Source organism: Streptomyces parvulus, assembly GCF_014648855.1.
Taxonomy (GTDB): domain Bacteria; phylum Actinomycetota; class Actinomycetes; order Streptomycetales; family Streptomycetaceae; genus Streptomyces; species Streptomyces parvulus.
This window is the reverse complement of the sequence record NZ_BMRX01000003.1, coordinates 57,152-171,331: the sequence shown is the minus strand read 5'-3', so window position 1 is coordinate 171,331 and position 114,180 is coordinate 57,152. Positions and strand designations below refer to the sequence as shown.

Genomic DNA, 114,180 nt, shown 5'->3' with positions numbered 1-114,180 from the left:
TGCATGGCGTGCACGGGCAGGCACTCCTCAGCGGGTGGGCGGGGCGAGCAGGGCCAGCAGTCCGCGGACCGCGGCGTCGAACGCCGTGGGCGAGCCGGCGGCGCGGGCGAGCACGTAACCGCCCTGGACGGTCGCGACGACGGCCGCCGCGATCTCCTCGCCGTCCAGCCCGGGCGCGAACTCGCCCTGCTCCTTGCCCTCCTCGACGATCTGGGCGATGTGCTCCCTGAGCCGGTCGAGCGTCTCGTCGACGGGGGCGCGCAGGGCGTCGTCGGCGATCACGTCCGGGTCCATCGTCAGCCGCCCCACCGGGCAGCCGCGCAGGGCCTCGCGCTCCCGGCGCAGATAGGCCGCGATCCGCTCGTACGGTGTGCCCGGACCGTCCAGCACCGCTTCGGCGGTGGCCCACATCTCGTCGGCGGTCCGCCGGATCGCCGCGAGCGCGAGATCGGGCTTGCCCCTGAAGTGGTGGTACATGCTGCCCTGGCCGGCGCCCGCCCGTTCCAGGATCGCCTTGGGGCTGGTCCCCACGTACCCACGCTCCCACAGCAGTTCGCGGGTGGACTCGATCAGCCGCTCCGAGGTGCTCATGCGACCACTGTACATACTAGTAGTTACAGAAGTCGAGGAGCAGCTCGACGGCTTGCCGCGCGGGAGGGAGCAGGCCCGGGGCGCCGTGCGTACTCCCCGCGGGGTACGGCCGGTGCCGCCGGCCGTACGACGACCGCGACCCGCTCCCGGGGGACGCTCGGAAGCGACACGCAGGACATCGCCACGAGGAGTTGGACGACATGGAGACCCTGGCACACTTCGGCGACGGCGGGCCCGGCCCCTGGATCCTGTTCTTCCCGCTGATCTGGGCGCTGGTCATCGGCGCCGGAATCACCCTGCTCCGCCGCACCGTCTGGCGCGGGCGCCGGGGACCCGGACGGCCCGCCGCCGAGGACGGCTCACCGATCAGCGTCCTCGGCCACCGGTTCGCCTCCGGGGAGATCGACGAGGACGAGTACTGGCGTCGGCTCTCCGTGCTGGACGAGCAGTTCGGCCGGCCGCGCAAGGGCCGTGGCGTATGACCGCCGCGGGCCGGCCGCGGCCGCGCCCGGTCCGCCGCGCGGATCGTCGACGCCGGGCGGGCACACGTGCGGTGGCAGCACCGCCGTTCGCACTCCCTACGGCGCGGGCGTGCGCTGTCCGGCCGGCTGCCCCGGGGCGGTCACGGGCCCCTGGGGCCCCGGCCCGCCCTGACGGGAGCCGCGCCGTCCGGCGCCCGCCGATGAGAGGTCACCGCCCGGTCAGCCGGCAACGGCCGACCGGGCGGGAGCGGGTTGGGGGCTGCCCAGATCGACGACGGGCTCGGCCTCCGCGAACACGGTGGCCGGCACCTCCCCGACCAGACGGCGCGGTGCCCGCGCGGTGACCGGCGGAGCGGTGACCGCGGCCAGGTCGCCGCACGCCGGCAGCGTGAACCAGACGACCTTGCCGGACTCGCCGTCCGGCCGGGCGCCCCAGGTCTCACTCATCGCCGCCACCATGGAGAGCCCTCGGCCGCACGTGGCGAGGGGCGCGGCGTCGTCCACGACCGGCAGGCGCGGATCGTGGTCGCGCACCGAGACGGTCAGCCGCTCCAGGAGCAGCTCCATCTCCACGGTGCACGTCTTGTCCGGCACGGCGTGCAGGTGGACGTTGGTCAGCAACTCCGTCACGCCGAGCGAGGCCCGGTCGATCAGGGGGTCCATATGCCAGTAGCGCAATTGCGCAGATACGATTCTGCGGACCTGGCCGATCCGCGACGGCAGGGCTTGGAGCTCCACCGTGCAGTGTCTGCTTGGGTGACTGATCACGGCTGCGACTCCCCGACAAAGAGGTCCGGAAGAACACGGAGTTCGGATCCAGCAGGGCGCACGCGGCGCGCCGCCGCCTGCTGTCATGGCCGGCGGGCTGGTTCGCAGCGTTATCGCCGGTAAACCCAGAGTGACGTGAGACCAGCGTGACGCAAGGGGTGAGGCACCGCAACTTACGGACATCTCAACGGCGATGTCCGGCCGCCCGGTGCACGGCCTCGATGAAACGGCGGGCGGCCGGCGGACCGGGCTCACCCGGCGCGGGGTCCCGCTCGCCGAGGGTCAGCAGGTACCGCTTGCCGTTGAGGTCGGCGAGGGCGCGGTCGTCCGGGCCGAACCAGGGGCGCGAGGCCCGTACCGCCTGCACCGGCGCGCTGTCGATCTCACTGCCGTAGCTGGTGAGCAGCTCGACCCTGCCGTCGCTGATCCGGACCGTCCCGGCCCGGGTGAGTGAGCGCAGCCGTTTCCCGATCCGCACTCCCGTGGCCCTGAACTCCGGGTCCGCCATGCCGTCGCCCCCTCGCGCGCGTCGGTCGTCCCACCCGCTGGCAGTCTGCCCGCACCGCGCGCCCAGCACCAGTACGCACCCTCGCTTTCCGGGGGCGGCCGGAGCACTCGCGCGAATGCGCCCCCACCGTGCGCGGCGATCCGCCCCAGGGGTGTCTTTGAGGCGCCCAAAGGTGTGTTTATGCAGGTGAGAAGCGTGTGGAAGGTGTCTATGATCGAGGCGTCGGCCGCCCGACACGCCGTCGGCGCGCAGCGTAAGGAGCCCCGTCGTGAGCACCCCCCGGCAGACCCGCACCGGCGCCACCCTGGACGTCGACCACAGTGACGCCGACTACCGGGCATGGCTGAAAGAAGCCGTGCGCAAGGTCCAGGCGGACGCCAACCGCTCGGCCGACACCCACCTGCTCCTCTTCCCGCTCCCCGAGCGGTGGGGCATCGACCTCTACCTCAAGGACGAATCGACCCACCCGACCGGCAGCCTCAAGCACCGGCTCGCCCGCTCCCTGTTCCTGTACGGCCTGTGCAACGGCTGGATCCGCCCGGACCGCCCGGTCATCGAGGCGTCCAGCGGCTCCACGGCCGTCTCCGAGGCGTACTTCGCGAAGCTGATCGGGGTCCCCTTCGTCGCCGTGATGCCGCGCACCACCAGCACGGAGAAGATCCGCCTGATCGAGTTCCACGGCGGACGGTGCCACTTCGTGGACGACTCCCGCCGGATGTACGAGGAGTCCGCTCGCCTCGCGGCCGAGACCGGCGGCCACTACATGGACCAGTTCACCTACGCCGAACGCGCCACCGACTGGCGCGGGAACAACAACATCGCCGAATCGATCTTCCGGCAGCTGCGGCTGGAACGGTTCCCGGAACCGGCGTGGATCGTCGCCACGGCCGGCACCGGCGGCACCTCCGCCACGCTGGCCCGCTACGTGCACTACATGCAGTACGACACCCGCGTCTGCGTCGCCGACCCGGAGAACTCCTGCTTCTTCGAGGGCTGGACCACCGGCGACCCGGACGTCGCCTGCGACCGCGGCTCCCGGATCGAGGGCATCGGCAGGCCCCGGATGGAACCGAGCTTCGTGCCCGGCGCCGTCGACCGCATGATGAAGGTCCCGGACGCGGCCAGCGTCGCGGCCGTCCGGGCCCTGGAACAGGCCATCGGCCGCAAGGCGGGCGGCTCCACGGGCACCGGCCTGTGGAGCGCGCTGAAGATCGTCGCCGAGATGGTGGCCGCGGGACGCCGGGGGAGCGTGGTGACGCTGCTGTGCGACCCGGGGGACCGGTACCTCGACAAGTACTACTCGGACACCTGGCTCGCCGAGCAGAACCTGGACATCCGCCCGTACACCGCCGCCATCGAGACCCTGCTGCACACCGGCGCCTGGCCCTGCTGACGCCTGCCCTAGGGCCTGTCTGACAATTCCCTCCCCCAGCCTCCGGCCGGGAGGTGCCCCCAGCCTCGCGACGCCATGCACGCACTCTCGCCGCACCGGGCGCAGAGCCAAGTACATCCAGTACGAGGCTCTACGTCCGGCACGCCGAGAGCACGCACCTGACGCCGCGAGGCCGCCCTCCGGGCGACGACGGGAATCGTCAGACAGGCCCTAGGGGCCGCCCAGCCGGCGGTCCAGCGAGGTGACCGCGCCCCGGAAGGCCCGGCCCAGCGCGGGCCGCGCCCGGCCCAGCGCGAAGCGGAACGGGGCCGCACCGTCCGCCGCGAACGTCCACTGCACGCGTGTGCCCGTCCCGGCCGGCGTCAGCCGCCACTCCTCCAGCATCGCCCGCGCTCCGGGCGCGTTGGTGACGTCCACGCGGTAGGCGTACACCTCGGGCCGCCGGGCCGCCAGCACCGTCTCGACGAAGCGGGTGCCGCCCCGGAGCCGGATCTCGCGGCCAGCGTCCCGCCCGATGGGCCGGGCCGAGGTCACCGCCGAGAACCACTCCGTCCAGCCCGGCACGTCCTCGGCGAGCGCGCCGAACACCGCCCCGGGGGCGGCGGAGATCTCCCGTGCGAAGACCAGGCGCACCGGCGCCGTCTCGACGAAGTCGAGACCCACCGGACGCAGACGGTGAGCCATGGACACAACCCCCTTGTGCGCGGCGGCGCATACGGACGAGCGGCCGGGTGGCGCCACGATAGCCGGGGGCGCGGCGGGTGTCAGCGGGGCCTCGGACGCGAGCCCGCGCGCTGAGAGGGGCCGAGGGAACGGGGTCCGCGCGCGGGACGCCGGGAGAGGCGGTGTCCCGCGCGCCCCGGATCAGTCGGTGGCCGGCTCCGGTTCGCCGGCCACGACCAGCCCCAGGTGCTCGGCGACCTCCGCGCGCGCCTCGGCGGACAGGCCGCCGTCGGTCACCAGCGTGTCCACCTGCTCCAGCGCGGCGAAGGAACTCAGGCCCACGACACCCCACTTGGTGTGGTCGGCGACCACCACGACCCGCCGCGCCGACTGCACCAGCCGCCGGTTGGTCTCCGCCTCCGCCAGGTTCGGCGTGGACAGGCCGGCCTCCGCCGATATGCCGTGCACGCCGAGGAAGAGCACGTCGAAGTGGAGCGTGGCGATCGCCTGGTCGGCCACCGGGCCCACCAGCGAGTCCGAGGGGGTGCGCACCCCGCCGGTGAGCACCACCGTGGCGGCACCCGTCCGCGCCCCGGAGGTGCGCTGCGCCACGTGGAACACGTCGGCCACCCGCACCGAGTTGGTGACCACCGTCAGATCCGGCACGTCCACCAGCCGGTGCGCCAGCGCGTACGTCGTCGTACCGCCCGACAGGGCGATCGCGGCACCCGGCGCGACCAGCTCGGCCGCGGCCCGCGCGATCTCCTCCTTGGCCGTCGGCTCCAGCCCCGACTTGGCCTCGAAGCCCGGCTCGTGCGTGCTCGCCTCGGCCACCGGGACCGCGCCGCCGTGCACCTTCTCCAGCACACCCTGGCGGGCCAGCGCGTCGAGGTCGCGACGGACCGTCATGTCCGACACGCCGAGCTTGCGGGTCAGCTCGTTGACCCGGACCCCGCCCCGGCGGCGCACCTCGTCGAGGATCAGGGCGCGCCGCTGCTCCGCGAGGAGGTTCGGATTCTCACTCACGTACGCTTCGGTCCTTTCGCCGCCAACCGCCCGACCCGCCGCCGCACTCGCTCCGATGAGGACTTCTCCCCGCACCCGTGCGGACATCCCATCCTCGCACGCCACGCCGCCGGCCGCGCCACCGCCCGCCCGTCGCGAACATGCCACACCCGGGCGCGCCGCGGGCCCGCCCGTCACCCGGTTCGGGGAGATTCCGTGCCGAGGGGTGTGCGGAGCCCGCCGAACCGAGATCCTGGTGCCCGCACGGACACAGCCGGCGGCGCGTCACGGGGGGTGCGGACAGTGGAACAGGCCGAGCGGCGGGAAGGCACGGCAGGACAGGACGTTCCCGGCCCGCCCGCACCGCGGGACGGGAGACCCGGCACCGCTCTGGAACTCCTGGTGCACGGTGTGGGCGGCACCACGCCCGCCGAGATGCTGGACGACCCGCGGACGGTACGGATCACCGGCGACGACGTGGCGGCCGTCTTCCGGCGCGCCGAGGACGCCGACGCCGAGTCCAGGCCCGAGGACTACCGCGGCCGGCCCGTGCCGGAGGCGTACGTGTGGTGCAACCTCACCTCCGGCAACGGCACCCGCGCCCTGTGGCTGCTCCTCCTGCCCTTCATGGTGGTAAACCTCGCCCACTGGATGCGGCCCGCCGCCAAGGACCGGATCCGCACGGTCCGCCTCTACGGCCTGCTGGTGCGGCTCGCGGGACTCAGCCTGACGGTCCTGCTGGTCGCCGCCGCCTGCGAGGTCGCGCTCGACCTGGTCGCCTGGCAGTGCGCGGGCACGCGCGCGTGCGCCGAGCGCCACTCCTGGGTGGGCTTCCTGTCGCCGGTGGTCTCCGACGGCGGCTGGTGGAGCCCGCCGGGCCGCAGGCTCGCCCTCGCGGCCGCCGTGCCCGCCGCCCTCACCGGCCTGCTCTGGTACCTGTCGCTGCGCACCTGGCGGGCGTACGAGTCGCAGCAGCCGATGGAGCGCGAACCCGACGCCGAGGAGGGCCCCGGCCACACCGCCCTCGGCCGGCCCGGCTTCTGGTACGGCCGCCGCCTGGTGGCCCGGCTGCGCGCCGCGCACACCGCGGCCGGCCTGCTGACGATCGCCGTCGCGGTCGGCACGCCCGCGGCCCGCTTCGACCGCCGGACGGGCGGATCCGTGTTGCTGGACGCGCTCGGGTGGCTCCTCCTGGGTGCGGCGGCCGGCGGGACCGTCGCCGTGGTCCTGGTGGTCTGCCGGCGGGGCCGCAGCGAGAACCGTCTCGACCGGAGCCTCGACCGCTGTCTCGTGCGCCGCCTCCCGCTCGCCGCGCTCGTCCTGTTCGCCCTCACCCTGCTGTACGCGGGCTGGAACCGTCCGGGGTGGGCGTCGGCCGGCCGGCTGCCCGGCGACCCGGCCTTCGGCGGCATCGCCCTGACACAGGGCATGCTGGTCATCGCCCTCGCCGTGGTCGCCCACCTGCTCCACCGCGGCCTCCCCGACGCCCGCGCCGCCCTGCGCGGCCTCGGCGGCCCCGCGGTCGTCATGCTGGCCTGCGCCCTGGGCGGCTTCATGTCCGGCGGCGTCGCCCAGCGCGTCTCGGACTGGATGGACGGCACCGGCACCTTCCTCGAGGGCCCGCCCGTCCTGCTGACCTGGCAGGCGTCCGTCATCCCGCCGCTGCTCGTCGTCGTACTGCTGCTGTGCGCCGCGCTCGCCCGTCACACCTGGGCCCTGGCACGCGCCGAACGGAAGGCGGTGGAGGCGGACCTCGCCGGGGAGGCCGGGGATCCCGGGCGGACCCGGCGCATCGCCCTGGCCCGCGCGACGGCCACCCTCACCGACCGGGCCCCGCTGCTCGTCGCCGTCAGCTCCGCAGCCACCCTGCTGCTGGGCGCCGGAGCGCTGGTGGGCGCCCTGACGACCGACCAGGTGCCCGGCGAGGCCGCCCGGGGGACGTACGCCGTCGTGCACGGCGCCGCACAGACAGCGCAGGCGCTGGGCTCCTGGCTGATCGGCCTCGGCTTCATACTGTTCGTCACCTGGGGCAGGCGCGCCTACAAGGACGCCTCCGCGCGGCGCACCATCGGCATCCTGTGGGACGTCGGCACCTTCTGGCCGCGCGCCGCCCACCCCTTCGCCCCGCCCTGCTACGCCGAGCGCGCCGTGCCCGACCTCACCTGGCGGATGGCGACCTGGACCCGCGCCACCGGCGGGCGGCTGGTCATCTCGGGGCACTCGCAGGGCAGCGTCCTCGCCGCCGCCGCGTCCTGGCAGCTGGAACCCGCCGCCCGCAGACGGGTCGCCCTGCTCACCTACGGCTCCCCGCTGGAGCGGCTGTACGGCCGCTGGTTTCCCGCCCACTTCGGGCCCGAGGCGCTCGCCTCACTGCACCGGGAGGTCGACTGCTGGCGCAACCTCCACCGCCGCACCGACCCGATCGGCGGCCCGGTGCGGCTGCCCGGCGACCCGGGTCCGGCGGTGGACCGCGCGCCCCTCAAGGACCCGCTCACGTACGGCCGCACCGAACTCCACCCACTGCCCGCGCCGGTCCTCGGCCACTCCGACTACCAGGCCGACCCGGCCTTCGCCGAGGAGCGCGCACGCCTCCTGGCCCGGCTGCGCCCGGAGGTGCCGGCCCCGCGCCACACCGGGGCCCCGGCCTCCGTGCCCGCGGCCGACGACGCGTCCGGGTCCTGCTAGCGCTCCGCCGAAGGCCCGGCCGCCGGCCCCGTCACGGCAGCTCGGGCAGGTCGTCCGCGTACAGCAGGGTCAGGTCGTCGGTGCTCGGGTCGCTGACCTGGGCGACCCGGCTCGCGTGCCGTTCCACCATCGCCTCGAAGGTCTGGCGGGCGGTGCGGCCGTTGCCGAAGGCGGGGCCCTTGGGAATCGTCGTGAAGTACTTCGTCAGCGCCTCGGCCGTGCCGGGGGCCAGCCGGTACTCGTGCTCGTCGGCCTGCTGCTCCACGATCCGCAGCAGCTCCTCGGGGCCGTAGTCGCCGAAGGTGATGGTCCGTGAGAAACGGGACGCCACACCCGGGTTGACCGACAGGAAGCGCTCCATCTCGGCCGTGTAGCCGGCGACGATCACCACGACCGAGTCCCGCTGGTCCTCCATGAGCTTGACCAGCGTGTCGATGGCCTCCTTGCCGAAGTCCCGGCCGGCGTCCTCGGGGGAGAGCGCGTACGCCTCGTCGATGAACAGCACACCGCCGTGCGCCCGCTGGAAGGCCTCCTGGGTGCGGATCGCCGTGGAGCCGATGTGCTCACCGACCAGGTCCACCCGGGAGACCTCGACGAGGTGGCCCTTGTCCAGCACACCGAGAGAGGCGAGGATCTCGCCGTACAGCCGGGCGACCGTCGTCTTGCCGGTGCCCGGGGAGCCGGTGAAGACCAGGTGCCGCTTGACCGACGCGGCCTTCAGACCCGCCTGTTGGCGGCGCCGGCCCACCTCGATCATGTCGGTCAGGGCGCGCACCTCGCGCTTGACGCTGTCCAGGCCGACCAGCGCGTCCAGTTCGCCGAGCACCGCCTTCGACGTCCGCGCGGGCTCCTGCGGGGCGGCGGCCGTGATCAGCGGCTCCTGTTCGGTGGTGCGCTGGCCGGGGATCGAGCCCAGCAGCCCGGGGGTCTGGCCCGCCGTCTGCACCACCGGCTCCGGCGGGGCGGTCGCCGCGGCGCCGCCGCTCTCGTCGCTCGTGCAGTCCTCGACGAGCGGACCGGAGTCGTGCCCGCCGTCCGGGCCGCCGTCCGCGAACTCGTAGCCCCCGCGCGCGCACCGCTCCGTGCGGCACTTCCTGAGTGTCGTGCGGCAGCCGTCGATGACGTGGAAGCCGTAGCCCGCGCTGCCGGTCACCCGGCAGTTCAGGAAGCTGCCGCGGCCGCCCGCCGAGACGTACACACCGGCCTCGGAGGGGGAGTCGACCGTGCAGCGCTCGATCGTGGGGTCGGCGCCCTTGGTCACGATCACGCCCGTGCGATTGCCGTCCAGCGTGCAGTTGTTGAGGGTGCCGCCGCTGCCGTGGTCGCGGAACCAGGCGCCCGTGGCCGCGTCCCGGATGCGGCAGTCGTCGAGCTGCGCGGTGGCGCCGTCGCTGACCGACACCGCGGTGTTGCGCACCTGGGACAGGTCGCTGTCGACGACGTCCGCGCGTGAGCCGCGGTCCAGGACGAACAGCGCGTCGGGTACGTCGTGCACCCGGCAGGAGTCGAGCACCGCGGTGGCGCCGTCGCTGATCCACACGGCCGGGTAGTCGCCCGTGCTGTCGAAGATCTCGCACTGGTTGGCGTCCACGCGCGTGCCCGGGTCCCACACCGACAGTCCGTTGCGGCCGAACTGCCGCACGGTGGTGCGGGTCAGGGTGAGGACGGAGCGGGAACGCAGGTCGACCGCGTTCTCCGGGATGTCGTGGATGCGGCAGTCGGCGAGGGTGAGCACGGCGTCCGTGTCCAGGGTGACGCCGTCGCCCGTGGTGCGGTGCACGTCGCAGTCGGTCAGGTGGGCGGTGGCCCGGCCGGTGACCTGCACCCCGCTGCCCCGCACCTCGTACACCTCGCAGCCCACGGCCTCCAGCGCCGAACCCTCGCCCGTCGCGGTCAGCCCGGAGCCCGCCGCGTGGTGCACGCGGCAGCGCTCGAGACGGGGGTGCGCGCCCGAGCGCACGGCGACACCCGCCTGCCCGGCCGACACCACCTCGCACTCCTCGAACACGCCGCCACCGCCGTCCAGTACGGCGATGCCGACACCGGCGGGATTGTCGACGACGCAGCGCCGCACGGTGGGCCGCGCGCCGCCGCGCACCTCTATCCCGGAGGCGGAGCGCGCCACCACTCTCAGCCCCAGCAGCTCGGGTGTCCCGTCCTCCACGAGCACCGCGGGCGCCGCCGCGTCCTGGCCCTCGACGTGCAGGTCCTGGATCACCGCCGAGGCGCGCACGGTCAGCGGGACGCCGTCGGCGGGCGCGATCCGCACCGAACCCTGGCCGCCGTCGGGACCGCGCAGCGTGACGGCCCGCTGGACGACGAGGTTCTCCCGGTAGGTGCCCGGGGCGACGGTGAGGACGTCACCGTCGGCCGCGGCCTCCAGGGCGGCGGCGAGCGATGCGTACTCACCTGTGCGGCGCCGCCACCGCGAGGTGCCGGTGTGCGTCACCTGGACCGTGCCCTGTGCCATGGCGTTGCTGTGCCCCCACCTCGTCGTACGCGGGTTGTCGCCGATTCGCTTCGGCCGGTCCACCGTAGCGTGCGCGCAGGTGGTGAGTTGACCGGAGCGGGAAGCCCGTCAGCTGCCCGCCCCGGTCCTGCCCCAGTCCGGGCCCGCGCGCTCCCACTCCCGCTCCAGGCGCGCGTACCGGGCGCGGACCATGCGCCGGACGGCCGTGCGGCGGGCCGCCTCGACCAGGGCCGCGGCCGCCAGGGCCGCGCCCGTCCCGGCCAGCACGGCGTGCGTGGTCGCCGTCGCCCCGTCCAGGGGGCGGGCCACCGCGCGTCCCCGCTCGTCCGTCCACAGCCCGAACCGGTCCCCGGGGTCGGGGTCGTCGAGGCCGGCCGTGACGGGTCCCTCGTGCCGTGCTCCGTCCGGCGCGGTCCAGCCGGCCAGGACGCGGCTGCGCAGACTCTCGCCGGCGCCCTCCGGGTCGACGGCCAGGGCGGAGCGCTCCAGGGGACGTACGACGGTGGCGGTCACCCGGTGCCGGGACTCGTGCTGTGCGCGCACCGAACGCTGGAGGGTGTCCTGCGCGGCGCCGCCCGCGAGCACGCCGAGCAGCGGTGCGACGGAGAGGATCAGCAGCAGTCCCGCCAACGCCACCCAGGCCTCGGCGAGGTCGGTCGCACGGCACAGCGGATTGCGCCGCCAGCGCCACAGCCCCCGGATCGTCCGCACGTCCGCGCCCCCCTGCCCGCTTCCCGCCACCCCCCGGCCGGTGAGTCCCGGCCCGATTCCCATGAACGTCTCACAAGGCCCAACGCGCGGAGCGGGGAACGGGTTCCCGTCACCCGGCCGGTGTCCGGATCCCGTTCCGCCGGGCCGCGGCGGGGTCAGCCGATGATCCGCACCGGATCGCCGACGCGGACCGTGCCGGGGCCCGCCGGGACCAGGTTCTGCCCGAAGACGAGCTTGCCGTCGAGGCGCCGGTGGAGCCCGAGGGTGTGCAGCGGCTCCGTACCGCGCCCGGCGGTCGTCTGGTCGGTGGTGGTCACGACGCAGCGGCCGCAGGGCTTGGCGACCCGCAGGACCACCTCGCCGACGGCGACGCGGGACCAGCCGTCCTCGGCCCACGGGGCGGTGCCGGAGACGACCAGGTTCGGACGGAAGCGGTCCATGGGCAGGGGCCCCTCGGCCGCGTGACCGTCCTTGGCGATCAGGGAGTTGAGGGCGTCCAGGGAGGCCGTCGTCGTGAGGAGCAGCGGGTAGCCGTCGGCGAAGGTGACGGTCTCGCCCGGCAGCGCGTACCAGGGGTCCACGGGCCGCCGGCGCGCGGGGTCGTCCAGGTGCACCAGCCGGACCTCCGCCCCGAGGAAGGCGCTGCACCAGGCGTGCGCGGCCGCGTCGTCGGCGGGCAGCACGTCGACCTTGTCGCGGAAGAGCTGCGCCGGGACGGTGCACGCCCCGCGCGGCACCGGCACGGTGAGCGGCTCCATACCGGGTGCGGACAGCCGGACGCCGCCGCCGGGCAGGAGCTCGGCGGCGGCCAGGGCGAGGCGCGGCTGCTTGCGTTGCGTGACGACCTTTCCCCCGTCGTCGATCAGCATCCAGCGTCGGTCTCCGGCCGGCCCCCAGGGCTCCATGACGACCTCCCGGAGCGACAGGCTCCGGAACGCCTTGACCGGATGGACGTGGATCGATTGCAGCCGCGCGTTCCCCATGACGCCATCGTGCCAGGCGGCACCGGCGATCAGGGGGACGGCTCAGTAACCGCGGTACTGCTGCTGCCCGTACGGGTCCTGGTACGGCGCGGGGGCCGGCCGGGGAGCCGCGGGGCGCATCGCCTCGTAGCCCGCGGGACCGGGCGCGGCCGGGCGGGGCTGCTGGGGGCCGGGGTACCCGCGCGGGGCCGTCGCCTGGTGCGGGATGTACGCGGCGTGGGCCTGCTGGAGCGGCGCGGGCTGCGGCGCCTGCTGCGGGTAGCCGTAGGAGGGCTGGGAGGGGGCCGCCGGGAGGGCGGGCAGCGCGGACGGGAGCGCGGGCAGGTGACTGCTCGGCACGTCGTACGCCGCGGGGACCCGGATGGGGGCGATCTGAGGGGTGCCCCGTTCGGCCACGAGGGAGTCGTAGATCGGGGTGTCCGGGAAGGAGGCGGAGTAGTAGCCGCCGCCATAAGTGGAGCGGGGGGAGGTCATGGCCATAAGTTAAGCCCACGATGTGCTGGTTGGGGAGACCGATAAGAGGGTTGTTTTCCGTGTCCGCACTGACCCGGTATCCCCAATGCGAGCGAACTTGGCAAAATGGGGCGTCAGACCCTGTGTTCTTGCGGTAAAGGCCTTGTTCCCGGCGGGTTACCGGCGGTTGGCCGAACGTCTCGCCGGTCCCCGCGCGGGTGCCGGGAGACTAGGTTGGGCGCGCGGAACGCGACGGAGCGCCGGGACGCTGCCCGGCCGATGACTGGTGATGGGGGCGGACATGTCAATGTCGAAGGGATCGAACACCCCGGTGCCGACGACGGCGCTGCGGGTCGAACTGGGCTGGCGGTCCGGCCCCGGCGTCCCCGACGCGGACGCCTCCGCCCTGCTCCTGGTGGGCGGCAAGGTGCGCTCCGACGCGGACTTCGTCTTCTACAACCAGCCGGCGCACTCCTCCGGCGCCGCCCGGCACGAGGGCAAGCGGGACGCCGGCGGGCGGGTGACCGACAGCCTCTACGTCGACCTCGCGCGCGTGGAGCCCGCGATCGAGACCGTGATCCTCGCCGCCTCGTCCGACGGCGGCTCCTTCGGCCGCGTCCCCGACCTCTACGTCGAGGTCCGCGACGCCGCGCGGGACACCGTGGTGGCCCGCTTCGACAACCCCGGCGCGACCGTGGAGACGGCCTTCGTACTGGGCGAGTTCTACCGCCGCCAGGGCGCCTGGAAGTTCCGTGCCGTCGGCCAGGGGTACGACAGCGGGCTCGAAGGCCTCGCCACGGACTACGGCATCTCGGTCGACGAGCCCCAGCAGGCGCCGCCGTCCGCTCCGCCGGCGCCCGCGGTCACCACGCCCCCACCGCCCCCCGCGGCACCGCCCGCCCCTCCGGTCACGCCTCCCGCCGCGGCCGCCCCGCCCCCGGCGGCGCCGCCGTCCCCCGCGCCGGTCCGGCTGACCAAGGTCACGCTCACCAAGGCGGCCCCCTCCGTCTCCCTGACCAAGCAGGGCGGCACCGCAGGCGCCCTGCGCGTCAACCTCAACTGGCAGGTGCGCAAGCAGTTCTCGGGCTGGGCCCGCAAGCTGGGCCGCCCGGTCGCCATGCACGACGACCTCGACCTCGACCTGTGCGCTCTGTTCGAGCTGAGCGACGGCAGCAAGGGCGTGGTCCAGGCTCTCGGCAACGCCTTCGGCGCCCTAGACCGGCCGCCCTTCATCCACCTCGACGGCGACGACCGCACCGGCGCCGTCTCCACCGGCGAGAACCTCACGGTCAGCCTCGACCACCAGCGGTACTTCCGCCGCATCCTCGTCTTCGTGACCATCTACGAGGGAGCCCGCTCCTTCGCCGACCTGCACGCCACGGTCACCCTCCAGCCCCAGTACGGCGCGCCGGTCGACTTCTCCCTCGACGAGTGCACCGTGCCCTCCACGGTGTGCGCCCTCGCGCTGATCACCAACACGGGCAGCGATCTGGTCGTCCAGCGCGAGGCACGCTACCTGGTGCCCGAACGCGGGGTGAGCCCGCAGCGCACCGTCGACCACGCCTACGGCTGGGGCATGAACTGGACGCCCGGACGCAAGTGAACGGCCCCCGGCCGGGCCGCCCCTCCGCCGGACCTCAGCCCTCGTCGGGCACGACGTCCGGTCGGGCGTAGGTGCGGCCCTTCCACGCCGCGCCCCGCCCCCGGTAGTGCTGCACCGCCGAGTCGACCGTCATCAGGAGGTAGAGGAACGCGGTGAACGGCAGGAGCGGAGCGAGCCACAGCGGCTGCCGGTAGTGGCGCAGCATGGGCGCGTACGTCCCCGCCATGATTAGCCACGCGGCGCCCCCCAGAAGGGCCGCCGCCGTCTCGCCCCGCGCCGCGCCGACGACGACCGCGAGCGGCGGCACCAGGTAGACGAGGACCAGCCCGGCCACGGTGCCGGCCAGCACCAGCGGGTTGTGCCGCAGCTGGGCGTACGCGCTGCGCGAGACCATGCGCCACAGGTCGCCCAGCCGCGGATAGGGGCGCACGCTGTCGACCCGCTCGGCCAGCCCCAGCCAGACGCGCCCGCCGGCCCCCTTCACCGCGCGGGCGAGGGCCACGTCGTCGATGACGGCGTGCCGGATGGCCTCCGGAATCCGCGCCCGCTCCGCCGTCTCCGTGCGCAGCAGCACGCAGCCGCCGGCCGCCGCGGCGGTCCTTCCCCGGCGCGCGATCCACCGGAACGGGTAGAGCTGGGCGAAGAAGTACACGAAGGCCGGCACCACGAGCCGCTCCCACGCGCTCGCCACCCGCAGGCGGGCCATCTGCGAGACGACGTCGAACCCCCCGTCCCCGGCGGCCGCCACCAGCGCGCGCAGACTGTCCGGCGCGTGCGCGATGTCGGCGTCGGTCAGCAGCAGGAACTCGGGCTCACGCGCGCGTGCCAGGGCGACACCGTGCCGGACGGCCCACAGCTTGCCCGTCCACCCGGCGGGCGGCTCCCCCGGCGAGGTCACGGTCAGCGGCAGCCCTCCGTGCCGCCGGGCCAGCTCGCCCGCCAGCTCACCCGTGCCGTCCGTGCTGCCGTCGTCGACGAGGAAGACCTCCGCCCATCCCGGGTAGTCCTGGGCCAGCAGCGACGGCAGGCTCGCGGGCAGCACCGCCGCCTCGTCGCGCGCGGGGACGACGACGCACACCGAGGGCCAGGCGGCGGGCTCCCGACGGGCCGGCAGGGTGACGTCCGTGCGCCAGAAGAAGCCCCGCGCCAGCAGCAGCCACAACCAGGCCGCGAGGGAGAGGGCGGGCACGACGGTCACCGGGGAAGTCCACACATCGGCGCTCACGTGCGCAGTCTGCCCCACGCCACCGGCCCCCGGCGGCCCATCGTCTATGGTGGCCGGGTGAAGATCGCGCTCATGGACTCCGGAATCGGTCTGCTCGCGGCAACCGCCGCGGTACGGCGCCTGCGACCGGACGCCGATCTCATCCTCTCCCTCGACCCCGACGGCATGCCCTGGGGGCCGCGCACCCCCGAGGACCTGACCGGGCGTGCCGTCGCCGTGGCCGAGGCAGCCGCCGCGCACCGGCCCGACGCCCTGATCATCGGCTGCAACACCGCGACCGTCCACGCGCTGCCCACACTGCGCGCCCGGCTGGAGCCCGCGCTGCCCGTCGTCGGCACCGTCCCGGCGATCAAGCCCGCGGCGGCCGGCGGCGGCCCCGTGGCGATCTGGGCGACCCCCGCCACCACCGGCAGCCCCTACCAGCGCGGTCTCATCGAGGACTTCGGCGGCGGCGCCACGGTCACCGAGGTGCCGTGCCCGGGGCTCGCCGAGGCCGTCGAACGCGCGGACGAGGCGGCCATCGCCGCGAGCGTCGCCGCCGCGGCGGCCCTCACCCCCGACGACGTGACCACGGTCGTCCTGGGCTGCACCCACTACGAACTGGTCGCCGAGCGCATCCGCGCCGCCGTCCAGCGCCCCGGCGCCCCGCGGCTCGTCCTGCACGGCTCGGCGGGTGCGGTCGCCGCCCAGGCACTGCGGCGCATCGGCGCTCTCCCCGACCCCGGAGCCCCGGCCCGGGGCACCCTCACCGTGCTGCTCAGCGGACGCGAGGGCGTACTCCCCGCGGCCGCGCTGGCGTACGCCGAGGGCAGGCTGCTGCGGTCGGTCACGCCGGCCCGCTGACCGCCCGCCCGGACGGCCCAGTCACCCTGCGCGACGAGGTAGCCGCGCAGCGAAACATGAGTAACCTCATAGCCATGAGGCATCGCCACGGCGAGACCACCCCGCAGCCGGACATCTGGACCGGACGCGCCACCAACCGGGTCCAGTGGTTCCTGGCGCTCATCGGCGCCGCCTGCATGGCCCTCGGCATTGCCCTGGCCGTCGACTCGGCCTGGGAGTCCGGTGTCGTCCCGCTGACCATGGCGGTCGTCGGCTGCATCGCCGCGGGACTGCTGGTGCTCTTCGGCACCCTGGCGTTCGTACACGTCGCGCTGCGGGTCGACGAGGACTGCCTGGAGGTGCGGTGCGGCCACATCGGCCTTCCCCGCCGGCGCATCCCCCTGTCCCACGTGGTCGGAGCCGAGTTCGCCCCGCACGTCACCCCGCGCCACTGGGGCGGCTGGGGCTACCGCTGGCGGCCCGAGAAGGGCACCGCCGTGGTCGTGCGGCGAGGTGAGGGGCTGGTCCTCAGACTGGGGGACGGGCACACCTTCACGGTCACCGTGGACGACGCGGAGGCGGCCGTCCAGGTCATCACGGCCCGGCTGCGCCCGAAGGCACCCGGCCAGCCCGCACACTGAACGCGGCCGCCGAGAACCGTCCCCGGGCCGCGGCCCTCGCACGCCGCCCGCCCCGACCATGCTGTCCGGGGCCAGGTCACCGGCCGTACACTCCGGTGGGTGACAGCCACCGCAACCTCCGTCGGCGAGTCGGACCGGACGCAGCCGCAGCGCACGCCCGCCTCCCGGCTCACCGCACGGCTCCGGAGCCTCCTCCCGGCCGCCGCCGCCGCGCTCTCCGGAGTACTGCTCTACGTCAGCTTCCCGCCGCGCACCCTGTGGTGGCTGGCCCTGCCCGCCTTCGCCGTCCTCGGGCACGTGCTGCGCGGCCGCGGCTGGAAGGCGGGGCTCGGCCTCGGCTACCTCTTCGGCCTCGGCTTCCTGCTGCCGCTGCTGGTGTGGACCGGTGTGGAGGTCGGTCCAGGACCGTGGCTCGCCCTCGTCGCCATCGAGGCGCTCTTCGTCGCCGCGGTCGGCGCGGGTGTCGCCGCCGTGTCGAAACTCCCCGCCTGGCCCGTGTGGGCGGCCGCGCTGTGGATCGCAGGGGAGGCCGCACGCGCGCGGGTGCCCTTCGACGGCTTCCCCTGGGGCAAGATCGCGTTCGGACAGGCGGACGGCGTCTTCCTGCCGCTCGCCGCGCTCGGCGGCACTCCGGTGCTCGGCTTCGCGGTCGTCCTGTGCGGCTTCGGCCTCGGCGAGGCCGCGCGGCTCGCCGTCGGGGCCCGCCGGGGCGCCCGGGTGCGGCGCGGCGCGGCGGCGGTTGCCCTCGCCGCCGTGGCGGTCCCCGTGGTCGCGGCCGTGGCGGCCCGTCCGCTGGTCAGCGACGAGGCGCAGGACGGTACGGCGACCGTGGCGGTGATCCAGGGCAACGTCCCGCGCGCGGGCCTCGACTTCAACTCCCAGCGACGCGCCGTGCTCGACCACCACGCGCGGGAGACGGAACGCCTCGCCGCCGAGGTCGACGCGGGCAAGGCGGACCGTCCCGACTTCGTCCTCTGGCCCGAGAACTCCTCGGACATCGACCCCTTCGCCAACGCCGACGCGCGCATGGTGATCGACCGGGCCGCCAAGGCGATCGGCGTGCCGGTCTCCGTCGGCGGCGTCGTGGAGCGGGACGGGAAGCTCCTCAACGAGCAGATCCTCTGGGACCCGGACAAGGGCCCCGTCGACACCTACGACAAGCGGCAGATCCAGCCCTTCGGCGAGTACCTGCCGCTCCGTTCGCTCATCGGGGCGATCAACGGGGAATGGACCTCCATGGTCAGCCGGGACTTCAGCCGGGGCACCGAACCGGGCGTGTTCACCATGGCGGGCACCCGGGTCGGCCTGGTCACCTGCTACGAGGCGGCCTTCGACTGGGCCGTGCGCTCCGAGGTCGCCGACGGCGCCCAGCTGATCTCCGTGCCCAGCAACAACGCGACCTTCGACCGCAGTGAGATGACCTACCAGCAGCTCGCCATGTCGCGCGTGCGCGCCGTCGAGCACAGCCGTACCGTCACGGTCCCGGTGACGAGCGGAGTCAGCGCGATCATCATGCCGGACGGCCGGATCACCCAGCGGACCGGCATGTTCGTCGCGGACTCCCTGGTCCAGGAGGTGCCCCTGCGTTCCGTCGAGACACCGGCCACCCGGCTCGGCGTACTGCCCGAGATCGCCCTGGTGCTGGTCGCGGCCGGGGGAGTCGGCTGGGCCGTCGGCGCCGGTGTGCGCGGGCGACGCGCCCGTGACGTGTAGCCGTACGCCCGACGGACGCCCCGTGACACCGCCCGGAGCGGCCGGCCCGGCCGGTTAGGGTCGTCCGCATGGCTACTCCCGACTTCATCCGCGAGCTGCGCGCCACCGCCGGACAGCAACTGCTCTGGCTTCCCGGAGTCACCGCCGTCGTCTTCGACGACCAGGGCAGAGTGCTCCTGGGCCGGCGGTCCGACAACGGGCGGTGGTCGCTGATCGGAGGCATCCCCGACCCCGGCGAGCAGCCCGCCGCCTGCGCGACGCGCGAGGTCGAGGAGGAGACCGCCGTCCGGTGCGTCGTCGAGCGGCTGGTCCTCGTCCAGGCCCTGCCCCCGGTGACGTACGACAACGGGGACGTCTGCCAGTTCATGGACGTCACGTTCCGCTGCCGGGCCGTGGGCGGCGAGGCCCGGGTCAACGACGACGAGTCCCTCGAGGTGGGCTGGTTCGCCGTGGACGCCCTGCCGGAGCTGGGGGAGTTCGGGCAGGTCAGGATCAAGCAGGCACTGTCCGACGCACCCACATGGTTCGACCCCACTGGTCCCTACTGAAGTATGGGGCGTGCCCACATGGGGAGCGGGGCGGGCGCTGCCTAGGGTCGGGACATGACCTCGCCCAGCGTCCTCCCGGCCCCCCAAGCCTCCACGCTCGACCTCGACGGCCGCACCGCCCTCGTCACCGGCGCCGCCGGGGGCATCGGCCGCGCCTGCGCCCTGCGCCTGGCCGCCGCCGGCGCCGAGGTCAGAGCGGTCGACCGGGACGCCGCCGGACTGGACGCGCTCGCCGAGAGCGGCGCCGACCTCGCGGGCAGCGTCCTGCCCCAGGTGCTGGACCTGACCGACCTCGACGCCGCCGAACGCGCCGCCGCCGGCACCGACGTCCTCGTCAACAACGCCGGGATCCAGCTGGTGCGGCCCATCGAGGAGTTCCCGCCGGACGTCTTCCACACGGTGCTCACCGTGATGCTGGAGGCGCCCTTCCGGCTGATCCGGGGCGCGCTGCCGCACATGTACGGGCAGGGCTGGGGCCGCATCGTCAACATCTCCTCCGTGCACGGCCTGCGCGCCTCGGCCTACAAGTCGGCCTACGTCGCCGCCAAGCACGGCCTGGAGGGACTGTCCAAGACGGCGGCCCTCGAAGGCGCCGCCCACGGGGTCACCTCGAACTGCGTGAACCCCGCCTACGTGCGCACCCCGCTCGTGGAGCGGCAGATCGCCGACCAGGCCCGCGCCCACGGCATCCCGGAGGAGCAGGTGCTCAGCGACGTACTGCTCCAGGACAGCGCCGTGCGCCGGCTGATCGAACCGGACGAGGTCGCCGAGGCGGTCGCGTACCTGTGCGGACCGCAGGCGTCCTTCGTCACCGGCACCTCACTCGTGCTGGACGGCGGCTGGACCGCCCACTGAACCCGCACCCGGACCGCGCACCGGCCGGCCCGGCGGCCGTCGCGGACGGGGTTTTCCACAGGGCTGCCGGGACGACCGGGCGATGGGGAATCCTGTGAGCATGTCCCGCGACCACCTGCAGTCCACCGAGCGCCCGGCCCCCGCCGCCGCGCCGCCCGGCGCCGCCGAGGCCCCGGCGTCCGCCGCCGTCGAGACGCCGTTCCTGGAGCTGCTGGCCCGCGGCGCGTCCGCCGACGCCTACGAACAGCCGGTACTGCTCGCCCGCGCCGAGGGCGGACCGGCCGCCCGGATCGACGCGCTGGACCGGGCCAAAAACCTCGCGCTGCGCGTGCGCTCCGAGCTGGAGGGCCGGCGCAGGCGGGAGGCCGAGCTGTCCGCCCTCTTCGAGACGGCACACGACCTCGCCGGGCTGCGCGACCTGGACGCGGTGCTGCGGGCGATCGTGCAGCGGGCCCGCTCCCTGCTCGGGACCGACGTGACCTATCTCAGCCTCCACGACGCGGCTCGCGGGGACACCTACATGCGGGTCACCGAGGGCTCGGTCGCGGCCCGCTTCCAGCAGCTGCGGCTCGGCATGGGGGAGGGGCTCGGCGGCCTCGTCGCCCAGACCGCCCGGCCCTACGTCACCGACGACTACTTCAAGGACGCCCGCTTCCAGCACACCCGCACCATCGACGCGGGCGTGAGCGACGAGGGCCTGGTCGCCATCCTGGGCGTGCCCCTCATGCTCGGTCACCACGTCATCGGCGTGCTCTTCGCCGCCGACCGGCGGGCCCGGGTCTTCGAACGCGAGCAGATCGCCCTGCTCGGTTCCTTCGCCGCCCTCGCGGCCGCCGCCATCGACACGGCCAACCTGCTCGCCGAGACCCGCTCGGCGCTGGCGGGCCTGGAGCGGGCCAACGAGATCATCCGCGACCGCAGCGCCGTCATCGAGCGCGCCTCCGACGTCCACGACCGGCTCACCGAGCTGGTCCTGCGCGGCGGCGGGGTGCACGACGTGGCCGCCGCCGTCTCCCAGGTCCTGGACGGCACCGTCGAGTTCACCGAGGCGGGATCGGCGCCGGCGGGGGCGCTGGAGGTGTCCCGCGCCGAGGGGCACGCGGTGCGGCACGAGGACGACTGGATCGCGGCGGTCGCCGCGGGCGACGAGCTGCTGGGCGCCCTGGTCCTGCGCGGTCACCCGGGGCTCGACCCCGTCGACCAACTCACCCTGGAGCGCGCCGCGATGGTCACCTCCCTGCTGCTGCTCGCCCGCAGGTCCGCCGCCGAGGCCGAGCAGCGCGTCAGGGGCGAGCTGCTCGACGACCTGCTCGACGCCCGCGACCGCGACCCGCGCCTGCTCGGCGACCGCGCCCGGCGGCTCCGCGCCGACCTCGGGGCCACCCATGTCGTGCTCGCCGCCCGGCTCGACGCCACGGCGTCCGACGCCGACCTGGAGGCCGACGCCCGCAGGCGCCTGTGGGCCGCCGCCTCGCATCTCGCCGCGACCCGGCACGGGCTGGCCGCCGCCCGGGACGGCGGCACGGTGCTCCTGCTGCCGCTCGACACCGGGGACGGGGCGACGGACCTGGCCCGCCGCACCGCACGGCAGCTCGGCCGGGCCGTCCACGAGAGCGTCACCGTCGGCGCCTCCGCGCCGGTGGAGGACCTCGCCGCCCGCCCCGAGTCCGTGGCCGCCGCCTACGCCGAGGCCCGGCGCTGCCTCGACGCCCTGGGCCTGCTCGGCCGCTCCGGGGACGGCGCCGCCGCCGAGGACTTCGGCTTCCTGGGCCTGCTGCTGGCCGGCGAGCAGAACGTGTCCGGGTTCGTGGAGCGCACCATCGGCCAGGTCGTCGCCTACGACGAGCGGCGCGGCACGGAGCTGCTGCACACCCTCGACGCCTACTTCGCCTGCGGCATGAGTCCGGCCCGCACCAAGGACGCCCTGCACGTGCACGTGAACACCGTCGCCCAGCGCCTGGAGCGTGTGGGCCGACTCCTGGGCGACGACTGGCAGAGCCCCGACCGCGCGCTGGAGATACAACTGGCCCTCAGACTCCACCGTCTGTCGCTCCCGGCACAGCGCTGACCCCGCACGCCGGGGCGTGCGGGGCCGGTGTCTGAAGGGGGGGCGGGCTCAGACGGAGCGGGCTCCCTGCTTACGGGGGGCCGCCGACGCCTCCTCCGCCTCCCCGGGGGACGCCATGGGCTCCGCGAGGTCCCGGTGGCGCGTCTCCTTGGCGACGCCCACCGCGACCAGGGTCAGCAGGACGGAGGCGATGACGTACAGGGAGATGGGGGTGGAGCTGTCGTACTCGGACAGCAGCGCGGTGGCGATCAGCGGCGCCGGCGCACCGGCCGCCACGGAGGCGAACTGGGCGCCGATCGAGGCGCCGGAGTAGCGCATCCGGGTCGCGAACATCTCGGAGAAGAAGGCGGCCTGGGGCGCGTACATGGCGCCGTGCAGGACCAGGCCCACCGTCACCGCGAGCAGCAGACTGCCGAAGTCGCCGGAGTCGATCAGCATGAAGAACGGGAACATCCACAGCCCCACACCGGCCGCGCCCAGCAGATAGACCGGCCGTCGCCCGATCCGGTCGGACAGGGCGCCCCAGGCCGGGATGACCGCGAAGTGCACGGCGGAGGCGATCAGCACCGCGTTGAGCGCGGTCTGCTTGGAGAGGTCGGCCGCGGTGGTGGCGTAGACGAGGATGAAGGCGGTGATGACGTAGTAGCTGATGTTCTCCGCCATGCGGGCGCCCATCGCGATCAGTACGTCGCGCCAGTGGTGCCGCAGGACCGCGACCAGCGGCATCGGCTCGGCCTCCGCCTTGCGCGTCTCCGCCTGCGCCAGCGCCTGCTTGAAGACGGGCGATTCGTCCACCGAGAGCCGGATCCACAGGCCGACCATCACGAGGACGCCGGAGAGGAGGAACGGTATCCGCCAGCCCCAGCTGTTGAAAGCGCTGTCCGACAGGAGGGCCGTCAGCAGCGACAGCACACCCGTGGCCAGCAGCTGCCCCGCCGGCGCCCCGGTCTGCGGCCAGGACGCCCAGAAGCCGCGGCGTCGCGCGTCCCCGTGCTCCGACACCAGCAGCACGGCACCGCCCCACTCGCCGCCGAGGGCGAAGCCCTGGACTAGACGCAGCACGGTCAGCAGCACGGGGGCGGCGGTGCCGATGGTCGCGTGGGTGGGGAGCAGCCCGATCGCGAAGGTCGCCCCGCCCATCATCAACAGGCTCAGCACCAGCAGTTTCTTGCGGCCGAGGCGGTCTCCGTAGTGCCCGAACACCAGCGCGCCCAGCGGCCGCGCGGCGAAGCCGACCGCGTACGTGAGGAACGAGAGCAGCGTGCCGACCAGCGGGTCGGAGTCCGGGAAGAACAGCTTGTTGAAGACGAGGGCGGCGGCGGAGCCGTAGAGGAAGAAGTCGTACCACTCGATGGTGGTGCCGATGAGGGAGGCGGCGACGATGCGCTTGAGGTTGTTCGGGGCTGGTGGAGCGCTTGCTGGCGACGACATCGGCACCACTTCCTACGATCTGCGGGGACGGTTGCGTGTCGCCATACCGTAGGAAGGGGCAGGTCAGGGGCGTATGTGGTGGGACACCATAGTTCGGGGGCGATCTGTGCGCGCAGTCCCCATGCGTCCTTACCACGGGGGCACTTCGGCGGCCTGGAGTAGGCGGATGCGTTCTAGAACGGGCTGGAACTGCGGGCCGTCGTGACGGTGGCCCGCAGTGATCAGCAGGGACAGCGGCTTGGCTCGGTCGTCAGCTGATGTAGTAGGAACTCGCCCGGTCGTTCCAGTTGCCGGCGGGGCAGTCGCCCACTCCTCCGCCGCCGAGGAAGGAGCACTTGTCGATGTAGGAGGTGGAGGCGCCGGTGAAGTTCGTCCCCTCGAAGAACTTGATGTCGCACTTGTTCGCGGTCTGCACGGACGTGATGGAGTCGTTCAGGTTCAACCCGTTGGGGTACCAGACGTCGTCGCCGAGGTTCCCGTCGTAGTACTCCACCGGGCTGGTCTCCGCCGAGCAGGCCTGCGTGCCGGTCAGGACCCTGTACCCGCCCCCGCCCTGGAAGTTGTACCAGTTGTACAGGTAGACCAGATCCAGCTCTGCCGACGCCGATACGTGCTTCCGCAGTGCGGCTTCGGTCTCGTAGCAGGCGGAGTCGCCGGTGCTCAGGCTCGTGGAGCAGTACGACCCGGTCGAGACCGGCCGTGCGGATTCCGTCCCGGGTGAGGCCGAAGCCGGCGTCGCGATCAGCACGGCGCTGATGACGAACAGACTCCCCATGAACTTCTTCATCGTTCTGCGTCCTCTCGTTGATGCTTCGGGCGAGGAATCTCGTTGTGGGATTCGCCGACTACGTTGAGGGACGCGGTCGTTCGGATGCGGCGGTCCCGGAGGAACCCGGATGCACCCGGTGTCCGCGCTGCAAGAGTTGCCTTCAGAACCTCGGGATCCCGGACGATTCCGGAGAGCAGGATGGGGGAGAGCCTCATACATGGAGTTGCCGAGTGCACCGCAACAGTGGTTTGTCCGCCGGTTGCAACGGCTGCGCACGTCCTCCGGGTCACCCACCCAGGCCCAACTGCTGGCCCACGACCAGACCAAGGTCCTCACACGGTCGTCCCTGTCGGACCTGCTGACGGGCAAGTTCACCAAGCCGCCGCCGTGGGAGCGGGTCGCGGCCTATGCGGGTGCATGCGTCCGCGCCGCGCACACGGGCAGGATCGCACTGGCTTTGGAGGAGGAACTCGCGCGGCTGCGCGCCGATCACGCCACTCTCACGGACCTGCTCGATACCGCCGCCGAGGCCCGTGCGCCGGCGCCGCGCTGCTCGGGCTCCCGCCTGCCACCGCGCAATCCTCACTTCACCGGCCGCGACGCCGTACTGCGGGAGTTGAGGCGCCGGCTCACCTCGGGCGGCGGAGCCGCGGTGCAGGCCGTGCACGGCCTGGGAGGGGCCGGTAAGACGCAGCTCGCGGTCGAGTACGCCTACCGCTACCAGTCGCAGTACCGGTTCGTAGCGTTCATCGATGCCGAGGATCCCAGCCTTGTCACGTCGCAGTTCGCCTCACTGGCAAAGGAGTTGGGGCCGGCGGGGGTGCACTCCGGGCAGGTCGTCCCACAGGTGTACGGCGCGCTGCGGGAGCACAGCCCCTGGCTGCTCATCCTCGACAACGGGGACAGACCGGGCCCCCTGGTGAACGTGCTCCCTTCCGGCGATGCGGAGGGCAGCGGTCACGTCGTCGTCACGACCAGGACACGCGGCTGGTCGAGCAGAGCCGGCGTAGTCGACCTGGACGTGTTCACCAGGACGGAGGCGATGGAGCTGCTGGACCGGCGGGTCGACGGCATGACCCCAGCGGCGGCGGACCGGATCGCCGAGCACTTGGGCGACCTGCCACTCGCCCTGGAGCAGGCGGCCGGTTACATGGACTACCACCACACCCCGCCCGAGGACTACCTGGCACTGCTGACCTCGCGGCTGGAGGACATGATCGCGCTGGGCGAGTCGGCGGACCGGCCGGCAGTCGTGGTCGCCACCCTGTGGGACCTGAGCGTACGACGGCTGGAAAGCGAGCGACCACAGGCGAAACAGCTGCTGGAACTCTGTTCTCTGCTGGCGCCGGAACCGATCCCGCTGGACCTGTTCAGCGGCAGCGCCGACCTGTGGGGCGCAGCCGCGGCGGACCCGGTGGCATGGGACACGACCGTCGGTGCTCTGGCCGGACTCGGGCTCGCGAGACGCCAGCTCTCCTGCCTCGTGCTGCATCGGCTGGTACAGGCCGCCGTCCGCTGCTCGATGCCGGACGTCGCGCGCGCCGAGGCTCGTGTGCGGCTGTGCCGTGCGCTGCTCCGGGCAGTTCCTCACGACATCCACGGCGTCCCCGACGCGCGCTCGCGATGGCAGGTCCTCCTCCCGCACGTGGTCATGTCGACCAGGGACGAGCCACCCGCCGAGTGTGCCGAGGAGACGGCGCTGCTGCTGAGGCTGGCAGCGGTGTTTCTCCTGTCGATCGGCGACTACGGGGTGGCACTGCCCTTGTGTGAACGTGCCCTTGCGATCAACGAGTCGCTGGAAGACAGGGAGGCCGAGATCGGCTTCGACCTGATCACTTTGGCGCAGATCTACCGGGAGCGCGGCTCGGCTCTGCTCGCCCGTCCGCCGGCGGAACGTGCGCTGAGCCTGCACCAGTCCTGCCTTCCGTCCGACAGCACGGCCATCGCAACGGATCTGGCAACCCTGGCACGCATCCTGTGCGCACTCGGTGACCACGAGGCCGCGTTACCGCTGGCAGAGAGCGCGCTGCGCATCGACGAGGCGGCGTATGGACAGGACGATCCCTATGTCAGCTTCGACCTGATCGCACTGGCGACCGTCCACCTCGACCTCGACGACCCGAGTGCGGCCGCGCCGCTGATCGACCGGGCGCTCCGCATCCGCGAGGCCCGCTACGCACCCGACCACCTCTACCTCGGGTACGCCTTGCTCCTCAAGGCCCGAGTCATGTCGGCTCTGGGTGACCCCACCGGAGCGGGCCTCGCGCACAGGGGTGCGCTGATCCTGAGCAAGCAGTTGGGACAAGCGCACGCCAAGACGGGACACGCCTTCGCCTTCGCCGCCGGCCTGCTCGAGCGCCGCGGTCAAGACGAGCGCAGCTCCGACGGACCGGGGCGTTAGGCATCGGGATCGCCGGATCCTCGAGAAACCAAAATCCTGCCACGGCGACGGCGCCTCGCGGCCCCTGACGGGTTTCAGGCGGGCAGCGTCTGTGGGTCGGTCACGTCGCGCGTCATCGCCTCTCGTGCCGCGTGCCGGACAGCCCTGACGGTGGCTTCGTTCCGCCTGGCCCTCAACCAGGCGAGGGCAGACGTGGAGGGCGCGAGGTCGGCCACGTCGACGTACGTGACGCCCGGCCGGGCGAAGTACTCGCGGGCGGCCGCCGGCAGGAAGCACATCGCTTCACCGGCGGCCACGGTGTGCAGCAACGACTCCATGTCGGTGACCACCGGTCCGTAGCGGACACGGCTGCCGTCGGGACGCGGGTCGACCGCCCAGAAGTCCCACCACAGGCGCGGCACCTGCCGGGGCATGTCGACCACGGGCACACCGGAGAAGTGGGCCACGGTGAGAGCGGGCAGGGCCGCCAACGGGTGATCGGCGGCCACACACGCCACGCGCGGCTCCGTCGCCAAGTGGTGCACCTCTATGTCGTCCGTCACCGGCGGGCGGAGGAAGACGACATCGGCCTCCTGCTGTGCCAGCGCGGCAAGATGATCGCCGAAGCCCAGATTGACCAGCTGTACGGACATGCCCGGGTGACGGTCGCGGAGCAGGCCGAGCACGGAGCGTGTGTGCTTCATGGAAGCCTCCGCTCCCATCGTTCCTACGACGAGCCGGCCGGAAGCCTGCCGTACCTGGGCGTCGGCGACGCGCCGCAGCCGGTCGACAGCGCCGATCGCCGCTCGAGCTTCGGGGAGCAGTGCCTGCCCCGCTTCGGTGAGACGAAGGGTCCGGCCCGAGCGTTCCACCACACCTACCCCCAAGCGCTTCTCCAGCTCTCGGATCTGCTGGCTCAGCGCCGGCTGCGTGATGAACAAACGCGCGGCGGCGCGACCGAAATGGAGCTCCTCATTCAGCGTGAGGAACAGCCGCAGCTGATGAATGCTCGGCTCCCTCGACCTGGACGCTCCCACGGAGAAGTCCCCCTCCACCCGTCCAACCTGCTGACATAACGCGCTCGTTATCCATCGCAAGACATCATGCACCCTCGGTTCACTGACCTCCTCATGTTGCCCGTGTGATAGTCGACGGGCCGTCACTCGACGAGCCCCAGCCTTCCCAGGAGGACAGCATCATGATTCGTTCCGTGAGAACCGCCGCCGCGGCCGTGGCCTCCACGGCCGTCGCCGCCGCCGGCCTCGTCTTCGGCACGGCGGGCTCTGCCCACGCGACCGGGCACGGCGAGGGCTACTACGGTGTCTGGGCCTCCGGCGTGAACGTCCGTGCCGGTGGCGGAGAGCAGTGCTATCTGTACCCGTCCGCCGCCAACTGCCCCACCGTGCAGACGACGGTGAGCAGTCCCGCGCAGGTGTGGGTGTACTGCCAGCAGGAAGGCGCGCAGAGCGTCGGCGGCAACCCGTACTGGGTATGGGTGCTCACCGCGAGCGGCCATCGCGGCTACATGGCCAGCTACTACACCGACAACGCCACCAACTGGATCGACGGCGTGCCGAGTTGCTGACACGACGTCGAGAGGTCGGTCCTGCCCGATTGACCACGGCACGACCAGAAACGGGGGACACGAGATGAGACCGAGTGAGCGAGGGGGCGACGGTCGAAGACCGCTCGACCGAACGCACCTGCTGAGAGTGCTGCTCGCAGTGGTGATGGCGACGGCCTGTCTGGGGCTGCCGGCCACGACGACGGCCGCAGCCGCCGCGCCGGCGGCACCGCCGGCGACCGCCGCCTCGACCGCCGCCCGTGAGGCGGCGGCTGCCTGCGCGCCGCTGAAGCCCGGGGCGAGCGCGACCGCGGTGGACGCGGTGGAGGTCGCCTGCCGCTACGTCGGGTGGAGTTACGCGTGGGGCGGTGGCCACGCCCAGGGGCTTCCCGGGCCGAGCCAGGGCATGATCGACCCGACCGACCCACGGTCCTACGGGGACCCCAAGCTCTGGAGCTTCGACTGCATCGGGCTGGTGCGCTGGGCCTGGTACAAGGCGACCCGGCAGGACATCGTCAGCGAGCGCACCACGCAGTCCACCTGGCAGAACCCGGGATACGCCCACACCAAGTTCACCAAGGAGCAGGGCGAGGCCCCGCTGCTGCCCGGGGACATCCTCTACTTCGGCACGGGCATCACACACGTCGCGCTCTACCTCGGCGACGGCAAGGTGGTGGAGGCGCCCAACTCGGGCGACGTCGTCCGGGTCGCGGACGCCCGGTGGGACCGATACCAGGGGGCGTTCCGGCCGCACACCGCAGGCGTGTTCCCGGTCTGGGAGTACGACGGACTCGGCCAGCACGTGAAGACGTGGGGCCAGCCCAATCTGCGCGAGAACTCCCACACCGGCAGCCCGGTCAAGTGGCAGAACGGCAACGGCATCTCCGTCGCCGTCAGGGCGCTGTGCCAGCGGGTGGGTGAACGGGTCACCGTCGACGGCATGGTCAACAACGTCTGGACCTATCTGCCGGACTACCGCAGCTGGGTGAGCAACCTGTTCCTGCAAGGCCCCGCCGTCATTCCGGGCGTACCGTCGTGCGGGCAGTACGCGGCCATCGGAGGCACGCTGGACGGGGCCGACTCGAACACGTCCTGCGGCGACGGCACCGAGCCGAACTCCGCGGGCGCGTGGACGGCCAAGTCGACCACCGTGTGGGGTCGCACCGTGGAGCTGCGTTACAACGGCACGACCGCGTGCGCCTGGGGGCGCATCATCGGCGGCACCGTCGGTGACGAGATCTGGGTCGACCGCAGCAGCGACGGCGGGCAGACCTGGGAACCGATGCTCGGCTACACCACGGTCACCTCGGGCGGCGACGCGTACACCACCCAGTGGAATGACAACGGGCTGGTGATGCGCGCCTGCGGCACCAACGGGAAGGGCGGGACGATCGCCTGCACCGGCTGGTACTGACGCGCCTGGAGAGCGTGTGAAGCGCGTCGGCAGGCTTCGGGCCGGCGCGCTGCCGGCCCCGTACCGGCACGGCCCGCCGGTCACGTCCGGTGGCTGTCCGTGAGTCATCGGTCTGTGAGGGGCCGGGCCCCGGGGGTGTCAGGGTGCCGGGGCAGTTCGATCGGGCCGTAGCGGGCGTGTTGGTGCCGTCGTAGCAGGGCGTCGTAGCGGTCGCCCGTGGAGAAGTGCCAGAACTCGGTGCCGTAGTTGGTGAAGCCGGCGTTCTCCATCGCGTTGAGCAGGAGCGTGCGGTGGCGACGTGCGGGGTCGCTGATGTTCGCGGCGTGCGTGTAGCACGCTCCGTCGCTCTCCTCGGGGGAGGCGTTGACGCGGGTGCCGAGGTCGAGTTCGTTGCCGTCCTGGTCGACGAGGGTGACGTCCACGGCCGCGCCGGCGGAATGCGGCGCGATCCGCGGCGGTGACACGTGTCGGGCGGCGGCCCGGTGCAGCCGGTCGGCCGTCCACTCGGGGTGCGAGGCGGCCAGCTCGTCCCGGTACTCGGTGAAGTAGCGCTGTTGCAGGGCGAGTGGCCGGTAGCCCTCGACGAACAGCAGGTCGGTGCCGGCGGGCAGGAGTGAGCGGGCGTGCTTCAGACGCGCCAGGACGCCCTCGCGGACGTGGGCGAACGCGCCCGCCGGGTCCTGCTTGCGGGGATCGACGCGCAAGCCGTGGTCGCGCACGTCGACGAGCGGCTCCCCGCACTCACGCACCGGGACCGCAGCGACCCGAGGATCGGACAACAGCACCGGTGGGTTCGCCGAGTCCGCCTGAAAGTGCCGGTGGTCGGGCGCCGGGTGGGGGCGGGCGGAGGCGAGGCCGGTTTCGCGCAGGATGGACGCGACCGTGTCCCGCAGCGAGCTGTCCGCCGGGATCACGGTCTCCGGACCGCCGGGCAGCAGGTCGCGCTCGCGGTACCAGGAGGCGAGGTGGCTGTCGGTGACCTGCTCCCGGTACGCGGCGTCCGCCTTCGAGGCGTGCCGGACCAGCGTCGCCTCCAGCGGCACGTCGAGGTAGTAGCAGTGGGAGACGCCGCGGTGGTCCCGTACCAGGGACGTGATCATGTGGGCGTACCGGTCGGCGTACAGAATCCCTTCGAGTACGACGTGGAAGCCGGCGTCCAGTGCTTCGCGCGCGATCCTGCCGAGCAGGGCGATGTTGGCGCCGCGGGCGGTGTCGTGTTCCCTGAGGACGTTCCGGCGGATGACGTCCTGGCCCACGATCGCGATGCCACGGCCGTGGTGATCCCGCAGGCCCTGGGCCACGCTCGACTTGCCTGAGGCCGAGTTGCCGCGGATCACCACGAGGCGTGTGTCCGCGCGGCCGGTCGCGGTCGCGGAAGGGACGCTGCCAGGAGCGCCGCCCGGAATGCCCCTCGGTTGTTCTGCCGGTTGGTTCCGTGTGTCGCCCGACGTCATCGTTCCCCTTGTCACCGTCGCGGTGGCGCAGTCCTCAGTCCCAAAGTTCCAACGCCTGGCCCGCACACCTCGTGCCCCATGAGGTTGAGAGTCCGTCTTCTCGTCACGGCAGGTCGGGGCCGGGTGGCCGCCGGTCGGACGCCGGGCCCTGACGGATGTCGAGGTAGCAGCGCAGGCGGACGCCGGGCTGTCCGGCCGGGCGGAAGGTGCGCTCAACCGAGGTGGCGGCCCACAAGGAGGCCAGCACGGCGTGGAAGGTGAAGGCGGTCGCGTCGTCGGCGGCGGCCACGTCCACGACGACGAGCCCGGGCTCGGACACGTGGACCTCGTTGATCTCCATGCTCCGCACGACGCGGCTCGCCCCGGGCGCAGTTCGCCCACCGTCCGCTGGTTCACCCGGACGGGCGGCGGCGTCCCCGCGAGGGCGCGGCCCGGGGCCGGTGGCAGCGCCTCTTCACACCCGGGGCGGGGAAAAGGGTCCGCGGCTGTTACTCACTTTCGGGTGAACGCTCCCGAGGCGTCGGGGTGGCGTGCCCTGGCGGTTTCGGACCACAGCCCAACGCCCACAAGGGGATCCGCGCTGCATAGCCGTCAACACAGTGCATTCAGCGCATAAATGCTCAATACAGGCGAGGGTCACCGCGGTGTCGGCGATTGGTAACACCGTTCACGTCTCCTCCACGAACCGGTCGACCGCCCCGCAATCTGTGAGGGCGCGGCCAACCGGCCGGGCAACGCACCACGCACCACCACCCCGGGACCTGGATCCCGGGGCCGGCGGTGCCCGCACAAAGCAGGGGGAACCTGTGTCGAAGTCCATCACCGCCCGCCGCCTGACCGCCGGCGTGCTCACCGTCGGTGCCCTGACCGCCGCGCTCGCGGTGCCGGCGTCAGCCGCCGACCACCCGCGTCAGCGGCCCAGCGTCGAGATCACGGCCGTCCAGTACGACGCCCCGGGCCGTGACGACCGCTCCAACCGCTCCCTGAACAAGGAATGGGTGGAGATCACCAACAACACCCGCCGCGCGGTCAACCTCAACAACTGGACCCTCAAGAGCGAGGACGGACACCGCTACACCTTCCGCCACTACCGCCTCGACGGCCGCGCCACCGTCCGCATCCACACCGGCGAGGGCCGTGACACCCGTACCGACCTGTTCCAGGACCGCCGCAACCACGTCTGGGGCAACCGCTCCGACACCGCCACGCTCCGCAACGACCGCGGCCGCTTCATCGACGACAAGTCCTGGGGCCACAACCGTCACGGCGGCCGTCGCTAACACCCGCAGCCACCGCTGAGCCGCACCACCAGCCGGAAGCGCGCCATCCCCCACGGGGTGGCGCGCTTCTGTCTGTGAGCCCTGTAGGCCTAGTAACTGTGAGCCCTGTAGGCCTGGTAAGTCCTGTCTGCCTCTTCAGGCCCTGGTGTTCGGCGGCAACGGGGTCTCGCTCCGCGGCGGCTTCACGCGGTCGAACGCCGAGAAGGCGGCCCGCTCCTCCGTCACCGTGTGCACGCCCGTCCAGTCGAGAGCCGAGCGCGCCGTCTCTTTCGTCTGCTGGGCGACGTCCCGGCACTCGGCCACGGCGTTCCCGCGCTCGGTGATGAGAAGGTCGTAGATGGGCGTACTCGAAGCTGAGGATGCAGTCACGAGGGGTCCGCTGCCCGGTCCGCGCGGTTTCATTCGTTGCGACGGCCACCTACCGCGCCCCGCCCGGCGATGCGGGAGTTTTTCGCGCTTCCCACCGGCACCACGCGTGCCGGTGGGAAGCGGGGGTAAACGCGCAGCGGAACGACTCGTCAGGACACGGAGGCCGCGTTGCTGTCCCACTCACTCGATCATGCCGTGCTCGCCCTCACGGTGCACCGCAGTCCCGGCATCGCCGGCCGAGCTGAGCTCGTGTCGCGGATCGAAGGGCTGATCCACGGCTACAAGCCGGGACTCGTCGTCATCACTCTGGAGGAGGCGGCCAACGAGAACGCCGCCGTCAGCGTCGTCCTGCGCGCCCACCGGATCTGCAACGACCTGGGCATCCCCATGTCGGCGGTCACCGGCAGCGCCTCCGTGCGACGCGTGCTGGAGGCGAGTGCTGAGACCGGTGGGCACCTCCTGACCGTCCACCCGCACGCCGACGCCGCTGTGGCCGCCGCGTTCGACGCCGCGGCCTGAGGGTCAGTCGCAGAAGGCGGTGTCCACGGCGGACATGACCGCCTTCGCGCCCTTGTCCGCGTCGCCGAAGGTGCCGGGGAGCGCGGTCACCGCCAGGCCGACCGAGCGGCCGTCGTCGGTGGCGCCGCCCCGGGTCTCGTAGCCGTCGATGTCGCCGCCGTGGCCCCAGTACACGCCGCCGCAGCTCAGCGGAACGCTGAAGACGCCGAGGCCGTAGCGCCATCCGGGCATGAGCGGGGCGTCGACCGTCTTGCGCATCTCGGCCAGCTGGGCGGGCGGGAGGAGCTTCCCGTCGAGCAGCTTGCGGGCGAACTTCGCGAGGTCGCTCGGTGTGGAGATCATCTGGCCGGCCGCTCCGCCCCACGAGGGGTCCATCCGCGTGGCGTCGACGACCTCGCCGTTCTCGACGCTGCTCAGCGCGTAGCCGTGGGCGTGCGGCTCGGGGACGGTCTGGTCGCCCGGCTGGGGCCATGAGGTGTGGCGCAGACCGGCCTTGCGGATCACGCGCTCGGTGATCTGCTCCTGCACCGGCCGTCCGGTGACCCTCTCGATCAGCAGACCCGCCAGGAGGTAGTTGGTGTTGCTGTACTTCCACTTGGTGCCCGGGGCGAACTCCGCGGGGTGGGCCAGGGCCGCGTGCAGCAGGTCGTGCGGCTGGAAGAACCGGTGCTGGACGGCGGCGAAGTCCTCCAGGCCGATGTGCTCCGTGTAGTTGGGGAGTCCGCTGGTGTGCTGGAGCAGCTGCCGCACCGTGATCCTCCTCCCGTCGATGCCCTCGCCGCGGACCAGGCCGGGGAGGTACGTCTCGACGGGCTCGTCCAGTGCGACCCGGCCCTCGGCCACCAGTTGCAGGACCACGACCGCGGTGAAGGTCTTGGTGTTGCTGCCCGCCCGCACGTACCCGTCGTGCGGAACCGGAACCTGTCGGCCGAGCCGCGCGGACCCGGAGACCAGCGAGGAGGTGCGGCCCTCCTTGCGCACCCACGCGAGGGCGGCCGGGTACTTCTCCTGGGCGACCAGTGAGTCGAGGCTCCGCTGCAGGTCCTTGTCCCCGCTCCCGGACGCTGCCGTACCGCCGGGCGGGGTTGCCACGGCCGCGACGGTGGTGGCCGACCCCAGCAGGCCGGCCGCCGCCACGACCAGCAAGCCCTTGCGCAGCCTCGACGTCGTTCCCTTGCGCATCTTCAGCACTCCCTGATGTGTTCGGATCAACACCAGAGACGATTCCGGAATCCGCGCCGCCGGACAGTGGCGCCGGCACCCGGATTTCGGGGAGGGGCCGCACCCGCGCGGAGGTGTACTTGAGTACACCCGACGGACATGGGCGTCCGAACGACGCGAGGCGTCCCCGGCATGTCCGGTCCGCTCCGAGCCGACTACGCTGGTGGACCCGTCACAGGTGAACGAAGGACATGTATGGCTCGCCGCTACGACCCCGGACCGCAAGAGTTCTCCACCGGTGACGCCGAGGACGGACGGGGCTCGGACGTCACGGACCTCGACGCGTCACCGGAGACGCTCGGTGCCGTCCGCGCCGCCGCGTTCACGACGGAAGCCGCGGCGATCGAGGAGGTGGGTCGGATCTGGGGCGATTCCGGGATCGTGGACCCGACCGACCAGTACGTCGTCTTCTTCGACTCGCTCGAAGCCGACGAAGACCGCGCCGAACGAGCCGAACTGCTCACCCTGCTCGGGTTCCTCGGTATCGAACGAGTCGAGGCCCCGGCCGGCGCCCCCTCGGGCGAAGTCTGGGTGCGTACCGATCCCCGACTCGATCGGGAATTCGCGCGATGGTCCTGAACGGAAGCCCGGTTTCCCGAGTGATCCACGCCGGGGCAGGCACCTGATTTCCTGAGGTGCTCGGAGGCGGTGGCCCGCGCGCGGAACGGCACCGGCGGAGGATGACCTACCCGAGGAGGGCCTGGGTGATCTGCCGGGTCGTCTGTGCGGCGACCCGGGGATCGGTGGCGGCGTAGCAGGTGTAGGCGTTGAGCCCCGTGGCCAGGGCCCAGCCGCGTCCCCGCAGCCACGTCGCGTCGTCCACGCCGAGGGCGTCGCGGAAGACGGTCCGGCTGCGGGCCGACATCAGGGTGAAGGCGATCATCAGGTCGCAGGCCGGGTCGCCGACGCCGAGCCCGCCGAAGTCGATGACGGCGCTGAGCCGGCCGCCGACGGTGAGCAGGTTGCCGGTGTGGAAGTCCCCGTGGAACCACACCGGTGAGCGCTCCCAGCCGGGGGCGCCCAGAGCCGCCTCCCACAGCTCGGTCATGGCCGCGGCCCCGAACACCCCGCCCAACTCGGCGATGGCGACGCGCGTCTCGTCGTCGCGGTCCGACAGGGGCGGGCAGATGAGCCCGTCCCGGGCGTCCCCGGCCGGGATGTCCTCCGGTGCGAAGCGCTGCAAGGCGGTCAGGAACTGGGCGAGTTCGCCGGCGGCGCGGGAGGAATCGCCCAGTGAACCGGCCGTCGCCACCTCCCCGTCCAGCCAGCGGGAGACCGCCCAGGGCCATGGATATCCGAGGCCGGGCCGCCCCACGGCGACGGGTACCGGGACGGCCAGGGGCAGGTGCGGGGCGAGTTGGGGCAGCCATCGCAGCTCCTTCGCCGCCTGCCCGACGGCTCCGGCGTGGCGGGGCAGCCGGACGGAGAGTTCCTCGCCCAGCCGGTAGATCGCGTGGTCGGAGCCGGCCGGCTCGAACCGCCGCAGGGGCAGCCCCGCCCACTGGGGGAACTGGGTGTCGACCAGCCGTCTGACGCGTGCCTCGTCGATCCGAGGTCGGATGTCCGCCGATTCCGCGGTCGTCAAGAGCGACTCCTGTGGCCGGCCCGCTCCGTACGAGGGGCAGTCGCAGCCCATCACAGTCCTCCGCGCCCGCGCCTGTCGACCGAATTGGCCGCGGACGGAGGCGTCAGATTCGTTTAACAGTGTCAGGTAAATCTCGCACTGCCAAAGCCCCCCGTCGCCTGGATAGCTTCAGGGCCACACCCCCTCCACTCGCGCGGACCGCCCAGGGTCACGCCGTCGGAATGCAAGGAGAAGTGCGTGTTTGAACGCGTGGCCGAACTGGCGATACGCCGGTCCCGGCTGGTACTCGTCATCACGGCCGTGGCCGTGGTTCTCATGGGAGCCCTGGGCGCCGGCGCCTTCGGCAAGCTCCTCCCGGGTGGCTTCGACGACCCGTCCTCGCAGTCCAGCAGGGCCAAGGCGGTGATCAGCGACAAGTTCGGCGGGGAGACGAACCTGGTCCTCCTGATCAGCGCCCGCGAAGGCGGGGTCGACGCGGCGGCCGTCGAGCGACAGGGCGCGAAGCTGACCGCCGACCTCAAGAACGAGGCGACGGTCGCGAACGTCATCTCGTACTGGGACACGGGCAGTTCGGACCTCCGGTCCGAGAACGGCGACCAGGCGATGGTGCTCGCCCACGTGAAGGGCGGCGACACCGACGAGCGGGAGAACGCCAAGGCGATCATCGACGAGTACACCGGCGCCAAGGAGGCCGGCCTCACCGTCGAGGCCGGCGGCTCCGCGGCCGTCGGGGACGACATGGGGACCTTCTCCTCCGAGGACCTGGTCCTCGCCGAGGCGATCGCCCTGCCGCTGACCCTGCTGCTGCTCCTGTTCGTCTTCGGCAGCGTCGTCTCGGCGCTGCTGCCGCTGGCCATCGGACTCATCGCGATCGTGGGCACGTTCGCGGAACTCTTCCTCCTCGGCAGTGCCACCAGCATCTCCATCACCGCCACCAACCTGACCACCGCCCTCGGGCTCGGCCTCGGCATCGACTACGCGCTCCTGATGGTGAGCCGGTTCCGCGAACAGCTCGCCACGGGAGCGAGCGTGGACGACGCCGTCCGGCACACCGTGCACACCGCGGGACGCACGGTCGCCTTCTCGGCCGCCACGGTGGCGGTCGCGCTCGCCGCGCTCCTGGTGTTCCCGCAGTACTTCCTGCGCTCGTTCGGATACGCCGGTGTCGGGGTGGTCGCCATCGCCGCGATCAGCACCCTGGTCGTGATGCCGGCCCTGCTCAAGGTCCTCGGCCACCGGGTCAACAAGGGGCGGCTGCCGTGGGCGGGGCGTGCGCGTCGCGACGGCTCCCGGGAGCCCTTCTGGGGGCGGCTGGCCCGCACCGCCATGCGGCGCCCCGCGCTCACCGCGCTGCCGGTGCTCGCGGTGCTGCTGCTGGCGGCGAGCCCGCTGCTCGGCATCACCATCGGCATCGCCGACGAACGCTCCCTGCCGGAGGACGCCAAGAGCCGTCAGGTGTCCGCCCAGTTGGAGGAGAACTTCCACGGCAGCGAGGCGGCGGCCATCCACGTCGTCATGGACCGGGCCGTCGGCCGGGCGCCGCTGGCCACGTACGCGGGTGAACTCTCCCGGCTCGACGGCGTCGTACGCGTCGAGGCGTCCACCGGCACCTACACCGGCGGGCGGGCCGCCGCGCCCGGCCCGGGCAACGCCGCGCTCGGCCGCCCCGAGGCACAGCGGATCGACGTGGTGAGCGATCTGGCGCCCATGTCGGACGCGGCCCAGGAACTGGTCCGGGACGTAAGGGCGGTCGCGGGACCCGCGGGGGCCGAGCCTTTGACGGGCGGCCGGGACGCCGCGCTCGTGGACTCCAAGGACTCCATCACCGACCTGATCCCGCTCGCGGGCGGCCTGATCGCCCTCACGACGTTCCTCCTGCTGTTCCTCTTCACCGGCAGCGTCGTGCAGCCCCTGCGGGCCCTGGTGCTCAACATCGTCAGCCTCGGTGCGGCCCTCGGCGTCATGACGTGGATGTTCCAGGACGGCCACCTCTCGGGCCTGTTCGGCTTCACACCGCAGCCGATGGAGGTGTCCATGACCCTGCTGATGTTCTGCATCGCCTTCGGCCTCTCGATGGACTACGAGGTCTTCGTCACCAGCCGGATCAAGGAACTGCACGACGAGGGCGCCGGCAACGAGACCGCCGTCGTCCACGGCCTCGGGCACACCGGACGCATCGTCAGCGCCGCGGCCTGCCTCCTGGCGGTGAGCTTCTTCGCCTTCGGGACGGCCGGCATCAGCTACATGCAGATGTTCGGTCTGGGCAGCGGACTGGCGATCCTCATCGACGCCGTCGCCGTGCGGGGCGTGCTCGTGCCCGCCGCGATGCGCCTGCTCGGCCGCTCGGCCTGGTACGCGCCGCCGTTCCTGCGCAGGGTGCACGACCGCTTCGGCCTCAGCGAGGGCGGCCCGGCGCCGGCGCCCGCGACGGGCCGCACGTACGAGAAGGACCCCACGGGGGTCTGATCCCGGGATGCCCCTCCCAACGGGGAACGGCCCCGGCGGTGACCGTCGAGTCACCGCCGGGGCCGCGGCCTTGTCCGGGGCTCCGGCGGAGAAGGCAAGCGGACCGTCCTGCTCAGCCGGTGGACGGGGCCGCCGCGTACTCCTCGTCCGTGACGGGGGTCAGCCAGTAGACCACGTCGTGGTCGGCGTCCGCCTCGTTGATGGCCAGATGGACCATGAGGCGGTCGGGCGCTGCGCCGTGCCAGTGCTCCTCGTCGGCCTCGAACAGGACGCGGTCGCCCGGCCGGATGACCTCCACGGGGCCGCCGCGGCGCTGGCAGAGGCCGACCCCCTCGGTGACGAAGACGGTCTGGCCCAGCGGGTGGCGGTGCCAGTGGGTGCGTGCCCCGGGCATGAAGTGGACCAGGCCGGCGCTGACCCGGGAGGGGGCGGGCGCCGCGGCGACGGCGTCGATGTAGACGTCGCCGGTGAACCAGTCGGCGGGGCCCTTGGCGGTCTGGATCGAGCTTCGGGTGATCTGCACGGTCGCTCCGTTCGCGGTGGTGCTGGTCAGGGGGTGAGGAGGGTCTTGATCGCGCGGCGCTCGTCCATGGCGCGGTAGCCCTCGGCGACCTGGTCCAGGGGGAGGGTGAGGTCGAAGACGCGGCCCGGGTCGATCCGGCGCCGCAGGACGCGGTCGATCAGGTCGGGGAGGTAGCGGCGTACGGGGGCGGGGCCGCCGCGCAGGCCGACGTGGGAGAAGAACAGCTCCTGCCCGTCGATCGCCACGTCGTGCGGGACGCCGACGAAGCCGACGCTGCCGCCGGGCCTGGCCGAGTGCAGCGCCTGCCGCATGGCCTGTGCCGTGCCCACGCACTCCAGGACGGAGTCCGCGCCGATCCCGTTCGTCAGCTCCTTGATCCGGGCCACGCCCTCCTCGCCGCGCTCGGTGACGATGTCGGTGGCGCCGAATTCCCGGGCGAGCCGCTGCCTGGGCTCGTGGCGGGACATGGCGATGATCCGCTCCGCGCCCAGTTCCCTCGCCGCGATCACCGCGCACAGGCCGACCGCGCCGTCGCCGACGACCACCGCGGTCGAGCCGGGCCGCACCTCGGCGGCGTCCGCGGCCCACCAGCCGGTGCCCATCACGTCGGAGACGGCCAGCAGCCCCGGCCAGAACTCCTCACCCGGCACCTCGTCGGTGGCGACCAGGGTGCCCTGGGCGTTGGGGATGCGCACGTACTCGGCCTGGCAGGTGGACATGAACTCGCGGTTCAGGCAGCTCGACTGGAAGCCGTTCGCGCAGTTCGGGCAGGTGTTGTCCGAGGTGGCGAACGAGCCGACGACGAACTGGCCCGGACGGACCGAGGTGACCTCGGAGCCGACCTCCTCCACGAAGCCGACGTACTCGTGGCCCATGGGGTGCGGCTCGCCGATCGGCTCCGCGCCCCGGTAGGGCCACAGGTCGGAGCCGCAGACGCAGGTCACGGCCGTGCGGATGACGGCGTCGGTCGGCTGGAGGATCTTCGCGTCGGCCACGTTCTCGAAGCGGACGTCGCCGGGCGCGTGGATGACTGCTCCGCGCATGGGGGGTGGCTCCTTGCCTGGAGGGACGGCCGGTACCCGAACGGGTGTACCGGGCACCGCCGGGTGCGGTGCGGATCCGGGCGGGGCGGCGGGGACACCGCCCGGGGGCCCGGGCCGGGCGCTCCGTGCCGACCCGCTCCGGGCCGGGCACCGTGCGCCACGTCCTCCAGGTAACCCCCATTCCGCCCGGGCAGCGAGTCACTGGCGAGGGGTGTACCGCCAGTACATCCCTCCGGCGCGGTCCAGGTCGTACCGTCGAAGGCATGGACAACCGTGAGGAGGTCCGCGAGTTCCTGACCTCGCGGCGCGCGAAGATCACCCCCGAGCGGGCCGGTCTGCCGCCGGGCAGCAGGAGACGCGTGCCCGGACTGCGCCGCAGCGAGGTCGCGGCCCTGGCGGACATGAGCGTCGAGTACTACTCCAAGCTGGAGCGCGGCAGTCTCGCCGGCGTCTCCCCGCCGGTATTGGAGGCCGTCGCCCGCGCCCTCCAGCTCGACGACGCCGAGCGTGCCCACCTGCTGAACCTGGCCAGGGCCGCGGACGGCTCCGACGCGCTGACCCGGCCCCGCCGCCGTACCGCCAGGCCCTGGACACCGCACCGCAGCCTCCAGTGGACCCTGGACGCGATCACCGCCGGGCCCGCCTTCGTCCGCAACGGGCGCATGGACATGCTCGCCGCCAACCAGCTCGCCCGCGCCTTCTACAGCGACCTGCACGAGACGCCCGGCAACCGGATGAACCTGGCGCGCTTCCAGTTCCTCGACCCCGCCGCCCGGCGCTTCTACCCCGACTGGGACACCTTCTCCGACGTGGCGGTGGCCATCCTGCGCACCGAGGCGGGCCGCGACCCGTACGACAAGGACCTGCACGACCTGGTGGGCGAGCTGTCCACCCGCAGTGAGGAGTTCCGCGGCCGCTGGGGCGCGCACAACGTCCGCCGGCACGGCACCGGAACCAAGCGCTTCCACCACCCCGTCGTCGGGGACCTCACCCTCGCCTTCGAGGGGCTGGAGATGGCGGCCGCCCCCGGCCTCACGCTCACCGTCTACGCCGCCGAACCCGGCTCCGCCTCCGAGGAGGCGCTGCGGCTGCTCGCCTCCTGGAGCGTCACGGAGCCCGGGCCGCGGACCCGCCGGTCTCCGGCCGGCTGACGGCGGCCGGTCAGGGGGCACGGCCCCGTGTCAGGGCACCGCGGGGATCGCGCGGCCGGCCCAGTCCGGGACCGGTTCGGTCAGCTCCGCGAAGCGGTGCCGGACCGGTTCCGGGAACTCCGCGGCCCGCCCCGTCCGCTGGTCGACGTGGACCGCGAGCAGCTCGGTCGTCGCCACCGGCGCCGCGTCGGGCCCCGGCTCCGACCCCGGCCCGGACACCACGTACATCTCGTGCGTGAAACGCGCCTTGCGCGCCGCCACCCCCACCACACGGGTGCGGACGGCCAGCCGGGCCGCCTCGGACACCTCCCGGAGATACCGGACGTGGGACTCGACCGTGTAGAGGGAACAGCCCGTGGACTCGCGGTAGCCCGGGTCCAGGCCCGTCTCGATCATCAGGGCGTCCGTGGCGTGACCGAAGACCAGCACGTAGAAGGCCTCGCTCATGTGGCCGTTGTAGTCGACCCACTCCGGGCGGACCGTGCTGTGCAACGGCGGCAGGCCGGTCATCGGGTGCCCTCCCCGCCGTCCAGGCGGCCGGTGGCGCGCAGTACTTCGACGACGCCCCGGTCGCGTTCGGCCACCAGGTCGGCGATGGAGCGGCCGTCCGCCGCCTCGTCGCAGCCCGCCACCACCGCGTCGTACAACTCCTTGTCCAGCTCCGGCGCTTCGAGCCGTGTCCACGGCGACTTCAGGGAGGGCCCGAAGTGGTCCAGCATGTGTGCCATGCCGCCCTCGCCGCCCGCGAGGGCGAACGTCAGCATCGGGCCCATCACCGCCCAGCGCAGCCCGGGGCCCTCCGTGATCGACAGGTCGATGTCCCGGACCGTCGCCTCGCCGTTCGCGACCATGTGCAGCGCCTCCCGCCACAGGGCCTCCTGGAGGCGGTTCGCGATGAAGCCCGGTATCTCGTTGTCCATCGTGATGACGGACTTGCCGGCGGCCTCGTAGAAACGGGCGGCCCGGGCGACCGCGCCCGCGTCGGTGCGCTCGCCGCCCGCGACCTCGACCAGCGGGATGAGGTACGGCGGGTTGAAGGGGTGTCCGACCACCAGGCGCGAGGGGTCCGCGGCCGTGGTCTGCATCTCCGTCATCGGATAGCCGGAGGTGGACGACGCGATGACGACGCCGGGCGGGGTCGCCGCGTCCAGGCGGGCCAGCAGGTCACGCTTCAGGCCCAGGTTCTCGGGCGCGCTCTCTTGGACGAACTCGGCGTCGGAAACGGCCTGTTCGAGGGTCTCGGTGACCGTGAGCCGGTCCCTCGACGCTCCTTCGGCGAGCCCCAGGGAGGCGAGTGTGGGCCACGCCGCGTCCACCAGCCGCCGCAGCCGCCGCTCCGCGTCGGGCGCCGGGTCCCACGCGGTGACGTCGTAGCCGCGGGCCAGGAAGTGGGCGACCCAGCCGCCGCCGATGACTCCGGCGCCGACGCAGGCCACGCGGCGGACGCTCTCCGGCGGGACGAGACCCGGAGCGGGGGAGAGGGCTGTCGCGGCAGGGGTCTTCTCGGGTGAGGTCATGAGAGGGATCCTTCGTGTCGCGGCGGGCTACTTGCGCGGCTTGAGACCGAGGGTGGCGCGGGCCTCGTCGGGTGTCGCGACGCGGGCGCCGAGCGACTCGGTGATGGTCACGGCGCGCTCGACGAGCTGCGCGTTGGTCGCCTTGTTGCCCTTGCCGAGGTACAGGTTGTCCTCCAGGCCCACGCGGACGTGGCCGCCGAGCAGGATGGACTGCGCGACCCACGGCATCTGCATCCGGCCCAGCGCGAAGCTCGCCCAACGTGCCCCGTCCGGCAGCATGTTGACCATCGACTGGAGCACTCCGGGATCGGCCGGCGCGCCCCACGGGATGCCCATGCACAGCTGGAACACGGTCGGGTCGTCGAGCAGCCCCTCCGCGAGCAGCTGCTTGGCGAACCAGAGCTGGCCGGTGTCGAAGATCTCCAGTTCGGGCCGCACGCCCAGCTCCTGGATGCGCCGCGCGCCCGCCCGCAGCATGTCGGGCGTCGAGACGTAGAGGTTCGAGCCGTCGCCGAAGTTGAGCGACCCGCAGTCCAGCGTGCAGATGTCGGGAAGCAGGTCCTCGACGTGCGGGAGCCGCTCCAGCCCGCCGACCAGATCGGTGCCGGGGAGGTGGGTGAGGGGGTCGTCCGGGTCGACGACCAGGTCGCCGCCCATGCCCGCCGTGAGGTTGATGACGACGTCGGTGCCGGTCTCCTTCACGCGCTCGACGACCTCCCGGTACAGCTTCGGGTCGCGGGACGGTGCGCCGGTCCCGGGGTCGCGTACGTGGATGTGGACGACGGCCGCTCCGGCGCCGGCCGCCGCCACGGCGTCGCGGGCTATCTGCTCCGGGGTGACGGGGACGTGGGGGCTCTTGCGGACGGTGTCACCGGCGCCGGTGAGGGCGCAGGTGATGATGACGTTCTCGGTCACGGGCATGTGGGGGCCTCCCGGAATCGTGGGGTCGGGAACTGTCCGGCCGCGGGGCTACGCGGCCAGGATCGTGTGGGTGACGTGCGCGGTCAGCGCCGCGTGCATCGCGTCGGCGGCGGCGTCGGCCGGCGGGCCGCTCACCGAGAGGACGTGGGTCGCCAGGCCGTCGATGAGCGCGGTCAGGGTCAGGGCCGCGGCCCGCGGATCGACGTCGGCGCGGAACACGCCCTGGCCGACCCCCCGGCGTACGACGTCGGCGACCGTCTCCCGCCACTGCCGGTAGTACTCGGAGTGCAGCCGGCCCACGGCGGTGGAGCGCGCGGCCTCGGCCCACAGGTCGAGCCACACCGCCCACTGGCGGCGCTGCTGAGCGGTGCGCGGAGTCTGCAGCGCGATGAGCCTGCGCAGCTCCGCCGCCGCGTCGTCCGCCTCGGCGAGCCGGGCGGCGCGGTGTGCGGTGTCCTCGTCCATGCACCAGCGCACGGCCGCCTCCAGCAGCTCGGCGCGGCCCGGGAAGTGGTAGTGGATCGCGGCGCTGCTGGTGGCGCAGGCGCGGGCGATGTCCGCGACCCGCACCGCGTGGAAGCCGTGCTCCGCGATCAGCCGGACCGTCTCGCGGACGATCTGCAGCGGCCGTCCGCCCTCCGCGGCGGTCACGGGTGCCGCGGCCTTCTCGGCGGGCCGGGTGCCGAGCAGCCAGCCCGCGTCGACCCGGCCCTCGTCGGCGATCCGCGCCAGCTCGGCGGCCGTGAACCGGCGGGTGCCGCTCAGCGACCGCGAGAGCTTGGACGGATCCATGACGACACGGCGCGCGAACTCGCGCTGGCTGACGCCCGCGTCCGCGATGACCTCGCGGACGCGGGCGGCGGTGTCGGCGGCGGGAGCGCCTTCGTGCGCGTCGTCGGTTTCCACGGGGCACGACCCTAAGGGCGTGTTGCGGAAAACTCAACACTCGTCACCGGAATTCATTGGCGGGAAGGGGTGATGAGGTACTGACTTATGCGCCAGTCAGTGAAACGTGACCGTGAGCCTCGCCGCGGAGCCGGGACCGACGAAGACGTACGCAGTGGAGCCCGGGGCCTGGGTGAAGCGGAGCCTCAGCTGGGTGGTTCCGGCCCGGTCGACGGCCGCGAGACCCGCGCCGGAGAACTCGGCGGAGGAGACCGTGCCCGAGGAGAACCGGGGTACGGTCGCGACCGCGCTCGCGGTGGCCGGCGCCGACCAGTCCGCCGGCTCGATCGCGCACGCGCCGAAGCAGCCGCTCCGCGCGTCCACCGTCAGGGCGTTGCCGGCCGGGCTGCCCCAGGGGTTACCGCTGCCACTGGCGTGGGTGAGCGACAGCCGGACACTCTCGACGACCGCGTCGTCCGGGAGCGAGGAGGTGTCGAAGGAGAGCACTGCCCGGTTGTGCCTGCCGTCCGCGCCCCGGCCCACACCGAGGCCGTAGACGGACTCCAGGGTGCCGGTGGCCGCGCCGGAGCCGTCGGCGCCGGCCTTGACGTAGCCGTCGCGTGCGTCGTCGTTCGCCACGGTCACCGTCCTCGTCCCGGGCTCGGGATCCGGGTCGGTTCCCGCGTCGAGACCCCAGAACCGCGCGATGTGGTGCGCGGCACAGATGTTCACGTCGAGCACGTACGCCGCCGCCCGCCCGCACTGGCCACCGCCGGTGCCCGGGTCGACGGGCTGGCCGTGGCCCATCCCGGTGATCTCGAACGACTCGACGACCGGACGGCCCGCCGCGTCCTCGAACACCTGGTGCGGGTAGCCGCCGACGGTGTCCGAGGTCTCCGGCGTGGTGTCGGTGCCGTGGACGTCGGTCCACTGCTCGACGAGTTCCCGCCGGTTCAGCGGCGCCACCGTGGTGTCGGTGGAGCCCTGCCAGACGGAGAGGACCGGCCACGGTCCGCCGTGGGACGAGGCGCCGCGCACCAGGGCACCCCACTGCGCGGGCGTCCGGTCCGAGCCGGGGTTCATGCAGCCGAAAGCCTGCGTCAGACTCGTGGCACACCGCGCCGGCATCCCCGCGACCACCGCGCCGCCGTCGAACCGGTCGGGGTAGGCCGCCAGCATCGCGGACGTCATGGCACCGCCGGCCGACAGCCCGGTGACGAACGAACGGTCCGCCGCGACACCGGTGTCCGTGCGCATCCGGTCCATCATCTGGACGACGGAGAGGGCCTCTCCGGAGCCGCGTGAAGTGTCCCCGGACTCGAACCAGTTGAAGCACGAGTTGGCGTTGTTCGCGCTGCGCTGCTGGGGGAGCAGCAGCGCGAACCGCAGCCGGTCGGCCAGCTCCGTCCAGCCCGTCTCGTCGTCGTAGGCGGCCGCGTTCTGCGTGCACCCGTGCATCGCGACGACCAGCGGGCGGCCGGCCGGGAGCCCGTCGGGCACGTACCGGAACATCTGGAGGTTGCCGGGGTTGGAACCGAACCCCGTCACCTCCTGGAGGCCGGCGGCGCGGGCGGGCGCCGCGGGGACGGACAGGAACGCCGCCGCGGCGACCAGCACGGTCAGCAGCGCCGCCCAGACGCGGACACCGCCTCGCACCGCGGGCGCGGCTGATGGACGGGGGTAGGGCATCGCAACACTCCTACGGGGCAGGGGACTTGTGACGTGCGTCTCACCGGATGGCGGGACAGCTGGACACTAGGACCGTCCCTCCCGTGCGACGACCGGTTGGGGCCACATACGGAGTGAGCGCTTCCTGTGCCGGGTGCACATGGCTCCGGACTCCCACCGAATTCCCACCCGCGTCGCACGCGGGCATGACCGGCCGCAGGCACCGTGGGCGCCATGGCGACACTGGACGAGCGGGCACGGGTGCACCGCCTGCTGCAGCGCACCGGCTTCGGGAGCACCGGGCCGACCGGTTCGGCGGACGACGCCGCCGGCGAAGGGTGGGACCGGGCACTGGACCGGGTCCTCGACACCGACGACGACCCCGGCGCCCCGCCCCCGCCCGACCTCGGCCCGCTGCCCGAACGGGGCAAGGCGGGCGACGAGGCGGCCGACGGCGCGCGCCAGGCCTACCGGCGCGCGGTGCGCGAGCAGCGCGAGGAGCTGACCGTCTGGTGGCTGGACCGGATGGCCGCCACCGAACGCCCCTGGATCGAGAAGCGGACGCTGCTGTGGCACGACCACTGGGCCACCTCGGTCCAGAAGGTCAAGTCGGGTCGGGCGATGCTCGCGCAGAACCAGACGCTGCGCAGCCTCGGGGCGGGGGAGTTCCGGACCCTGGCGCGGGCCATGGTCCAGGACCCGGCGCTGATGCTCTGGCTCGACGCCTCCGGCAACACCGCCGAGGCACCCAACGAGAACCTCGCCCGCGAGCTGATGGAACTCTTCGTGCTCGGCGTCGGCCACTACGAGGAGGACGACGTACGGCAGGCCGCGGCCGCGCTCACCGGCTGGAGCGTGGACCGCCGCGGCGACGGAGAGTGGAAGGCGCGCTTCCGTCCCCAGCGGCACGCCGACGGCGCACAGACCGTGCTCGGCACGCGCACCGACTTCACCGCGACCTCGCTCGTGGACCACCTCGTGGCGCAGCCCGCCTGCCCGCGCCATGTCGCCTCCCGGCTGTGGGCACGCCTGGTCTCCGCCGAGAACGGCCCCTCGGACGCCAGCCTCGACCGGATCGCCGCGGCCGGGGACCTGACCGCCGTGGTGCGGGCGATCCTCACCGACCCGGCCTTCGCCGATCCCGCGAACGTGCTGGTCAAGCAGCCGGTCGAGTACGTCGTGGGCACCTTGCGCGCCCTCGGCATCCGCCCGGCGCGACTGGAGGGGAAGGCCCGCGGGCAACTCCTGCGGACCCTCGGCGGACTCGGCCAGACGCCCTTCGCCCCGCCCAGCGTCGGCGGCTGGCCGCACGGCGCCGCCTGGCTCACCACGGCCGCGGCCCGCGTCCGCATCGGCTTCGCCCAGCAGGCCGTACGCCAGGGGAACCTGGACGCGGTGCGGAGCGCGCCCGCGAAGGAACGCCCCGGGGAACTGGCGCGGCTGCTCGGGGTGCCCGCATGGAGCGAACGCACCGGTGCCGTCCTCGCCGACGCCGCGGGCGAGCCGGAGCGGGTCGCGGCCATCGCCGTGACGGCGCCCGAGTACCTCGTACAGCCGTGAACCCCGCCTCCCCGCCGAGCCGAACCGCACCCCTCGAAGGAGTACCCCGGTGGACACCTGGACCCGACGCAAGTTCCTGACCACGAGCGGGGTGACCGCCGGGGCCGCGCTGGCCGCGGGTGCCACGGCGTACACCGTCGACCGGCTGCTGGCCTCCGGCGCGGCCGAACCCCGGGCCCGGGACGCGAAGATCCTGGTGCTCGTCACGCTGTACGGCGGCAACGACGGCCTGAACACCGTCGTGCCGGCCTCGGACCCGGCCTACCACGACCTGCGGCCCGACCTCGCCTACGGTGAGGACGAAGTGCTGCCGCTGGGGGAGGGGTTGGGGCTCAACCCCGGCATGAAGGGCTTCAAGGGCCTCTGGGACGAAGGGCAACTGGCCGTCGTCCGCGGCGTGTCGTACCCCCGGCCCGACCACAGCCACTTCCGTTCCATGTCGATCTGGCAGACCGCCTCGCCCTCCGGTCCGGTGCCGACCGGCTGGCTCGGCCGCTGGCTGGACACGGCCGAGGACCACGACCCGTTGCGCGCCGTGTCCGTCGGCGCCACCCTGCCGCCGCTGCTGGCCGGGGAGCGGACGGCGGGGGCCGCGGTGCAACTGGGCGGCGCCCGGCTGACCGCGCCCTGGCAGCGGGTGTGCGGGGAACTGGCGCGGGCCCAGGACGGTGTGCACCCGCTCCAGGCGCGGGCCGCTGCCTCCCTGGGCGACCTGCGCACGGTGGTGGACCGCTTCGGGAACGAGGAGCGCGAGGAGGCGACCGGTGCCCCGCAGGACCCCGACGAGCCGCGCGACGGCGCCGAAGGGGAGGACGACGGCGGCGGCTCGGCCGGATCGCAGGGGCAGCTGGCCGCCCAGCTCGCCGTGGTGTCCGAGGCGATCCGCGCCGGCGTGCCGACCCGCGCGTACAGCGTGAGCCTCGGCGGCTTCGACACCCACGCCGCCGAGAAGACCACCCAGACGCGGCTGCTCGGACAGCTGGACGAGGCGGTCACCGGCTTCCTGCGGCAGGTGCGCGGAGAAAACGTGGTCGTCGCCGTCTACTCGGAGTTCGGGCGCCGTGCCCGCGCCAACGCCAACCAGGGCACCGACCACGGCACTTCGGGCCCCGTCCTGGTCCTCGGTGAACCGGTCCGCGGCGGCTTCCACGGCGACCAGCCCGGCCTCGACCACCTGCGGGACGACGACCTGGCCACGACCACGGACTTCCGGGACGTGTACGCGACGCTGCTGGAGCGGGTGCTGGACGCCGACCCGGGGCGCATCCTGGACGGCCACGACCGGACACTGGCGTTCCTCTAGCCCGGCCGGCCCCCGGTACTGCCGTCACCCCGGCCCCGACCCCGGTACCGCCGTCACCCCGACCCCGTCACCGGCAGCCGCACGCTCACCCGCGTCCCGCCCCCGGCCCCCGCCGCGACGTCCACCCGACCGCCGTGGGCGTCCACGACCGCCGCCACGATGGCGAGGCCGAGACCGCTGCCGTGGCCGCCGCGGGCGCGGTCGGCGCGGTAGAAGCGGTCGAAGACCCTGGGCAGTGACTCGGCCGGGATGCCGGGACCCTCGTCCACCACGGAGAGCCGCGCCCACCCGTCCGCCACCGCCACGGCCACCCGGGCGCGGGTGCCCTCGGGCGTGTGGGCGCGGACGTTGCCGAGCAGGTTGTCCACGACGCGGCGCAGCTGCTCCCCGTCCCCCTCGACCACCGCGGGCCCGCCGGTCTCCAGAGCCACGGGGTAGCGGGGGTCCGCCGCGCGCGCCGCGCCGGCCGACGCCTGCGCGACCTTCGCCAGATCGACGGGGACGCGTTCGGGCGCCCGCACCGTGTCGAGGCGGGCCAGCAGGAGCAGGTCGTCCACCAGGCGGCGCATCCGCAACGCCTCGTCGGTGATGCCGTTCATGGCCCGGCCGAGGTGCGCCGGATCGCCGAGCGCCCCCTGGGCGTGCAGGTCGGCGTAGCCGAGGATCGCCGTCACCGGTGTGCGCAGTTCGTGCGAGGCGTCGGCGACGAACTGCCGCAGCCGGGCCTGGGTCGACTCCTGCCCGTCCAGCATGGTGTTGAGCGCCAGCCCGAGCCTGCCCACCTCGCTGTCCTCGTCCGCCGGTGCGACGCGGAGCCCGCCCCGCCCGGCCGCGATCGCGTCGGCGTCCCGCGCCATCGACTCCAGGGGCCGCAGCCCGCGCCGCAGCAGCCACAGCCCGGACACCGCGAGCAGTACCAGCGCCCCGGCGGTCGCGGCGCCCTCCACCAGCAGGAGCCGGTGCAGCGTGCCGTCGACCGAGGACAGCGGCACCGCCGTCACCAGGGTGCCGCGACGGTCGGGAAGCGCCCGGGTCAGGAGCCGGTAGCCGGGTCCTTCACCGTCCTCGGCGGGCACGGTGACCGGGGTACCCGCCGCGTCGGCGCTCGTCCGGGGCACCCGGGGCGGCGCGGCGCCGGGATCGCGCAGACCGGGGGCGAGCGGAGTGACCTCGCCGCCCGGGCGCCGGATCTCGATGAAGTACTCGGAGACGCCGAGCATCCTGGCGTCCGCCGCTAGGCCCCGCGCGGGCGGCCTTCCGTTGCGGATCTGCTGGACCACCTGGGTCTGCACCCCGCGCAGCGAGGTGTCCGCGCGGTCGAGGAGGTCGGCGCGCAGCGACACGAACACGACGGTGTCCAGGGCGAGCAGGACCACCGCGGCCAGTGCGAGGACCGCGAGCAGCAACCGCCCCCGCAGGGACCGGACCACGGCCACGCTCACTCCTGGGGGGCGCGGAGCACGTAGCCGATGCCGCGGCGGGTGTGGATCAGCGGCGGCCCGTGCGCGTCGAGCTTCCTGCGCAGATACGAGATGTACGACTTCAGGACGGCGGTGTCCCCGGCGCCGTGGTCCCAGACGTGGTCGAGCAGTTGCTCGTGGGTGAGGACCCGGCCCGCGTTGGCGAGCAGGTGGTGCAGCAGCCGGTACTCCGTCGGCGACAGCTCCACCGGGCGCCCCTCGCGGCGCACCTCGTAGGCCACCGTGTCGAGTTCCAGGTCCGCGCACCGCAGCACGGCGCGGTCCGTGCCGCCGCCCGGACCCTCGACGCGGCGCAGTACCGCCCGGACCCGGGCGGCGACCTCCGCGAGCCGGAACGGCTTGGTGATGTAGTCGTCGGCACCCAGGTCGAGACCGACGACCACGTCCTCGCCGCTCTCACGCGCCGTCAGGAACACCACCGGCACCCGGGCTCCGCCCGCCGCGAGCCTCCGCACCACCTCGAAGCCGTCGAGGTCGGGCAGCATCACGTCGAGCAGCACCAGGTCGGGCCTGCGTTCGCGCACCCTGGCCAGTGCCTCGCGGCCGTTCGTCGCCTCGGCCACGTCGTAGCCGAGGAAGCGCAGTGAGGTCGCCAGCACGTCGACGATCGCGGGTTCGTCGTCGACCACCAGCAGATGCCTGCCGTCACCTTCGCCCATCCGCCCATCCTGCCAGGCCTCGCTGTGCGCCGTACGGCGCCCGGTGCGGACGTGCACTTCGAAACTGTCGGAGGTCGTTCGGTAACGAATCGAGTCCGCGTGTGCACGGCCATTGACCGGAATTCCCGACTGACTTTACTGTCCGACACCATGAGCTTTCGGTGACGATGCCGAAACTTTCGAAAGGCAGACGATGACAACACGTGCGCGCTTGCCCAGACTCGTCGCCGCCGGCGCGACGCTCGCCCTGGTGACGGGCCTGTCGGCCTGCGGCGAGGGGAACGGTGGAGGGTCGTCCGACGACGGCAGGATCCACGTCCTGGTCTACGGGGACGCCGCCAACAAGGTCGAGCAGCAGATCGTCGACACCTTCAACGAGAAGTCCGACGTGAAGGCGGTCCTCGACACCATCCCCGGCGCCGACTACCAGAAGAAGCTCCAGACGATCATCAGCACGCCGCAGGCCCCGGACGTGTTCTTCAACTGGGGCGGCGGCAGCATCAAACCGTTCGTCGAGGCCGGCCTGCTGCTGCCGCTCGACGGCTTCATCGAGAAGAACCCGGACCTGGAGAAGAAGTTCCTGCCGTCCGTCTTCGAGAGCGCCGTCGTCGACGGCAAGCCCTACGGCGTCCCCATGCGCGGCACCCAGCCGGTCCTCCTCTTCCACAACAAGAAGGTCCTCGCCGACGCGGGCGTCGAGCCGCCGAAGACCTGGGACGAGCTGCTGGGCGCGGTGGAGAAGCTCAAGGACGAGGGGGTGACGCCGATCGCGCTCGGCGGCGGCGACGTGTGGCCGACCCAGATGTGGTTCCAGTACCTCTACGACCGCATCGCCGGACCGGAGTTGTTCGCCAAGGCCGTCGCCGGCGACAAGAGCGCCTGGGAGAGCGAGGACAGCAGGAAGGCCCTCGGCATGATCGAGGACCTGGTCGGCACCGGCGCCTTCGGCAAGAACTACGACTCCGTCAAGTACACCAACGGCGGCTCCGTCCAGCTGGTGGCCTCGGGCAGGGCCGGCTTCGAGCTGATGGGTTCCTGGTACTACTCCCAGCAGCTCACGGACCAGCCGGAGTTCGCCGAGAAGGACCTCGGCTACACCGCGTTCCCGACCGTGGCGGGCGGCAAGGGCGACCCCGCCGACGTCGCGGGCAACACCAACAACTACTACTCGGTGCTGAAGAAGACCAAGCACCCCGAGGCCGTCGCCGAGTTCCTGAAGCTCATGTACTCCGACGAGTTCGTCAAGGCGCAGCTGGACATCGGCAACCTGCCGACCACCACCGGCACCGACGAGTTCATCGACGGCTCCGGCACCCCCGAGTACTCGCGCTTCCAGTACGAACTCGTCGCCGAGGCACCGTCGTTCCAGCTGTCCTGGGACCAGGCCTACCCGCAGAAGGCCAGCTCCGACATGCACAAGGCCATCCAGCAGTTCTTCAACGGACAGCTCGACGCGGACGGCTTCATCAAGGCCATGCAGGCCCTCCCGACGGACTGACGAACGGCTCATGACCACACAGACCACCAGCGCCCGGCCCGCCGCCGGACCCCGAGAGGGAGCCCCGCGGCGGATGCCCGCGCCGTCCACGTCGAAGGTGGGCCGCCCCGGCTTCGTCTGGGCCCTGCCCGCCGCGGTGTTCTTCACCCTCTTCGCGATCGTGCCGCTGATCATGGTGGCGGTGCTGTCCTTCATGAGCTGGGACGGGATCAGCCCGCCCGAGTTCGTCGGCACCGACAACTGGTCCCGCCTGGCCGACGACCCGGTCATGCTCCAGAGCGTCTGGCTGACGCTGCTGCTGACCGCCCTCGGCGTCGTGCTCCAGACCCCGCTGAGCATCCTGCTCGGCGTCTGGGCCGCCGGGTACCAGCGCAACCGCGCCGTCCTGTCGGTCGTCTACTTCGTCCCGCTGCTGCTGTCCGCCACCGCCGTCTCCGTGCTCTGGCGGGCGCTGCTCGACCCCAACTTCGGCATCCCCGCCTCCGCCACCTGGCTGTTCGGCGACGGCAACCTCTTCGGTGAACAGGCCACCGCCATCGGCGTCCTCGCCTTCGTCAGCACCTGGCAGTTCACCCCGTTCCACACCCTGATCTACCAGGGCGCCGCCCGCGCCGTCCCGCCGGTGCTGTACCAGGCGGCGGAGATCGACGGCGCCGGCCGCTACCGGCAGTTCTTCCACATCACCCTGCCGCAGCTGCGCACCTCGATGATCACGTCCATGATCCTGATGACCGTCGGCGGCCTCACCACCTTCGAGACGGTCCTCATCCTCACCCAGGGCGGCCCCGGCACCGACACCACCATCAGCGCCTACTACATGTACGACAAGGCCTTCAAGAGCTTCGACTACGGCACCGGATCCGCCATCGCCCTGGCCCTGGTCGTCGCGGCCACGGTCGTCTCGCTCGTCGTCGTCCGGCTCTCCGGCTACGACAGGATGCGCGGTTCCACGGAGGGTGTGTCATGAGGCGCCGACCCAACTACGCCGCCGGCGCGGGCTCGTTCGTCTGGCTCCTGCTGGTCGGCCTGCCGCTGTACGTGCTCCTCGCCGCGACCCTGCGGACCCGCCAGGACTACGCCGAGAACGGCCCGGTCTCGATACCCGACAGCTTCACCCTGGACAACTACACCGGCGCCTTCGACTCCGGCTTCGGCCGGTACTTCCTCAACACCCTCCTCGTCACGGCCTGCGTGATCGGCCTCGTCCTGCTGCTGGTCCCGCCCCTCGCCTACGCCATCGTGCGCAGCCGCGGCCGGGCCACCTCGGCGGTCTTCCGGCTCTTCCTCCTCGGCCTCGCCATCCCCGCCCAGGCGGTGATCGTGCCGATGTTCTACCTGATCAGCGAGGCGGGGCTGTACGACAACCTGCTCGGCGTCATCCTGCCCACGACCGCGTTCTGCCTGCCGATGTCGGCGCTGATCCTCAGCGGCGCGATGCGGGACATCTCCCCGGAGCTGTTCGAGGCCATGGCCGTCGACGGCGCCACCCCGCGGCGGATGTTCTTCCAGCTCGTGGTGCCGCTCTCGCGCGGCGGACTCTCCACGATCGTCGTGTTCTCCGCGCTCCAGGCGTGGAACGGCTTCCTGTTCCCGCTCGTCCTCACCCAGTCCGAGGCCACCAAGGTCGTCACCCTCGGCCTCTACAACTTCCAGACCGAACACGGCATCGACATCCCCGGCCTGCTGGGAGCCGTGGTCCTGTCCATGGTGCCCGTCCTGCTCGTCTACCTGTTCGCCCGTCGCGCCCTGGTCCAGGGTCTGATGGGCGTCGGAGGAAAGTGACCCACAACGTGGCGGTTGAGACCACCCCCGAAATCCCCCTCTGGAACGACCCCGCCCTCTCCGTCCCCACCAGGGTGACCGCGCTCATCGAGGCGATGACACCCGAGGAGAAGATCGCCCAGCTGTACGGCGTCTGGGTCGGCGCGTCCGACGAGGGCGGAGACGTGGCCCCCCATCAGCACGACATGGAGGAGCCCGTCGACCTCGACACCCTCCTGCCCACCGGACTCGGCCAGCTGACCCGGCCGTTCGGCACCGCGCCCGTCGACCCGGCGACCGGCGCGCTGTCGCTGCTGCGCACCCAGGCCCGCATCGCCTCGGCGAACCGCTTCGGCATCCCCGCCGTCGCGCACGAGGAGTGCCTGGCCGGTTTCGCCGCCTGGGGCGCGACGGCCTACCCGGTACCCCTGTCCTGGGGCGCCACCTTCGACCCGGCCCTGGTGCACCGCATGGCGGCCGCCATCGGCCGCGACATGCGGTCCGTAGGCGTCCACCAGGGCCTCGCCCCCGTCCTGGACGTGGTGCGCGACGCCCGCTGGGGCCGCGTCGAGGAGACCATCGGCGAGGACCCCTACCTCGTCGGCACCATCGGCACCGCCTACGTGCGCGGCCTGGAGGGCGCCGGAGTCGTCGCCACCCTCAAGCACTTCGCCGGCTACTCGGCCTCCCGCGCCGGACGCAACCTCGCACCCTCCCCGATGGGCCCGCGCGAGCGCGCCGACGTCCTGCTTCCGCCCTTCGAGATGGCGGTCCGCGAGGGCGGCGCCCGGTCCGTGATGCACGCCTACACCGACACCGACGGCCTGCCCGCGGCGGCCGACGAGGACCTGCTCACCGGACTGCTCCGGGACACCTGGGGGTTCGAGGGCACCGTCGTCGCCGACTACTTCGGCATCGCCTTCCTCAAGACCCTGCACGGCATCGCCGCCGACTGGGCGGACGCCGCGGGAGCCGCCCTGCGCGCGGGCGTCGACGTCGAACTCCCCACCGTGAAAACGTTCGGCGCGCCCCTGACGGAGGCGGTCGCGGCCGGCCGGATCCCGGAGAAGGTCATCGACCGCGCCCTGCGCCGGGTGCTGACCCAGAAGGCGCTGCTCGGCCTGCTCGACGCGGACTGGTCCCCGGTGCCCGCCGCGCTCGACGGCGCCGACCTCGACGACCCGGAGGCCCTGCGCGGCCGGATCGACCTGGACGGGCCCGGGAACCGCGCACTGGCCCGCACCGTCGCCGAGGAGGCGATCGTGCTGCTGAGCAACGACGGCACCCTGCCGCTCGGCCGGCCCCGCCGTATCGCCCTCGTCGGACCCAACGCCGACGAACCCACCGCCGTACTCGGCTGCTACTCCTTCCCCCAGCACATCGGCGTCCACCACCCCGCCACCCCCGTCGGCATCGAACTGCCCACCCTGCGCGCCGCGCTGGCCGCCGAGTTCCCCGGCACCGAGTTCACGGTGGCGCGCGGCACGGGCGTCGACGACGCGGACGTCTCCGGCATCCCCGACGCGGTCCGCGCGGCACGGGAGGCGGACGTCGTCGTCGCCGTCCTCGGCGACCGCGCCGGCCTGTTCGGGCGCGGCACCAGCGGGGAGGGCTGCGACGTCGAGTCGCTCGACCTGCCCGGCGCCCAGCGGCACCTGCTCGACGCGCTCCTCGACACCGGCACACCGGTCGTGACGGTGCTGCTCGCCGGCCGGCCCTACGCGCTCGGCCGGGCCGTGACCGAGTCCGCCGCGATCGTCCAGTCCTTCTTCCCCGGCGAGGAGGGGACGGCCGCCCTGGCCGGCGTGCTCGGCGGACGCACCGCTCCCAGCGGCCGGCTTCCGGTCAGCGTCCCCCGCGCGGCCGGGGCCCAGCCGACCACCTACCTGGGCGCACGCCTGGCCCACGCCAGCGAGGTGTCCAGCATCGACCCGACCCCGGCCTTCGGCTTCGGGCACGGGCTGACGTACACCACGTTCGCCTGGAGCGACCTCACCGTGGACGCGGAGCGGGCGCCCACCGACGGCGAGTTCTCGCTGGCGCTGACCGTCCGCAACACCGGCGCACGGCACGGCACCGAGGTCGTCCAGCTCTACCTGCACGACCCGGTGGCCTCCGTCGTCCAGCCGGTGCAGCGCCTCGTCGGCTACACCCGGGTACCGCTGGCCCCCGGCGAGGCCCGCAGGGTGCGCGTGGCGGTCCCGGCCGACCTGGCCTCCTTCACGGGCCGCGAGGGCCACCGCGTCGTCGAACCCGGCACCCTGGAACTGCGGTTCGCCGCCTCCAGCACCGCACCACCGCTGACCGCGACCGTCACCCTCACCGGCGCGGAACGCCGCGTCGACCACACGCGGCGGCTGCACGCGGTGTTCGAGCAGGAACCGGCGGGCGTCTGAGGGGGCCCTCGACGGTCCCGCGGACGGTCAACGGCCCCGCAGCACGTCGAGGGCCTGGAGCGCGACGTGGAGTTCGGTGCGCTGCCCGCCGGACTCCAGGTCGCGCCCGAGCAACCGCTCGATCGTACGCAGCCGTTGGTAGACGGTCTCCCGGGACAGACCGGCCGAGCGGGCGGCCACGGTCTTGTTGCCCGCGGCGTCCAGATAGCCGCGCAGGGTCGCCAGGAGGTCGGTCCCGTGCCGGGCGTCGTGGTCGAGCAGCCGGCCCAACTGCCGTTCCGCGTACTCCTGGACGCGGGTGTCGTCGCGCAGCGCGAACAGCAGCCGGCGCAGTCCGATGTCCGACCGCTCGTGGAAGGAGCGGCCCGGCGGCGTGGGTCCGCCCGGCTCGGTCGCCTCGGCCACCCGGGCCGCCTCACAGAAGGAACGCGCGACGCCGTCCAGGTCCGGAGCCGGGGAACCGGCGCTCACGGTCGCGCCCGGGGCGGCCTCCAGCAGCCCCCGGCTCAGCCGCTCGACGGCCTCGCGCCAGGGCGGCTCCGGGCGCAGCGCCAGCAGCACGCCCAGCCGGGCGGGGGAGAGCAGACCCACGAGCGCCCGCGCCCCCGACGCGCTCAGCTCCTCCGCCAGTCGGGCCTCGGCAGCCTGCGCGTCCTCCTCGCCGGGCAGGTCGGCCAGTACGGCGACGAAGCGGGACTCCTCGACGGGCAGCCCCAACGCGGCGGCACGGGCGCGGGCGTCCGCGGGGGAGCGGTGCCGCCGCTCGGACAGGTCCCGCAGGGCGGTGCGGTGGGCCGTGCGCTCCCAGGGCGTCGCGTCGGTGAGACGGGCGATGGTGAGCGCCATCGCGGTCCGCTCCAGCACGGTGACGTCCTCCGGCCCGAAGGCCCGCCCCGCCTCCGGCAGCATGGCCACCCGCCCCCAGCCCTCGCCCCGGTACTCCACCGGCGCCACCAGCCAGCCCTCCGGACCGGAGAGGGCGGCGCGGTCGGTGGCCGGCGTGGTCCGCGAGCGCCGCTCCCAGCCGGTGAGCGCGGCCCCGGCCGTACTGTCCGAGGGGCCGCAGGCCAGCGCGCGGTGCACCAGGTTCTCCAGCACGACCGTGCGCCCGCTCATCTCCGCCGCGGCCCGCACCACGTCCCCGGGCCCGGCGCCGCGCAGGGTCAGCGCGGTGAACGCCTCGTGGACCCGCTGCGTCCGGCGCATCGCGTCCGCCTGGCCGCCCAGGATCAGCGCGTGGACGACCTGCGTGACCTCCAGGAAGTTGACGTCCTCGGCTAGCGTCACCAGGGGCAGGCCGCGCGCCCGGCAGGCGGCCACGAGGGCGTGGGGCGGCCGGTGGTAGCGGCGCACCAGCTCGATGACCAGCGCGGCGGCACCCACGTCGGCCAGCTCGTCGACGTAACGGCGTACGCCCGCCGGGTCATCGGGCAGCGGCATCCCCGTGGTCAGGACGAGTTCCCCGCCCTTGAGGAACGACGCCGGGTCGGTCAGCTCCGTGACGTGGACCCACCGCACCGGGCGGTCCACCCGGTCGGCGCCGACGACCACCCGGGGACCGCCCCCGGCCAGCACCGGCAGGGCCAGCACCTCGGCCACGGTGGGCGGTCCGCCCCGCGGGGCCGGCGGCCGGTTCTCGCTCACGGTGCCTCCCTGTGCGCCCCGGTCACTCTGGCAAGCCACGTTGACCTGCGCAAGGGCGCTTCGAGGGCGGCACGGGCGCGGACCGGCGCGCGGCGTCGCGCCGGGCGGTTGACACATCGTCCGGATACCGCGCCCGCGCCGGACACATCACGCGTTGCCGTGCCCGGCGCGGCGGGCAGGCTCGGGAGAACGCAGCTGACCGACGATCACGCCGGGAGACGAGCATGACCGCACTGTCGCCGCACCTTCGCCAGGCCACGCCCGTGGTGGCCGTCCGGGGCGAGGGCGTCCACATCCATGGCGAGGACGGCCGCCGCTATCTGGACTTCACCGCCGGCATCGGTGTCACCAGCACCGGCCACTGCCACCCCCGGGTGGTGGCCGCCGCCCAGGAGCAGGTGGGCACGCTGGTCCACGGCCAGTACACGACCGTCATGCACCAGCCGCTGCGACGGCTCGTCGACCGGCTCGGCGAGGTGCTGCCGCCCGGACTGGACAGCCTGTTCTTCACCAACTCCGGCAGCGAGGCGGTCGAGGCGGCGCTGCGCCTGGCCCGCCAGGCCACCGGCCGCCCCAACGTCCTGGTCTGCCACGGCGGTTTCCACGGCCGCACCGTGGCCGCCGCCTCCATGACCACCTCCGGCACCCGCTTCCGCTCCGGCTTCTCGCCGCTGATGAGCGGCGTGGTCGTCACCCCTTTCCCGACGGTCTTCCGCTACGGCTGGGACGAGGAGACCGCCACCCGCTTCGCCCTCCAGGAGCTGGACTACACCCTCCAGACGATCACCTCGCCCGCCGACACCGCGGCCGTCATCGTGGAACCGGTCCTGGGCGAGGGCGGATACGTCCCCGCGACCCGCGCCTTCATGGAGGGCCTGCGGGAGCGCGCCGACCGCCACGGCTTCCTGCTGATCCTCGACGAGGTCCAGACCGGTGTGGGCCGCACCGGCCGGTTCTGGGGCCACGAGCACTTCGGCGTCGCCCCCGACGTCCTGATCACCGCCAAGGGCCTGGCCAGCGGCTTCCCCCTGTCCGCGATCGCGGCTTCCGGGGAACTGATGGCCAAGGCCTGGCCGGGCTCGCAGGGCGGTACGTACGGCGCCAACGCGGTGGCCTGCGCGGCGGCCTGCGCCACTCTCGACGTCGTACGCGACGAGAAGCTGGTCGAGAACACGGAGGCGATGGGCGCCCGGCTGCGCCGCGGACTGGAGGAGGTGGCCGCGCGGACCCCGGCCATCGGCGACGTACGCGGCCTCGGACTCATGCTGGCCAGCGAGTTCGTCACCGAGGACGGCGACCCCGACCCCGAGACCGCCGCCCGGGTCCAGCGGGCCGCGGTCGACGAGGGCCTGCTGTTGCTGCTCTGCGGAGCCTGGAACCAGGTGGTCCGGATGATCCCCGCCCTGGTGATCGACGAGCAGGCCGTCGACGAGGGCCTGCGGGCGTGGAGCGCCGCGGTCGAGACCGGCACGTCGGGACCGAGGGACTGACACCCCACCCGCCGCCGCCCCGCCGGGAGGACGGGTGATCCGGGGCCACGGGGCCGCGGCGCCCGACGCGGGCCGCGCGCGGGGAACGGCGGTCCTGCAGCGGTCCTGCGGTGGTCCGCTCGGCCGGGCGCCCCGCCCGCCGCCGCCCCCGCCGCAAGGACCGGTGATCCGGGGCCACGGGGTCGCGGGACCTGCCCGCCCGACGCGCGCCGGGACCAGCAGGTCGGCGGTCGCCCCGCCGGCCGCCCTCGTGCGGCGGCGCCGGGCAGGAGTACGCAGAAGACGGGTCCGGCCCCGGGCCGGGCGACCAGGAGGGAACCCATGAGCGACACACCCACTCAGCTGTTCATCGGCGGCACCTGGACGGACGCGGCGGACGGCGCCGTCCTGCCCGTGCACGACCCGGCGACCGGCGAGACCGTCCGCCACGTCGCCGACGCCGGTGCCAAGGACGCCCGCCTCGCCGAGGACGCCGCCGTCCGGGCACAGGAGGCGTGGGCCCGCACGGCACCGCGGGCCCGGAGCGAGATCCTGCGCCGCGCCCACGAGATCGTCCTGGACCGCACGGAAGCACTGGCCCGCCTGATGACCGCCGAGATGGGCAAGCCGCTGGCCGAGGCCCGGGGAGAGGTCGCCTACGCCGCCGAGTTCTTCCGCTGGTTCTCCGAGGAGGCCGTCCGGATCGACGGCGGCCACGGAGTCCTCCCCGACGGCCGCACCCGCATGCTGCTCTCCCGCCGCCCGGTCGGCCCCTGCCTGCTGATCACACCGTGGAACTTCCCGCTCGCCATGGGCGCCCGCAAGATCGCCCCGGCGGTCGCCGCCGGCTGCACGATGGTGCACAAGCCCGCCCCGCAGACCCCGCTCTCCAGCCTGGCCCTCGCCGCGATCCTGGAGGAGGCCGGACTGCCCGACGGCGTCCTGAACGTCGTCACCACCTCCAGGGCCGCGGAGGTCTGCGAACCGCTGCTGCGCGGCGGGCGGATCCGCAAGCTCTCCTTCACCGGCTCGACCGCCGTCGGACGCCTGCTCCTCGCGCAGTGCGCGGACACGGTCGTCCGGACCTCGATGGAGCTGGGCGGCAACGCGCCCTTCATCGTCTTCGACGACGCGGACCTGGACGCGGCCGTCGACGGCGCGATGATCGCCAAGATGCGCAACATGGGCGAGGCCTGCACCGCCGCCAACCGCTTCTTCGTCCACCGCACGGTGGCCGAGGAGTTCTCCCGCCGGCTGGCCCGGCGGATGGAGGCGCTGGTCGTCGGCCCCGGCACCCGGGACGGCGTCGACGTCGGCCCCCTCATCGACGCCGCCGGCCGCGCCAAGGTCGAGGAGCTGGTCGCCGACGCGGTGCGGCGCGGCGCCCGGGTGCTGACCGGCGGCCGGACACCCCAGGGCCCCGGCTGCTTCTACCCGCCGACGGTGCTCACCGACGTCTCCCCGGACAGCGCGCTCATGAGCACGGAGATCTTCGGCCCGGTGGCCGCGATCCTCACCTTCGACGACGAGGACGAGGTGGTGCGCCGCGCCAACGACACCCCCTGGGGACTCGTCGGCTACCTCTACACCGAGGGCCTGGACCGCGGCCTGCGCGTCGGCGAACGCCTGGAGACCGGCATGGTCGGCCTCAACACCGGCCTGGTCTCCAACCCCGCCGCCCCCTTCGGCGGCGTCAAGCAGTCGGGCCTCGGCCGGGAGGGCGGCCGGGTCGGGATCGAGGAGTTCCTGGAGTACCAGTACATGGCGGTGCCGATCCGGTGACACGGGCGGCCGCGCCGCTCTGACGAGGCGGGCTTTGCATGGTCATGCGTCATGATGCATACTCTTCCTATGTCCAAGGTCCTCACCTCCCTTCCCACCGGCGAGCGCGTCGGTATCGCCTTCTCGGGCGGCCTCGACACCTCGGTCGCGGTCGCGTGGATGCGTGACAAGGGCGCCGTGCCCTGCACGTACACCGCCGACATCGGCCAGTACGACGAGCCCGACATCGCCTCGGTGCCCGACCGCGCGAAGACCTACGGCGCCGAGATCGCGCGCTTGGTCGACTGCCGCGCGGCGCTGGTGGAGGAGGGCCTGGCCGCGCTCACCTGCGGCGCGTTCCACATCCGCTCCGGCGGGCGCGCCTACTTCAACACCACGCCGCTCGGCCGCGCCGTCACCGGCACGCTCCTGGTGCGGGCGATGCTGGAGGACGACGTCCAGATCTGGGGCGACGGCTCCACGTTCAAGGGCAACGACATCGAGCGGTTCTACCGGTACGGCCTGCTCGCCAACCCGCAGCTGCGGATCTACAAGCCGTGGCTCGACGCGGACTTCGTGACCGAGCTGGGCGGCCGCAAGGAGATGTCGGAGTGGCTCCTCGCCCACGACCTCCCCTACCGGGACTCCACCGAGAAGGCGTACTCCACGGACGCCAACATCTGGGGCGCCACCCACGAGGCCAAGACGCTGGAGCACCTCGACACCGGCGTGGAGACCGTGGACCCGATCATGGGCGTGCGGTTCTGGGACCCGTCGGTCGAGATCGCGGCCGAGGACGTCACGATCGGCTTCGACCAGGGCCGTCCGGTCACGGTCAACGGCAAGGAGTTCGCCTCTCCGGTCGACCTGGTGATGGAGGCCAACGCCATCGGCGGCCGGCACGGCATGGGCATGTCCGACCAGATCGAGAACCGGATCATCGAGGCCAAGAGCCGCGGCATCTACGAGGCGCCGGGCATGGCCCTGCTGCACGCCGCGTACGAGCGGCTGGTCAACGCGATCCACAACGAGGACACCCTGGCCCAGTACCACGCCGAGGGGCGCCGCCTGGGCCGGCTGATGTACGAGGGCCGGTGGCTGGACCCGCAGTCGCTGATGATCCGGGAGTCGCTGCAGCGCTGGGTCGGCTCGGCGGTCACCGGCGAGGTCACGCTGCGGCTGCGCCGCGGTGAGGACTACTCGATCCTCGACACCACGGGCCCGGCCTTCAGCTACCACCCCGACAAGCTGTCGATGGAGCGCACCGAGGACTCCGCGTTCGGCCCGGTCGACCGCATCGGCCAGCTCACCATGCGCAACCTCGACATCGCCGACTCGCGCGCCAAGCTGGAGCAGTACGCGGGGCTCGGTCTGATCGGCACCGCCAACCCCGCCATCGGCGCGGCCCAGGCCGCCTCGACCGGGCTGATCGGCGCCATGCCGGAGGGCGGCGCCGAGGCCATCGCCTCGCGCGGCCAGGTCTCCGCCGAGGACGAACTGCTCGACCGCGCCGCCATGGAGTCCGGCACGGACTGACCATCGGGGGACCCCCGCACCGGCACCAGGGCCGGCCCGACGCCTCAGGGCGCCGGGCCGGCCCTTCTGTTTCTCGCCTCCGTACACGACTTGCGCGGCTTACGACCTTCGAAAGCCGCGCCCGCGGCCCTTGTTTCCTCCATGCCCATGTCAGCGGCTGCGCAAGGCCTCCGCAAGCAACGCAAGTCAATTGCGTGCCAACTCCCGCCTCTACCGGGACCGTTGACAAAACGGTGACGCGCTAGAAATCTGATGACGCACTTTCCGCAAAGAATCGACTGTCCTGCTCAATTGGCGCGCAGGATCGGTGTTTTCCCTCCCCGCCGGACTGTCGCGCTCCCCGCCTCCCCACGGAACAGAGGACCCCCATGAGATGGAGATCTCTCGGCCGACGGTCGCTGCCCGGCGCCGCCGTAGCCGGGCTGATGACGGTCGGGCTGCTGCCGCTGCCCCTGGCCGCCACCGCGCAGGCCGCGCCGGCCAAGGCCGCCGCCGACGTCAACCTGGCGCTCGGCCGCCCGGCCCAGGCGGGCGGCTCGCACGGCGCCTACCCCGCGGGGAACGCCACCGACGGCACCCAGGCGACCTACTGGGAGGGCCCCTCCGGCTCCTTCCCCCAGTGGCTCCAGGTCGACCTCGGCACCGCCCGCGACGTCGACCGCGTGGTCCTCAAACTGCCGGCCGGCTGGGAGAGCCGCAGCCAGAGCCTCTCCGTACGGGGCAGCACCGACGGCTCCACCTTCCGCACCCTCGCCACCGGCGCGGCGCGCGCCTTCAGCCCCGACCGCGCCAACACCGTCGCCGTCGACCTGGCATCCGCCGACGACACCCGCTACGTCCGCGTCGACATCACCGGCAACACCGGCTGGAACGCGGCGCAGCTGTCCGAACTCGAGGTCTACGGAGACGAGACCGACCCCGGCCCGCCGCCCACCGGCACCAACCTCGCCCGCAACAAGCCGGTCGAGGCGACCTCGTCGACGCAGTCCTACGTCGCCGCCAACGCCACCGACGACTCCACCTCGACGTACTGGGAGGCCGCGGGCCACCCCGCCGACCTCACCGTGAAGCTCGGCGCCGACGCCGACGTGAGCGGCGTCGTGGTCAAGCTCAACCCGGACCCGGTCTGGGCCGCGCGGACCCAGAGCATCCAGGTCCTCGGCCGCGCCGCGGGCGCGAGCGGGTTCACCTCGCTGCGCGACCGCGCCGACTACGCCTTCAGCCCCGGCCAGGCCAACACCGTGAGCATCCCGGTCAGCGGCCGGATGGCCGACGTCCGGCTCCGGTTCTTCTCCAACACCGGCGCGCCCGGCGGCCAGGTCGCCGAGTTCCAGGTCCTCGGCACCGCCGCACCGGCACCCGACCTGACCGTCACCGGCCTCGACTGGTCGCCCGCCGCGCCCTCGGAGCGCGACGCGGTCACCGTCAACGCCACGGTCCGCAACGCCGGCACCGCGCGCTCGGCCGCGACGACCACCGAGGTCACCGTGGAGGGCACGGCCGCCGGCAGCGCCTCCGTCCCCGCGCTCGACCCGGGCCAGTCCGCCCAGGTCGCCGTCTCCACCGGCACCCACGCGGCCGGCAGCTACGCGGTCGCCGCCGTCGCCGACCCCCGCGACACCGTCGCCGAACTCGACGACACCAACAACAGCCGCACCGCCACCGACCGGCTGGTCGTCGGCCGGGCACCCGGACCCGACCTCGAGGTGCGGTCCATCACCACCAACCCGGCCAACCCGGCCGTGGGCGCCGACGTCTCCTTCACCGTCGCCGTGCACAACCGCGGCACCAGCGCCGCCGCGGCCGGTTCGGTGACCCGGATCCAGGCCGGCTCCACCACCCTGAACGGCACCACCGGCCAGGTGGCCGCCGGAGCCACCGTCAACGTGCCCGTCAGCGGCACCTGGAAGGCGACCGGCGGCGGTGTCACGCTCACCGCGTCCGCCGACGCCACGAACGTCGTCGCCGAGACCAACGAGAACAACAACGTGCTCGCCAAGTCGCTCGTCGTCGGACGCGGCGCCGCCGTGCCGTACACCGAGTACGAGGCGGAGGACGGCCGCTACGACGGCACGCTGCTCACCGCCGACGCCAAGCGGACCTTCGGGCACACCAACTTCGCCACCGAGTCCTCCGGCCGCGAGTCCGTCCGGCTCGACTCCACCGGCGACCACGTCGAGTTCACCTCCACCACGCCCACCAACTCCATCGTGGTGCGCAACTCCGTCCCGGACGCCCCGGGCGGCGGGGGAGCGGACGCCACCATCAGCCTCTACGCGGACGGCCGGTTCGTGCAGAAGCTGAACCTCTCGTCCAAGCACAGCTGGCTGTACGGCAGCACCGACGACCCCGAGGGGCTCACCAACCGGCCCGGCGGTGACGCGCGGCGCCTGTTCGACGAGTCCCACGCCCTGCTGAACCAGACCTTCCCGCAGGGCACCCAGTTCCGCCTCCAGCGCGACGCGGGCGACTCCGCCGCCTTCTACGTCATCGACCTGATCGACCTGGAGCAGGTGGCGCCCCCGGCGGCCAAGCCGGCGAACTGCACCTCCATCACCCAGTACGGCGCCGTGCCCGGCGACGGGCTCGACGACACCGACGCCATCCAGCGCGCCGTCACCGCCGACCAGAACGGGCAGATCGACTGCGTCTGGATCCCGGCCGGACAGTGGCGCCAGGAGCAGAAGATCCTCACCGACGACCCGCAGAACCGCGGCCAGTTCAACCAGGTCGGCATCCGTAACGTCACCATCCGGGGCGCCGGCATGTGGCACTCCCAGCTCTACACGCTGACCCCGCCGCACGAGGCGGGCGGCATCAACCACCCGCACGAGGGCAACTTCGGCTTCGACATCGACGACAACACCAAGATCTCGGACATCGCCATCTTCGGTTCGGGCACCATCCGGGGCGGCGACGGCAACCACGAGGGCGGTGTCGGACTCAACGGCCGCTTCGGCAAGGACACCAAGATCACCAACGTGTGGATCGAGCACGCCAACGTCGGCGTCTGGGCCGGCCGCGACTACTCGAACATCCCCGAGCTGTGGGGCCCCGGCGACGGCCTGGAGTTCACCGGCGTACGCATCCGCAACACCTACGCGGACGGCATCAACTTCGCCAACGGCACCCGCAACTCCACCGTCTACAACTCGTCCTTCCGCAACACCGGTGACGACGCGCTAGCCGTGTGGGCGAGCAAGTACGTGAAGGACACCTCCGTGGACGTCGGCCACGACAACCACTTCCGCAACAACACCATCCAGCTGCCCTGGCGGGCCAACGGCATCGCGGTGTACGGCGGTTACGGCAACACCATCGAGAACAACGTCATCTCCGACACCATGAACTACCCCGGCATCATGCTCGCCACCGACCACGACCCGCTGCCCTTCTCCGGTCAGACCCTCATCGCGGGCAACGCCCTGCACCGCACGGGCGGCGCGTTCTGGAACGAGGACCAGGAGTTCGGCGCCATCACCCTGTTCGCCCAGGGCCAGGACATCCCGGGCGTGACGATCCGGGACACCGACATCCTCGACTCGACCTACGACGGCATCCAGTTCAAGACCGGCGGCGGTGCGATGCCGGACGTGAAGATCAGCAACGTCCGCATCGACAAGTCCAACAACGGCTCCGGCATCCTCGCGATGAGCGGCGCCCGCGGCAGCGCGACGCTGACCGACGTCACGATCACCAACTCGGCGGAGGAGGACGTCACCATCGAGCCGGGCTCCCAGTTCAGGATCAACAGGTAGCCCTGACACACCATCCCGCCCGGCGACGCGGAGTACCACCGCGTCGCCGGGCCCCCGCCGTTCACGCCCCCGGAGTGCCGTCCCGCCCGGCCGTCCTCCGCGCGTCGCGCAGCCGGTCCGGCGACCGTTCGACGGGGTCGCGGGCGTCGTCCGCCAGCCGTTCGGCGTTCAGCTCCTCGACCGCGCCGAGCGCGTCGCCGATCGTCGCGTAGTCCACGGCGATGAAGTTCACCGGTCTGCCGCGCTGCCGCTGACAGGCGTGCGCCCGCTCCAGCACCCGCTCCCGGGAGTTGACGGTCCCGGCGTCCAGCCGCAGTCCGCCGCCGGCCGTGACGAAGTGGTTGAGCAGGAACAGCCGCTTGTCCGAGCCTCCCCGGTGGGGCACGCACGACATCTCGTCCGGGCTTCGGAAGGCGAACGGCGTCTCCATGCCGTACCGGTAGAGGTTCCGGTACCAGGGCGCGGGCCCGTCCGCCTGCTCCGCGAACACCACCAGCCGCCGGCCGCTGTCGATCATGTCCTTGAGCTTCGGCCACGGCCGGTCCGGGTCGGGGTCCGGCTCGTACAGCAGGTCGGCGAGACCGGCCCGGCGGAAGGCCTCCTGGGTCGGCACCGGGTCGACACCGTCCTGGAGGACCAGGGTGACGACCTCGGTCGGGTTGTCGCGCATCCAGTCACCGATCTGCCGCAGCGTCGGCTCCAGTTCGAGCGCCCCGGCGCCGCACACCGAGTGGCACAGCCACAGACCCGGGTGCGGCGGGTTCACCCGCTCCAGGAGACCGGTCAGCCGCCGGCGCAGGCCGGGGGAGAAGTCCGAGGTGCTCAGCCGGTCCGCGACCTCCTCGGGCCGCTCCCACTCGTGCGTGTCGAGCAGTAGGACCCGCACCCCGGCGCCCAGCTGCCCGACGATGTCCGGGTCCTGGAGGGGGCCGATGAACCGGTCCGCGGTGGTGGCCATCGCGTTGTGCGAGGCGAGCTGGGCGATCTCGTCGTAGCGGGCGTCGCACAGCTCGGCACTGCCCTGGCAGATGCGCGGCGACGAACCGGTGATCGCCACCGGCGCCAGCATCGTCCCGACGAGCGCGCAGGCGGTGACGGCGAAGGTCAGCGTCGGGCCGTGCCGCGGGTCGGTGAGGACCGGCACGCCGGGCCGGGTCTCCCAGACCCAGCCCACGAGGATCAGCAGGGCCCCGGCGGCGAGCAGGATGACCGCGACGACGACGGCGGTGGTCAGGAGCCGGTCGAGCGCGGTGGCCTGGACGTCGGCGAGCAGCCCGGAGGCCGCCGGGGGCCAGGAGGGCGGCGGCCCGAACAGCGCGTCGCCCAGGACGAGTCGCAGCCCGAGCACCGTCAGTGCCAGCAGCGCCGCGGCGGCGGCGGGCGCCCAGCCCAGCGGTAGCAGCCGGCGCCGGGCGGGGGAGGGCGTGGAGAGCCACAGCAGCGTGAGCGCGGCCGCGCCGAGCACCGCCGCCGCCGGTTCCACGACCTCCTGGAAGAGCCGGGTCACCGACCGGGCACGGTCCACCGGGGCCAGTGCCTCGGCCGCGGGGTCGACGTCCACGGAGACGACCCAGGTGCCCTGCCTAGCCTCCCGCAGCAGCCCCGCGGCGGTGTCCCGGACCTGGTCGGTGAGGACGACCGGCGCGATCGCGGCCAGCGCCGACGGCAGATCCCCGCGGTCCAGCGCCGTCTGCACACTGGGTCTCAGGTCCGCGCGTGCGCCGCTCGGCAGCAGCGGCATCAGCGCGTCGGTGGCGGCGACCGCCTGGCTGTGGGAGAGCGGCAGCGTGGGCAGTTCCTCTAGCGGTGCCTCGCCGGCCACCACCTGGGCCACCAATTCCGACATCCGCTGCACGAAGGCCTGGAAGTCGGGCTCCGACCGCTCCTGGAGGGCGGCGACGGCGTCACCGAAGTAGGCCCGGCTGAGCCGTTCCACGTTCGCGACCACGGGCTCCAGGTCGACCGTGATCCGCAGCCGGTCGCCTTCGCCCTCCAGGTAGTGGACCACCTCGGCGATCTGACGGTCCCCCATGGCCCGCAGCGTCTCCGGCGGTATCACGACCTTCAGGTTCGAGGTGATCGTCGACTGCGGCACCGGCAGTCGGTCCAGCAGCTCGCTGGTGAGCGGCGTACTGCCGGGGTCGACCAGGACCTCGTCGTAGAACCGCTGGTAGGCCCGTTCGTCCTCCAGCACCTGGCCGTAGAAGCCGGGGTCGAGCACCGTACTGCGGATGACGGCCGCCGCCGCCAGGACCGTCAGGCTCAGCACCGCCACGCACCAGGTGAGCACCCCGACCCAGGGGGAGCGCCGAACCAGTGCGTCCATGGAGCCATTCTCGTTTCAGCCGGCCGTCGTGCCACGCGGGGCGCCCGGGCGGGGAGCGCCACCACACGCATGCCCGGACCGGACCGGCCGATACCCGCCGACGCCCCCTCGTGACCTCGCGGTACGGGGGCCGCCGCACGGACGCGCGCGAGGGGCGGCGGGAGCCCACTCCCACCGCCCCTCGCCCGTGCTCCGCTCAGACCGCCGGAGCCGGGTACGTCGGGTACTCCACCCCGGAGACGTGCTGGACCACGCGGACCACCTGGCAGGAGTAGCCGAACTCGTTGTCGTACCAGAGGTAGAGGATCGCGTTGTCGCCCTCGACCTTCAGTGCGCCGGCGTCGACGATCGAGGCGTGGCGGGAGCCGATGAAGTCGCTGGAGACCGCGTCGGGCGCGCTGATGAAGTCGATCTGGCGCTTGAGCGGCGAGGTCAGCGACACCTCGCGCAGGTGGTCGAGGACCTCCTCGCGGGTGGTCTCGCGGGCGAGCTGGAGGTTCAGGATCGCGATCGACACGTCCGGCACCGGCACGCGGACCGAGCTGCCGGTGATCCTCGCCTTGAGGTCCGGGAGCGCCTTGGCGACGGCGGAGGCGGCACCCGTCTCCGTGATGACCATGTTCAGCGGCGCGCTGCGGCCGCGGCGGTCGGACTTGTGGTAGTTGTCCAGCAGGTTCTGGTCGTTGGTGAACGAGTGGACGGTCTCCACGTGCCCGCGGTGCACGCCGTACTCGTCGGCCATCGCCTTCAGCGGCGGCACGATCGCGTTGGTCGTGCAGGACGCGCAGGACAGGATCCGCTCGTCGGGCTTGATGGTGTCGTGGTTGACGCCGTGCACGATGTTGGGGACGTCGCCCTTGCCCGGCGCCGTCAGGACGACCTTGTCGACGCCCGGACGCAGGTGCTTCGACAGGCCCTCGCGGTCGCGCCACTTGCCGGTGTTGTCGATCAGGATGGCGTTCTTGATGCCGTACGCCGTGTAGTCGACCTGCGAGGGGTCGTCGGCGTGGATCACCTTGATCGCGTTGCCGTTGGCGAGGATCGTGCTGCTCTCCTCGTCGACGGTGATGGTGCCCTGGAACTGGCCGTGCACGGAGTCGCGGCGCAGCAGCGAGGCCCGCTTCACGAGATCCTGATCGCCGCCCCCGCGGACGACGATGGCCCGCAGCCGCAGGCCGTTGCCCGAGCCGGCCTTCTCGATCAGCAGGCGCGCGACGAGCCGGCCGATGCGCCCGAAGCCGTACAGGACGACGTCGCGCGGCTCGCGCCGGTCGATCTTGTTGGCGCCGGTGGCCCCGGCGACGGCGTCGGCGGTGAACTCCTCGACCGTCAGCCCGCGGTCGTCGCCCTTGTAGGTGGCGGCGAGCATGCCGATGTCGATCTGCGAGGGACCGAGGTCGAGCGTGGTGAGCGCCCGGAGGAAGGGCATCGTCTCGGCGACCGACAGCTCCGCGCCGGCGATCTGGCGGGCGAAGCGGTGGGTCTTGAGGATGCTGACCACCGACTTGTTCACCAGGGAGCGGCTGTGCAGCAGGATCGTGACGTCCTGCTCCCGGTGCAGCTTCCCGATCATCGGGATCATCGATTCCGCGGTCTCTTCGCGGTGCTTCCAGTTGGTGAACGAGTCGTCGTTGACAGTCACGTCTCTATCTTTCGAGCTAGGCGGCGCTCATATGCTAACCCCACCATCCGGTTGATCGATCAAGTGGGCCCCCCAGTGATCAGATGAGTGCCGGTTTCACGAGTGCTTGCCGGGCGGGCGCGTCGCGGCGAGGGTGGTGCCCATGCACTCGACCCGGGTCTCGCACCACGTCCGCGCCCCCCGCCCGGCCGTCTACCGCGCGCTGCTGGATCCCGCCGCCGTCGCGGCCTGGCGGGTCCCGGACGGCATGACCGCCGAGGTGCACGCGTTCGAGGGCCGCGAGGGCGGCGCCTTCCGTGTCTCGCTCACCTACGAGGAGCCGTCGGGCGCCGGCAAGTCCGGCGCTCGCACCGACACCTACCACGGGCACTTCGCCCGCCTCGTGCCCGGCGAGCGAATCGTGGAGGTGCTGGAGTTCGAGTCCGCCGACCCCGCCTTCCAGGGGGCGATGACCATGACCACGACGCTCACCGACGCGGACGGCGGCACCCGGGTGGAGGTCGTCCACGAGGGGCTGCCCGACGCCGTGCCGGCCGCCGACAACGAGAAGGGCACGCGGATGGCGCTCGCGAAACTGGCCGCACTGGTGGAGGCGGCCGAGCGGAACGAATGAGTCCGGTGGCCCGGGCGCACAGGATTGCCCCGTGGATGATCGGGTACGCGAGTCGGGAACCGCGTCCGTGCCCATCGTCCGCGCGGGCCTTTTACCGCCGCTATCAGGGGATCTGCCATGGAGACACCCGCGAACGACCACCCCGTGACGCCCGCCCAGCGCGCACTCGACACGCTGGCCGAGAACACCGAGGACACCGCGGCGCTGGACACGCTCGCGAGCAGCGACGTCCTCGTGCCCGTCCCCGACGACGCGAACGACCAGGAGGCCGCCGACCCCGGCATGCTGGCCCTGCCGGTGCTGGAGCAGCAGGGCGGCAGCCAGGTGGTGCCCGTGTTCACCTCGGAGCTGGAGATGGCCGACCTGCTGCCGTACGTCTCCCGCTACCGGATGGTTCCGCTCGGCGCCCTGGCCGCGCAGTGGCCCGCCGACGACCTGTCGCTGTCCATCGACGCGGGTTCGGAGCACCGGCTCACCCTCACCTCGGACGGCGTCCGCACCCTGCTCGCACGTCACTGAGCCGGTTCGCGGGCCGGGGCGCCGTCACGCCGGCGGTGGCGCTCGCCGGGCAGCCGGGCGCCGGCCCCGGCTCGGGGTGCTCGGGGCGGAGGTCCGTCAGGCGACCGGATCCGCTTCGTCGCCGAGCATCCGGGCCAGCACCGCCCGCTGCAGGGGCAGCACCTCGCCGTGCAGGTCGCGGCCCCTGTCGGTCAGCGTGACGTAGACGCCGCGCCGGTCCTCCGCGCACATCGTGCGTTCGACCAGCCCGTCCTTCTCCAGCCGGGCGATGAGCCGGGACAGCGCGCTCTGGCTCAGATGCACCCGGCCGACCAGGTTCTGCACCCGGCACTGGGCGCCCTCCTCGGGCCCCTCGCCGACGAGGAGGTCGAGCACCTCGAAGTCGCTCGCCCCCAGACCGTGCGGATGCAGCACGCGGTCGATCTCGCACATCGTGCGCGCGTGCACGGCGAGAATCTCCCGCCACCGCTCCTCAAGCCGCAGACCGGCCGTGCTGACTGCCATACCTGAACGGTAGCACCGGAAAGCAGTTTCGTTGAGTGTGCAACTAGTGCGCGTGCAAGAAAAGAGGGCCCGGCGCGTCGGGTACCGGACAAGCGCCGGACCGCCGGACAGCGGGACCCCCGCTGCGGGACAGTGGAGACGCAGGGACGGGCGGGCCCCGACCGAGGGAGGGCGGGATGGCGAGGACCCCCGCGCACGGCACGCGACTCGACATCCTGGAGTGGCTGCGTGACCCGGCCGCCCACTTCCCGCAGCGGCGCGGTGCGGACCCCGCCGTCCACGGCGTCCCCTGCGGCCCGGTCGCCGCGAAGCTCGGCGTGCCCCGCCGGGTGGCCGCGGCCCACCTGACCCTGCTCACCCGCCTCGGCCTGCTGCGCACCCGCAGGATCCGCGGGCGCACGCACTACCGACGCGACGAGGTGCGCATCGCTGAGGTGGCCCGGATGTTCGAGAAGGGCTGGTAGGCGGGCTACCCTGACCCGGCCGACGAGTGAGGGGACGACGTACGACATGGCGCAGGGGTGGCGGTTCCAGGCGCCCGTCGTCGCGGTCGTCGCCCTCGGCGGCGCCGCCGGCGCCACCGCCCGGTACGCGGCCGCCCTCTGGTGGCCGGCGCGCAGCGGCGCCTTCCCCTGGACGACCTTCTGGGTCAACGTGGCGGGCTGTGCCGCGATGGGCGTGCTCATGGTGGCCGTCACCGAGGTCTGGGACGTCCACCGCCTGGTCCGGCCCTTCCTCGGCACCGGGGTGCTGGGCGGCTTCACCACCTTCTCCACCTACGCGGTCGACCTGCGCGGCCTGCTCGCCGACGGCCACCCGGGCACCGGCCTGGCCTACCTCGCCGCCACCCCGCTCGCGGCCCTCGCGGCCGTGTGGCTCGCCTCGTGGGCGGCCCGCCGGACCCTGAAGCGGAGGGGGAGCCCGCGATGAACTGGCTGCTGGTCGCCGTGGGCGGCATGGCCGGAGCGCCCCTGCGCTACCTCACCGACCGGGCCGTCCAGTCCCGGCACGACTCCGGCTTCCCCTGGGGCACCTTCACCGTGAACGTGGCCGGCTGTCTGGTCCTGGGGCTGCTCACCGGGGCCACGCTGGCCGGCGCCGCGGGCTCCGAGCTGCGGCTGCTGCTCGGGACCGGGCTGTGCGGCGCCCTGACGACCTACTCGACCTTCTCGTACGAGACCCTTCGGCTCGCCGAGACGGGCTCGCGCCTGCCGGCCGCCCTGAACGTGCTCGCGAGCGTGGCGGCCGGCCTCGCCGCGGTGTTCGCGGGGGTGACGCTGGCCGACGCGCTCTGGGCGTGACGGGGGGCGCCCGCCCGCGTGTAGTAGGAAGTGGATCTCATGAGCGCCATCAGCATCGGTCAGGCCGTCGTCCTCGGAGCCGTCGAGGGGGTGACCGAGTTCCTCCCGGTCTCCTCCACCGGCCACCTCAAGATCGTCGAGGGGCTGATGGGCATCCCCGTGGACGACGACGCCGTCATCGGGTTCTCGGCGGTCATCCAGGTCGGCGCGATCGCCGCCGTTCTCGTGTACTTCTCCAAGGACATCGCCCGCATCATGTCCGCCTGGGTGCGCGGCCTGCGGGACCGTGAGGAGCGGTACCACCACGACTACAAGTTCGCCTGGTGGGTCATCTGCGCGACCGTCCCGATCGTCCTGGTCGGCCTGGCCGCCAAGCCGCTGATCAAGGGCCCGCTCGCCTCCCTGTGGGTGGTGGCCGGCTCGCTCATCGTCGGCAGCGGGGTCATGTGGGTGGCGGACCGCACCGGACGGCACAAGCGGGGCGAGGACGACACCTCGTTCAAGGACGCCATGCTGGTCGGCGGCTCGCAGATCCTCGCCCTGCTCTTCCCCGGCTTCTCCCGCTCGGGCGCCACCATGTCCACCGCCCTGCTGCTCGACCTCGACCGGGTCGCCGCCACCCGGCTCTCCTTCTTCCTCGGCATCCCGGCCCTGACCGGCGCCGGACTGTACGAGCTGAAGGACGCCCTGGGCACCGGGGCGGGCGCCGCGCCGCTGGCGGCGGGCACCCTCGTCTCCTTCGCGGTGGCCTACGCCTCCATCGCCTGGCTGCTGAAGTTCGTCGCCAAGCACTCCTTCAACGCCTTCGTGATCTACCGGATCGTGATCGGCGTCCTGCTCTTCGGGCTGCTCGGCGCGGGCGTTCTGCAGAGCTGACCGCGACCGGCGGCCCGCGCCCGGGCGGCTCCGGCTCAGCGGGCCGCGCGCAGCGGTTCCCCGACCCGGCGCATGTGCCGCAGGGCTTCGCGGTGCGAGGCGAGCAGCCCCGTCTGGTGGTAGGGGACCCCGAGTTCGGCGCAGTACGCCTCGGTGACGGCCTGGGCGCGGGCGAGCGCGGGGGTCGGCATGCTGGGGAAGAGGTGGTGCTCGATCTGGTAGTTGAGGCCGCCCATGAAGGCGTCGACGAACATCCCGCCGCGCACGTTGCGGGAGGTGAGGACCTGGCGGCGCAGGAAGTCGAGCCGCGTGCCCTCCTCGATCATCGGCATGCCCTTGTGGTTGGGGGCGAAGACCGAACCCAGGTAGATCCCGAACAGCCCCTGGTGCACGGCGATGAAGGCGAGAGCCCTGGCGGGGGAGAGCACCGTGAACAGTGCGCCGAAGTACAGGACGAAGTGCGCGACGAGCAGCGAGCCCTCCAGCACGGGGCGTTTCATGGACGGGCTGCGCAGCGCCTTGAAGCTGTTGAAGCTCAGGTTGAGGCCCTCCAGCGTCAGCAGCGGGAAGAACAGCGCCGCCTGGTGCTTCCCGACGAACCGGGGAAGCCCCTTCGCCCTGGCTGCCTGGCCCCGGGACCACACGAGGATGTCGGGCGAGACGTCGGGGTCCTTCTCCTCGTGGTTGGGATTGGCGTGGTGGCGGGTGTGCTTGTTCATCCACCAGCCGTAGCTCATGCCCAGCAGCAGGTTGGCCACCAGCAGTCCGCCGGCTTCGCTGGGACGCCTGCGGGTGAAGACCTGGCGGTGGGCGAGGTCGTGCGCGGCCAGTCCGAGCTGGCCGAAGACGACGGCCAGCGCCGCCGCGACCGCCAACTGCGCCCAGCTGTCCCCCAGGACGGCGAAGGCCGCGACGCCGCCCGCGAGCGCGAGGGCGACGGCACCGAAGCGCACCGTGTAGTAGAGCGGACGGCGCCGGAGCAGCCCCGCGTCGGCTATGCGCCGTGAGAGTTCGGAGAAGTCGCTTCCCTTCTCGCGTCCCTGTTCCCATCCGCGTGCGGGGGAGTTCTCGATGAGCACCGTTGGATTGGCCATGCGGTTCAGTATGTGAACGCGCTACCGGTCACAGAATGTGGTCCGCCCCCGAAACGGGGGTGTGGCCAGCACCACCCCCGTCCCGGGTGCCCACCTCCGGCTCGCCGTCAACTGCCGTCGTCCCGTACGAGCTTGAGCCGCAGGGTGAGCGCCATGACGCCCGCGCCGAGGCCGGCCGCGCCGAGGATGGCACCGGTCTCCGGCCAGCCGGGCTCGTGGCCGGCCGGCCGTGCCGACACGACCGGCACGGGCGCCGCCGCCTCGGGGCCCGACGGGGCGACGTCCTCGTCGGTCGCGAGCGAACCCACCGGCTGGACCCGGCCCGACGCCGCGAAGCCCCAGTCGAGCAGCGAGCGGGCCTCCTCGTACACCGCGTGGCCATCGCCTTCCTGCGGGTTCATCACCGTGACGACCAGGGTGCGCCCGTCGCGCCTGGCGGCGGCGATCAGCGTGTTGCCGGCGTTGCTCGTGTAGCCGTTCTTGACGCCGACGAGCCCGGGGTACGGCGCCACGCCGTCCGCGCCGGTGAGCAGGCGGTTGGTGTTCACGATCCCGTACCGGTCCCCCTCGCCGCCGGGGAAGTACGCCTCGGCCTTGCCGCAGTACCGGGCGAAGTCCGGGTTGGCCAGGCCCGCGCGGCCGAAGACCGCGAGGTCGAACGCCGACGACACCTGGCCCGGTGCGTCGTACCCGTCGGGCGAGCGCACGTGGGTGTCGAGCGCGCCGAGGGCGCGGGCCTGGGCCTGCATCCGGGCGGCCGTGGCGCTCCAGCCGCCGGTGAGCGAGGCGAGGACGTGCACGGCGTCGTTCCCGGAGTTCAGGAAGACCCCGTTCCACAGGTCGGAGACGCGGTAGGTGTGCCCCTCGACGACTCCGACGAGGCTGCTGCCCGGACCGATGCCGGACAGCTCGCCGGCGCGCACCTCGTGCCGGATGCCGCCGGGCAGGACCGGCAGCACGGTGAGCGCGAACAGCGTCTTGAGGGTGCTGGCCGGGGGCAGCTTGCGGTGCGCGTCGTGGGCGGCCAGTACGTCGCCGCTGTCGGCGTCGGCGACCACCCAGGACAGCGCGGAGACATCGGGGAGCCCCGGCGCCCCGGGGCGGGGCCGCACCTGCGTTCCCATGCGGTACAGCGACGCCTGCTGTGCCGTCGCGCCGGGCCCGCCCGGTGGGCCGGGGTCGGACCGTCCCGCGCGGGCGGCCGCGGCGGCGGGCATGAGCGTCAGCAGGCCTGCCACGCAGAGCACGCAGGTGGATCGAACCGCCCGGGATGAGAATCCGATAGTCATACCGCAAACGTAGGAACGGATCTTCGAACGGCGGCGCTGCCCGGGGGCGAGTCGGCCCCGCAAGCACCCGTATGCCGTAAGGCGGCTCCCGGCGGCCGGGTCGGGTCAGCCGGTCGGCAGCGTCGGCTGGACCTGCCGCAGGAACGTGGCGTTGTCGGCGGTCCGGCGCATCCGCTCCAGCAGCGTCTCCAGACCGGAGTGGCCGTCGCGGGACGCCAGGGCCCGCCGCAGCCCGCGCGCGGCGGTGGCCTCGGCGGCGGAGAGCAGGAGTTCCTCGCGCCGGGTGCCCGAACCCGCCATGTCCACGGCCGGGAACACCCGGCGGTCGGCGAGTTCGCGGCTGAGCCGCAGCTCCATGTTGCCCGTGCTCTTCAGCTCCTCGAAGTAGAAGTCGTCGGCGCGCGAGCCGGTCTCCACCAGGGCGGTGGCGAGGATGGTGAGGGAGCCGCCCTCCTCGGCCTTGCGGGCGGCGCCGAAGAACCGCTTGGGGCCGAGCAGGGCCCCCGCGTCGACACCGCCGCTGAGCGTACGGCCGCCGGAGGAGGCGGCGTTGTTGTGCGCCCTGCACAGCCGGGTGAGGGAGTCGAGCAGGATGACGACGTCCTCACCGGCCTCCACGAGCCGCTTGGCCCGTTCGACGACGAGTTCGGCGAGCGCGATGTGCTGCTTGGCGCTCCGGTCGAAGGTCGAGGAGTACACCTCGCCCCGCACGGCCCGCCGCATCTCGGTGACCTCCTCGGGCCGCTCGTCGAGCAGCACCACCATCAGGCGGGACTCGGGGTGGTTGCCGGCCACGGCGGCGGCGAGCTGCTGGAGGAGGACGGTCTTGCCCGTCTTGGGCGGGGCCACGATCAGGCCGCGCTGGCCCTTGCCGACCGGGGCGAGCAGATCGGTGACGCGCCCGGTGAGTCCGGCCGCCGGGTGTTCGAGCCGCAGCCGCTCGTGCGGGTGCAGCGGGGTCAGGTCGTGGAAGCGCCGACGGGCGTCACGGCCGCCGGGCGTACGGCCGTTGACGCGGACGACCTCCGCGAGGGTGTGCCGGTCGCCGCGCACGCCCTCGACGAGGTCGCCCTTGCGCAGGCCGTGCCGGCGGACCAGAGCGGGGGAGAGGACGAGGTCGGACGGCTCGGGATGCAGGCTCTCGCCCCGCAGGCGGCCCTTCCCGCCCGTCTCGACGTCGAGGACGCCGCTCGCGATCTCGGCCGGGGACTGCCGTACAGGAGGGTGTTCGAGTGTGGTGGTCATGGTGGTCGGTCCTTTCGAGGACACCTGGGCATGGGACATGCGGAAGGATGGGGGGAAGCCGCGCGAGGGGTCGGACGACACGCCTCCGGACGGCGGGGAACAGCGCCTCGGTCGCAGCGGGTACGACGACCCTGCGTGCGAGATGGTGCTGGGGAGCGGACGCGCCGGTCGCATCGCGACGGGCGGGTCGGCGAACCGAAGGAAACTGGCACCGGCGCCCCGAGGGGGCGTACACAAGTGCTGACCGCACCGTACCACGTGACGTGGTGGACGTGCGGGAGAAGCGCGGATGCGGGGCGACTGAGCGCCCCGCATCCGTCAACGCCGCCGGTGCGGTCCCTATTCCGGCTTCCGCATGGGCCGGTCCGGACTCAGCCGGCCGTACCCGTCCCGGCCTCGCGCGCCTCCGCCACGATCCGCTCGAACTGCGCGGCCATGGCCGCCTGGAGCGCCTGGGCGCCCGACAGGGGGCGGACCATGACCGTCAGCTCGTCGATGCGGCCCGACTCGTCCAGGTGCAGGAAGTCGCAGCCGCCGATCTCGCGGTCACCCACCCGTGCCGAGAACATCAGCGCGTGGTCGCGGCCGCCCTCCTCACCGATGACGCGCTCGTAGCGGAAGTCCTCGAAGACGCGCTCGACCGCGCGCAGGATCGCCGCCGTGAGCGCCCGGCCGCGGTAGGGCTTGAAGACGACGGGGCTGGTGAAGACCACGTCCTCGGCCAGCAGTGCCTCGACGGCGTCCATGTCGTGGGCCTCGACGGCCGCACGGAATGCCTTCATCCCGCATGCCTCCTAGTAAAATAATTGAATAGGTGCGGAGTAGATTAGTCCGAGCTTGCTAGCGTGTCGACATGTCTCTCAAGTACGCCGTCCTGGCCGCCCTCCTGGAGGGGGAGGCCTCGGGCTACGAACTGTCCAAGGTGTTCGACGTGTCGCTCGCCAACTTCTGGCCCGCCACGCCGCAGCAGCTCTACCGCGAGCTGGAGCGCCTGGCGGCCGACGGACTGATCGAGGCACGGACGGTGCCGCAGGAACGCAGGCCGACCAAGCGGCTGTTCTCGCTCACCGCGGCGGGCCGGGAGCGGCTGGGCGCCTTCGCCGTCGAACCGACCCGGCGCCCCACCGCGGTCCGCGACGAGTTCCTGATCAAGATGCAGGCGATGGACGGCGCCGACCCGGAGGCCGTCCGCGCGCTGGTCGAGGAGCGCAGGGCGTGGGCCCTGGGCAAGCTCGCCCGCTACGAGCGGGTGCGCGAACGCCTGCTGGACGGCCGCACGGAGGAGCGGCACCTGCGGGAGGCCGACCGCGTCGGGCCCTACCTCACGCTGCTGGCCGGGATCACGTTCGAGCGGGACAACGCCCGCTGGTGCGAGCGCGTCCTCACCGTGCTCGACGAGCGGCGTGCCCCGGCGGGACCCACCGGACACGCCCTAGGCTGAGCCGATGTTCAGCCCCGAAGGCCCCACCCTGCGCGAACTCGCCGTCCAGGCGCTGTCGTCGGTCGAGCACGGCTACGACCTGCTCGCCCCGAAGTTCGACCACACCCCCTACCGGACGCCGGACCGCGTGCTCGACGCCGTGGCCTCGGCGCTGGCGCCGATGGGACCCTTCGGCACCGGGCTCGACCTGTGCTGCGGCACCGGCGCGGGCGTCGACGTGCTGGCCCGGGTCTGCCGGGAACGGGTGACGGGGGTCGACTTCAGCGCCGGCATGCTGGAGGTCGCCCGCCGTCGCCCCGCGCCGCCGGGCCCCGAGGTCTCCTGGGTGCGCGCGGACGCCCGGGCGCTGCCGTTCGGCGCCGAGTTCGACCTCGTGGTGAGCTTCGGCGCGTTCGGGCACTTCCTGCCCCGGGAACTGCCGGGCCTGTTCGGCCAGGTGCGGTCCGTGCTCCGGCCCGGCGGCCGCTTCGCCTTCCCCGTGGCCGCGCCGCCCCGTCCGGGCTCGCCGGGCTACTGGACGCTGCTCGGCTTCGACGCCGCGATGCGGGTGCGCAACGCCCTGTGGCGGCCCCCGTTCGTCATGTACTACCGGACGTTCCGGCTCGGCGACGTCGGCCGGGAACTCGCGCGCGCCGGCTTCCGGGCGCAGCTGCACGCCCTGCCGGAGTTCGGCCGCCGGCCCGACGGCAGCCCCCGCGTCCGGCTGGTCACCGCCCGGCGCACGGCGTAGCGCGCCCGGGTTCAGCCGGCCGCCGGCAGTGTGAACTCGTAGACCAGGGCGTCCTGTCGGGCGTCCACCACGAGTTCCGTGATCTCCAGCGGCCGGTCGTGCTGGTCGTGCACCCGGCGCACCACCCGGACCGACGCCGTGTCCGTGAGCGGTGTGATGGTGTCCCGCTGATGCAGGGTCAGGCCGGCCCCGCGCATCCAGTCGTAGGCCCGCCGCAGCTGGGCGGAGGAGACGCCGTCCGCACGGTCGCGGTAGCGGGCCAGCTCCTCCACCTCGGCGAGCGCGACCGCCGAGAACGAGGTCACGGCCGTGCGCCGGCCGCCGCCGTCGGCGGTCGCCGAGGCATAGCGGTGCACCAGCGTCGGCCGGCCCGGCACCAGCCCCAGCGCCGCCGCGTGCTCGGGCGGCGGCGCCTCCCAGGCGACGGTGGCGCGGTCGCCGGTGCGCGGCTCGGCCGGACGCGCCCCCACCGGGAAGGCGAGCGGCGCCGCGCTCCTGGCCGGCGGGCCGGGCAGGGCGGCGTGACTGCCCCGGCGGTCGGTGCTCAGCAGTCCGTCCCTGCGCAGCACGTCCAGGGCCTGCCGGACGGTCTCCCGGCTCACCCCGAAGTGCTCCGCCAGCCGGCGCTCGCCGGGCAGCCGGCCGCCCGGCGGGACGGAGCCGTCGTGCAGCTCGTCGAGCAGCCGTGCCGCCACCCGTCAGTAGAGCGGGCGGCCGTCGGCGAGGGGGTCGTCGTGCGGGGTGGTGCGGTCCATGCCGCGCCTCCTGAGGGTGACGTACGGTAGCCGCGCGGGCTCGTTCCGCCACCAGGAGTACCATTGGTCTAAACCAGCAGGGAAGCCCGGCCGGCCGGTTCGGCCGAAACACCCCCCGCGCGTGCGGCCGCGCAAGGCCTCCGCCGCCGGCGCCGTGTCCGAAACCGCGCCGTCCCCGGAGAAACCGCCCCTCAGGCGTACGCGCGCAGCCAGCGCACCTTGGCCGCCTGCTGGAACGGCCCGCCGCCCTCGTGGTCGTTGAAGTCGTACACCTCGATCGCCTTGTCCTCGTGCGCCCAGGCGTTGAAGGCCGCGAACACCGTCGAGGGCGGACAGGTCTGGTCCTCCAGCGCCGCCGAGAACAGGGCCGGAGCCCGGCCGCGCGCGGCGAAGTGGACGCCGTCGAAGTACGACAGCGTGCGCAGCACGTCCTCGGTCCGGCCCCGGTGGGTCCTGAGGTACAGGCCGACCTCGCGATAGGGGTGCCGGTCGGTGAGCGTGGTCGCGCGCGGGAAGTCGCACAGGAACGGCACGTCCGGGGCGACCGCCACGAGACCCGGGACCAGCGCGCCCACCGCCAGCGTGATGCCGCCGCCCTGGCTGCCGCCGAGCACCACCGTGCGGTCCGGGTCGGCCAGCGGGTGGGAGCGGGCCGCCTCCACCGCGCGCACGGCGTCGGTGAAGACCCGGCGGTAGTAGTAGTTCTCGGGAGCGTCCAGGCCCCGGGTCAGGAAGCCCGGGTACGCGGGGGCGCCGCCGACGGGGTCCGGGGTGCCGCCACCGCCGCCCCAGCCGCTGCCCTGGCCCCGGGTGTCCATCACGAAGTGGGCCCGGCCCGTGGACGCCCACAGCAGGTGCTCGTGCGGCAGCCCGCGCCCGCCGCCGTACCCGAGGAACTCCACGACCAGCGGCAGCGGTTCCTCCGCCGCGGCCGGCAGCGTCAGCCAGCCCTTCACCGGGTGGCCGCCGAAGCCGGCGAAGGTCACGTCGTACACCCGCACCGTGGCCAGTCCCGTGTCCACCGGCGCGAAGCGCGCGTCCAGGTCGTGCTCGCGGGCCTCCCCGAGGGTCCTGGCCCAGAACGCGTCGAAGTCCTCCGGTTCGGCCGACGCGCTCCGGTACGCCCGCAGTTCGTCGAGGGGGAGATCGAACAGGGCCATCGGGAACCGCCTTTGCGGGGTGACGAGCGTCCGGATGATCACACCGTACGTGAGGGGCGGGAGGACCGGCCAGGTCCCGGCGGGGCGCCCTCAGGCCCTGCGGTGCGTCCACTGCGGCTCGGTGCGGGCCCAGTCGCGGTCCCACTCGTTCATCCGGCGCCTGAGCGCGACCCCGCGCACCGCACGGTGCACCAGGAGCACCGTCAGCCCGGTCCCGATGGCGGTGAAGGAGCCGACGGTGGCGCTGTGCTGCCAGACCTGCGCGCCGTCCGAGGGCGGCGGCACGCCGCGCCCGCGGGAGTCCAGCCACACGTCCACCCGGTCACCCTGCCGGGCGTCGCCGGGAACCCGCGCCGTGGTGCTCCGCTCCGCGCCGTCCGGCGTCGTCCAGCGCACGGTGGCGCGGTACGTGTGCTGCCCGTCGAGCTGAGCGGACGGCAGGCTGCCGTCGGTGTCGCCGGCGACCTCGGCGCTCACCCGGGTCCGTTCCGCCCGCTGCTCCGCCACGATCGCCTGCGCCTGCCCGTACCCCCACCAGGCCGTGGCGGCCCCCAGCAGCGGCGCGCCCACGAGCAGCAGGAGGCCGACGACGAGCAGGGTCCAGGTCTCGACGACGTCCGACCGGCGGCGCAGCGGATTGTGCCGCCAGCGCCAGCCGCGCACCCGGGTCCGCATGTCGACCTCCCCGCGATCACCGCGACCGGAGGCGGGGCGGAAGGCCGTGACGGGCGGGGTGCCACCGAGCCTCCGGGTCGCGCCAGTGTGCGAGTGCCCGTACTGGTCTGGTACCCAGTCCCGCGGGGCCTCGCCCATCCTCGGCGGTGAAGTTCGCCGGGGATCAGCCGAAGCGCTCGATCCGGATCCGCTCCACCGGCTGGCCCCCGGCCACCAGCAGCCGTGACGCGTGCTCGGCGAAGGCGTTCGAGCCGCACACGTACGCCTCCCACCCGCCCTCCGGCGGCGCGGTGAGCAGCGGCGCCAGGTGCGCGGCGGTCAGCCGGCCCACCGGGGTCCCGGCCGGCGCGCTCCGGGTGAACACGGGAGTCGTCTCCGCGCCGAACTCGCCGGCGTAGATCAACTCGTCCGGGCCGCGCGCGGACACCAGCATCCGCAGCGGCACCGTCAGCCCCCGCGCCCGGTGGTGCCGGATCATCGACATCAGCGGCACGACCCCGGACCCCGCGCCCAGCAGCAGGGCCGGCCGGTCGCCGGGCCAGGCGAAGAAGCCGCTCAGCGGGCCGCGCACCTCGATCCGGTCGCCGGGCCGCGCCACCGAGTGGAACCAGCCGGACACCTCACCGTCCGCGACGTGGTCGAGGGTCAGCTCGATGTGCCCCGAGCCGTCCGGCGCGGACGCCAGCGAGTAGTGGCGCTGTGCCACGTACCCGTCCGCCGCGGTGAGCCGCACCATCAGGTGCTGGCCCGGCAGGTGCCCCGCCCAGCCGGGCACCGCGAACCGGAAGGTGGACGCGCGGGGTGTCTCGCGGCGGATCTCCGTGAGGGTCGCCGTCTGCCAGACCCCTGCCACCAGGCCGTTCACCTCGATGCGTCCGGGCACGGCGAACCGGGTGAGGGGCGCTTCGGCCCCCGTCGTGTGCGTGGCCGTCTCAGTCACCGGAGTACCGCTGCTCCTCCCAGGGGTTGCCGCGCTCGTGGTAGCCGTTCTGCTCCCAGAAGCCCGGCCGGTCCCGGTCGAGCAGTTCCAGGCCGGCGAGCCACTTCACGCTCTTCCAGAAGTACAGGTGCGGCACCACCAGCCGCGCCGGGCCGCCGTGCTCGGGGGCGAGCGGCCGCCCGTCGTACTCCCAGGCGATCCAGGCGCGGCCGCCGGTCAGGTCCGCGAGCGGCAGGTTCGCGGTGTAGCCGGTGTGCGCGTAGGCGACCGCGTGCGTCGCGGACGCCAGCGGGCCGGCCGCCTCAAGGAAGGCGTCCAGGGACACGCCGCCGAACCGCACGCCGAACTTCGACCAGCCGGTCACGCAGTGGATGTCGCCCTCGTAGGCCGACGCCGGGAAACGGCGCGCCCGCGCGAGGTCCCAGGTGCGCGGCTCGGCCACCAGACCGCTCACCCGGAAGGTCCAGTCGGCGGCGGCCAGGTCGGGGGTGACCTCGGCGGACAGCACGGGCCAGTCGTCGCCCGCGTCGTACTGGCCGGGCGGCAGCCCCGGCCGGGCGGCGCGCGGGCGCCCGGCGAAGCCTCGGGTGGTGTTCATGCGGTGCGGCCTTTCGGGCGGCCGCGAGAAGTGCTCGCGGCCGGCGTGATCAGTGCGTTACGCCGTCAACGGTACGTGCCCGGCGGCGCTCACCGGTCCTCGTCCCCGCCCAGCGGACCGCCCCGCCACGCGTTGTACCGCTCCAGATACGCGGCGAAGCGGACCAGGTCCTCCGGGGGCCAGCCGGCCAGCCGCTCCCGGAAGGCCGCCCGGCGGCTCTCGGTGACCTGCGCCAGGATGCGCCGCCCGGCCTCCGTGAGGTGCAGCACCTGAACGCGCTGGTCGTCCGGATCCGGCCGCCGCTCCACCAGCCCGGCCCGCTCCAGCGCGGACACCTGGCGGCTGACCGTCGACTTGTCGAGGGCGTAGTGGGCGGCCAGGTCGGTGGCCCGGCAGCCGTCCGTCTCCTCCAGGTGGCCGAGGAGCGTGTACGACACCAGCGACAGCTCGGGATGCATGCGCCCCGCCGACGCGCGGGCCCGGCGGGCGAACGCCGTCATCTCGCGCTGGACGGTCTCCACGGCCGTGTCCGCCGTGTCGTCGGGCATCTCGGCAGCCGCCACGGATCCTCCTCCACCTCGCTGGTTGCAGAGTACAACTTGGGGTAGTGTGACCGGCGGCCGCGGATCGTCCCGGCCGTCGGACGCCTGGAGGTGGGACCCATCACCGCTGTGTCGACCCGGGTGCTCCCACCTCGCGGCAGCACGGTCGCCGTCGACGGCTGACCGCGAGAGCGCCCTTCGGTTCCCGAAAGGCTCTCGGCTTCCATGCCCTCGTCATCCCCCGCACACCCCTCGCCCCCGCCCTCCGCCGGGGACCTCCCGCCGCGTGACTCCGTCGTCGCCGCGCTCCGCGCCGCGGGCTGCGTCTTCGCCGAGGACGAGGCGGCACTCCTGATCGCCGCCGCCGGCACCGCGGGCGGACTCGCCGCCCTCGTCGACCGTCGCGTCCGCGGACTGCCCCTCGAACTCGTCCTCGGCTGGGCCGAGTTCCGCGGACTGCGCGTCGCGGTCGCCCCCGGGGTGTTCGTGCCCCGCCGCCGCACCGAGTTCCTGGTCGCCGAGGCCCTCGCCCTCGCGCCGCGCGCGTCCCTCGTCGTGGACCTGTGCTGCGGCTCCGGCGCCGTGGGCGCGGCCCTCGCCGCCGCCCTGGACCGGCCAGAGGTGCACGCCGCCGACGTCGACCCGGTGGCCGTGAGCTGCGCCCGCGGCAACCTCGCGGACGCCGGCGGCCGGGTGCACACCGGCGACCTGTTCGAGGCGCTGCCCGCCGCCCTGCGCGGCCGCGTCGACATCCTCGCGGCCAACGTGCCCTACGTGCCCACCGGCGAGGTCGCCCTGCTGCCGTCCGAGGCCCGCGACCACGAACCGCTGGTCGCCCTGGACGGCGGGGCCGACGGGCTCGACGTGCTGCGCCGGGTCGCGGCCGAGGCGCCCGGCTGGCTCGCCCCGGGCGGCTGCCTGCTGGCCGAGACGAGCGAGGCCCAGGCGCCCGCCGCCCTCGCCGCCTTCACCCGGGCCGGTCTCACCGCCCGCGTCGCGGTCTCGGACGAGCTGTACGCCCATGTGGTGACCGGCGTGCGGGAGCGCGGCTAGCCGGGCGGCGTCGCCCGGGCGATCAGCAGGGCCACGTCGTCGGAGTTCTCCGGCTGGTGCAGGGTGCGCAGAAGCTGGTCGCAGACCTCCTCCAGCGGGCGGTCCGGGCCGTCCAGCAGCGCGAGGAGGGCGTCCAGCCGCTCGTCCAGGGGATGCCGGCGGGTCTCGACGAGGCCGTCGGTGTACAGCACCAGCCGGTCGCCCGGCTCCAGCGCCACCTCGGTGGTGACGAACGGGACGCCCCCCACGCCCAGCGGCACACCGGTGGGCAGGTCCAGCAGCTCGGGCGGACGCCCCTCCCGCAGCCTCACCGGCGGCAGGTGGCCCGCGTTGGCGATCAGGCACCGCCGGCGGTGCGGGTCGTGGACGGCGTAGACACAGGTCGCGATGGCCTGGTCCAGGCCGGTCGTGGTGCGGTCCAGGTGCTCCAGGAGCAGCGCCGGGTCGAGATCGAGGGAGGCCAGCGTGTTGGTCGCGGTCCGCAGCCGCCCCATCGAGGCCGCCGCCGCGATGCCGCTGCCCATCACGTCGCCCACCACCAGGGCGGTCTTGTCCTCCTCCAGCTCGATCACGTCGAACCAGTCGCCGCCCACCTCGCTGGTGGCGCCGGCCGGCTGGTACCGGGAGGCGACCTCGAGGCCGCCGGTGACGGGCGGGTGGCTGGGCAGCAGGCTGCGCTGGAGGGTGAGGGCGGTGGTGCGGGCGTTCTGGTACCAGCGGGCGTTGTCGATCTGCAGCGCGGCCCGCGCCGCCAGCTCCCGGGCGAGCAGCAGGTCGTCGTCGCCGAACGGCAGCGGATTGGCGGTCCGCTTCAGGTCCAGGGCGCCGAGCACCTCGCCCCGCGCGATCAGCGGCACCGCGAGGTACGAGTGCACGCCCGCCCGGCGCAGCAGCTCCGCCGCCTCCGGTGAGCGGGCGATGCGCTCCAGGTCCGCGTCGGTCACCCGCGCCACCCGCACCGGCCGGCCGCTGCGCACGCACTCGGTGACCAGCCGCTCCGGCCCGTAGCGCGCGACCTGGCCCGGCTGGTCGGCCGCCCGCAGCGCGTCGGGGGCCTCCCGCGCGTGCACGGCCAGCGCCCTCATCACGGCCGGCTCGGCGGGCCGCAGACTGGTGCGCCGGCCCTCCACCACGGCCTGGAGCAGGTCGACGGCGGCGACGTCGGCCAGTCCGGGCACGGCCACGTCGGCCAGTTCGTGCGCGGTGCGGTCAAGGCGCAGCGTCGTGCCGATGCGGGCGGAGGCGTCCGCGACCGAGGCCAGGCGGCGCCGCGCGGCCTCCGCCTCGGCGCTCGCCCGGTACTGCTCGGTGACGTCCACGACCGAGACGGCCACGCCCAGGACGGTGCCCAGGGCGTCGTCCAGCCGGTACAGCGAGACGGACCAGGCGTGGTCCTCGTCCGGATCGGCCGGCGTCCGCCCGGTCGTGGGACGGTCGATCACCGGCCGCCCGCTCTCCAGCACCTCGCGGGCGGCGGCCTCCAGGTGCGCCGCGTCGATCCCGGGCAGCAGCTCCAGGGTCGTGCGGCCGAGGTGGTCGGCGGCCGGGATGCCGTTGATGCGCTCCAGGGCCGGGTTGACCGACACGTACCGCAGGTCGGTGTCGAGCACCGCCAGCCCGACCGGCGACTGCGTGATGACCCGCGAGGAGAGCGCCACGTCGCGCTCCAGCCGCCGCACCGTCGTCTGGTCCGCCGCCAGCCCGAGCGCGTAGACGTCCCCCCGGTCGTCCAGCAGCCGCATGTTGCGGAACTCCACCAGCCGGGTGCCGCCGTCCTTGTGGCGCACCGGGAACGCCCCGGCCCAGCTCCGGCCGGTCTTCATGACCTCGGAGAACAGGTCGACGACCAGGTCCAGCTGGTTCTCGTGGACCATGATGCGCGCGGCGTACTGCCCGAGGGCCTCCCGCGCGGAGTAGCCGAACAGCTCCTCGGCCTGCGGACTCCACAGGACGATCCGGCCCTCGGCGTCCAGCACGACCGAGGCCACGTTCAGCAGGTCGAGCAGACCGCTGGGCCCCACGGGACCACGGGGCGACGCGTCGCCCCCGAACCCGGCAGACCCGGATGCACTCATCCCACGCCCCGCCTTCACCGTTCCACGCGGCACGCCTTCCCGATGCCGGCTCCCTTTGTTCTACCGCGTTCCACCGCGCACGGGGCCGATTCCCGGCGGCTGCGCGGACTCCTTCCAGCATCACCCGGCCCGGCGCGGACCGCCGCACGAAGCGCGTCCGGAGTTGGTCTGTACATGCCCTTTCGGGTCGGTCCAGACTGTGCGCCGGACCCACGCCCCCCACCGAGGAGCCTCCATGCCCCTGCGCGCCCGGCAGTGTCGTCACCCCTTCCTGGCCGGACTGGCCGGACTCGCCGCCCTCGCCCTCTCCGTCGGCCTCGCGGGCCCCGCGGCCGCCGCGCCCGCCGCCGACACCTGGAACGAGGTCGGCTCCGACCGCGCCGACCCCCTCACCGAGAGCCAGGGCCTGGCCTCGGTCGAGGTCCCGGCCGGCAGCCCCAACCGCTACACCGGGATCGGCACCATCCCCCTGTCCCTGAGCACCCGCGGCTGGAACCACGTCGGCGACCCCGACGCCTCCTACGACGGCCACTACATCGAGCCGTACCAGCGCGACGACGGCGGCGCGAAGATGTACCGCGTGCAGTCGCCCGACGGAAAGTGGTCGGAGTACGTGCACACCCTCGGCCCGGGTGAGGCCCTGAACAACTCCTGGTCGGCCGTCTCGCCGGACGGCCGCTGGATGCTCTCCGGCGAGTGGGGCACCATGAACCGGCTCCTGGTCTTCCCCACGCCCGGCGTCAACCCGTCCACCTCGCCGTCCGCGGACCTCCCCCTCGTCTCCACCGTGCGCCTGGACCGCCCCGTGCGGGACGTCCAGGGCTGCGACTTCCTCGACGCGACCACCCTGCTGTGCTCCTCGGACGACCCGGAGGGCACCCTCTTCGGGATGACCAAGCCGCTGCTGCGGATCGACCTGTCCGCCGTCCCGAACGGTGCCGCGGACGTCACCGGCCGGGTCACCGCCCTGCGGCAGCTGCCCCTGCGCAGCGCCTGCTCCGGCGGCTTCGAGACGGAGGGCATCGACTACGACCGGCGCACCGGCACCCTGCGCGTCATCGTGGTGTCGCCGGGATTCTGCGTGCTCACCGACAGCAAGACCTACCGCTTCACCCGCGGCTGACCCGGCCCCCGCGCCGGTAGTGCTCGGGCCCGGGTGGTGCTTTTCTGGTGGTACGGGCCAGGAGAGGAGCGATCACGATGGACGCTGAGCGACTGCACCCGGAATCCGTCTCCGTGGAGCTGAGCGGGTGCAGCAAGGAGGACGCCCGGGCCGTGTTCGACGCGCTCTGCGCGCGCTACGCGTCGTCGGACCGGCACACCGGCGACGCGACCCGGGAGTACCACGAGGTCCGCCCGACCGTGTGGCTCGGCACCTTCGACGTGGCGGACGCGCGGCGGGACGAGAGCGGCCCCGCCGCGCTCCGGGAGTCGGTGGACGCCGACGTGCAGGGCGGCTACTGGGCGATCGAGAGGTTCCGCACCACCCTGGACTCCCTGTTCACCGTGCACGACCTGAGCACGGCCTCCGGGGACCAGGAGCGCGAGCTGCACGTACGGCTGGAGAGCCGCTGACCGCACGCCGCCGTGGCGGTGTGGTGTGCGCCGCCTCTTTGTGCAACTAGTTGCACAAAGAGGCGGCCGTCCTCTAGAACGGAGGCACCACACCGCGCACGGAGGCCCCGATGAGCCGCTACCCCCACCTGCTGAGCCCGCTGGACCTGGGCTTCACGACGCTCCCCAACCGGGTCCTGATGGGCTCCATGCACGTCGGCCTGGAGGAGGCGGAGAACGGCTTCGAGCGGATGGCGGCCTTCTACGCCGAGCGGGCCCGCGGGGGAGTGGGCCTGATCGTCACCGGCGGCATCGCCCCCAACGACGAGGGCCGCCCCTACCCGGGCGGCGCCCGGCTCACCACCGAGGACGAGGCCGCCCGCCACCGCGTCGTCACCGACGCCGTGCACCGTGAGGGCGGCCGCATCGCCCTGCAGATCCTGCACTTCGGCCGGTACGCCTACCACGCCGACCTGGTCGCCCCGAGCGCGCTCCAGGCACCGATCAGCCCGCACGTCCCCCGGGAGCTGACCGACGCCGAGATCGAGCGCACCGTCGACGACTACGCCCGCACCGCCCGGCTGGCGCGCGCGGCCGGATACGACGGCGTCGAGATCATGGGCTCCGAGGGCTACCTGATCAACGAGTTCATCGCCGCGCGGACCAACCACCGCACCGACCGCTGGGGCGGCTCGTACGAGAACCGGACGCGCTTCCCCCTGGAGATCGTCCGCCGGGTGCGCGAGGCGGTCGGCGAGGACTTCATCGTCGTCTACCGCCTGTCGATGCTCGACCTGGTGCCCGGCGGCTCCACCCTCGACGAGGTGATCAGCCTCGCCAAGGCCGTCGAGGCGGCGGGAGCGACGATCATCAACACCGGCATCGGCTGGCACGAGGCCCGCATCCCGACCATCGCCACCTCCGTGCCGCGCGGCGCCTACACCTGGGTGACCCGGCGCCTGATGGGCGAGGTGACGGTGCCGCTCGTCACCACCAACCGGATCAACACCCCCGAGGTGGCCGAGCGGCTGCTCGCCGAGGGCGCCGCGGACATGGTCTCGATGGCCCGCCCGATGCTCGCCGACCCCGACTTCGTCGCCAAGGCCGCCGCGGGCCGGCCCGAGGACATCAACACCTGCATCGGCTGCAACCAGGCCTGCCTGGACCACACCTTCAGCGGGCAGATCACCTCCTGCCTGGTCAACCCCCGCGCCTGCCACGAGACCGAGCTGGTCCTCACCCCGACCCGCCGCCGCAAGCGCGTGGCGGTCGTGGGCGCCGGCCCGGCCGGCCTGGCCTGCGCGGTCGGCGCCGCCGAACGCGGCCACGACGTCACCCTGTACGACGCCGCCGCCGAGGTCGGCGGCCAGCTCAACGTGGCCCGCAAGGTCCCCGGCAAGCAGGAGTTCGACGAGACGCTGCGCTACTTCCGCACCCGGCTGGCCGCGCTCGGCGTCGACGTCCGCGTGAACACCAGGGTCGCCGCCGGGGACCTCACCGGCCACGACGAGGTCGTCGTCGCCACCGGCGTCACGCCGCGCACCCCGGACATCCCGGGCATCGACCACCCGAGCGTCGTCGGCTACCTCGACGTCCTCCGCGACGGCGCCCCCGTCGGCGACCGCGTCGCCGTCCTCGGCGCCGGCGGCATCGGCTTCGACGTCGCCGAGTACCTCACCGACGGGGGCGACAAGGCGCACGAGGACCCCTCGGCGTACTTCCGCCTGTGGGGCGTCGACATGGACTACCGCGCCGCCGGCGGCCTCGCCGCCCCCGAGCGCCCCGCTCCGCCGCGCGCCGTCCACCTGCTCCAGCGCAAGAACTCCAAGGTCGGCGCCGGGCTCGGGAAGACCACCGGCTGGATCCACCGCACCGAGCTGCGGCAGCGCGGCGTCACCATGGTCCCGGGGGTGCGCTACGACCGGATCGACGACGCCGGGCTGCACATCACCGTCGGCGCCGAGTCCACCGTCCTGGAGGTCGACACGGTCGTGCTCTGCACCGGCCAGGAGCCCAGCCGGGGCCTCTACGACGACCTGGTCGCCGCCGGGCGCCGCGCGCACCTCATCGGCGGCGCCGACGTGGCCGCCGAACTGGACGCCAAGCGCGCCATCAAGCAGGGCACCGAACTGGCGGCGGCGCTGTAGCGGGCGCCGGGAGGGCCGCGGCCGTCCCTAGGATGAGCGCATGTCCCTCCCGCACGCGATCCTCACCGCCCTGGTCGAAAAGCCGTCCTCCGGGTTGGAGCTGACCCGACGGTTCGACCGCTCCATCGGCTACTTCTGGTCGGCGACGCACCAGCAGATCTACCGTGAGCTGGGGAAGCTGGAGACCGAGGGACTGATCCGCGAGCTGCCCGGCCGGCAGCCGGCCCGCGGGCAGAAGAAGTCCTACGAGGTGCTGCCCGCGGGCCGCGAGGAACTGGCCCGCTGGACCGCCGCGCCCCAGGACCCGAGGCCCCTGCGGGACACGATGCTGCTGCGCCTGCGGGCCGCCGCGGTGGTCGGCACCGCCGGTGTCGGAGACGACCTGCGCCGCCACCTGGACCTGCACGAGCGCCAGTTGGCGGAGTACCGGGAGATCGAGGAACGCGACTTCCCGCCCGGCAGGGACGGCGCCGAGGACCGGCTGCGCCACCTCGTGCTGCGGGCCGGCATCGACCTGGAGACCTTCTGGACGGGATGGCTCCGGCACGCGCTGGCGGAGCTCGCCGAGCTGCCCGGCGAAGGGGCCGGGGCTCAGAACCGGTAGGGCTTCGAACGCCGCCGCAGGAACCAGGCCGCGCCGATGACGCCCGCGCCCACCAGCGCGCCGCCCGCCACCAGGGTGGCCGTCCCGTAGTCCTGGACCGCCCCGCCGAGGCCGCCCATGACCCCGCGCGGCGACGCCGACGGTGAGGGGGTGGCCGAGCGGCTGGGGGACGGGGAGGGTGCCGCGGAGACGATGACCGTCTGGGTGCCCGCGGTGCTGTTGTTCGAGCACATGACGATCACCGTGTAGGTGCCCGGCGAGATGCCCGACCAGGCCGCCGACTGCCCCGAGGCGGTGCCGGACAGCGCCACCTGGCGCCCCTGGGCGAAGTCCCGCTGCCCGCTGGTGAGCAGTGAGGCGGTGCCCCAACTGCCGTTCAGCTGGGCGCAGGCCGTGGTGGTGACCGACACGGTGGTCCCGGTGGTGCTCACCGAGATGCCCGGCCCCGCGAGGGCCGGCCCGGCGGCCAGGGCGACGGGCAGCGCGGCGACGGCTGCCACGGTCAGGCCGGAGCGGAGAGACGGCGAAGAGATGCGCATGTGGACTGCCCTCCGGCGGCACGGTCGGCGGTACATCCCTTGCGCCGCCGGGATCGGGAACGCCCGTGCCCCCTCCGGGCAGCCAACAGGGCGGCGGCGCCGCCCGCATGCCGAGCGCGACCGCCCAGGTGACGCGCCGCCCGGCCCGACGTCAGCCGCCCGCGCCGAGCGTCACCTTCCGCTCCTCGGAGAAGCCGCCCCAGGTGCCGTCGGCCAGCCTGGCCCGGATCCGCACCCGGTGCGTGACACCGGCCTCCCGGCCCGCGTAGAAGCTGTACTCGGCCCGGTCGCGCGGTGCGTCGGCGCCGTAGACCAGGGAGGTCGCCGGACGGCCGTCCAGGTGGATCTGGTACTCGGTCACCGTCCCGTCCGTCCGCGGCGGGACCCAGGTGAGGTCGAGGTAGTACGCCCCGTCGGCGAGGTGGGAGTCCGCCCGCAGCGCGGTGGGCGCGGAGGCCCGGCCGTCGTCGGACCCCGCAGTGGCGAGCCGGACGACCGCGCTGGCGGGGGAGAGGTTGTCGGCGGCGTCCCGCGCGCGGACCGTGAAGGAGTATCGGGTGCCCGGCCGCAGCCCCGTCACCACGGTCGCCGTCTGGGCGCCGCCGACGCTGTGCACCTTGGTGTCCCCCTGGTAGACGTCGTACGACACCACCTTGCGGTCGTCCTTCGCCGCCGACCAGGTCAGCTGCACCGCCCGATCGCCCGCCGCCCGGCCCCGGGCGCCCTCCGGGCGGGTGGGCGCGGAGGCGTCGGTGACGGCGGCGGGCGTGGTGGCCCGCACCTCCCGGCTGCGCGGTCCGAGCCGCCCGTCGGCGTCGCGCGCCCGCACGGTGAAGGCGTACGCCGTCGAGGGGCGCAGCCGGGTGACGTCCAGCATGCGCTCGGACTTCGGCACCTTCTTCACCAGCGTCCCGCCGCGGTAGACCTCGTAGGCCTCGGCGCCGTCGAGCGCGTTCCACATCACGTGCACCGTCGTCGCGCTGCCCGCCTCGGCGCTGACGCCCATGGGGACGCCGGGCAGCCCCCCGTCCTCGCCCTCCCCGCCCGCGCTCGTGCCGCAGGAGGTGAGCAGGACGACCCCGGCGCAGAGCAGGGAGAGTGCGTAGCGGCGCGGGAACGCGCCGGGAACAGCGGCAACGGGTGCGTCTCGCACGGCTCAGCCTCCGGTGGGGCGTCGGTCCGATTCGATGCGGCGGCAATGGTCCGGACCAATATGACCTCCGTGACGCGATCACATCAAGGGGGCGGGCGTGGATGCGTCGATGACATTCCCCCGGAAGAGTTACGTATGCTGGGTCACCCGACCTTCGAACTCCGGTCTTTCCCGGCTGAGTTCGGGTCGGTGGCGTGGCGCGGACCGCTGTCGTCGCAGATCCCGTGCCGGCGCGGGTGGCCGGGCGGGCCGGGAGCAGGAACGGACCCGGCCCGCCCGCCCCCGGTCGCATCCGCCCGGTACGGACACCGGGCGCCGCGGCGTGCGCCGTCTGGCCCTGTGGGAGGTGGGCCGCGCGGCCGAACCGGGGACGGATGGGGCCGAGTGCCCGCCCATGTCCCCCAGGAGAGGCCCCATCGTGCGTGTCCAGTCGCTGTCGCTGGTCGCGGCCAGTGCCGCCCTGATCGCTCCCACGACCTTCCCCCACGCACCGCACCCGCTCCGCCCGGACCCGCCGGCGCGGCACCTGGCAGGCGACCCGTTCCGGGACGCCCCGGCGCGGGCGAACCGCTCCGGGGTCAGGATGGGACCGGTCCCGGAACGCACGGCCGGTCCGCCCGCACCACCGTCCCGGAGCGGTCCCGACCGCGGTCCCGGCACCGGCGGCCGGGCGGGCGGAGGCCGTGCGCCGGTCCGTGCCGCCGACCTGCTGGCCGAGGTGCGCGACTGCACCCCCGTCTCCCGCGGCCGCTACCGCGAGGACGCCGGCACGCCCGCGGACATCCCGGTCTGCGGCAAGCGCGACGCCGTGTACTGGAAGGCCGACCTGGACATCGACTGCGACGGGGTGCCCGGCGACCGGTGCAACAGCCGCAGCGACCCGCACTTCAGTCCCGCCACCGCTTTCACCCGTTCGGACGGCCGCCCGCTCGACGCCGAACGCCTGCCCTACGTCGTGGTCCCCGAGCCGAGCGACGTCTGGGACCACCGGAAGGACGACGTGCGCGGCGGCTCGCTCGCGGCCGTCGTCCACGGCGACCGGGTGCGCTACGCGGTCGTCGGCGACGTCGGCCCGGCCGACCTCATCGGCGAGGCGTCCTACGCCGCCGCGCAGGCCCTCGGCGTCAACGCCGACCCGCACGGGGGCGGTGCCCCGTCCGACGTGACGTACATCGTCTTCAAGGGCAGCGAGGTCGAGCCCGTCGAGGACGTGGACGCCGCCGAGAAGGAGGGGGAGCGGCTGGTGCGGAAGTTCATGGGCGGCGAGTGAGAGGCCGGGCGGCCGGGCGGTGGGCGGCCCAGATCCGCCCACCGCCCACGCCCGCAGCCCCAGGGCCTGTCAGACCCTAGGCCTTCCGGTAGGAGTACGCCTCCGCGGCGGCCGCCTCCACGGCGGCGAGGTCGGCACCGGTCGAGGCCGTCACCACGGCGGCCACCGCGCCCTCGACGAACGGCGCGTCCACCAGCCGGGTGTCGTCCGGGAGTTCGTCGCCCTCGGCGAGCAGCGCCTTCACGGTCAGCACCGCGCTGCCGAGGTCGGTGAGGACGGCGACGCCCGCGCCCCGGTCCACGGCCGCGGCGGCCGCCGACACCAGCTCGGAGCTGGTGCCGAACCCGCCGGACGCGGTGCCGCCCGCGGGGGCGACGGGAACGGCCGCGCCGCCGCCCGACAGGGCCTTGGCCAGCTCCGCGACCGACGCGGCGACCTCCGCGCTGTGCGACACCAGCACGATCCCGACCAGCTTGTCGTCACTCATCCGCCGCCTCCTCCAGTGCCGCGACGAGCAGCGCCGCCGAGGTGGCCCCGGGGTCCTGGTGCCCGATGCTGCGCTCGCCCAGGTAGCTGGCCCTGCCCTTGCGGGCCTGCAAGGGCGTGGTCGCCTCGGCGCCCTCCTCGGCCGCCGTACGCGCCGCGGCGAACGACTCGCCGAGGGCGTCCACCGCCGGCACCAGCGCGTCGATCATCGTCTTGTCGCCCGGCGCGGCACCCCCGAGCGTCCGCACGGCGTCCACGCCCTCCCTGAGCGCCTCCGCCAGCTGCTCCCGGCCGACCTCGGAGGCGTCTGCGAGGGCCTTGCCGGTACGGCGCAGCAGCGTCCCGTACAGCGGTCCCGAGGCGCCGCCGACGGTGGAGATCAGCCGGCGTCCGGCGAGGGTGAGGACGGCGCCGGGCGTGTCGGGCGCGTCCTTCTCCAGCGCGGTGACGACGTCGCGGAACCCCCGCTGGAGGTTGCTGCCGTGGTCGGCGTCGCCGATGGGCGAGTCGAGGGCGGTGAGCCGTTCCGCCTCGCGGTCGACGGAGGCGGCGGTGGCCGTCATCCAGCGGCGGAAGAAGTCGGCGTCGAGCACGGGGTCTCCTTGCCTGGTAGGTGCGTTGCGGTCCCTTCCCCGTCCACCGTCACATGCCCCACCTCAGTCCGGGCGTGCTGACCGGCGCGTCCCACAGCGCGAGCAGGTCCTCGTCGATCTCGCACAGGGTGACGGAGGCGCCCGCCATGTCCAGCGAGGTGACGTAGTTGCCGACGAGCGTACGGGCGACGGCGACCCCGCGCCCGCGGAGGATGCGCTGGACCTCGGCGTTGAACCCGTACAGCTCCAGGAGCGGCGTCGCGCCCATGCCGTTGACCAGGACGAGGACCGGGTTGCGCGGAGCGAGGTCGGTGAGGACCGCGTCCACGGCGGCCTCGGCGATCTCACCCGACGTCATCATGGGACGCCGCTCGCGGCCGGGCTCGCCGTGGATGCCGATGCCGAGTTCCAGCTCACCCGGCGGGAGGTCGAAGGTCGGGGTGCCCTTGGCGGGCGTGGTGACGGCGCTCAGCGCGAACCCGAAGCTGCGGGACTTCTCGTTGACCCGCCGGGCGAGCGACTCCACCTGCTCCAGCGGGCGCCCCTCCTGCGCGGCGGCACCGGCGATCTTCTCCACGAAGAGCGTCGCCCCCGTGCCGCGCCGGCCGGCCGTGTAAAGGCTGTCGGTCACCGCGACGTCGTCGTTGACCAGCACCTTCGCGACCTGGATGCCCTCGTCCTCGGCCAGCTCGGCGGCCATGTCGAAGTTGAGCACGTCGCCGGTGTAGTTCTTCACGATGAACAGGACCCCGGCCCCGCTGTCCACGGCCGCGGCGGCCCGCACCATCTGGTCCGGCACCGGCGAGGTGAACACCTCGCCCGGACAGGCCGCCGCGAGCATCCCGGGCCCCACGAATCCGCCGTGCAGCGGCTCGTGTCCCGACCCGCCCCCCGAGACCAGCGCCACCTGCCCGGCCACGGGCGCGTCCCGCCGCACGATCACCCGGTTCTCGACGTCCACGGTCAGCTCGGGATGCGCGGAGGCCATACCGCGCAGCGCGTCCGCCACCACGGTCTCGGGGACGTTGATGAGCATTTTCACGGGTGTCTCCTGTGAGGGTCAGCGGATGGGTGTTTGACCTGTGCTTTTGCTGTTCAGGGGTGGTCGGACTCGTTGGTGGCCCTGGCGGTCGTGGGCGGGTCCCCGCCGTACGGGAGGCGGAGTCCGGCCTTGGCGGCCGTCCGCTTGCGGATCGACAAGGGCCCTCCAGGGGCAGTATCGGCCTTGCGCCCGCTCAGGTCACGCGGGACGGCGTCCGCGAAGGCCGAGGAGTACCGGACTGGCAGATCCCCAGGGCCCGGGGCTCTGTCTCACGGCCGAGGGACGGCGACGTCGCATCCGTCGGCCGGCCGTTCTTGGCTGATATCGCGCGTGTCGGGCCGCGCGGCCCCTGGTTGGGCGTGACTTCGTGGCAAGGATTCGGGGCAATGGGGTAAACATGGTTCTCGAGCGCGGTTGGGAGCTGATGATTACGTTGTCATACCCATTGACGTGTGGGTCTGTCATTCGTCACGGGTGCCGCCCCCTCCCGCGGAGCAGGCGGCTCGCCGAAGGCTACGGGTGAACGGGGAAGGCTTGCTGGGCGTCTAGCGGGGTGTACGCGCGGTTTCCGGCCCGTGGGGTGGCGACTGGGAGCAGGATGCCACTGGACCGTAGGTAAGGACATAACGTGCCACAATTCCATGTTTCTCTCCTGGGTCAGCTGGAGTTGCGCCGCGACGGCGCGAAAGTCGGTCTGGGGAGTCCGCAACAGCAGGCTCTCTTCGTCGCACTGCTCCTGAGACAAGGCAGAACGGCGGGCGCGGACGTACTCATCGACGCGCTGTGGGGCGCCGACGCGCCGGCCTCGGCGATGAGAACCTTACGGACCTACGCGTGGCGCCTTCGGAAGGTACTGGAGGACGACAGCAAGTTCCCCAGCATCCTGGTCTCGGTGGGTGACGGCTACCGGCTCGCCTGGGAGACCTGCTACGTCGACCTGGACGACGCGGAGAGCCTGACCCGCCAGGCGCAGAAGGCGCAGCAGGCGGACGACGTGGAAGGCGCCTGCGGTTTCCTGGAGGCTGCCCTCGCCCTGTGGCACGGCGAGCCCCTGACCGCGATCCCCGGCCCTTTCGCCGCCCGCGAGCGGGACCGGTTGAACGAGGTCCACCTGTTCATCCAGGAGGAGTACATCGCCGCTTCTCTCGCTCTCGGCCACGGACCGCGCCACATAGCCGAGTTGATCGGCCTCATCGGCCGGTACCCGTTGCGGGAGCGGCTGTACGTGCTCCTGATACAGGCACAGTCCCAGGCCGGGCGCAGAGGGGACGCGCTGGGCACCTACCGCCGGGCCCGCCGCACGCTGATCGACGAGCTGGGCGTCGAGCCGGGTCAGGAACTGGAGGCGCTGCACCACCGCGTCCTCGCGGGCGCGAAGGCCGAACCCGGCCCGGCGGCCGCCGCGGGAGCCCAGGAGGGGCGCGTCGTCGTCGACGCGGTCTCCGTTCCCGGCGAGAACACGGCGCCCGCGCCCCGGGGACAGGAGCCGGACCTCGACCGGGAGGACACGCCGTACCTCGCCCCGGCCCAACTCCCGCCGGACCTGGCCGACTTCACCGGCCGCAATCATCTCAGCCTGGCCATCAGCTCCCTGATGAACACCCCCGACCGGTCCGCCCTGCCCGTCGGCGTGCTGGTCGGCATGGCCGGCGTGGGGAAGTCCGCGCTGGCCCTCCATGTCGCCCACACGATCCGGGACTTCTACCCCGACGGGCAGATGTACGCCAAACTCCAGGCCGGTGACGGCGGACCGGTGCCACCGGACGAAGTGCTGGCGGGCTTCCTCGTCTCCCTCGGGCTGCGCCTCGACGACCTGCCGGAGACCTTGGAGGCGCGGACCGCCCTCCTGCGGACCCTGCTGGCCCGGCGCCGCGTCCTGCTCGTCCTCGACGAGGCCGTCAGCGCCGAGCAGGTCCGCCCCCTGCTCCCCGGGTCGGCCGGCTGCGGGGTCCTGGTCACCACCCGCACCCGGCTGGCGGGTCTGCCCGCGCTCCAGGCCGAGGTGCCCGCGTTCGCTCCGTCCGAGGCGCTCGACTTCCTGCGCCGCGCCATCGGCTCCGAGCGGGTCGACGCCGAACTCGCCGCGGCACAGCGGATCGTCGAGTCCTGCGCCATGCTGCCGCTCGCCCTCCGCATCGTCGCGGCCCGGCTCGCCGCGCGCCCCCGCTGGTCGCTCCAGTCGATCAGCGCGCGCCTGTCCGACGAGTTCCAGCGCATCGAGGAACTCAGGTCGGGAGACGTGACGATCTCGGCCGTGTTCGACCTCACCTACCGGCAACTGCCCGAGGACCAGGCGAGCGCCCTGCGCAGGGCGGCGGTCGTCGACAGCCGCTCGTTCTCCCTGTCCTGCGCGGCGGCTCAGCTGGACATGGCGGACGAGCGGGCGGAGACCCTGCTGGACGCCCTGGTCGACCAGGCCATGCTGGAGTCGCCGTCGCCCGGTCGGTACCGCTTCCACAGTCTGCTGCGGGACTTCGCCCGGCGGAAGGCCCGCCCCGACGAGCAACTGGCGGCGCTGGAAGGCCTGCTGGACCATCTGCTCGCCTCGGCGAAGAGCGCCTTCCGGCAGGTCGTGCCGGGGGACCCGGTCGAAGACGCGCTCAGCCCCACGCGGTCCCCGGGGGCGCGGTTGGCGAGCCCCGAGGAAGCCCGGCAGTGGGTCGAGCGGGACGGCGAGTGCGCGCTCAAACTAGTGCAGCAACTGGCGCGGGACTCGGTGGGCGCGCCCCCCGAGCCGGGACAGGACGGTCCCCCCACCCGACTGCGCCGATGTATCGACCTGCTCATCGCGCTCAGCGCCTTCCGCGGGAGACTCCACCACGGCGACTACCAGAGCGCGGTGGACCGCCTGGAGAGCGCCGTCGCGCCGTCCCAGGATCCGAGGGTGCTGGGCAGGGTGCGGTTCCTGCGTGGCCACATGGAACTGTCCGTGAACCAGTTCGCCCGCGCGGAATGGCAGGCAGCCGCCGCCGTCCGGCTCTGCACCGCCTCGGACGACCTCGTGATCCTGCGCCAGGCGCTGAACGACCAGGGCCTCGCCTGCCAGATGCAGGGCAAGTTCCAGGAAGCCATCGAGTGCTACGACCGGGCCATCGACCTCGCCCGTCGGCTCGGCCACACCTCGGGGGAGACGGCCACCACCGTCAACATGGCACTGTCCAAGGTGTACTTGGACGAGCCGGCCGAAGCCGAGCGGATCTGCCTCAGGGTCCTCGACGAGATCGCCTCGCCCGACGACGTCGAAGGCGTCGCGTACACGTACTACGTGCTGGGGCTCGCCCACCACCGGCAGTCCCGGCACGACACGGCGCTCCACTGGTTCGAGATGTGCCTGGCACTGTGCACGGCGAACGGCCTTCGCGCACGGGAGTCCCATGCGCGGCTCCGGATCGCCGAACTGTCCCGGGAGATGGGGCTCCTGGACCGCGCGGTACGCGAGGGCGGCCTGTCGGTGAAGCTGTGCGAGGAGACGACCGACCTCAAGAACCTGGCGCGGGCGCTCACCGCGGTGGGCAACGCCCTGCGGGACCTGGGGGACGACACGGCCGCGCAGGCCTACCTGGCGCGGGCCAGGGAGGTGACGGACTCCATGGCCGTACCGAGCGGGCGAGTCGCCCCGCCGCAGCCCGCGTCCCGTGGGCGCGCCGCCCTGACCGGCCCTTGACCGGTCCCGGCCGGCCTCGGTCCCGGTGCGGAAGCGTCGTCACGGGACACGGGGCGCCGTGCGGGAGGCCACCACGAACAGGTTCGCCCCCCGGCCCCGGGAGTCGGGGTCGATGAACAGTTCCTTCTCCATCGCGAGGACACGCTGGAAGACGTCCTCGTCCCGCAGCATCTGCTCGGCCCTGTCCCGCGCCGTCCCGTGGACGCCCGGATACAGCAGGCTGGGAAACCCGCTCAGCAGGTCGACGCTCAGCTGCGCGGCGGCATGCATCACCCGGATCTCGCCCGGCGTGAACAGGTGCCGGTAGGGCGCGGGGTTGGCCGCCCACTGCAGGCCCGCGAGGCTGCGTTCCGTCTGCTCGGCGTCCTCCAGCCCGAGGCCTTCGAAGGCCGCGTGCCAGCGGCTGGGCAGCAGCGAGACCATCAGCCCGTCCACCGACAGCAGCCGGGTCAGGGCGGCGAGGACCGCCTGCGGGTCGTCGACGAAGCCGAGCAGGTGATGGCTGTTGAGCACGAGGTCGAAGGACTCCCCGGTCAGGAGGTCCGCCGCGTCCCGCACGTCACCCAGCCGGAAGCGGACCCGGTCGGCGTATCCGCCGCACCGGGCCCGCCGCGCCGCCTGGTCCACCAGCCCGGGCGTCAGGTCGTAGAGCATCCCCGTGCTGCCCGGGAAGGTCGTGGCGATCCGGTGGGTCCACCGGCCGGCCCCGCCGCCGAGGTCGAGGAAGGTGAAGCCCTCGGGCAGGCGTGAGAACACCGAGAACTCGAACGCCTCCCACTGCAGGGCGTCGACCAGCCGGCCGTGGGCGCCGCGCCAGTTCTCGTCGTAGCCGACGGCTTTGCGTTCGAAGAATCTCCGCACGTCGGCAGACGCGTCCTCGGACTCCTTCGGCACGGTGGGTCAGCCTCCTCTTCTCTCCAGCTCGTTCTGATCGCCCGCGCGGACCGGTCGCGGTACCGCACGGCGGACGCGCAGCCGGTGACCGGCCGCGCAGGGCAGGTCGAGCAACCCGCGGGCCCGGACCTGGCCCAGTTCGTGCAGGCCGAGGGAGCTGCCGGGGTACACCACCCACGTACCGTCCTCCTCGTCCATCATGCGGGTCCCGTAGACGGCCTCCAGTCTCCGCCCGCCGACCTCCACCCTCAACCGGTCGCCGTGGCACAGGCCGTCGGCCCGGAAGGGAAACTTGCCGTTGCCGAAGTTGTCGATGTGCACGATGTCGCCCTCGGCCACCGGCGTGCGCCGGACCGCGTCGGGTGGGAAGGGCGCCCCGGCGGAGGCCAGCGGTCTGCCGGCGGCGACGGCGCCCACCACGGGAGCGTGCACGGCCTTCCCCCCGAACGGCACGAAGCCCGGATCCTCGATCTCGAAGCACTCCCGCACCCCGAGATCCCGCGTCAGCCAGCCCAGGGCCCCCGTGTTCGCGCCGACGAACACCAGGTCGCCGCGGGCCGTACGGCCCACCAGACGCTCGGTCCTGTGCCGGAGGCTGTTGGCCACGCAGAGGAGAACGGTGCCGGGAGCGGCGAGTTCCGCGACCAGCCTCATGAGAAAGGCGGCGTTGATCTCCGAGAACCTCTGCGCCGGCACCAGCGGGCCGATCCTGATGTCGGCCGCCGGGGAAATGGCGAAGGCGCTTTTCTCGATGGCCAGACAGAGTTCCAGAAAAGCGACGTCGGTACAGTCTGACACAATGATTACGCGCCTCATGTCGCAAAGCTTCCATTCTCTGGTCTGCACGTACCGCGCCCGCCGAGATGCTATGCCAAAGCGCGCCGCCGCACGACGGTTCGGTGGCACCGGATGCCATGGCCGGGGCGGCGAAGACCTGCTGTAGATCTCGCGTTGACCCGACGTATATCCGCCCCCCGGAGGAATATATTTCCCGTCGAACGAGGGCTGGGACTCTTGTGCCGTCACCCCCCAGAGGAAGGACAGCCGATGTCCAGCAACGAAGCGGCCCCCTCACTTCCGACCCGTTCGGTTCTCGTCGACGTTCTGCGCCTCGCGGCCCCGCTCACGACGGGCGCGCTGCTGATGGCGCTGGCCGCGGGTCCGGCGGAGACCGCCGACGCACCGGCCGACGCCCCGCGCTTCGCGCTCCTCGCCGACGGTCCGGACGACGGCACCGTACACGCGGACGACTGGAACAGCACCGGCTCCTGACGCTCGCTGTGGCGGCGGTCCCGGACTCGCTCCGGGCAACGGCGATGCTCACCAACACAGAAGGCGGGGCTGCTTTGAAATTCCAGGTCCTGGGAGAACTGCATGTGACACAGGACGGCGAACAGGTGCCGCTGGGCGGATTCATCAAACGGGGGTTGATGAGCCTGCTCCTGCTCTACTCCAACCGCGTGGTGTCGACCAGCCACCTCCTGGACGCCCTGTGGCCGTCGGGCACCCCGGCCACGGCGCGGAAGATGCTCCAGAACGCCGTGTCCGACGTGCGGCGGCTCATGAACGACGGCCGGACCGGCGCCGACGAGCCGATCCTGCTGACCCATCCGCCGGGCTACCTGCTGCGTGTCCCGGCCAAGGACGTGGACCTCTCCTGCTTCCAGCAGCTGGCCGCGGCCGGCCGGACCGCCCTCGCCAAGGGCGCGCACGAACCGGCGCAGAAGGCGCTGCGCGCCGCCCTGCGCCTGGCGAAGGGTCCGATCCTGGCGGAACTCGTCGAGGAGGGCGTCAACTGGCCGGAGATCGAAGCGCTGGAGAACTTCGTCCTGAACGTCAGGGAGGACTGCTTCGAGGCCGAACTGGCCCTCGGGCGCCACCGGGCCGTCCTGGAGGAGATGGAGGACCTGCACCTGGCCCACCCCTCCAGGGAAAGGCTGTCGGCCCAGCTGATGCTCGGCCTCTACCGGTGCGGCCGGCAACTCGACGCTCTGACGCTGTACCAGCGCATTCGTGCCCTGCTCAACGACGACTTCGGGCTGGAGCCGGGCGAGGAACTGAAGTCGCTCCAGACCGCCATCATCACGCAGGACCCCGGACTCACGCGGCTGCCCGTCATGTCGCAGACCGCGCACCGGGCCTCGCCGCGCGACCTGCTGCTGCCGTCCGCCGCCGCTCCGCAGCGCGTGCTCACGGCGGAGCGGGAGGCCGAGCCGGTCAGCGTCGTCATGGTCAGGACCGAGGTGCGCTGCCTCGACGGCGAGCCGGCACCCGAGGAGTCCGCCGACGTCGCGCAGACCGCGTCCACGGCGATCCACCGGGAGTTCGAGCGGGGCAGCGGCGAGATCAGCCTCAGCGTCGGAGAGGTGTCCTTCAGCTTCTTCCGGGACACCGACCGGTCGGGAAGCCACGTCAAACGGGCCATGGACGCCGCGACGGCGATCCACGAGCACTTCGGTCCCGCCTCCCTGGTCGACGGCTCCGGACGGCGCTACACCGTCCGGTCCCGCATCGTCGTCACCACCGGCGAGGCCGTCCTGAACTACCGCGCGGCCAACGAGAACGGACTGCGGATGACGGCCACCGGCGGTGTCATGGACCGCTGCCTGCAACTGCTGCGCTTCACCTCTCCGGGTGAGATCCGGGTCTGCCGGGCCACCCACCAGGCCACGGCCTCCGACTACGCCGTGGCGCACGAACCGGACAGCGGCTGGAAGGTGCTGGTGCCGGGGCCCGCCGACCGCGGTGCGCGGGCCGGCCGGCGGCTAGACGAGGCCGGTTGAGAAGGGGGCGCGGCCCAGACGCTGCCCGGTACGGCAGGCGAGGATCCCGGCGAAGAGATGGTGGAGGAGGGGCGAGAACTCCTCCCTGGAGTGGGCGGCGACGGGCAGGACCGCGGCGGCGTGGCGGACCACGGCGGTGTCCCTCGGGTGCGCCACGGCGATCACCCGCCTCCCGAGCTCCGTCGCCCGGGCGGCGACCTCCACCGCCCGGGCGTGGGAGCGGCCCCGGGGCGCGAGGACGAACAGGGGCATGTCGTAGGGTCCGGCGAAGCGTTCGACATGGTTCCACTCCTCCAGATCCTGACCCCGCGCGAAGACGCCGGCGCCCTCGATGAGCTTGGCCGCGCCGTACTGGGCGGTGCCGAGCGCGGGGCCGCTGCCCACCATGACCACGACGGGCCCGTCACCCACCAGTTCGGCCACCCGGCCGCACGCGTCGCCGAGCCCGGCGACCGTGCGTGCCACGCCGTCGCGCAGCGCCGCGATCTCCCCTTCCATCGCGTCCCGGTCGTCCCGGGTGTGATGCCTCCGTGCCTCTCCGAGCCGCACGGCCAGCAACAGCAGGGCGAGCAGGCTCGCCTGGTAGGTGCGGATCCCCGGGGAGGGCTCGCCGCCCGCCAGGCGGACGGGCAGCGTGTGGTCGGCCGCCCGCGCCAGCGGACTGTCGGGAACGCCGGTCACGGCCAGGGTCGCCGCGCCCTGCCGGCCGGCCCGGGCCAGTGCCTCCACGACGCGCGGTGTGAAGCCGGACGCCGAGACGCCGACGACCAGGCGGCGCCCACCGCCGCTCCGAGAGCCCAGCCAGGGCGCCTCGTACTCCAGGAATCCCAGGGCGGGCGTGGCGGCGCAGTCGACCCCCGCGAGGGAGCGGAAGGCGAGTTCGGCGGAGACGGCGGCGTAGTACGAGTCGCCGTCGCCGACCAGGTGGACGGAGTCCGCCGAACCCCAGTCGGCCGCGGAGACCAGCGCCGCCGCCGTCCGCCCCACCGGTCCCGTCATCTCGTCGAGGTCCCCGGCGAGACGGCCCGCCTGCCGGATCATCACCTCGGGGTCGAGTCTCGCCATATGCCTCTCCCTTCCCGTCGTCCCACGTCGGCGCCACCGTCAGCGCTCCAGGCCACGCACGATCTCCATGTACGACCGCACCCGGTCGGGGTCGATGGGCCCTCCCCAGCCGCCCCGCTCCAGGCAGGTGCCGACGAAGGCACCGTCGGCGGCGGCCAGCAGACGCGCCGCGTTCTCGTGCGTCGTGTGGCCGGCCAGGAGGACCGGCAGGTCCGGGGCCCACTCGCGGGCCGAGGCGACCATGTCGAGCACCCGCCGCTCCTCCGGATGGGAGACGCAGACCGCGTCGGCACCCGCCTGTCCCGCGTCCTTGGCCACCCGGCCGGTGGGCCGGTCCCCGCCCAGCCAGCTGAAGTGCATCGAGTCCGCGTCCGAGACGACGCGCACGTCTGCGGCGCTGATCCTGCGGCGGTACTCCATGACGTCGTGCGGGTTCCCCTGGACCAGCCCCTGCGCGGTCAGCGTGGCCCCCACCAGCGTCCCGGCGCGAATGAAGGAGGCCTCGGCCACCTTCGCCACCGCCAGGGACGCCCGCACCGCGTTGCGCATCAGCTGGACGCCGACCTGGAATCCGTCGCCCGCGGTGGCCTCGACGACGGCCCGCACGACGCGGGTCATGGCGGCCACCCGGGCCGGGTCGGCGTCGTCCTCGACGCTGTACACCCGGTCCACGGTCTGGACCAGGCACCCGTCGGCGCCGCCGTCCCGCAGGGCGGTCGCCGAACGGACGGCACGGTCGAGGATCCCGCCCAGACTGCCGTCGGCGGCGAACGGGGTGCCGGGCAGCGGCTCCAGATGGATCATGCCCAGGACGGTCTTGCGTCCGCCCGCCTGGAACGACGTGGTCATGTCTGCTTCCTTCCTGGGGTCATCCCACGGGCACCGCGAGATGGGAACCGATGCGCGTGATCGCTTCGTTCAGCTGCTCCCAGGGGCGGGCGGTGGTGACCCGGACAGCGCCACCGGACAGGCCGAACGTCAATATGCCGGGGAACACCGAGACACCCGTCTCGCGCAGGATGTCGCGGAAACACAGGTAGGAATCGGTCCAGCCGGCGAATTCCACCGTCGTGTTGATGGAACAGCGCGGCACCACCACCCGCCCCGACGCCTCGACGAGGCGCGTGGTGGTCGCCTCGCGCAACGTCGTGAGGCACTCCTGCCGGTACAGGCGGTCGGCGCGGTAGGACCGGTAGGCGGCGCTCAGCCGGTCCGGTGCCACCTGGTACCCCTTCTCGAACTCGTCGGCCTGCTCCGGTCCGGGCTCCTCCACCCCCTCGATGAGCCAGCGCTCCATCCGGGCCACGGTCTCCACGAGGGTGTAGAAGAAGGAGGGCGGGCCGCCGAACGCGGTCGAGGCGTACTCGTAGTACTCGGCGACGAAGCTCCGGTCCGCCAGGAACCAGCCGATCTTCAGCCCCGGCACGGACCAGGTCTTGGAGAGGCTGGACACCCGGATGACGTTCGGATTGGCCCGCGCCGGCGAGCGGGTGCCGGGCCCGCCCAGCCACTCGTGACACTCGTCGAGGACGACCATCGTCGTGGGGGACGCCGCTTCGAGCAGCCGCGCCAGCTCCTCCTCCGGCACGACGGCGCCGGTGGGATTGGCGGCCGTCTGGAGCATGACCATCGGAGTGCCGGGGGTGAGGGCCGCGATGAGCGGGCCCAGCGACATCCGGCCGTCCCGGCAGGGCAGTGGTACGAGCCGCACGCCGCGACGCCGTGCGATCGACTCCACCAGGGGCGGGTAGTTGGGCGTGGCGCAGAGCACGGGCTCCCCGCCCTGCGGGGCGTTGTGCAGGATGAAGTCCGCCAGCGAGTTGATGGCGAACGTGCCGCCCATGGTGAGCGCCACGTTGTCGCAGGTGTAGCCGGCCCCCGTGATGCGGGCGGACTCGTACGCGGCGACCGCCTCGCGGGCCGGCACGCGCCCCCGCGAGTCGGAGTAGCCGTACCAGTCCCGGTTCAGGGCGAACTCGATGGTGTGCTTCAACGCGGCGGGCAGGCCCCAGCGTTCCTCGTCGACCGACCCGCTGGACAGGATGAGGTGGTCGTCCGAGTGGAGGTCGCCGTAGAGGTCGTCGCGGAAGTACCAGTTGAACATCTCCTTGACGAAGCGCACCGTGGCCCGGGACGAGAGCACCTCGGCCGGGTCCACCGCCCGCCGGCGGCGTGCGGCCCGCCACCCCTCGGCCAGCCAGGGCCGGTGGGAGCGGGCGCCCAGCTCGTGCTCCACCCGTCCCAGCCACAGGTCCCGCAACTCGTACGGATCACGGGGGTCGCGGGCCCGCGCGAAGACCTCCAGCGTCCGCTCGTCCACACCGGGATGGAAGGTGCCGGGTGCGCCGGCCGCCGCGGGGGAGAGGGCGGCGGCCCGGCGGGCCTCCTCGGGCACGACGTTCGGCCGGGATCTCGGCACTGCGGCGAAGAGCTGCATGGCTTCTCCTATGGACACGGGGCCCTACCTGATTCGGAGGCGCTTGAGGTGCCGGTGACGGGCACGGGGGGCGAAGGTGCCGGCTTTGCGGCCGTGGAAGTAGAAGGTGTTGTCGATGGCCAGCAGCAGACCGCGCCGCCAGTGCACCCCGGTGTGCAGTCCGGGCGTGTACATGCTGGCGAGCAGCGCGCGCAGCGCCCCGTCGACGGCGTCGGGCGAGGTGTCCGCGCCGGTGTGCGTCCATTCCAGCGGCTCCGCCAGGAAGTCCCGGAAGGAGAAGACACGCCGCCCGTCGACCTCCCTGAGGATCGGTGGCCCCTGGGTGCTGCGGCGGTACCGCGTCCGGGCGAGGACGGCCGACTCCGCCGGGGTCAGACGGTCCGCGACCGCCTCCATGGGGGCCAGCACGGTCTGGGCGGCCCCCGTCGCGTCTCCCGGTTCGCAGCACATCAGGACGATGTAGCGGGGCTGCTGCGCCGGCGGGCGGCCACTGCCCTCGGTGTGCAGGGAGAGCGCGTTGGCGGCGAACGGCTGGAGGGACACGTCATCGGTCCGCGACCTCTCGCCCACGAGGTTGAGCACCACGTCGAGCGCGACCCTGGGAAGGACGGCCGGATCGGTCTCCGGGATCGGTGTGCCCAGGACCCGGCCGAGCGCACGGAACTGCTCGTCGGCCAGCGGCCGGTCGAGCAGGCACGCGGCGAGCCCCGTCCTGCCCAGCCGGCCGAGGAAGTCGTCCAGGGCGGGGCCCGGCACGTCCTCCGCGCGGACCGCGGGGACCGGCACCGGTGGCGGCGCCAGTGCGGTCTCCCGCTCCAGAAGGTCCGCTCTCGATGCGATGTGCGCGTCCGCGGCCCGGCTCACGAAAATTCCCTGCATCATTCACTGTGCTCCGAATTCCTTGACCGGTGAAAGGACTTCAGCTCCTTTTGAGCGCCGTCGACACATTCAAGATATTCGGCGCGGCCGTTCGGACAATCCCCCTTCTCACTGCCCGGTAATCGATGGGTAACGGAAGGATTGGTGTTGGGCGCCCGAATACCGGCCGATGGAAGAAGGAATTCGGCAGGCCTTGCTCCGGCGCCGCGGTGCCGACCTAGCATGGCGGGCCTCAGAGGTCCCGGTGCGCGGAAAGGGCTGACGTGGGAAACGGCGGAGCGATGAAGGCGGTCATGGCACCCCGCGGTGTCGCGCAGGAGGACTTCGAGCGCGTCCACACGTACGGCGGCGTGCCCTTCGGGAGCGCGGACGCGGCAACCATGCCCGCGCGGCTCGCGGAGCGCGCGCGGACCCACGGCAGCCTGCCCTTCCTCACCGCCTTCTCGGCGCGGGGTGAGGAACAGACCTTCACCTACCGGGAGTTCGAGAACCTGAGCCGTCGTACGGGTGACTGGCTGGCGCGGCACACGGGGGTCGCCCCCGGTGGCGTGGCCGCGCTGCTGCCCCTCAACGACGCGGTGTCCCTGGCCGCGCTCTTCGCCCTGCAGCGCGCGGGCTGCGCGGTGCTGCTGCTGAACCCCGCGGACCCGCCCGCCCGGCTGCGCGAGCAGTTGGGCCGCCTCCCGGTGTCGGCCGTCGTCCGTTCACCCTCCGTGCCGGACACGGTGCTGCCGGAGGCGGTGGGACTGCCGGAGGACCCCGCGGCCGGCGACCCGGCGGGGGAGCCCGGCGCCGCCCCCGCTCCCGGCGCGGACCAGTGGGCCGACGCGCTGTACTTTGGCACCTCCGGTTCGACCGCCGCGGCGAAGCTGGTGGCCCAGTCGCACCGCAACGCGACGGCGAACGCCGACGCCCTGGTCCGCCACCACGCCCTGCGCCCCGGCGACCGCGTCCTGGGCTGCCTGCCGGTCCACCACGTCAACGGCGTGCACTTCACCGTGTTCGGCACCCTGACGGCGGCCGCGCACCTCGTGCTCGCCAGGAACTTCGATCCCTTCACCTACCCGGACCTCTTGGAGCGGTTCCGGCCCCGGATGGCCAGCGTCGTCCCCAGCGTCCTCGAGACCCTGCTGGCCGTGCGCATGCCGCAACCGCCGTCCTCCTTCGACTACTTCGTCTCGGCCGCCGCCCCGCTGGCCCCGGCGACGGCCCGGGCGCTGGCGTCCCGGGCCGGAACGCGCGTCGTGCAGGGCTACGGCCTCACCGAGACCACCAACTTCTCCACGACGATGCCGGCGGACCTGCCCGAGGACGACTACCGCCGCCTGACGCTGGACACCGACACCCCCTCCGTCGGCACCGCCTTCCCCGGCAACGACGTGGCCGTGCTCGACGAAGGCGGCGAACCCGCCCGGCCCGGCGAGAGCGGCGAGATCTGCATGCGCGGCCACAACGTGATGACCCGCTACGTCGGCAACCCGCGGGCCACCTCGGAGGCCTTCGCCGGCGGATGGTTCCACTCCGGCGACCTCGGCCACACCCGGGTGGACGCCCGCAGCGGCCGGACCTTCCTCGTCATCACCGGACGCCGCAAGCACGTCGCCAAGGTCCGCGGCGAGTCGGTCTCCCTGGACGAGATGGAACGCGTCCTGCGGACCGTGCCGCAGGTGGTGGACGCGGCCGTGGCGGCGCTGCCCCACCGCTTCCTCGGCGAGGAACTGGTCGCCGCGGTGGTCCTGGCGCGGGGAGCCGCGCGCGCCGACTGCGGCCCTGCGCTCGCCGCGGCGTTCTCCCCGGCCGTCCACCCCAGCCGCGTCGTGCGGCTCGACGCGATCCCCCGCACCCCGACCGGCAAGATCCTGCGGCCCGTACTCACCCGACAGCTGTCCGTCTCCGAGCCCGGCGCGCAGGCGTGACGGCCCTCGCTCCACGACAGGAGGCCTCATGGCCGTGCGGCACGACACCACCAGGCTGACCGACCCGCGCACCGGGCTCGTGCGGCGGGAGATACCCGTCGGCGGCGCGCGCGCCGTGGTCGGCGCCGTCGCCGGCGCCCGGCGGGCCCAGCCCGCGTGGGCGGCGCTGACCCCGGCCCGCAGAGCGCGGCGGCTGCTCGCGGTGGCGGACGCCATCGAGGACCGCGCGGACGAGTACGTGGCGGCGGAACGCGCCGGCACCGGCAAACCCGAGAACGAGGCCCGCGGCGAGGTGGAGCAGAGCGCCGACGTGTTCCGCTTCTTCGCGGGAGCCCTGCGGACGGGCAGCAGTCCCGCGGGCGGGCACCTGCTGCCCGGGCACGAGAGCTGGGTCCGGTGGGAGCCGCTGGGCGTGGTCGCCGCGGTCGTCCCGTGGAACTACCCGCTGCTGATGACCGTGTGGCGTGCCGCGCCGGCGCTCGCCGCCGGGAACACCGTGGTCGTCAAGCCCGCCGAGACCACCCCCGACTCCGCGCTGGCACTCGGCCGGCACTGCGACGGCATCCTCGGCCCGGGTGTGGTGACCGTCGTACCGGGCGACCGGGAGACGGGACGGCTGCTCGTCGGCTCCCAGGTGGACGCGGTGGCCTTCACCGGCGGTACCGCGGGCGGACTCGACGTCGTGCGCAACGCCGGACTGCGCCGGGTCTCCCTGGAACTCGGCGGCAACGCGCCCGCCGTGGTGCTGCCCGACGCGGGCGAGGAGACCTACGAGGCACTGGTCCGGGCCTGCACCTACAACGCGGGCCAGAGCTGCGCCTCCCCGGCCAGGGTCATCACACTGCGCGAGAACTACCAGGACGTCGTGGAGCGCCTCGCCAAGGAGATGGCCTCCCGGTGCGCCGGGACGGACTTCGGCCCCCTCAACAACCCCGCCCAGGCGGCCCGCTACGACCGGATGATGGAGAGCAGCCGTGCGGGCGTCCGGCACGTCGGCGGCACCGTCACGCAGCCCGGCGAGTCAGGAGGCTACTGGCGCCCCGGGCAGGTGCTCGCGGACCTCCCGTCCTGGGACCCGGCCGTCAAGGAGGAGGTCTTCGCACCCGTCCTCACCGTCCAGGCCGCACCCGGAGTCGACGCCGCCGTCGCCCTGGCCAACAGCGTTCCCCAGGCCCTCGGCGCCAGCGTCTGGAGCGCGTCCGTGGAGACCGCGCTCAGCGTGGCGGGCTCACTGGACGCCGGAGAGACCTGGATCAACTGCCATCTGGAGCAGACCCCCGAGCTGCCGCACGGCGGGCGCCGCGGCTCCGGACACGGCACCGACCTGAGCGTGCTCGCCCTCTCCGAGTACCAGCGCCCCAAGACCGTGACCGTCCGTCACCTCGGGCGGCGGCGATGACGCCGGCGGCCGCGCCGGACGGCTGGAGCTGGGAGACCGCGCGGGACGCGGACGAGGTGCACGCCCTCCTCCGGGCCTGTGACGCCCGGCAGGCCCTGAGCCACGGCTCCCCGGTGCCCGTGCGCAACCCCGCGACGACCGCCCGCCGGGTCCGGGCCGGCGAGGTGCACCTGCTGCGCCACGCGGGCGAGCCCGCCGGCATGTTCACCCTGTCCTGGGAACCGCCCTTCGCCCTGGACCCGGACGCCTTCCCGCCCGCCCGCAGGCCGGCCTACCTCGGACGCCTCGCCGTCGCACCGGTGTGGCTCGACGACGGGACCCCGGTGGGCGCGAGCTGCGTGCGGCGCGCCCTGGAACTGGCGGCGGACCGCGGCGCGGACGCCCTGCGCGCCGAGGCCAACCCGGACCTCACCGGCACCGTCCGGCTACTGGAACTGCTCGGCCTGCGCCGGCAGGGGGACGTACTGACGGACGCCCTGGGCCGGCGCACGGTGCGTCTGCACAGACCGCTCGCCCCCTCCCCGAACCCCGCGTCGAAGGAACGGCGATGAACATTCGCAAGGAGACGGTGGGCCGCACCCGCGGGCACCGCAGCCAGTGCCCGACCAGGGTCGACTCCTACACGCTCGACACCGGAGCCGGCCTCACCGTCGTGATCTGGACCTACGGCGCCTCGACGGTGGAGGTGCTGACACCCGACCGCGAGGGCCGCGTGGACAACACCGTGCTGCGGCTGCCCGGCCTGGACGCCTACGAGGACCGGCGGCGCAACCCGTACGTCGGGGCGACGCTCGGCCGCTACTGCCGGATCGTCGGCGACGGCCGGATCCTGCTCGACGGCGTCGAGCACCAGCTCGACCGCAACGACGGCAAACACCACGCCCACGGGGGAGCCATCGGCTTCGACCGCCACGTGTGGGAGGCGGACGCCGAACAGGTCGGCGACGAACTCGCCCTCTACCTCAGCCTGGTCACCCCGGACGGCGACCAGGGCTATCCGGGGACGCTGTCGGCCGAGGTGGTCTACCGGGTGGACCGCGACCGGCGGCTCACCTTCGAGTACCGGGCCACGTCCACGGCGTCCACGGCCTGCGCCCTCACCAACCACGCGTACTGGAACCTGGCCGGCACCGGGACCGTGGACCGTCAGCACCTGGCGGTCAACGCGCACCGCGCCGTGGTGTTCGACGGCGAACTGGTCCCG

Annotated in this window: 103 protein-coding genes (2 of these 103 only partly in view); 49 read left to right on the top strand and 54 right to left on the bottom strand. The window is 73.2% G+C overall.

Annotated features, from left to right (window positions below):
* Together IE108_RS06230 and IE108_RS06225 are read right to left on the bottom strand one after the other, a co-directional pair.
* On the bottom strand, nt 1-14 hold the 5' end (the start) of the coding sequence (locus IE108_RS06230) for a DUF4865 family protein (protein WP_064726515.1). It extends 574 nt beyond the left edge of the window; the window shows 14 of its 588 coding nt (coding positions 1-14); it begins with the start codon at nt 12-14; its stop codon lies off the left edge, out of view.
* Nucleotides 15-27: 13 nt separating this feature from the next.
* Nucleotides 28-591, bottom strand: coding sequence for a TetR/AcrR family transcriptional regulator (locus IE108_RS06225; protein ID WP_229851679.1), 564 nt, complete (start codon nt 589-591; stop codon nt 28-30).
* A 200-nt stretch (nt 592-791) separates the two neighbouring features.
* Here IE108_RS06225 and IE108_RS06220 point away from each other — a divergent pair, with 200 nt between their 5' ends.
* The gene (locus IE108_RS06220) at nt 792-1,073 is read left to right on the top strand and encodes an SHOCT domain-containing protein (protein ID WP_064726513.1); all 282 of its coding nucleotides are present in this window, start codon (nt 792-794) and stop codon (nt 1,071-1,073) included.
* Between the two features lie 219 nt (nt 1,074-1,292).
* Here IE108_RS06220 and IE108_RS06215 read toward each other — a convergent pair whose 3' ends face one another.
* Nucleotides 1,293-1,841 carry an ATP-binding protein gene (locus IE108_RS06215; RefSeq protein ID WP_189397591.1) on the bottom strand — a complete coding sequence of 183 codons (549 nt, stop codon included), beginning with the start codon at nt 1,839-1,841 and terminating at the stop codon, nt 1,293-1,295.
* A 184-nt stretch (nt 1,842-2,025) separates the two neighbouring features.
* Nucleotides 2,026-2,349 (bottom strand): hypothetical protein, encoded by a 324-nt coding sequence (locus tag IE108_RS06210; protein ID WP_064726510.1) that lies wholly within the window; start codon nt 2,347-2,349, stop codon nt 2,026-2,028.
* Nucleotides 2,350-2,617: 268 nt separating this feature from the next.
* Between IE108_RS06210 and cds1 the strand changes: the two genes are divergently transcribed.
* Nucleotides 2,618-3,742, top strand: coding sequence for an L-cysteine desulfhydrase Cds1 (gene cds1, locus IE108_RS06205; RefSeq protein ID WP_064726509.1), 1,125 nt, complete (start codon nt 2,618-2,620; stop codon nt 3,740-3,742).
* A 210-nt stretch (nt 3,743-3,952) separates the two neighbouring features.
* Here the strand turns inward: cds1 and IE108_RS06200 are convergent, their stop codons facing one another.
* Nucleotides 3,953-4,426, bottom strand: coding sequence for an SRPBCC family protein (locus IE108_RS06200; protein ID WP_064726507.1), 474 nt, complete (start codon nt 4,424-4,426; stop codon nt 3,953-3,955).
* A 180-nt stretch (nt 4,427-4,606) separates the two neighbouring features.
* Nucleotides 4,607-5,431, bottom strand: coding sequence for a DeoR/GlpR family DNA-binding transcription regulator (locus tag IE108_RS06195; RefSeq protein WP_064726506.1), 825 nt, complete (start codon nt 5,429-5,431; stop codon nt 4,607-4,609).
* 282 nt (nt 5,432-5,713) lie between these two features.
* Here IE108_RS06195 and IE108_RS06190 point away from each other — a divergent pair, with 282 nt between their 5' ends.
* Nucleotides 5,714-8,095 carry a hypothetical protein gene (locus IE108_RS06190; RefSeq protein WP_064726504.1) on the top strand — a complete coding sequence of 794 codons (2,382 nt, stop codon included), beginning with the start codon at nt 5,714-5,716 and terminating at the stop codon, nt 8,093-8,095.
* Between the two features lie 31 nt (nt 8,096-8,126).
* On the opposite strand, the gene IE108_RS06185 is transcribed toward IE108_RS06190, so the two are convergent.
* The 4 genes from IE108_RS06185 to IE108_RS06170 all read right to left on the bottom strand — a co-directional run bounded on the left by IE108_RS06185 (nt 8,127) and on the right by IE108_RS06170 (nt 12,733).
* Nucleotides 8,127-10,565 (bottom strand): right-handed parallel beta-helix repeat-containing protein, encoded by a 2,439-nt coding sequence (locus tag IE108_RS06185; protein ID WP_064726502.1) that lies wholly within the window; start codon nt 10,563-10,565, stop codon nt 8,127-8,129.
* 108 nt (nt 10,566-10,673) lie between these two features.
* Complete coding sequence (locus tag IE108_RS06180) at nt 10,674-11,276, bottom strand: Rv1733c family protein (RefSeq protein WP_064726501.1); 603 nt, start codon at nt 11,274-11,276, stop codon at nt 10,674-10,676.
* Between the two features lie 155 nt (nt 11,277-11,431).
* On the bottom strand, nt 11,432-12,259 hold the full coding sequence (locus IE108_RS06175) for an MOSC domain-containing protein (protein WP_064726499.1): 828 nt from the start codon (nt 12,257-12,259) through the stop codon (nt 11,432-11,434).
* A 42-nt stretch (nt 12,260-12,301) separates the two neighbouring features.
* Nucleotides 12,302-12,733: a DUF6643 family protein gene (locus tag IE108_RS06170; protein WP_064731640.1), complete on the bottom strand. Its 432-nt coding sequence runs from the start codon at nt 12,731-12,733 to the stop codon at nt 12,302-12,304.
* A gap of 286 nt (nt 12,734-13,019) precedes the next feature.
* Between IE108_RS06170 and IE108_RS06165 the strand changes: the two genes are divergently transcribed.
* Nucleotides 13,020-14,315, top strand: coding sequence for a TerD family protein (locus IE108_RS06165; RefSeq protein WP_064726497.1), 1,296 nt, complete (start codon nt 13,020-13,022; stop codon nt 14,313-14,315).
* Nucleotides 14,316-14,349: 34 nt separating this feature from the next.
* On the opposite strand, the gene IE108_RS06160 is transcribed toward IE108_RS06165, so the two are convergent.
* Nucleotides 14,350-15,540 (bottom strand): glycosyltransferase, encoded by a 1,191-nt coding sequence (locus IE108_RS06160; RefSeq protein ID WP_107420064.1) that lies wholly within the window; start codon nt 15,538-15,540, stop codon nt 14,350-14,352.
* 57 nt (nt 15,541-15,597) lie between these two features.
* Between IE108_RS06160 and IE108_RS06155 the strand changes: the two genes are divergently transcribed.
* The 6 genes from IE108_RS06155 to IE108_RS06130 all read left to right on the top strand — a co-directional run bounded on the left by IE108_RS06155 (nt 15,598) and on the right by IE108_RS06130 (nt 22,187).
* Nucleotides 15,598-16,383 (top strand): glutamate racemase, encoded by a 786-nt coding sequence (locus tag IE108_RS06155; protein WP_064726494.1) that lies wholly within the window; start codon nt 15,598-15,600, stop codon nt 16,381-16,383.
* 74 nt (nt 16,384-16,457) lie between these two features.
* Nucleotides 16,458-17,003 (top strand): hypothetical protein, encoded by a 546-nt coding sequence (locus IE108_RS06150; RefSeq protein WP_064726492.1) that lies wholly within the window; start codon nt 16,458-16,460, stop codon nt 17,001-17,003.
* A gap of 99 nt (nt 17,004-17,102) precedes the next feature.
* The gene (gene lnt / locus IE108_RS06145) at nt 17,103-18,716 is read left to right on the top strand and encodes an apolipoprotein N-acyltransferase (RefSeq protein ID WP_064726490.1); all 1,614 of its coding nucleotides are present in this window, start codon (nt 17,103-17,105) and stop codon (nt 18,714-18,716) included.
* A 68-nt stretch (nt 18,717-18,784) separates the two neighbouring features.
* Nucleotides 18,785-19,264: an NUDIX hydrolase gene (locus IE108_RS06140; RefSeq protein ID WP_064726488.1), complete on the top strand. Its 480-nt coding sequence runs from the start codon at nt 18,785-18,787 to the stop codon at nt 19,262-19,264.
* Nucleotides 19,265-19,318: 54 nt separating this feature from the next.
* Nucleotides 19,319-20,119, top strand: coding sequence for a 3-hydroxybutyrate dehydrogenase (locus IE108_RS06135; RefSeq protein ID WP_064726486.1), 801 nt, complete (start codon nt 19,319-19,321; stop codon nt 20,117-20,119).
* Nucleotides 20,120-20,219: 100 nt separating this feature from the next.
* On the top strand, nt 20,220-22,187 hold the full coding sequence (locus IE108_RS06130) for a helix-turn-helix domain-containing protein (protein ID WP_064726484.1): 1,968 nt from the start codon (nt 20,220-20,222) through the stop codon (nt 22,185-22,187).
* Nucleotides 22,188-22,235: 48 nt separating this feature from the next.
* Here the strand turns inward: IE108_RS06130 and IE108_RS06125 are convergent, their stop codons facing one another.
* Nucleotides 22,236-23,618, bottom strand: coding sequence for an MFS transporter (locus IE108_RS06125; protein WP_064726482.1), 1,383 nt, complete (start codon nt 23,616-23,618; stop codon nt 22,236-22,238).
* Between the two features lie 250 nt (nt 23,619-23,868).
* The gene (locus IE108_RS06120; RefSeq protein ID WP_064726481.1) at nt 23,869-24,405 is read right to left on the bottom strand and encodes a hypothetical protein; all 537 of its coding nucleotides are present in this window, start codon (nt 24,403-24,405) and stop codon (nt 23,869-23,871) included.
* A 199-nt stretch (nt 24,406-24,604) separates the two neighbouring features.
* On the opposite strand from IE108_RS06120, the gene fxsT reads away from it, so the two are divergent.
* Nucleotides 24,605-26,788, top strand: a complete 2,184-nt coding sequence (gene fxsT, locus IE108_RS06115) for an FxSxx-COOH system tetratricopeptide repeat protein (RefSeq protein ID WP_064726479.1) — start codon at nt 24,605-24,607, stop codon at nt 26,786-26,788.
* A 74-nt stretch (nt 26,789-26,862) separates the two neighbouring features.
* On the opposite strand, the gene IE108_RS06110 is transcribed toward fxsT, so the two are convergent.
* Complete coding sequence (locus IE108_RS06110) at nt 26,863-27,822, bottom strand: LysR family transcriptional regulator (RefSeq protein WP_229851675.1); 960 nt, start codon at nt 27,820-27,822, stop codon at nt 26,863-26,865.
* Nucleotides 27,823-27,977: 155 nt separating this feature from the next.
* On the opposite strand from IE108_RS06110, the gene IE108_RS06105 reads away from it, so the two are divergent.
* The gene (locus IE108_RS06105; RefSeq protein ID WP_226485044.1) at nt 27,978-28,352 is read left to right on the top strand and encodes a hypothetical protein; all 375 of its coding nucleotides are present in this window, start codon (nt 27,978-27,980) and stop codon (nt 28,350-28,352) included.
* 127 nt (nt 28,353-28,479) lie between these two features.
* Nucleotides 28,480-29,745: an NlpC/P60 family protein gene (locus tag IE108_RS35205; RefSeq protein WP_064726477.1), complete on the top strand. Its 1,266-nt coding sequence runs from the start codon at nt 28,480-28,482 to the stop codon at nt 29,743-29,745.
* A 104-nt stretch (nt 29,746-29,849) separates the two neighbouring features.
* Here the strand turns inward: IE108_RS35205 and IE108_RS06095 are convergent, their stop codons facing one another.
* The gene (locus IE108_RS06095; RefSeq protein ID WP_189397590.1) at nt 29,850-31,085 is read right to left on the bottom strand and encodes a M15 family metallopeptidase; all 1,236 of its coding nucleotides are present in this window, start codon (nt 31,083-31,085) and stop codon (nt 29,850-29,852) included.
* 217 nt (nt 31,086-31,302) lie between these two features.
* Nucleotides 31,303-31,539, bottom strand: a complete 237-nt coding sequence (locus IE108_RS06090; RefSeq protein ID WP_064726476.1) for a DUF6207 family protein — start codon at nt 31,537-31,539, stop codon at nt 31,303-31,305.
* A gap of 466 nt (nt 31,540-32,005) precedes the next feature.
* On the opposite strand from IE108_RS06090, the gene IE108_RS06085 reads away from it, so the two are divergent.
* Complete coding sequence (locus tag IE108_RS06085; protein ID WP_226485042.1) at nt 32,006-32,479, top strand: lamin tail domain-containing protein; 474 nt, start codon at nt 32,006-32,008, stop codon at nt 32,477-32,479.
* Between the two features lie 135 nt (nt 32,480-32,614).
* On the opposite strand, the gene IE108_RS06080 is transcribed toward IE108_RS06085, so the two are convergent.
* Nucleotides 32,615-32,848, bottom strand: coding sequence for a hypothetical protein (locus IE108_RS06080; protein WP_079163422.1), 234 nt, complete (start codon nt 32,846-32,848; stop codon nt 32,615-32,617).
* A gap of 168 nt (nt 32,849-33,016) precedes the next feature.
* On the opposite strand from IE108_RS06080, the gene IE108_RS06075 reads away from it, so the two are divergent.
* The gene (locus tag IE108_RS06075; protein ID WP_064726474.1) at nt 33,017-33,367 is read left to right on the top strand and encodes a hypothetical protein; all 351 of its coding nucleotides are present in this window, start codon (nt 33,017-33,019) and stop codon (nt 33,365-33,367) included.
* Nucleotides 33,368-33,370: 3 nt separating this feature from the next.
* Here the strand turns inward: IE108_RS06075 and IE108_RS06070 are convergent, their stop codons facing one another.
* A complete protein-coding gene (locus IE108_RS06070; protein WP_064731636.1) occupies nt 33,371-34,549 on the bottom strand; it encodes a serine hydrolase domain-containing protein in 1,179 nt (392 codons plus the stop codon).
* 234 nt (nt 34,550-34,783) lie between these two features.
* On the opposite strand from IE108_RS06070, the gene IE108_RS06065 reads away from it, so the two are divergent.
* A complete protein-coding gene (locus IE108_RS06065; protein WP_226485040.1) occupies nt 34,784-35,167 on the top strand; it encodes a hypothetical protein in 384 nt (127 codons plus the stop codon).
* Nucleotides 35,168-35,273: 106 nt separating this feature from the next.
* On the opposite strand, the gene IE108_RS06060 is transcribed toward IE108_RS06065, so the two are convergent.
* Nucleotides 35,274-36,173 carry an aminoglycoside phosphotransferase family protein gene (locus IE108_RS06060; RefSeq protein ID WP_064726473.1) on the bottom strand — a complete coding sequence of 300 codons (900 nt, stop codon included), beginning with the start codon at nt 36,171-36,173 and terminating at the stop codon, nt 35,274-35,276.
* A gap of 237 nt (nt 36,174-36,410) precedes the next feature.
* Here IE108_RS06060 and IE108_RS06055 point away from each other — a divergent pair, with 237 nt between their 5' ends.
* The gene (locus IE108_RS06055) at nt 36,411-38,639 is read left to right on the top strand and encodes an MMPL family transporter (RefSeq protein ID WP_064726472.1); all 2,229 of its coding nucleotides are present in this window, start codon (nt 36,411-36,413) and stop codon (nt 38,637-38,639) included.
* 112 nt (nt 38,640-38,751) lie between these two features.
* On the opposite strand, the gene IE108_RS06050 is transcribed toward IE108_RS06055, so the two are convergent.
* Nucleotides 38,752-39,162, bottom strand: coding sequence for a (R)-mandelonitrile lyase (locus IE108_RS06050; RefSeq protein WP_064726471.1), 411 nt, complete (start codon nt 39,160-39,162; stop codon nt 38,752-38,754).
* A 26-nt stretch (nt 39,163-39,188) separates the two neighbouring features.
* Nucleotides 39,189-40,205, bottom strand: coding sequence for a zinc-dependent alcohol dehydrogenase family protein (locus IE108_RS06045; protein WP_064726470.1), 1,017 nt, complete (start codon nt 40,203-40,205; stop codon nt 39,189-39,191).
* Between the two features lie 263 nt (nt 40,206-40,468).
* Between IE108_RS06045 and IE108_RS06040 the strand changes: the two genes are divergently transcribed.
* A complete protein-coding gene (locus IE108_RS06040; RefSeq protein ID WP_064726469.1) occupies nt 40,469-41,356 on the top strand; it encodes a helix-turn-helix transcriptional regulator in 888 nt (295 codons plus the stop codon).
* 30 nt (nt 41,357-41,386) lie between these two features.
* Here IE108_RS06040 and IE108_RS06035 read toward each other — a convergent pair whose 3' ends face one another.
* From IE108_RS06035 to IE108_RS06015, 5 genes are all read right to left on the bottom strand, one after another.
* Nucleotides 41,387-41,866: a thioesterase family protein gene (locus IE108_RS06035; protein ID WP_064726468.1), complete on the bottom strand. Its 480-nt coding sequence runs from the start codon at nt 41,864-41,866 to the stop codon at nt 41,387-41,389.
* Nucleotides 41,863-42,873: a 3-hydroxyacyl-CoA dehydrogenase NAD-binding domain-containing protein gene (locus IE108_RS06030; RefSeq protein ID WP_064726467.1), complete on the bottom strand. Its 1,011-nt coding sequence runs from the start codon at nt 42,871-42,873 to the stop codon at nt 41,863-41,865. Before IE108_RS06030 ends, IE108_RS06035 begins: the two co-directional genes overlap by 4 nt.
* A gap of 27 nt (nt 42,874-42,900) precedes the next feature.
* On the bottom strand, nt 42,901-43,794 hold the full coding sequence (locus IE108_RS06025) for a beta-keto acid cleavage family enzyme (protein ID WP_064726466.1): 894 nt from the start codon (nt 43,792-43,794) through the stop codon (nt 42,901-42,903).
* A 48-nt stretch (nt 43,795-43,842) separates the two neighbouring features.
* Nucleotides 43,843-44,700 carry a TetR/AcrR family transcriptional regulator gene (locus tag IE108_RS06020; protein ID WP_064726465.1) on the bottom strand — a complete coding sequence of 286 codons (858 nt, stop codon included), beginning with the start codon at nt 44,698-44,700 and terminating at the stop codon, nt 43,843-43,845.
* Nucleotides 44,701-44,796: 96 nt separating this feature from the next.
* Nucleotides 44,797-46,368 (bottom strand): extracellular catalytic domain type 1 short-chain-length polyhydroxyalkanoate depolymerase, encoded by a 1,572-nt coding sequence (locus IE108_RS06015; protein ID WP_079163421.1) that lies wholly within the window; start codon nt 46,366-46,368, stop codon nt 44,797-44,799.
* 213 nt (nt 46,369-46,581) lie between these two features.
* On the opposite strand from IE108_RS06015, the gene IE108_RS06010 reads away from it, so the two are divergent.
* Nucleotides 46,582-47,907 carry a DUF1800 domain-containing protein gene (locus tag IE108_RS06010; RefSeq protein WP_064731634.1) on the top strand — a complete coding sequence of 442 codons (1,326 nt, stop codon included), beginning with the start codon at nt 46,582-46,584 and terminating at the stop codon, nt 47,905-47,907.
* A gap of 49 nt (nt 47,908-47,956) precedes the next feature.
* On the top strand, nt 47,957-49,210 hold the full coding sequence (locus IE108_RS06005; protein WP_064726464.1) for a DUF1501 domain-containing protein: 1,254 nt from the start codon (nt 47,957-47,959) through the stop codon (nt 49,208-49,210).
* Between the two features lie 53 nt (nt 49,211-49,263).
* Here IE108_RS06005 and IE108_RS06000 read toward each other — a convergent pair whose 3' ends face one another.
* Together IE108_RS06000 and IE108_RS05995 are read right to left on the bottom strand one after the other, a co-directional pair.
* A complete protein-coding gene (locus IE108_RS06000) occupies nt 49,264-50,646 on the bottom strand; it encodes a sensor histidine kinase (RefSeq protein ID WP_229851673.1) in 1,383 nt (460 codons plus the stop codon).
* Between the two features lie 2 nt (nt 50,647-50,648).
* Nucleotides 50,649-51,350 (bottom strand): response regulator transcription factor, encoded by a 702-nt coding sequence (locus IE108_RS05995; RefSeq protein ID WP_064726462.1) that lies wholly within the window; start codon nt 51,348-51,350, stop codon nt 50,649-50,651.
* Between the two features lie 193 nt (nt 51,351-51,543).
* On the opposite strand from IE108_RS05995, the gene IE108_RS05990 reads away from it, so the two are divergent.
* The 4 genes from IE108_RS05990 to IE108_RS05975 are packed head-to-tail and all read left to right on the top strand — an operon-like array spanning nt 51,544 to nt 57,005.
* Entirely contained in the window at nt 51,544-52,848 is a 1,305-nt protein-coding gene (locus tag IE108_RS05990) for an ABC transporter substrate-binding protein (protein ID WP_064726461.1), read from the top strand.
* A 10-nt stretch (nt 52,849-52,858) separates the two neighbouring features.
* Nucleotides 52,859-53,815 carry a carbohydrate ABC transporter permease gene (locus tag IE108_RS05985; RefSeq protein WP_064726460.1) on the top strand — a complete coding sequence of 319 codons (957 nt, stop codon included), beginning with the start codon at nt 52,859-52,861 and terminating at the stop codon, nt 53,813-53,815.
* Complete coding sequence (locus IE108_RS05980) at nt 53,812-54,630, top strand: carbohydrate ABC transporter permease (protein ID WP_064726459.1); 819 nt, start codon at nt 53,812-53,814, stop codon at nt 54,628-54,630. Before IE108_RS05985 ends, IE108_RS05980 begins: the two co-directional genes overlap by 4 nt.
* Nucleotides 54,627-57,005: a beta-xylosidase/alpha-l-arabinosidase gene (locus IE108_RS05975; protein WP_107420060.1), complete on the top strand. Its 2,379-nt coding sequence runs from the start codon at nt 54,627-54,629 to the stop codon at nt 57,003-57,005. The genes IE108_RS05980 and IE108_RS05975 overlap by 4 nt, the downstream gene beginning before the upstream one ends.
* A gap of 27 nt (nt 57,006-57,032) precedes the next feature.
* On the opposite strand, the gene IE108_RS05970 is transcribed toward IE108_RS05975, so the two are convergent.
* Nucleotides 57,033-58,649, bottom strand: coding sequence for a PucR family transcriptional regulator (locus tag IE108_RS05970; protein ID WP_064726458.1), 1,617 nt, complete (start codon nt 58,647-58,649; stop codon nt 57,033-57,035).
* Nucleotides 58,650-58,873: 224 nt separating this feature from the next.
* Here IE108_RS05970 and IE108_RS05965 point away from each other — a divergent pair, with 224 nt between their 5' ends.
* From IE108_RS05965 to IE108_RS05950, 4 genes are all read left to right on the top strand, one after another.
* Nucleotides 58,874-60,139: an aspartate aminotransferase family protein gene (locus IE108_RS05965; RefSeq protein ID WP_064726457.1), complete on the top strand. Its 1,266-nt coding sequence runs from the start codon at nt 58,874-58,876 to the stop codon at nt 60,137-60,139.
* Nucleotides 60,140-60,460: 321 nt separating this feature from the next.
* Nucleotides 60,461-61,900, top strand: coding sequence for an NAD-dependent succinate-semialdehyde dehydrogenase (locus IE108_RS05960; protein ID WP_064726456.1), 1,440 nt, complete (start codon nt 60,461-60,463; stop codon nt 61,898-61,900).
* 69 nt (nt 61,901-61,969) lie between these two features.
* Nucleotides 61,970-63,415, top strand: coding sequence for an argininosuccinate synthase (argG, locus tag IE108_RS05955; RefSeq protein ID WP_064726455.1), 1,446 nt, complete (start codon nt 61,970-61,972; stop codon nt 63,413-63,415).
* Between the two features lie 368 nt (nt 63,416-63,783).
* Nucleotides 63,784-67,173, top strand: coding sequence for a CARDB domain-containing protein (locus tag IE108_RS05950; protein WP_064726454.1), 3,390 nt, complete (start codon nt 63,784-63,786; stop codon nt 67,171-67,173).
* A 61-nt stretch (nt 67,174-67,234) separates the two neighbouring features.
* Here the strand turns inward: IE108_RS05950 and IE108_RS05945 are convergent, their stop codons facing one another.
* Nucleotides 67,235-69,499: a phosphoinositide-specific phospholipase C-related protein gene (locus tag IE108_RS05945; protein ID WP_064726453.1), complete on the bottom strand. Its 2,265-nt coding sequence runs from the start codon at nt 69,497-69,499 to the stop codon at nt 67,235-67,237.
* 196 nt (nt 69,500-69,695) lie between these two features.
* On the bottom strand, nt 69,696-71,141 hold the full coding sequence (locus tag IE108_RS05940; protein ID WP_064726452.1) for a glyceraldehyde-3-phosphate dehydrogenase: 1,446 nt from the start codon (nt 71,139-71,141) through the stop codon (nt 69,696-69,698).
* A 142-nt stretch (nt 71,142-71,283) separates the two neighbouring features.
* On the opposite strand from IE108_RS05940, the gene IE108_RS05935 reads away from it, so the two are divergent.
* Nucleotides 71,284-71,754, top strand: coding sequence for an SRPBCC family protein (locus tag IE108_RS05935; protein ID WP_064726451.1), 471 nt, complete (start codon nt 71,284-71,286; stop codon nt 71,752-71,754).
* Between the two features lie 117 nt (nt 71,755-71,871).
* Entirely contained in the window at nt 71,872-72,273 is a 402-nt protein-coding gene (locus tag IE108_RS05930) for an SseB family protein (protein ID WP_064726450.1), read from the top strand.
* A gap of 96 nt (nt 72,274-72,369) precedes the next feature.
* Here IE108_RS05930 and IE108_RS05925 read toward each other — a convergent pair whose 3' ends face one another.
* Complete coding sequence (locus tag IE108_RS05925) at nt 72,370-72,777, bottom strand: MarR family winged helix-turn-helix transcriptional regulator (RefSeq protein ID WP_064726449.1); 408 nt, start codon at nt 72,775-72,777, stop codon at nt 72,370-72,372.
* 176 nt (nt 72,778-72,953) lie between these two features.
* On the opposite strand from IE108_RS05925, the gene IE108_RS05920 reads away from it, so the two are divergent.
* The 4 genes from IE108_RS05920 to IE108_RS05905 are packed head-to-tail and all read left to right on the top strand — an operon-like array spanning nt 72,954 to nt 74,954.
* Entirely contained in the window at nt 72,954-73,241 is a 288-nt protein-coding gene (locus IE108_RS05920; RefSeq protein ID WP_064726448.1) for a helix-turn-helix domain-containing protein, read from the top strand.
* A gap of 46 nt (nt 73,242-73,287) precedes the next feature.
* Nucleotides 73,288-73,707 carry a fluoride efflux transporter CrcB gene (crcB, locus tag IE108_RS05915; protein WP_064726447.1) on the top strand — a complete coding sequence of 140 codons (420 nt, stop codon included), beginning with the start codon at nt 73,288-73,290 and terminating at the stop codon, nt 73,705-73,707.
* A complete protein-coding gene (gene crcB / locus IE108_RS05910) occupies nt 73,704-74,078 on the top strand; it encodes a fluoride efflux transporter CrcB (RefSeq protein ID WP_064726446.1) in 375 nt (124 codons plus the stop codon). The genes crcB (IE108_RS05915) and crcB (IE108_RS05910) overlap by 4 nt, the downstream gene beginning before the upstream one ends.
* 39 nt (nt 74,079-74,117) lie before the next feature.
* Nucleotides 74,118-74,954: an undecaprenyl-diphosphate phosphatase gene (locus tag IE108_RS05905; protein WP_064726445.1), complete on the top strand. Its 837-nt coding sequence runs from the start codon at nt 74,118-74,120 to the stop codon at nt 74,952-74,954.
* A gap of 35 nt (nt 74,955-74,989) precedes the next feature.
* Here IE108_RS05905 and IE108_RS05900 read toward each other — a convergent pair whose 3' ends face one another.
* The 4 genes from IE108_RS05900 to IE108_RS05885 all read right to left on the bottom strand — a co-directional run bounded on the left by IE108_RS05900 (nt 74,990) and on the right by IE108_RS05885 (nt 79,364).
* The gene (locus tag IE108_RS05900; RefSeq protein ID WP_079163419.1) at nt 74,990-76,048 is read right to left on the bottom strand and encodes a fatty acid desaturase family protein; all 1,059 of its coding nucleotides are present in this window, start codon (nt 76,046-76,048) and stop codon (nt 74,990-74,992) included.
* Nucleotides 76,049-76,155: 107 nt separating this feature from the next.
* Complete coding sequence (locus tag IE108_RS05895; RefSeq protein ID WP_064726443.1) at nt 76,156-77,337, bottom strand: D-alanyl-D-alanine carboxypeptidase family protein; 1,182 nt, start codon at nt 77,335-77,337, stop codon at nt 76,156-76,158.
* A 105-nt stretch (nt 77,338-77,442) separates the two neighbouring features.
* Nucleotides 77,443-78,582, bottom strand: a complete 1,140-nt coding sequence (gene rho / locus IE108_RS05890; RefSeq protein WP_064726442.1) for a transcription termination factor Rho — start codon at nt 78,580-78,582, stop codon at nt 77,443-77,445.
* Nucleotides 78,583-78,953: 371 nt separating this feature from the next.
* The gene (locus IE108_RS05885) at nt 78,954-79,364 is read right to left on the bottom strand and encodes a nuclear transport factor 2 family protein (RefSeq protein WP_064726441.1); all 411 of its coding nucleotides are present in this window, start codon (nt 79,362-79,364) and stop codon (nt 78,954-78,956) included.
* A 71-nt stretch (nt 79,365-79,435) separates the two neighbouring features.
* On the opposite strand from IE108_RS05885, the gene IE108_RS05880 reads away from it, so the two are divergent.
* Together IE108_RS05880 and IE108_RS05875 are read left to right on the top strand one after the other, a co-directional pair.
* A complete protein-coding gene (locus IE108_RS05880) occupies nt 79,436-80,023 on the top strand; it encodes a PadR family transcriptional regulator (RefSeq protein ID WP_064726440.1) in 588 nt (195 codons plus the stop codon).
* A 4-nt stretch (nt 80,024-80,027) separates the two neighbouring features.
* The gene (locus IE108_RS05875; RefSeq protein ID WP_064726439.1) at nt 80,028-80,753 is read left to right on the top strand and encodes a class I SAM-dependent methyltransferase; all 726 of its coding nucleotides are present in this window, start codon (nt 80,028-80,030) and stop codon (nt 80,751-80,753) included.
* Nucleotides 80,754-80,764: 11 nt separating this feature from the next.
* Here IE108_RS05875 and IE108_RS05870 read toward each other — a convergent pair whose 3' ends face one another.
* The 6 genes from IE108_RS05870 to IE108_RS05845 form a co-directional block, all read right to left on the bottom strand.
* A complete protein-coding gene (locus IE108_RS05870) occupies nt 80,765-81,448 on the bottom strand; it encodes a GntR family transcriptional regulator (RefSeq protein ID WP_229851671.1) in 684 nt (227 codons plus the stop codon).
* Between the two features lie 251 nt (nt 81,449-81,699).
* The gene (locus tag IE108_RS05865) at nt 81,700-82,668 is read right to left on the bottom strand and encodes an acetylxylan esterase (RefSeq protein WP_064726438.1); all 969 of its coding nucleotides are present in this window, start codon (nt 82,666-82,668) and stop codon (nt 81,700-81,702) included.
* Nucleotides 82,669-82,758: 90 nt separating this feature from the next.
* Entirely contained in the window at nt 82,759-83,343 is a 585-nt protein-coding gene (locus IE108_RS05860) for an Rv1733c family protein (RefSeq protein WP_064726437.1), read from the bottom strand.
* A 163-nt stretch (nt 83,344-83,506) separates the two neighbouring features.
* Nucleotides 83,507-84,226, bottom strand: coding sequence for a ferredoxin reductase (locus IE108_RS05855; protein ID WP_064731632.1), 720 nt, complete (start codon nt 84,224-84,226; stop codon nt 83,507-83,509).
* Between the two features lie 49 nt (nt 84,227-84,275).
* Nucleotides 84,276-84,881, bottom strand: a complete 606-nt coding sequence (locus IE108_RS05850) for a sulfite oxidase-like oxidoreductase (protein WP_064726436.1) — start codon at nt 84,879-84,881, stop codon at nt 84,276-84,278.
* Between the two features lie 89 nt (nt 84,882-84,970).
* Nucleotides 84,971-85,429 (bottom strand): MarR family winged helix-turn-helix transcriptional regulator, encoded by a 459-nt coding sequence (locus tag IE108_RS05845; protein WP_064726435.1) that lies wholly within the window; start codon nt 85,427-85,429, stop codon nt 84,971-84,973.
* Nucleotides 85,430-85,648: 219 nt separating this feature from the next.
* Between IE108_RS05845 and IE108_RS05840 the strand changes: the two genes are divergently transcribed.
* A complete protein-coding gene (locus IE108_RS05840) occupies nt 85,649-86,476 on the top strand; it encodes a putative protein N(5)-glutamine methyltransferase (protein ID WP_064726434.1) in 828 nt (275 codons plus the stop codon).
* Here the strand turns inward: IE108_RS05840 and IE108_RS05835 are convergent.
* The gene (locus IE108_RS05835) at nt 86,473-88,551 is read right to left on the bottom strand and encodes a SpoIIE family protein phosphatase (protein ID WP_064726433.1); all 2,079 of its coding nucleotides are present in this window, start codon (nt 88,549-88,551) and stop codon (nt 86,473-86,475) included. The two genes, IE108_RS05840 and IE108_RS05835, sit on opposite strands and share 4 nt — an antisense overlap.
* A 235-nt stretch (nt 88,552-88,786) precedes the next feature.
* On the opposite strand from IE108_RS05835, the gene IE108_RS05830 reads away from it, so the two are divergent.
* From IE108_RS05830 to IE108_RS05815, 4 genes are all read left to right on the top strand, one after another.
* Nucleotides 88,787-89,674 (top strand): hypothetical protein, encoded by an 888-nt coding sequence (locus IE108_RS05830; RefSeq protein ID WP_064726432.1) that lies wholly within the window; start codon nt 88,787-88,789, stop codon nt 89,672-89,674.
* 77 nt (nt 89,675-89,751) lie between these two features.
* The gene (locus IE108_RS05825; protein ID WP_064726431.1) at nt 89,752-90,126 is read left to right on the top strand and encodes a hypothetical protein; all 375 of its coding nucleotides are present in this window, start codon (nt 89,752-89,754) and stop codon (nt 90,124-90,126) included.
* 110 nt (nt 90,127-90,236) lie between these two features.
* Complete coding sequence (locus IE108_RS05820) at nt 90,237-92,252, top strand: NADPH-dependent 2,4-dienoyl-CoA reductase (RefSeq protein ID WP_064726430.1); 2,016 nt, start codon at nt 90,237-90,239, stop codon at nt 92,250-92,252.
* Between the two features lie 40 nt (nt 92,253-92,292).
* On the top strand, nt 92,293-92,856 hold the full coding sequence (locus tag IE108_RS05815) for a PadR family transcriptional regulator (protein WP_064726429.1): 564 nt from the start codon (nt 92,293-92,295) through the stop codon (nt 92,854-92,856).
* Here IE108_RS05815 and IE108_RS05810 read toward each other — a convergent pair.
* Both IE108_RS05810 and IE108_RS05805 read right to left on the bottom strand, forming a co-directional pair.
* Nucleotides 92,844-93,395, bottom strand: coding sequence for a hypothetical protein (locus IE108_RS05810; protein ID WP_064726428.1), 552 nt, complete (start codon nt 93,393-93,395; stop codon nt 92,844-92,846). The two genes, IE108_RS05815 and IE108_RS05810, sit on opposite strands and share 13 nt — an antisense overlap.
* 151 nt (nt 93,396-93,546) lie before the next feature.
* Nucleotides 93,547-94,548: a fibronectin type III domain-containing protein gene (locus IE108_RS05805; protein WP_064726427.1), complete on the bottom strand. Its 1,002-nt coding sequence runs from the start codon at nt 94,546-94,548 to the stop codon at nt 93,547-93,549.
* Between the two features lie 418 nt (nt 94,549-94,966).
* On the opposite strand from IE108_RS05805, the gene IE108_RS05800 reads away from it, so the two are divergent.
* Nucleotides 94,967-95,818 (top strand): glycoside hydrolase family 75 protein, encoded by an 852-nt coding sequence (locus IE108_RS05800; protein ID WP_064726426.1) that lies wholly within the window; start codon nt 94,967-94,969, stop codon nt 95,816-95,818.
* A 76-nt stretch (nt 95,819-95,894) separates the two neighbouring features.
* On the opposite strand, the gene IE108_RS05795 is transcribed toward IE108_RS05800, so the two are convergent.
* From IE108_RS05795 to dhaK, 3 genes are read right to left on the bottom strand one after another with little or no spacing between them, the layout of a single operon-like run.
* Nucleotides 95,895-96,305, bottom strand: a complete 411-nt coding sequence (locus tag IE108_RS05795) for a PTS-dependent dihydroxyacetone kinase phosphotransferase subunit DhaM (RefSeq protein ID WP_064726425.1) — start codon at nt 96,303-96,305, stop codon at nt 95,895-95,897.
* Complete coding sequence (gene dhaL, locus IE108_RS05790; RefSeq protein WP_064726424.1) at nt 96,298-96,897, bottom strand: dihydroxyacetone kinase subunit DhaL; 600 nt, start codon at nt 96,895-96,897, stop codon at nt 96,298-96,300. The genes IE108_RS05795 and dhaL overlap by 8 nt, the downstream gene beginning before the upstream one ends.
* Nucleotides 96,898-96,946: 49 nt before the next feature.
* On the bottom strand, nt 96,947-97,939 hold the full coding sequence (dhaK, locus tag IE108_RS05785; protein WP_064726423.1) for a dihydroxyacetone kinase subunit DhaK: 993 nt from the start codon (nt 97,937-97,939) through the stop codon (nt 96,947-96,949).
* A gap of 628 nt (nt 97,940-98,567) precedes the next feature.
* Here dhaK and IE108_RS05780 point away from each other — a divergent pair.
* Complete coding sequence (locus IE108_RS05780) at nt 98,568-101,603, top strand: AfsR/SARP family transcriptional regulator (protein WP_079163418.1); 3,036 nt, start codon at nt 98,568-98,570, stop codon at nt 101,601-101,603.
* Nucleotides 101,604-101,642: 39 nt separating this feature from the next.
* On the opposite strand, the gene IE108_RS05775 is transcribed toward IE108_RS05780, so the two are convergent.
* Nucleotides 101,643-102,497 (bottom strand): class I SAM-dependent methyltransferase, encoded by an 855-nt coding sequence (locus IE108_RS05775; RefSeq protein WP_064726421.1) that lies wholly within the window; start codon nt 102,495-102,497, stop codon nt 101,643-101,645.
* A gap of 6 nt (nt 102,498-102,503) precedes the next feature.
* Nucleotides 102,504-103,295 carry an SAM-dependent chlorinase/fluorinase gene (locus IE108_RS05770; RefSeq protein WP_161344210.1) on the bottom strand — a complete coding sequence of 264 codons (792 nt, stop codon included), beginning with the start codon at nt 103,293-103,295 and terminating at the stop codon, nt 102,504-102,506.
* 249 nt (nt 103,296-103,544) lie between these two features.
* Here IE108_RS05770 and IE108_RS05765 point away from each other — a divergent pair, with 249 nt between their 5' ends.
* Together IE108_RS05765 and IE108_RS05760 are read left to right on the top strand one after the other, a co-directional pair.
* On the top strand, nt 103,545-103,769 hold the full coding sequence (locus IE108_RS05765) for a hypothetical protein (RefSeq protein WP_064726419.1): 225 nt from the start codon (nt 103,545-103,547) through the stop codon (nt 103,767-103,769).
* Between the two features lie 104 nt (nt 103,770-103,873).
* Nucleotides 103,874-105,280 carry an AfsR/SARP family transcriptional regulator gene (locus IE108_RS05760; RefSeq protein WP_159394593.1) on the top strand — a complete coding sequence of 469 codons (1,407 nt, stop codon included), beginning with the start codon at nt 103,874-103,876 and terminating at the stop codon, nt 105,278-105,280.
* Here IE108_RS05760 and IE108_RS05755 read toward each other — a convergent pair.
* The 4 genes from IE108_RS05755 to IE108_RS05740 are packed head-to-tail and all read right to left on the bottom strand — an operon-like array spanning nt 105,263 to nt 109,646.
* Nucleotides 105,263-106,345: an SIS domain-containing protein gene (locus tag IE108_RS05755; protein ID WP_064726417.1), complete on the bottom strand. Its 1,083-nt coding sequence runs from the start codon at nt 106,343-106,345 to the stop codon at nt 105,263-105,265. The genes IE108_RS05760 and IE108_RS05755 overlap by 18 nt on opposite strands.
* A 39-nt stretch (nt 106,346-106,384) precedes the next feature.
* Nucleotides 106,385-107,194 (bottom strand): BtpA/SgcQ family protein, encoded by an 810-nt coding sequence (locus tag IE108_RS05750; RefSeq protein WP_064726416.1) that lies wholly within the window; start codon nt 107,192-107,194, stop codon nt 106,385-106,387.
* 19 nt (nt 107,195-107,213) lie between these two features.
* On the bottom strand, nt 107,214-108,782 hold the full coding sequence (locus IE108_RS05745) for a pyridoxal phosphate-dependent aminotransferase (RefSeq protein WP_064726415.1): 1,569 nt from the start codon (nt 108,780-108,782) through the stop codon (nt 107,214-107,216).
* Nucleotides 108,783-108,806: 24 nt separating this feature from the next.
* On the bottom strand, nt 108,807-109,646 hold the full coding sequence (locus IE108_RS05740) for a TauD/TfdA family dioxygenase (RefSeq protein WP_064726414.1): 840 nt from the start codon (nt 109,644-109,646) through the stop codon (nt 108,807-108,809).
* A 308-nt stretch (nt 109,647-109,954) separates the two neighbouring features.
* Between IE108_RS05740 and IE108_RS05735 the strand changes: the two genes are divergently transcribed.
* The 4 genes in view from IE108_RS05735 to IE108_RS05720 are tightly spaced (at most 28 nt apart) and all read left to right on the top strand, a layout consistent with a single transcriptional unit that may run on beyond the window.
* On the top strand, nt 109,955-111,577 hold the full coding sequence (locus tag IE108_RS05735) for a class I adenylate-forming enzyme family protein (protein ID WP_189397589.1): 1,623 nt from the start codon (nt 109,955-109,957) through the stop codon (nt 111,575-111,577).
* 28 nt (nt 111,578-111,605) lie between these two features.
* On the top strand, nt 111,606-112,976 hold the full coding sequence (locus tag IE108_RS05730) for an aldehyde dehydrogenase family protein (protein WP_064726412.1): 1,371 nt from the start codon (nt 111,606-111,608) through the stop codon (nt 112,974-112,976).
* Nucleotides 112,973-113,527, top strand: coding sequence for a GNAT family N-acetyltransferase (locus IE108_RS05725; protein WP_229851668.1), 555 nt, complete (start codon nt 112,973-112,975; stop codon nt 113,525-113,527). Before IE108_RS05730 ends, IE108_RS05725 begins: the two co-directional genes overlap by 4 nt.
* Nucleotides 113,524-114,180, top strand: partial view of an aldose epimerase family protein gene (locus IE108_RS05720; RefSeq protein ID WP_064726411.1) — the 5' portion only. 342 nt of this gene lie beyond the right edge of the window; 657 of the gene's 999 nt are visible here — the first part of the coding sequence; its start codon is at nt 113,524-113,526; its stop codon lies off the right edge, out of view. The genes IE108_RS05725 and IE108_RS05720 overlap by 4 nt, the downstream gene beginning before the upstream one ends.

Coding starts and splice junctions, on each gene's coding strand:
- IE108_RS05830 (WP_064726432.1), top strand. CDS start 88,787: ATGCCCCTGCGCGCCCGGCAGTGTCGTCACCCCTTCCTGGCCGGACTG.
- IE108_RS05990 (WP_064726461.1), top strand. CDS start 51,544: ATGACAACACGTGCGCGCTTGCCCAGACTCGTCGCCGCCGGCGCGACG.
- IE108_RS06130 (WP_064726484.1), top strand. CDS start 20,220: ATGTCCCGCGACCACCTGCAGTCCACCGAGCGCCCGGCCCCCGCCGCC.
- IE108_RS06170 (WP_064731640.1), bottom strand. CDS start 12,733: ATGACCTCCCCCCGCTCCACTTATGGCGGCGGCTACTACTCCGCCTCC.
- IE108_RS05860 (WP_064726437.1), bottom strand. CDS start 83,343: ATGCGGACCCGGGTGCGCGGCTGGCGCTGGCGGCACAATCCGCTGCGC.
- IE108_RS06045 (WP_064726470.1), bottom strand. CDS start 40,205: ATGCGCGGAGCAGTCATCCACGCGCCCGGCGACGTCCGCTTCGAGAAC.
- IE108_RS06035 (WP_064726468.1), bottom strand. CDS start 41,866: ATGACCGGCCTGCCGCCGTTGCACAGCACGGTCCGCCCGGAGTGGGTC.
- IE108_RS05820 (WP_064726430.1), top strand. CDS start 90,237: ATGAGCCGCTACCCCCACCTGCTGAGCCCGCTGGACCTGGGCTTCACG.
- IE108_RS06015 (WP_079163421.1), bottom strand. CDS start 46,368: ATGCCCTACCCCCGTCCATCAGCCGCGCCCGCGGTGCGAGGCGGTGTC.
- IE108_RS05925 (WP_064726449.1), bottom strand. CDS start 72,777: ATGGCAGTCAGCACGGCCGGTCTGCGGCTTGAGGAGCGGTGGCGGGAG.
- IE108_RS05815 (WP_064726429.1), top strand. CDS start 92,293: ATGTCCCTCCCGCACGCGATCCTCACCGCCCTGGTCGAAAAGCCGTCC.
- IE108_RS06010 (WP_064731634.1), top strand. CDS start 46,582: ATGGCGACACTGGACGAGCGGGCACGGGTGCACCGCCTGCTGCAGCGC.
- IE108_RS05980 (WP_064726459.1), top strand. CDS start 53,812: ATGAGGCGCCGACCCAACTACGCCGCCGGCGCGGGCTCGTTCGTCTGG.
- IE108_RS06090 (WP_064726476.1), bottom strand. CDS start 31,539: ATGGAGATCAACGAGGTCCACGTGTCCGAGCCCGGGCTCGTCGTCGTG.
- IE108_RS05950 (WP_064726454.1), top strand. CDS start 63,784: ATGAGATGGAGATCTCTCGGCCGACGGTCGCTGCCCGGCGCCGCCGTA.
- IE108_RS05945 (WP_064726453.1), bottom strand. CDS start 69,499: ATGGACGCACTGGTTCGGCGCTCCCCCTGGGTCGGGGTGCTCACCTGG.
- IE108_RS05900 (WP_079163419.1), bottom strand. CDS start 76,048: ATGGCCAATCCAACGGTGCTCATCGAGAACTCCCCCGCACGCGGATGG.
- rho (WP_064726442.1), bottom strand. CDS start 78,582: ATGACCACCACACTCGAACACCCTCCTGTACGGCAGTCCCCGGCCGAG.
- crcB (WP_064726447.1), top strand. CDS start 73,288: ATGGCGCAGGGGTGGCGGTTCCAGGCGCCCGTCGTCGCGGTCGTCGCC.
- IE108_RS06210 (WP_064726510.1), bottom strand. CDS start 2,349: ATGGCGGACCCGGAGTTCAGGGCCACGGGAGTGCGGATCGGGAAACGG.
- IE108_RS06220 (WP_064726513.1), top strand. CDS start 792: ATGGAGACCCTGGCACACTTCGGCGACGGCGGGCCCGGCCCCTGGATC.
- IE108_RS06140 (WP_064726488.1), top strand. CDS start 18,785: ATGGCTACTCCCGACTTCATCCGCGAGCTGCGCGCCACCGCCGGACAG.
- IE108_RS06150 (WP_064726492.1), top strand. CDS start 16,458: ATGAGGCATCGCCACGGCGAGACCACCCCGCAGCCGGACATCTGGACC.
- IE108_RS06125 (WP_064726482.1), bottom strand. CDS start 23,618: ATGTCGTCGCCAGCAAGCGCTCCACCAGCCCCGAACAACCTCAAGCGC.
- IE108_RS06175 (WP_064726499.1), bottom strand. CDS start 12,259: ATGGGGAACGCGCGGCTGCAATCGATCCACGTCCATCCGGTCAAGGCG.
- IE108_RS05995 (WP_064726462.1), bottom strand. CDS start 51,350: ATGGGCGAAGGTGACGGCAGGCATCTGCTGGTGGTCGACGACGAACCC.
- IE108_RS05930 (WP_064726450.1), top strand. CDS start 71,872: ATGGAGACACCCGCGAACGACCACCCCGTGACGCCCGCCCAGCGCGCA.
- IE108_RS05875 (WP_064726439.1), top strand. CDS start 80,028: ATGTTCAGCCCCGAAGGCCCCACCCTGCGCGAACTCGCCGTCCAGGCG.
- IE108_RS05885 (WP_064726441.1), bottom strand. CDS start 79,364: ATGAAGGCATTCCGTGCGGCCGTCGAGGCCCACGACATGGACGCCGTC.
- IE108_RS05730 (WP_064726412.1), top strand. CDS start 111,606: ATGGCCGTGCGGCACGACACCACCAGGCTGACCGACCCGCGCACCGGG.
- IE108_RS06040 (WP_064726469.1), top strand. CDS start 40,469: ATGGACAACCGTGAGGAGGTCCGCGAGTTCCTGACCTCGCGGCGCGCG.
- IE108_RS05755 (WP_064726417.1), bottom strand. CDS start 106,345: ATGGCGAGACTCGACCCCGAGGTGATGATCCGGCAGGCGGGCCGTCTC.
- IE108_RS05725 (WP_229851668.1), top strand. CDS start 112,973: ATGACGCCGGCGGCCGCGCCGGACGGCTGGAGCTGGGAGACCGCGCGG.
- IE108_RS06225 (WP_229851679.1), bottom strand. CDS start 591: ATGAGCACCTCGGAGCGGCTGATCGAGTCCACCCGCGAACTGCTGTGG.
- IE108_RS05745 (WP_064726415.1), bottom strand. CDS start 108,782: ATGCAGCTCTTCGCCGCAGTGCCGAGATCCCGGCCGAACGTCGTGCCC.
- IE108_RS06120 (WP_064726481.1), bottom strand. CDS start 24,405: ATGAAGAAGTTCATGGGGAGTCTGTTCGTCATCAGCGCCGTGCTGATC.
- IE108_RS05895 (WP_064726443.1), bottom strand. CDS start 77,337: ATGACTATCGGATTCTCATCCCGGGCGGTTCGATCCACCTGCGTGCTC.
- IE108_RS05765 (WP_064726419.1), top strand. CDS start 103,545: ATGTCCAGCAACGAAGCGGCCCCCTCACTTCCGACCCGTTCGGTTCTC.
- IE108_RS05795 (WP_064726425.1), bottom strand. CDS start 96,305: ATGAGTGACGACAAGCTGGTCGGGATCGTGCTGGTGTCGCACAGCGCG.
- IE108_RS05880 (WP_064726440.1), top strand. CDS start 79,436: ATGTCTCTCAAGTACGCCGTCCTGGCCGCCCTCCTGGAGGGGGAGGCC.
- IE108_RS05920 (WP_064726448.1), top strand. CDS start 72,954: ATGGCGAGGACCCCCGCGCACGGCACGCGACTCGACATCCTGGAGTGG.
- IE108_RS06135 (WP_064726486.1), top strand. CDS start 19,319: ATGACCTCGCCCAGCGTCCTCCCGGCCCCCCAAGCCTCCACGCTCGAC.
- IE108_RS05985 (WP_064726460.1), top strand. CDS start 52,859: ATGACCACACAGACCACCAGCGCCCGGCCCGCCGCCGGACCCCGAGAG.
- IE108_RS05865 (WP_064726438.1), bottom strand. CDS start 82,668: ATGGCCCTGTTCGATCTCCCCCTCGACGAACTGCGGGCGTACCGGAGC.
- IE108_RS06185 (WP_064726502.1), bottom strand. CDS start 10,565: ATGGCACAGGGCACGGTCCAGGTGACGCACACCGGCACCTCGCGGTGG.
- IE108_RS05905 (WP_064726445.1), top strand. CDS start 74,118: ATGAGCGCCATCAGCATCGGTCAGGCCGTCGTCCTCGGAGCCGTCGAG.
- fxsT (WP_064726479.1), top strand. CDS start 24,605: ATGGAGTTGCCGAGTGCACCGCAACAGTGGTTTGTCCGCCGGTTGCAA.
- IE108_RS05840 (WP_064726434.1), top strand. CDS start 85,649: ATGCCCTCGTCATCCCCCGCACACCCCTCGCCCCCGCCCTCCGCCGGG.
- argG (WP_064726455.1), top strand. CDS start 61,970: ATGTCCAAGGTCCTCACCTCCCTTCCCACCGGCGAGCGCGTCGGTATC.
- IE108_RS05845 (WP_064726435.1), bottom strand. CDS start 85,429: ATGCCCGACGACACGGCGGACACGGCCGTGGAGACCGTCCAGCGCGAG.
- IE108_RS06025 (WP_064726466.1), bottom strand. CDS start 43,794: ATGCCCGTGACCGAGAACGTCATCATCACCTGCGCCCTCACCGGCGCC.
- IE108_RS05810 (WP_064726428.1), bottom strand. CDS start 93,395: ATGCGCATCTCTTCGCCGTCTCTCCGCTCCGGCCTGACCGTGGCAGCC.
- IE108_RS05965 (WP_064726457.1), top strand. CDS start 58,874: ATGACCGCACTGTCGCCGCACCTTCGCCAGGCCACGCCCGTGGTGGCC.
- IE108_RS06070 (WP_064731636.1), bottom strand. CDS start 34,549: ATGCGCAAGGGAACGACGTCGAGGCTGCGCAAGGGCTTGCTGGTCGTG.
- IE108_RS06030 (WP_064726467.1), bottom strand. CDS start 42,873: ATGACCTCACCCGAGAAGACCCCTGCCGCGACAGCCCTCTCCCCCGCT.
- IE108_RS05935 (WP_064726451.1), top strand. CDS start 71,284: ATGCACTCGACCCGGGTCTCGCACCACGTCCGCGCCCCCCGCCCGGCC.
- IE108_RS05835 (WP_064726433.1), bottom strand. CDS start 88,551: ATGAGTGCATCCGGGTCTGCCGGGTTCGGGGGCGACGCGTCGCCCCGT.
- IE108_RS06065 (WP_226485040.1), top strand. CDS start 34,784: ATGGCTCGCCGCTACGACCCCGGACCGCAAGAGTTCTCCACCGGTGAC.
- IE108_RS06200 (WP_064726507.1), bottom strand. CDS start 4,426: ATGGCTCACCGTCTGCGTCCGGTGGGTCTCGACTTCGTCGAGACGGCG.
- IE108_RS05825 (WP_064726431.1), top strand. CDS start 89,752: ATGGACGCTGAGCGACTGCACCCGGAATCCGTCTCCGTGGAGCTGAGC.
- IE108_RS06165 (WP_064726497.1), top strand. CDS start 13,020: ATGTCGAAGGGATCGAACACCCCGGTGCCGACGACGGCGCTGCGGGTC.
- crcB (WP_064726446.1), top strand. CDS start 73,704: ATGAACTGGCTGCTGGTCGCCGTGGGCGGCATGGCCGGAGCGCCCCTG.
- IE108_RS05750 (WP_064726416.1), bottom strand. CDS start 107,194: ATGACCACGTCGTTCCAGGCGGGCGGACGCAAGACCGTCCTGGGCATG.
- IE108_RS05960 (WP_064726456.1), top strand. CDS start 60,461: ATGAGCGACACACCCACTCAGCTGTTCATCGGCGGCACCTGGACGGAC.
- IE108_RS05850 (WP_064726436.1), bottom strand. CDS start 84,881: ATGAACACCACCCGAGGCTTCGCCGGGCGCCCGCGCGCCGCCCGGCCG.
- IE108_RS05735 (WP_189397589.1), top strand. CDS start 109,955: ATGGCACCCCGCGGTGTCGCGCAGGAGGACTTCGAGCGCGTCCACACG.